The sequence below is a fragment of the Streptomyces sp. NPDC058145 genome, assembly GCF_042884245.1.
GTDB lineage: Bacteria > Actinomycetota > Actinomycetes > Streptomycetales > Streptomycetaceae > Streptomyces.
This window is the reverse complement of the sequence record NZ_JBHVUH010000007.1, coordinates 168,668-284,010: the sequence shown is the minus strand read 5'-3', so window position 1 is coordinate 284,010 and position 115,343 is coordinate 168,668. Positions and strand designations below refer to the sequence as shown.

Here is a 115,343-nt window from a genome sequence, read left to right as displayed (position 1 = left end):
CGATGATGCGCCCGGCCAGCGAGATGTCGCGGGTCTCCACGGGCACGCCGGCCTGCGAGGCGTACGCCTTGATCACCGGCAGGAACGAGTGCGTCGCGAGGGCCGGGGCCTCGTCTGTGTAGGTGTAGATGATGGTCGAGTCAGTCACCGGGTGCTCCGCTCCACGTCTGCAACATTGCTCGACATCAAGATATCTCGTGATCGGGTCCGGCTCGACAGGGGTCCCGGCCGGAAATTCGTGCCGCCCCGGCGCAACCGATCCCGCCTTCATGTGGTCATGACAAACGATCACCACTGACCACGCGTGATCGCCCACGACCGGCGGCCGGATCCGACCACCCGGCCGCCCGACCGAAAGCGGACCATGAGATATCGCACCAGAGTGACGGCCCCGGCGGCCGCCCTGATCGGCACGGCCGCGGCACTGACGACGGGCTCCCCGGCCCAGGCGCGCCCCCCGGCGCGAAGGCGCACAAGGCGGCCCGCACGGCGGCCGTCCTCGGCCCCGAGACCCTCGGCGACCCCGTCTTCCCCACCCTCGGCAACAAGGGCTACCGCGCCACGTCCTACCACCTGGACCTGGCCTACGACGCCACGGCCAGGAAGGTCGACGCGACGGCCACGCTGAAGATACGCGTCGACCGCCCGCTCAGCCGCTTCTCGCTCGACGCCCTCGGCCTCGACATACGCACCGTGTGCGTCGACGGCGCCGCCGCCACTTTCACCCAGGTGGACGAGAAACTGCGGATCACGCCCGCCAAGGCCCTGCCGCCGGACGCGCCGGCCACCGTGACCGTCGCCTACTCCGCCGACCCGCGCCGCGCCCTCGCCCACACCGCCTGGGTGCCCACCCCCGACGGCTTCGCGACCTGCCCGCAGCCGAACTCCGCGCACACCGTCTTCCCGTGCAACGACCACCCCTCGGACAAGGCGGACTTCACCTTCCGCGTCACGGTCCCGAGCGGGCTGCGCGCGGTGGCGAACGGCCTGCTCACCGGCACCGAGACGCTGAGCGGCGACCGCACGGCGTACTCGTACCGCTCGGCCTCCCCGATGGCCACGGAACTCGTGCAGATCACCGTCGGCGACTACGTGATCAAGGACCGCCAGGGCCCGCACGGCCTGCCGCTGCGCGATGTCGTGCCCACCGCCCGCGCCACCGCCCTGGAACCGGCCCTCGCCCTCACCCCCGGCCTCGTCACCTGGCTGGAGGACCGGCTGGGCGCCTACCCGTTCGAGACGTACGGCCTGCTGCCGTGCAACTCCGACGACCCCGCGGCCTTCGACTTCACCGGCCTGGAGACGCAGACCCTCACCCTGTACAAGCCGAACTTCCTGCTCCAGCCGGAGAAGAGCATCGGCTCGCACATGATGCACGAGCTGGTCCACTCCTACTTCGGCAACCTGGTGAGCCCCGCCACCTGGGCCGACCTGTGGCTGAACGAGGGCCACGCCGACTACTACGGGCTGCTCTACCGCTACGAGCGCGGCTGGGCCGACTCCCTCGGCCTGACCACCATGGAAGCCCGGATGAAGGACACCTACGCGCGCGGCGACCAGTGGCGTCACGACTCCGGCCCGGTGGCCTCCCCGAACGCGGTCAACCTCTTCGACAGCCAGCGCTACCTGGGCGGCGTCCTCGTGCTGTACGCCTTCCGGCAGCTCGTCGGCGAGCAGGTGTTCAACGCCGTCGAGCGCACCTTCCTGGAGCGCTTCCGCGACTACTCGGCGACCACCGCCGACTACATCGACGTCGCCTCCGAGGTCTCCGGCCAGGACCAGTCCGGCTTCCTGCGTGACTGGCTCTACGGCACCAGGACCCCGCGCATGCCCGGCCACCCCGACTGGACGGTGAACCCGGTCGCCTCCTCCTTCGCGGCCCCGCACAGCAAGCGCGGCGGCCACTGGCACGAGAACTCGGCCACGCTCTGATCAGCCGTGGCGGGCGGCGTCCGGCCCGGCGCCGCCCGCCACCTCGCGCTCGATCCACCGGCAGATCACGTCCACCACGTACACGTGCTCGGCGCGGCTCAGCTCCCGTCCCCGGGGAATCCCGTGCCAGCGCTGCAGACAGCTCCGGCAGCAGGTCGCGGTGGCGTGCTGGGCGACGAACACCGGATGCCCCCGGTACGGCGTCTGCCTGCCGTCCTTGTACGGCCGCGCCGGGGCGAGCCGCTCGGCGATCAGGTCGTAGGCGTGCCAGCGGATGGTCGCCGGCCCCTTCTGCCCGGCGACGGCCAGCTCCCGCCCGCGCAGATGGAACTTCGCCCGGAACGGCTGACGCGCGATCGCGTCGAGCCGTTCGTCGAGGGAGCGGGCGGCCGGGTCCGGCGGCGGAGAGGTCATGGTCCTTCGAGGGTATGCCGACCGCCGCCCTCGGGGCCTACTCGGCAACAGCCGGCGCCGGCTCCTCCGCGCCGCGCTGCTGCGGTATCACCACCGCGCCCTGCTGCAGGGCCACCGTCCTGGTCGGGGACGGGATGTGGACGCCCTCCTCGCGGTAGCGGCGGTGCAGGCTCTTGATGAACTCGTGCTTGATGCGGTACTGGTCGCTGAACTCGCCCACGCCGAGGATCACCGTGAAGCCGATGCGCGAGTCGCCGAAGGTGTGGAAGCGGATCGCGGGCTCGTGGTCCGCAACGGCGCCCGTGATCCCGGTCATCGTCTCGGCGATGACCTCGTGGGTGACGCGCTCGACGTGGTCCAGGTCGCTGTCATAGCTGACGCCCACCTGCACCAGAATCGTCAACTGCTGCTCGGGGCGCGTGTAGTTGGTCATGTTGGTTCTCGCGAGCTGGCCGTTGGGGATGACCACCAGGTTGTTGGAGAGCTGACGCACCGTCGTCTGGCGCCAGTTGATGTCCACCACATAGCCCTCCTCGCCGCTGCTGAGCCGGATGTAGTCGCCCGGCTGCACGGTCTTGGAGGCGAGGATGTGGATGCCCGCGAAGAGGTTGGCGAGGGTGTCCTGCAGGGCCAGCGCGACGGCCAGACCGCCGACACCCAGGGCGGTGAGCAGGGGCGCGATGGACACGCCGAGCGTCTGCAGCACCACCAGGAAGCCGATCGCCAGCACCAGCACCCGGGTGATGTTCACGAAGATGGTGGCCGAACCGGCCACGCCCGAGCGGGACTGGGTCACCGACTGGACCAGGCCCGCGATCACCCGGGCCGCGGACACGGTCACCACGAGGATCAGCCACACCTCGAGGAACTGGTCGGTGTGGTGCTGGACGGTCCGGGTGAGCGGCAGCACCGCGGCGGCCGCCGCCGCACCGCCCGCGATCGCCGCCCACGGGACGACGGAGCGCAGCGCGCCCACGATGACGTCGTCACCGCTCCAGCGGGTCCGTTCGGCGTGCTTCCCCAGCCAGCGCAGCACCGTGCGGGACAGGAAGGCCAGCAGCAGGCCCGCGGCCACGGCGATGCCGGCGAGCACCAGGTCGTGCAGGGTCAGCGCACGGTTCACCGGTCACCTCCGGGGCGGGAAAGGGCGTTGTGGAGCCTGGAGTGAAGTCTCGTCACGTTGTCACCTGCTCGATGTCCGTACATGTGCGATCGCGCCGGCCACCGACGTCGTCGGCGGGCGGCGCGATCGCTCATCCTGCCGTATCCGGCGGCCCGGTTCGCACCGGGACGGCGCGGATCAGACGATGCCCTCCGCGAGTTCGGCCTGATCGCGGTCGTCACCGTAGGCCGCGGTGGTGGGCGTGCCGTACGAACGGCGGGCGACGTACCACCAGATGCTGGCCAGCACCAGCACGACCACGAGGGCCACGGCCGCGTAGTTCATCGTGTCGCCGGTGACCGGCGAGGACTGCGGCAGACAGAACAGGACCGTCACACAGGCCACCCAGACCACCGCGATCCAGCCGACCGGCCTGCTCCACCGGCCCAGGTTCCACGGACCCGGCCGGAACCGGTCGCCGGCGCGCAGCCGCAGCAGGACGGGGATGGCGTAGGCGGGGGTGATGCCGATGACGTTGATGGCGGTGACCGCGCCGTACGCCGTCGCCGAGTACAGGGACGGCAGAGCGAGCACACCGGCGACGATCACCGACAGCCAGACCGCCGCGACCGGCGTCTGGGTACGGCTGCTGATTTTGCGCCACAGATGCGAGCCCGGCAGGGCGCCGTCCCGGCTGAACGCGAACACCATCCGGCTGGCCGCGGCCACCTCGGCGTTCCCGCAGAACAACTGGGCGACGATCACCACGAGCAGCAGCACGCTCGCCCCGTCGGCGCCGAGGCCGTCGAGCAGGATCTGCGCGGGCGGCACCCCGGTGTCCGTGGTACGCGTGGCGTCGTAGTCCTGGATGGCGAAGGTCAGTCCGGCGAGGAGGACGAACCCCGCGATCCACGACACCCAGATGGACCGCACGATGCCCTTCGCCGCGGACACCGAGGCGTTGGACGTCTCCTCGGACAGGTGCGCGGAGGCGTCGTAGCCGGAGAAGGTGTACTGGGCGAGCAGCAGGCCGATCGCCGCCACGTACAGCGGGCTCGACCACCCGGTGTCGTTCACGAACTTGGTGAACACGAAGGAGGGCGACTGGTGATGGTCGGGGACGATCGCCAGCGCGCCGACGATGAGCGCGACACCGGCCAGGTGCCACCACACGCTGACCGAGTTGAGCAGGCTGACCAGGCGGACGCCGAACAGGTTCAGCACGGCGTGCAGCAGCAGGATGCCGCAGAAGATCAGCATGGTCTTGCCGGGAGCCGGCTCGAAGCCCCACTGGAGGTTGGCGAAGGCACCGGTGAACAGGGCGGCCCCGTAGTCGATTCCGGCGATCGCGCCGAGCAGGCCCAGCAGGTTCAGCCAGCCCGTGTACCAGCCCCAGCGACGGCCGCCGAGCCGGTCCGCCATGTAGTACAGGGCGCCGGAGGTCGGGTAGGCGCTGGTGACCTCGGCGAGCGCCAGGCCGACGCAGAGTACGAACAGGCCGACGCCCGCCCAGCCCCACAGCATCACGGCCGGCCCGCCGGTGCCGAGGCCGAAGCCGTACAGGGTCATGCAGCCGGACAGGATCGAGATCACCGAGAAGCTGATCGCGAAGTTGCCGAAGCCGCCCATCCGGCGGGCCAGCACGGGACGGTAGCCGAGCTCGCGCAGCCGCTGCTCCTCGTCGTGCTGCGGCCGGGCGGGGGAGGGCGACGGTTCGGGGGCGGGGGACATGCGGAAACCTCCGGGCAGGGGGAAACGAGGGGGGAGCGTCAGGGGCGGGAGCCGAGATCCTCCTCGGCCGCGCGGCAGCGGTCCCTGGCCCGCAGGAACACCTTCACCGCGGGGCCGTGGTCCGGGGTGCGGTACATCCAGGGCGGCGGTGTGAAGTACGGCCCGATCGCGTCGAACACCCGGCCCGCGTCGGCGAACCGCTGGGCACCCCACAGTGCGTGGGCCAGGTGGTTGAGGTCCAGCAGGGAGCGTTCGGGCCGGGGCGCCTGCTCGAACCAGGAGTGCAGCGCCCGCGTCGCCTCACGGGTGGCGTCCTCCGCGACCCAGTGCAGGTCCAGCGCCGCGTCGTGTCCGTCGGCCCGCCGGTAGCGCTCGACCCGGACGTACAGCGGCAGCATGTGCAGGGCGGAGCCGGGCGGCGCCGGGACGGCGGCCCACCGGGCGTAGCGGGCGGCCTCGGCGAGCCGGTCGGAGGCGGCGGTGGCGTACAGGAACCGCAGCATGCGGTGGTGCGCCTCGCGGTTGTGCGGGTCGCGCTTGCCGGCCTCGGCCAGCAGTCCCCAGGGGCCCGGCGGCAGCAGGGGTTCCGGCGGCGGCGTCCGGTGCTCCGGCCAGCGCTGCTCCGGGTCGAGCTGGGCCAGCGCCAGCAGGCACACCCAGGGCACGGGGTCCTCCGGGGCGGCCTGGGCGGCGGACTGGGCGGCGTCCCAGGCCTCGATCCACAACTCGTGTGCCCGCAGGTGCCGTTCACGCCGCGCCCGCAGGGCCCGCTCCACGCCGACCCGGGCGTGCATCACCGCGGCCGGCACACTGTGCGGCTCCTCCGCGAGCCAGGCCCGCACCACGTCGGTGCCGGCCGCCGCGGCCGCGAGGATCTGGGTGCGCTGGGTCCACTGCCACCGGCTCGTGGTGTCCGCGAGCAGCGCGCGCATCGCCATCCAGCGACCGGTGCGCAGATCCTGCAGGGCGCCGCGCAGGGCACCGTCGTGACCGGCGGGATCGTAGAAGGGGCGTGCTCCCTCTCTGGCCATCAGCCACCCGCCCCGGTCCGCGAGCGGACAGGCAGGGTGACGCGGTGCGCTGACAACGGCCCTCCTCGGGGCGGTGGTTGAGGGTCGCGTGCGGGGTCGGCGGTCACTATAGGGGTGTCGTATGCGCCGTGCCATCGATGTCAACTCAACTTGCCGAACGCGTAGTTGATCACCGGCCGGCCGCGCTTGACGCCGGACGCCGCCCGGCGGCAGGCTGTTCGCGCCGATCTTCGAAGGGCCGGACGAACGCGCGGGAGGGTGCGATGACGGGGCCGGTGCTCGCCGTCGACCAGGGCACGTCCGGCACCAAGGCGCTGGTGGTCTGCCCCGAACGTGGCGTCCTGGGCTCCGGGTTCGCCGCCGTGCGGCCCCGCCATCTGCCCGGCGGACGGGTCGAGGTGGACCCCGACGCGCTGTACGCCTCCGTGCTCGACGCCGGCCGGGCCGCGCTCGCCGAGGCGGGCGAGGGCGTCGTGGCGATGGGCCTGGCCAACCAGGGTGAGACCGTGCTCGCCTGGGACCCCGCGACCGGCCGCCCGCTGACCGACGCCCTCGTCTGGCAGGACCGGCGCGCCGCGACCGTGTGCGCCGAACTAGTCGAACACGCGGAGGAGTTGCGCCAGCTCACCGGGCTGCCCCTCGACCCGTACTTCGCGGCACCCAAGATGGCCTGGATCCGTCGCCACCTCACCCGCGAGGGCGTCGTCACCACCTCCGACGCCTGGCTGGTGCACCGGCTCACCGGCGCCCTCGTCACCGACGCGGCCACCGCGGGCCGCACCCAGCTCCTGGACCTGGACGGCACCCACTGGTCGGCGCGGGCGCTGGAGGCCTACGGACTGCTCGGCGAACGGCTCCCGGAGATCGCCGACAACGCCCAACACATCGGCACGACAAGGGCGTTCGGACCCGAGATCTCCCTCACCGGCCTGATCGTCGACCAGCAGGCCGCCCTGCTCGCCCAGCGCATCACCGGGCCCGGCGGCGCCAAGTGCACCTACGGCACCGGCGCGTTCCTGCTCGCGCACACCGGCGGCACACCCCGGCGCGGCGACTCCGGCCTGGTGAGCTGCGTCGCCTGGCGGCTCGCCGGCGACACCGGTTACTGCCTCGACGGGCAGGTCTACACGGCCGCCTCCGCCGTGCGCTGGCTCACCGACCTCGGCGTCATCTCCTCGGCCGCCGACCTCGACCCGGTCGGCGGCGCCGTCCCCGACAGCGGCGGCGTCACCTTCGTACCCGCCCTCGCCGGGCTCGCCGCCCCCTGGTGGCGCGGCGACCTGCGCGGCTCCCTGACCGGGCTCGGCCTCGACACCGGCCCCGGGCACCTGGTGCGCGCCCTGTGCGAAGGCCTGGCGGCGCAGGTCACCGAGCTGGCCAGGGCGGCCGCCACCGACCTCGGCACGCCCCTGGACACGCTGCGCGTCGACGGCGGTCTGACCCGCTCCGCCCTGCTCATGCAGACCCAGGCCGACCTGCTGCAGCGCCCCGTCGAGGTCTCCGCCCTGCCCGACGCCACCGCGCTCGGCGCCGCCGCCCTGGCCCGGCTCGGCGCCGACCCCGCGCTGAGCCCGGCCGACGTCCTTCCCGACTGGAAGCCGGCCGCCGTGTACGAGCCCCGCATCCCGGCCGACCTGGCCGCCGAACGCCTGGCCGGCTTCCGCACCGCGGTCGCCGCGCTGCTCGGCTCATGACGGTCACCGCCGAGGGGCCGCTGCCCGAGGAGCCGTACGACGTCGCGGTCGTCGGCGCCGGAGTCGTCGGCTGCGCCATCGCCCGCGAACTCGCCCGCCACCCCGGGCTGCGCGTCGCCCTGGTCGAGGCCCAGGACGACGTCGGCCAGGGCACCTCCAAGGCCAACACCGCCATCCTGCACACCGGTTTCGACGCCACCCCGGGCTCCCTGGAGGCCACGCTGGTCCACGAGGGCTCCCGGCGGCTGGCCGCCTACGCCGCCGAGTCCGGCATCCCCGTCGAACGGACCGGCGCCCTGCTCGTCGCCTGGGACGAGGACCAGCTCGCCACCCTGCCCCGGCTCGCCGAGAAGGCCGGGCGCAACGGCTGCCCCGACACCCGGCTTCTCGGCGCCGACGAGCTCTACGTCCGCGAACCGCACCTCGGCCCCGGCGCGCTCGGCGCCCTGCACGTGCCCGGCGAGAGCATCATCTGCCCCTGGACGACGACCCTGGCCTACGCCACCCAGGCGGTCCGCGCGGGCGTCCACCTGCACCTCGGCACCCTGGTCTCCCGGTCCGACCGGCGCGACGGCACCCATCTGCTGACCACCTCCCGGGGCACCCTGCGCGCCCGGCACCTGGTCAACGCGGCCGGACTGCACGCCGACACCCTCGACCGGACGCTCGGCCACGACGACTTCACCGTCACCCCGCGCCGCGGCCAGCTCATCGTCCACGACCGGTTCGCCCGCCCCCTGGTCCGGCACATTCTGCTCCCCGTCCCGACCGCTCTCGGCAAGGGCGTCCTGATCGCGCCGACCGTGCACGGCAACGTCCTGCTCGGCCCCACCGCCGAGGACCTGGACGACAAACGGGCCACCCGGTCCACCGGGGAGGGCCTCGCCCTGCTGCGGGAGAAGGGCCGCCGCATCCTGCCCGCGCTGCTCGACGAGGAGGTCACCGCCGTCTACGCCGGGCTGCGTGCCGCCACCGAGTACGACGACTACCGGATCGTCGCGCACCCCGGGCAGGCGTACGTCACCGTCGGCGGCATCCGCTCCACCGGCCTCACCGCGTCCATGGCCATCGCCGCCCACGTCGTCGGACTGCTGGCCGGCACCGGGGTCGACCTCGGTCCGGAGCGCGAACCGGAGCCGGTACGGATGCCCGGCATCGGCGAGACCTCCCCGCGCCCCTGCCTGCGGCCCGAACTGATCGCCGCCGACCCGGAGTACGGCATGCTCGTCTGCCACTGCGAGCGGGTCTCCCGCGGCGAGATCCGCGACGCCCTCGCCAGTACGATCCCGCCGCGCTCCCTGGAGGGCCTGCGCCGCCGCACCCGCGCCCGGGCGGGCCGCTGCCAGGGGTTCCACTGCGGGGCGGCGGTCCGGGAGCTGTTCGAGGAGGCGCGCCGATGACCGCGAACCCGCCGGTGCGCTCCGTCGACGTCCTCGTCGTCGGCGCCGGCCCCGCCGGACTCGCCGCCGCCGCACGCCTGGCCGCCGCCGGGGCCGGCCGGGTCGAGGTGCTGGAGCGGGAGGCACGGCCCGGGGGAGCGACCCGCTACTGCGCACAGGGGGGCTTCGGCACCTGGACGCGTCCGCTGACCGGCCCCGGATACGCCCGGCTCCTCATCGAGGCCGCCGTGAGCGCGGGCGCCGTGGTGCGCACGGGGGTGACGGTTCTGGAGTGGGCGGACGCCGGGCCACCGCTTCCCGCGACACCCGCCGGTCCGGTGGGGAAGGGCGCGGTGGGCGGCCCCGGGGCAGGCGGCGCGGTGGCGCCGGGCCCGGTCCACGGCCCGTGGGTCGCCCGTGCGGCACGAGGAGGCGTGGCCGAGGGCGCGGCATCGGCGGACGTCGCCCACGTACCAGTGGCCGACGGCGCCACGGCAGCCGACGAAGTCGACGGCCCGGGGGCCCGGAGCGCGGTATCAGCGGGCGCGCCCGGTGTCCCGGGGCCGACCGGTGCCGCCCGGACGAGCGCGGCCGGCGGGTCCGCAGACCGGCCCGACTCGGTCCTCACGGTAGTCGGCCCCGGCGGGCTGGAGACGGTCAGAGCACGAGCCGTGGTCCTCGCCACCGGCGCCCGGGAACGCCCCCGCGCGGCCCGGCTGGTCCCCGGCACCCGGCCCGCCGGTGTCTACACGACCGGCGAACTCCAGCAGGCGGTGCACCTGTTCGGGCAGCCGATCGGCACCCGTGCGGTGGTGGTCGGCGCCGAGTACGTCGCATACGCCGCGGCCGGTACATTGCGGGCGGCCGGTGCCCTGGTCGCCGCGCTGGTCACCGAACAGGACCGCGCCCAAGTACCGCCGATCCGCGCCCAGACGGCGCGCCTGGGCCGCCGCACCCCCCTCCTCACCCACACCACGGTCGCGGAGCTCCTCGGCCACGGCCGCCTGTCCGGTGTCCGCCTGCGCCACCGCGACGGTCGTACGGCGGTCCTGTCCTGCGACACGATCGTCTTCACCGGCGACTTCGTGGCCGAGAACGAACTCGCCCGGACCGCCGGCATCCGGCTGGACGCGAGCCCGTACACCTCACGCCCCGGCGTCTTCGCCGCCGGCGGCCTGCCGCACCCGGGGCAACGTGCCGCAGCGGCCACGAGCGACGGGGTGACGGCGGCCGGCGCGGTGCTGCACTGGCTGGCGGGGGCGCCCTGGCCCGGCACCTGACCGGACCGGCCGCTCCCGCCGACCGTGAACCCCGGAGTCCTCAGCGCTCCGTGAAGGACCCGTGCCGCCCCGCGCCCCCCGCGAACCGCGCCGCGCCCTCAAGGCCCTCCGCCAGCACGGCGGCGCCGTACCGGAGTTCACCGCGCATCGCCGTCTCCTCGGACAGGCCCTCCTGGTCCAGTACCGAGGCCCGGTCCCCGCGCAGGCATGCCTGCGGGAAGCGGGCGATGGTGGCCGCGAGCTCCTCGGCCTCGGCGCGGGCGCGGCCCGTCGGCACCACACGGTCGGCGAGCCCGATGTCGTGGGCCTCGCGGGCCGGGACCGGGCGGCCGGTGAGGATCATGTCCATGGCCCTGCCGGTGCCGATCAGCCGGGGGAGCCGTACGGTGCCGCCGTCGATCAGCGGAACGCCCCAGCGGCGGCAGAACACCCCGAAGACGGCGTCCTCCTCGGCGACCCGGAGATCGCACCACAGGGCCAGTTCGAGGCCGCCCGCGACGGCGTGCCCCGCGACGGCCGCGATCACCGGCTTCGACAGCCGCATCCGGGTCGGTCCCATCGGCCCGTCGCCGTCCTCCGCGACCCGGTTGCCCCGCTCCGTGCCGACCGCTTTGAGGTCGGCGCCCGCGCAGAACGTGCCCCCCTCGCCCCACAGCACCGCCACCCGCGCGGAGTCGTCGGCCTCGAACGCCCGGAAGGCGTCGGCGAGTTCGGCGGCCGTCGGGCCGTCGACCGCGTTGCGGGCCTCAGGACGGGACAGCACGATCGTGGTGACGGGTTCCCTGCGCTCCACGCGGACCGGCACGGCGGTGCTCCTCTTCGGGGGTGCGGGGGGTAGCGGCTCGAAGGGCCACTCTGCCTCAGATGACCTTCAGCCGCACCAGCGCCCCCAGTGCCAGCGCCCCCGGCACCAGCGGCACCCACACGGTGACGACCCGGTAGGCCAGCACCACCGCGGTGGCCACCGCGGCCGGGCCGCCCGCCGCGACCAGCGCCACGATCAGCGCCGCCTCCACCGAGCCGATCCCGCCCGGTGTCGGCACCAGCGCCACCGCGACCGTCGCCGCGAGATACGCCAGCGCCATGTGCGCCGGCGGCACCGGCAGCTCCAGCGCCCGGCCCACCGCGGCGAGACCGGCCGCCTGGCAGGCCGGGAACGCCAGCGAGCCGCCCCACAGGGCCAGCGCCCGGGCCGGACGCGTGTGCACCGACCGCGCCTCGTCCAGGGCGTCCCGCAGGAAGGCGCACACGGCCGTGCGCAGCCGCCGTACGAGGGCCAGCGCGGCCGCCGCGAGCAGCACCACCGCGCCCGCGCCGGACAGCAGCGGCAGCGCGGAACCGGCGGGCAGCAGCGTGCCCGGCCGCAGCGCGTCGGGGAAGGCGATCAGCAGCGCGGCCAGCAGACCGAGCCGGCCCACGCTCTCCGCCAGCAAATACAGGGCCAGCGCCGCCGAGGAGCGGGCCGGGGGCACCCCGCACACGGTCATGAAGCGCAGGTTCACCGCGCTCGCGCCGAGCCCGGTGGGCAGCAGATGGTTGGCCGCGCCCGCCGCGAACTGGGTGGCCAGCAGCCGCCCCTTCGGCAGCGGCTGCACCACCGCGCCCTGCCGGGTGAACGCGGCCGCCACCCAGGTCAGGCAGGTCGCGGCGGCCGCCGCCAGCAGCCACGGCCAGGAGGCGGTGCGCAACTGGCCGAAGCCCTCGGCGAGCACCGAGCGGTGCCGCACCGCGGCCACGGCGACCAGCACGAGCGGCACCGCGCAAAGGGCGTGCCGGACCGGGAAGCGCCGGGGGAGGCGTCCCCGGGGGACGTCGGGGAATCGGAGCGCTGTCACATCGGAAGAGGCTCGCCGCGCCGCGCCAACGGCGGATGGCGCGGGCGCGGCCGGCGGCTTACGGACGGGCAGCGGATGAGCGGAAGGAGTCATGAAGCCCTTCGGACGCGGGGAGGCCGGCGGAAACGAGCAGGCGCGGACATTGACCTCAACGACGCTTGAGGTCCTACGTTCTCTCCCATGAGCATGGAGACCACCGCCTGGACGCAGCTGCACAGCGTCATGAACGCACAGGCCGAGCGCCGCCCCTTCGCCCGCACCACGCTGCGCCGCATCGCCGCCTTCGCCCGCCCGCACCGCGCGGGCATCATCCGCTTCATCCTGCTCGGGGTGGTGACGGCGCTGCTGGCCGTGGCCACCCCGGTGCTCGCCGGCCACGTCATCGACGCGATCGTGGCCGGCCACGACTCCACGACCGTCGTACGCCTCTCCCTGCTCATCGCGCTGGTCGCGCTCGCTGAGGCGGGACTGGGCGTCATCGGCCGGCGCCTGTCGTCGACGCTCGGGGAGGGCCTCATCCTCGACCTGCGCACGGCTGTGTTCGATCATGTGCAGCGCATGCCCGTGGCGTTCTTCACACGTACCCGTACGGGAGCGCTGGTCAGCCGTCTCAACAACGACGTGATCGGTGCCCAGCGGGCGTTCGCCAACACCCTCTCGGGCGTGGTGACCAACCTCGTCACCCTGCTGCTCACCCTCGCGGTGATGCTCACCCTGTCCTGGCAGATCACGCTGCTCGCGCTGGTGCTGCTGCCGGTGTTCGTGCTGCCCGCCCGCCGCATGGGCAGCCGCATGGCCCGGATGCAGCGGGAGGCCGCGGCCCTCAACGCGGCCATGGGCACCCGGATGACCGAACGCTTCTCCGCGCCCGGCGCCACCCTGGTCAAGCTGTTCGGCCGCCCGGAGGAGGAGTCGGCGGAGTTCGCGGCCCGCGCCCGCCGGGTGCGCGACATCGGGGTGCGCACGGCCACGGCCCAGTCGGTGTTCATCACCAGCCTCACCCTGGTCTCCGCCCTCGCTCTGGCCCTCGTCTACGGCCTCGGCGGCTGGTTCGCGCTGCACGGCACCCTGGAGGCCGGCGCGGTCGTCTCCCTCGCCCTGCTGCTCACCCGGCTCTACGCCCCGCTCACCGCGCTCGCCGGGGCCCGCGTCGAGGTGATGTCCGCCCTGGTCAGCTTCGAGCGGGTCTTCGAGGTGCTCGACCTGAAGCCGCTCATCGAGGACAAGCCGGACGCCGCCGAGGCGCCGGAGGGGCCGGTCGCGGTCGAGTTCGACGACGTCCGCTTCGCCTACCCGGCCGCCGACCAGGTCTCCCTCGCCTCCCTCGAGGAGGTCGCCGCCCTGGACACCCGCGGCGGCACCGAGGTGCTGCACGGCATCTCCTTCCGCGCCGAACCGGGCCACACCGTCGCCCTGGTCGGTTCCTCGGGCGCCGGCAAGTCCACCATCGCGCAGCTTCTGCCGCGCCTGTACGACGTCGACTCGGGTGCCGTGCGGATCGGCGGGGCCGACGTGCGCGACCTGAGCGCCGCCTCGCTGCGGGCCACCCTCGGCATGGTCACCCAGGACGGCCATCTCTTCCACGACACCGTCCGCGCCAACCTGCTGCTGGCCCGTCCGAAGGCCACGGACGAGGAACTGTGGGACGCGCTGGACCGCGCCCGTCTCGCCGAGGTCGTGCGCTCCCTGCCGGACGGTCTCGACACGGTCGTCGGCGAGCGCGGCTACCGGCTCTCCGGCGGCGAACGCCAGCGCATGACCATCGCCCGGCTGCTGCTGGCCCGCCAGCGCGTGGTCATCCTCGACGAGGCCACCGCCCACCTGGACAACACCTCGGAGGCGGCCGTGCAGGAGGCCCTCACCGAGGCCCTGGAGGGCCGTACCGCCGTGGTGATCGCCCACCGGCTGTCCACCGTGCGGGCCGCCGACCAGATCCTGGTCGTGGAGTCCGGCCGGATCGTGGAACGGGGCACGCACGAGGAGCTGCTCGCCGCGGACGGGCGGTACGCGGAGCTGCACCGCACCCAGTTCGCCCCGCGGGACGGACACACCGAGGCGCCGACGCCGACGGCTGTGACGGGCCCGACGGTTGTGAAGGGGATGCCCGGACCGGCCGAGGTGACATCGGCATAGCGTCGCTTCCCCGCACCCTCGTCACACGGCGGATGCCGTCGGCGCCGCTTCCCTTCCCCCGGCGGACGGGCCGGCGGCTCCGCTGTGAGCGGCCAGCGCCTTCTCCAGGCGCTGGATGTGGTAGTACTGCACCCGCGTGGTCCGCTGCAGGGCCATGACCGCGGTGAGGAACTGGTCCATCTCGGCGGCCCGGGTGAGGATGTCGTCGGGCACGTTCTCGTCCCGCAGGCAGGCTCCCGCGTCCTGGCTCAGCACGGCGTGTGCCCAGCCGCGGGTGATCGGCTTGAACAGGTCCGGGTGGTTGGCCACGATCCGGGCCCGGATGGCCAGATCGTTCTCGGCGGCTTCCAGGTGCAGTCCGGTGTCCTTGTTGCGCGCCCCGAACAGCGGCTCGTGGATGTGGTGCGCGTCGAAGCCGTGTTCGGCACAGCCGATCCAGAAGTCCCAGTCCTCGCCGGCGCGCATGTTCTCGTCGTACCCGCCCACGGTCTGCCACGCTTCACGGCGGTAGAGGGAGCAGTAGAACATGATCAGTCGCTGGAGCAGCAGTTCTCTGCTGTAGGCGGGGAGAGGCATCACCTGCGGGGGCAGATCGTCGTCGGTGAAGGTGAACACGTCGGTGGAGGCGATGGCGACCTCGCGGTCGCCGTCGAGTACCGCGACGGTCTTCTCCAGCATCGTGGGCGCGATCATGTCGTCGGCGTCCAGGGGGAGGATGTACCGGCCGGCGGCGGCCTCGATCCCGGTGTTGCGCGCGGCCGAGACCCCGGCATTGGCCTGTCGGAGCAGTCTGATGCGCCGGTCGGGGTGCCGGGCGATGAGGCCCTCGGTCACTTCGGCGGTGTCGTCGGTGCTGCCGTCGTCCACGACGACCAGTTCCCAGTCCTCGAACGTCTGGGCGAGGACGCTGGACACCGCGTCGGGCAGATAGCGGGCGTAGTCGTGGCACGGGATGACCACCGAAACCACGGGAGCGGATCTCTCGGGCATGCGCCGTCTTTCGCTTCGGGATGAGAACGGGAAGGGGAAGGGCGGGGCGGCGGGAGCGGGCCGAAGAGGCCCCGATCGGTGGTGGGTGGCCGGGATCGCGCGTCGCCGGGTGCCGGCGGCCCCCCCTCCGGCTCTGTGGGAAGGCCGGTGTCGCTGTGGACCCGCCGGATCACCGCTGTCGGCGGAGCGCCGTCGTCGCCCCTTAGCCCTGGAGGTGGTAGATGTCGAAGGGGTACTGGTGCCCGTGGTGCCCGTAGTCGCAGAACGTGAGGTTGGCGACGGGTGCGCAGCAGTGGTGGTAGCCGGTGATGGTCATGTTGCCGATGGGTGTGCAGCAGTGGACGTAGTCGGTGATGGTCATGTTGCCGATGGGCGTGCAGGGGTGCTCGGAGCCGGAGAGGACGGCGGCGTCGCCTTTCGCGTGCTCCGCTTGCCCATGTGTGGTCGACGTGGCGAGCGAGTCCGAAGCGAGGGCCGTGGCGTAGGCCGCCTCCGCGCCGTTCAGCAGTCCGGCGGTCGCCAGTGCGGCGGGAAGGGCCAGCGAGGATATGACTCGGGCTTTCATGGTGGGGGCTCTCTTTCGAGGGTGGGGAGCTGCCCCGCGAGGCCGGAACGTTCCGCGACCGGGGCAGTGTCGTCACCGTAGGATTTACTCACTTTCCGCGTCAAAACGATTACTCCATGTCAGTCAGGGCGGGGGTATGGCGGACGCCCGCCGGGTCCGGGACGTGGTGCGGATGCAGCACTTCGAGGTCGGGCAGGGCCCAGCAGGCGGTGCCCATGTCCCGGGCCATCGCGGCCAGGCCCTCGGTCTCGATGAGGTGCTGGTACGGGAAGCACGGGAAGGCCAGGCCGTCACGGTGGAGGTCGGCGCGGACCAGCAGGGCCGTGCCGCCCACGGAGTCGACGCGGACCAGTCCCTGTCCGCGCAGCTCGTCGAGGTAGGTCCGGCCGAAGCCCTTGGGGGGCTGCAGGATGCCGTCGCGCAGCCACTGACCCCAGTTGAGCGTGCCGGCCCTGCGGTGAAGGACGAACGTGTTGAGGTCGTAGGTGGGGCCGCCCGCCGTGGTGGCGCAGTGCGGGACGACGATGTCCTTGCGCGCGCCGAGGAGGCGCTGGATCAGGTCGGCCGGGCAGTCGGTGACGTCCACGTCGAGCCACAGCACCCACTCCTCGTCGGCAAGGGCCCGGGAGAGCAGCTGGTTGCGGGCCCTGGCCAGCACCGACCGGCGTCGGCGCTGCACGCCCGTCTCCCAACGGGGACCCTCCAGCTGCAGGCCGAAGTCGCGGTGCGCCAGGGTGACCCGCCGGTACTCCGACTCGAGGCCGGGCAGGGCCTGTTGGAGCAGTTCTCGCGTCGTGTCCCGGCTGTCGCCCTCCAGCAGGCCCAGGGAGATCGCCTCGCGCGGGTAGTCCAGGGCGCGAAGGTTCTCCAGATAGCGGGGCAGGAATGCGGCCGCGTCCTTGACGGGGGTGAGCACCAGCACCCGTGGCCGCTCGCTCGCCGGGCCCGGGGCCGGCTCCACGGCCGTCCGCGGTCCTCGGATGCGGGCCGGGGTGGCGGCGGGGCCCGTCTCGGCGTGGGCGATGTCCTTCGGCTCGATCGGCAACCGTGTCGCCATGGCCTGCAACCGCTCGGCGTAGGCGCCGGGTTCGGCCCAGATCTCGGTCGCCACGTCGAAGTGCTCGGCGAAATGGGACTCGTCGAACGTATTGCTGCCATGACACACGTAGGTGTACAGCTCGGGCGCGTCGACCGACACCACCCGGCAGCCGCGGACCACCCCTTCCGCCACCGGCGTGTCCTCACCCCGGCGCAGGGCCGGGTAGCGCGGCAGCCGATCCTTGGCGCACACCATCGACCCCTCCCAGACACGCGCGCAGGAGATCGCGAGCTTGCGCCGAGCGGGCCACCACAGCCGTTCACGGGCGAGGAAGCAGGCGTCGGTTCCCAGCGCGAGGATCGCCGCCATCTGTGTCTCGACCCGCTCCGGGTCATACAGGTCGTCGTCGTCCCACTGGCATACGTAGGCTCCGGTGGCCCAATCCACCGCCTCGTTGCGCAGCTCGCCCAACGGCCGCCCCTCCGGGGGGAGTCGGTGATGGCGGATCCGTGGGTCGCCCAGCTCGCGGATGTGCCGTTCGAGTGCGTCGTCCGTGCCGTCCTCGACGACGACCAGTTCCAGGTTCGGGTAGGTCTGCGCGCGGAAGCACCTGATCGCGCGACGGGCCGTCGACGAGCGGTCCTTGGTCACCATCAGGCATGACACGGTCGGCGCGGGCGCGCCGGAGGCCCAGCGGTGGCGCTGCGCGTCAAGGTTGAGCATGCCGTCGGCGAGGGGGTGCATCTCCTGGCTCGTCCAGAACGGGAACCGTTTGCCGACGGAGGCCCGGGGGCCGGCGGGGGTGTCCGCCACCCAGCTTCCGGACCAGTGGTGCACGGCGTAGGCACGTTCGTGGTCGGCCTTCTGAGGGCCGAACAGTTCTGCCGCGTACGGACTCACCTCGGGGTAGAGGACCTCCGGGTCGAGGACCGTGATCGAGGTGGGATCCGCGGCACTGTCGACCGCTCTGGTGAGAAAGAAAGGGCCGGTGGCGTCCAGCGCGCTGGGCGACTTGTGGGAGCCCACCAGGTGTCGGTGCACGTGTGCCCAGAAGGGATGGCCCGGCCGTGACGCGATGAAGGCGTTGCCGACGATGCGGCCGAATCCGCGCTGGCGGGCCAGCAGCAGCCCTGTGTGTGCCTCGGGTTCGCGGCCGAGGACGAGTTCGCGCCCCTCAAGGATGTCGCCGACAGGGCTGAGGCACTCGAAGTCCAGGTCGACGTAGAGCCCGCCGAAATGGTCGAGCAGGAAATAGCGGATCGCGTCGGCCCGCATGATCGCTTCTGGATAGCCGTCGTAGACGGGCAGGAACCACGGATAGTGCTCCTGGAGGAACGCGCGATTGTCCGCGTCGGTCCACAAACGGTACCCCCAGCCGGGATGGTGCCGGCGCCAGGAATCGGCCCACGCCTCCCATTCCGGGGGTACATCGGTGTCTTTCCAGGTTTGGTGGATCAAGGAGGGAATCTTCTGCTGCGTCCGCATTGGGTCAGTATGCCGATTCGCCGGGGCGACGCTTTTTCCCGTGGACCGGCCGGCAGGACAATCACCCGGGCGGCCCGCAGCGTGGCGCCTCGTGCCGACGGCGTGACGAGATCGCCGGTCTCCGCTCGGCAGCAGTGCCCACACTCTTGACGCCAGTGGTCCGGACCTTTAACTTCACGCCTTAAATAAAGACTCCGGATCCAGTCAACTCCCAGATTCCATGCCGGTGTTGTGCCTGGTTCCGGTCACCCCCCACGCGAAAGGCCGTCCCGCACATGGCCAGACCTGTCCGCACGCTCGTCTCGCTCGCCGCCCTGTCCCTTGCCACCGGACTGCTCACCGCCTCCCCGGCCCACGCCGCGACCGGCACCATCACCGGTCTCGCCGGAAAGTGCCTCGACGTCGCCGGAGCCAACTCCGCCGACGGCACTCCCGTCCAGCTCTACGACTGCAACGGCACCGCCGCCCAGCAGTGGACGGTCGGCGGCGACGGCACCGTACGCGCCCTCGGCAAGTGCCTGGACGTCACCGGGAACTCGACCGCCGACGGCGCCAAGGCACAGCTGTGGTCCTGTACCGGCGGCGCCAACCAGAAGTGGACCGTCAGCGCGGCCCACGACATCGTCAACCCCCAGGCGGACAAGTGCCTGGACGTCACCGGCAACAACCCGGCCAACGGCACCCGAGTCCAGATATGGAGCTGCGGCGGCGGCGCCAACCAGAAGTGGAGCGCGCCCGCGGCGGACAGCGGCGGCGGCACCTCCGCGCCGATGGCCGTGGCGCCGTACCTCTACAACGGCTGGGGCAGCCCGCCGAACCCGGCCACCATCACCCAGGCCACCGGCGTGAAGTGGTTCACGCTCGCCTTCGTGCTCAGCAACGGTTACTGCAACCCCCAGTGGGACGGCAGCCGTCCGCTGACCGGCGGCGTCGACCAGCAGACCGTCAACACCGTACGGACCAACGGCGGTGACATCATCCCGTCCTTCGGTGGATACAGCGGCAACAAGCTGGAGAGCTCCTGTTCCAGCGCGGGCGAACTCGCCGCCGCCTACCAGAAGGTCGTCAGCGCCTACGGCCTGAAGGCGATCGACATCGACCTCGAGGCCGACGCCTACAGCAACGGCACCGTGCAGCAGCGGACCGTGGACGCCCTGAAGACCGTGAAGGCCAACAACCCGGGGCTGAAGGTCTACATCACCATCGGGACCGGGCAGAGCGGCCCCGACAGCAGCCTCATCAACCGGGCCGCCTCCTCCGGACTGACCGTCGACGCCTGGGCGATCATGCCGTTCGACTTCGGCGGCGCCGGACAGAACATGGGCAACCTCACCACGCGGGCCGCCGAAGGCCTGAAGAACGCGTTGAAGAACGCCTACCACTACAGCGACGACCAGGCCTACCGGGACATGGGCATCTCGTCCATGAACGGCGTCACCGACAACAACGAGACCGTCACGGTGAACGACTTCCGGACCATCCTGGCCTACGCGCAGGCACATCACCTGGCCCGGCTCACCTTCTGGTCCGCCAACCGCGACCGCCCGTGCACCGGCGGCCCCGCCGACAGCTGCTCCGGCGTCTCCCAGTCCGCCTGGGACTACACCCGCGTCTTCGCCGGCTACACCGGCTGACCCCGTCCACCAGGAGATCCCGTGCCTGCCCTACCCGCCGCCGCGGCACCACCGCGGTCGCGCTGGTCAGCCACCCCTGACCACGCCCTTCCCGCCCCCGCCGCCGGACCGGCCGACCGGCCCGGCGACGGGGGCCGCGGGGGCCCTGGAGTGGCCGGGACGTGTGAGGCGTCGCAGCCTGGATACGCGGTGTGCACGGACACCACGGCCCGTCCGGAAGGCCCTCCCTGCCATGACCAGCGAAAACCGGCTCGACCCGCACTCGGAGATCACCCTCCGGGTGAACGGCAAACCCCAGACCCTGCTCGTCGACCACCGGCGGGTCCTGCTGGACCTGCTCCGCGAGGACCTGGGCCTCACCGGGTCCAAGAAGGGCTGCGACCACGGCCAGTGCGGCGCCTGCACCGTCCTGGTGGACGGGCGCCGCGTCAACGGCTGCCTGCTGCTCGCCGTCACCCTCGACGGCAGCGAGGTCACCACCATCGAGGGCCTCGGCGGCGACGGCGAGGAACCCCACCCCCTCCAGCGGGCCTTCCTCGAACGCGACGCCTTCCAGTGCGGCTACTGCACGCCCGGGCAGATCTGCTCCGCCGTGGGCATGATCGCCGAGGCCGCCGCCGGCCACCCCTCCCACGTCACCGACCCGGCGGAGCCCTCCGGCCGGCCCGTGCCGCTGGACCGGACCGAGATCCGCGAGCGGCTCAGCGGCAACCTGTGCCGCTGCGGCGCCTATCCGCGCATCGTCGAAGCGGTGGAGGACGTGATCGGGTGAAAGGCTTTGGATACCTCAGGCCCACCGGCGTCCAGGAGGCCGTCGAGGCCTACGCGGCCCACCCCGGCGCCCGCTACCTCGCCGGCGGCACCAACCTCGTCGACCTGATGAAACTCGGCGTGGAGACCCCCGGCGTCCTCATCGACGTCGGCCGGCTGCCGCTGGACGCAGTGGAGGAACTGCCGGACGGCGCGCTGCGCGTCGGCGCCACCGTCCGCAACAGCGATCTCGCCGCCCACCCGCTCGTCCGCGACCGCTACCCGGTGCTGTCCCAGGCACTCCTCGCGGGCGCCTCCGGCCAGCTCCGCAACGCCGCCACCACCGGCGGCAACCTGCTCCAGCGCACCCGCTGCCCCTACTTCCAGGACCTGGACAAACCCTGCAACAAGCGGGAGCCGGGAAGCGGGTGCGGTGCCCGCGACGGCGTCCACCGCGACCACGCCGTGCTCGGCCACTCCCCGCACTGCATCGCCACCCACCCCTCCGACATGGCCGTCGCCCTGGCGGCCCTCGATGCCCGGGTCGAGCTGTACGGCGCCGAGGGCGGGCGCGGCATCCCGGTGGCCGACTTCCACCGGCTGCCCGGGATGCGTCCGGAGCGGGACACCGAGATCCGCCCCGGCGAGCTGATCACCGGCGTGCTGCTCCCGGCCGTCCGGGCCGGTGTGCCCTCCGCCTACCGCAAGGCCCGCGACCGGGCCTCGTACGCCTTCGCCCTGGCCTCCGTGGCCGTCGTCCTGCGGGTCACGGACGGCATCGTGGACCAGGTGGGACTCGCCTTCGGCGGCCTCGCCCACCGGCCCTGGCGGGCCCACCACGCGGAGTCGGCCCTGCTGGGCGCGTCGGCGACCCCCGAGGCCTTCGAGGGCGCCGTGGCCCTGGAGCTGGAGCGCGCCGAGCCGTTGCGCGACAACGCCTACAAGGTGCCCCTCGCCCGCAACCTCGCCCTGGACGTTCTGAACCACCTCGCCCCCGCACCCGCGACGGCCTGACCCCCCGGACCCGGCCGACCCCAGGAGAACCCGATGGCGAACGACCCACTGGAGCACGGCGGACCGCTGCCCGGGACCGGTCTGCCGCACGACGACCCGACGGCCGCCACCGGGCTGCCCCGGGACGATCCCCTGTTTGGGACAGGTCTGCCGCACGACGATCCGATGGCGGCCACCGGGCCGGACCGGAACGACCCGCTGTCCGGGACCGGTCTGTCGCACGACGACCCCGTCACCCGCACCGCCTCCGCCCCCTCCGGTGAGGCCGGCAACGCCCGGCAGCCCCGCACCGGCGCCCTGGAGCAGGACCCCCACCCCACCCCGCGCACCGGCACCGCCCTCGGGGCGCCCGCCGGGCGGCGGGAAGGGCGCGAGAAGGTCACCGGAAACGCTCGTTACGCCGCCGAGTACCCGGTGCCCGGCCGCGCCCACGCCTGGCCCGTGCCCGCCGCCGTGGCCCGGGGCCGGGTCACCGGCGTGGACACCTCGGCCGCGCTCGCGCTGCCCGGCGTCCTCGCCGTGCTCACCCCCGGCGACGCCCCGCGCCTCGGCGAGACGGACGACGCCACCCTCGCCGTCCTGCAGAACCGCCACGTGCCGCACCGGGGCTGGTGCGTCGCCCTGGCCGTCGCCGAGACCCTGGAGGCGGCCCGCGCCGCCGCCCGGGCCGTCCGCGTCGGCTACGCCACCGAGCACCACGACGTCGTACTCCGCCCCGACCACCCGGACGCCTACGAGCCCGGAGGGGCCAAGGGCGGCCAGCCGGGCCACCTCGAACACGGCGACCCGTACGGCGCCTTCGCCGGCGCCGAAGTCCGCCTGGACACCGAGTACCGGGTGCCGCCCCTGCACAACCACCCCATGGAACCGCACACGACCACTGCTCACTGGGACGGCGACCGGCTGACCGTCCACACCTCCAGCCAGGGCGGCACGACCGTCCAGTCCGTGCTCGCCGGTCTCTTCGGCCTGCCCGAGGAGCACGTCACCGTGGTGGCCGAACACGTCGGCGGCGGCTTCGGCTCCAAGGGCACCCCGCGCCCCGACGTCGTCCTCGCCGCGATGGCCGCACGGCACACCGGCCGGCCGGTCACGGTGGCCTACCCCCGCCGGTACATGCCCACCGCCGTCGGCCACCGCGCCCCCACCCTGCACCGGCTGCGCCTCGGCGCCACCGCCGACGGACACCTCACCGCGGTGCTGCACGAGGTCACCACGCACACCTCACACGTCAGGGAGTTCGTGGAGCAGGCCGCGGTGCCGTCCCGCGTCATGTACACCGCCCCACACCTGCTCAGCTCCCACCGGGTGGTGCCGCTGGACGTCCCCAGCCCGTCCTGGATGCGCGCCCCCGGCGAGGCCCCCGGCATGTACGCCCTGGAGTCGGCGGTCGACGAACTCGCCGGGGTCCTCGGCGTGGACCCCGTCGAGCTGAGGATCCGCAACGAACCGGAAAGGGAACCCGGTAGCGGCAAGCCGTTCAGTAGCCGGCACCTCGCCGAGTGCCTGCGCGAGGGCGCCCGCCGCTTCGGCTGGGACCGGCGCGACCCGCGCCCGCGCTCCCGGACCGAGGGCCCACTGCTCATCGGCACCGGAGTGGCCGCGGCGACCTACCCGGTCCTGATCCGGCCGTCCACCGCCACCGCCCAGGCCCTGCCCGACGGCACCTTCCTCATCAGGGTGAACGCGGCCGACATCGGCACCGGCGCCCGTACCGTCCTCGCCCAGATCGCCGCCGACGCGCTCGGCGCGCCCCTGGACCGGGTGCGCACCGAGGTGGGCCGCAGCGACCTGCCCCCGGCGTCGCTGGCCGGCGACTCCTCCGGCACCGCGTCCTGGGGCTGGGCCGTGCACGAGGCGTGCGCCGGCCTGGCCACCCGGCTCGCCGAGCACCCGGGCCCGCTGCCCGCCGAGGGCCTCGTGGTCCGCTCCGACACCGCAGGGCGGGCCGACGCCGAATCCCCGTACGCCCGGCACGCCTTCGGCGCCCACTTCGCCGAGGTCGCCGTCGACACCGTCACCGGCGAGGTACGGGCCCGCAGGATGCTCGGCGTCTTCGCCGCCGGGCGGATCCTCAACGCCCGCACCGCTCGCTCCCAGTTCGTCGGCGGCATGACCATGGGCCTGGGCATGGCCCTGACCGAGGGCAGCACCATGGACGCCCCGTTCGGCGACTTCACCGAGGCCGACCTCGCTTCCTACCACGTTCCCGCCCACGCCGACGTCCCCGGCATCGAGGCCGACTGGATCGAGGAGGACGACCCGCACCTCAACCCCATGGGCAGCAAGGGCATCGGCGAGATCGGCATCGTCGGCACCGCCGCCGCCCTCGGCAACGCCGTCCACCACGCCACCGGGATCCGGTTCCGCGAACTGCCCCTGACCCCGGACCGGATCCTCACCGGCCTGCTGTCCGAACGGTGACCACCACGACGAGGGACACGGGGAGGGGAACCGCCCAGGTGCCGGGACTGCTGTGGGAGTACGACGGTTACGACCCCGCGGAGGAACGCCTGCGGGAGTCCCTGTGCACCCTCGGCAACGGCTACTTCGCCACCCGCGGCGCGCTGCCCGAGTGCGCCGCGGACACCGTGCACTACCCCGGCACCTACGCGGCCGGCATCTACAACCGGCTCACCTCGGACGTCGCCGGCCGCCGGGTCGACAACGAGGACATGGTCAACCTCCCCGACTGGCTGCCGCTGCGCGTCCGCCCGGACGGCCACGACTGGCTCGGCCCCGATACCACCCCGGTCGCCGAGCACCGGCAGATCCTCCACCTGGACCCGGGCGTGCTGGAGCGCCGCACCCGGTACCGGCTCGACGGCGGCGGCACGCTCCTCGTGCGGCAGCTCCGCCTGGTCCACATGGCCGACCCGCACCTCGCCGCCCTGCGCACGGACATCACCGCCGAGGACTGGACCGGCGAACTCGACGTCGAGGCCGCGCTCGACGGCGGTGTCACCAACTCCGGGGTGGCCCGCTACCGCGACCTCGACGGCCGCCACCTCACCCGGGTCGAGACGGGCAGCGCCGAGTCCGGCGCGATGTGGCTGCGCTGCCACACCCGTACCTCGGACATCGCCGTCGGGCTCGCCTGCCGGCTGACCGCCGACGCCCCGGCGACCGACGCGCACGAGCCGATGCGGGCCGTGCGGCGTCTGCGTCTCGCCCTCGCGCCCGGCCGCACGGTCACCGTCGACAAGTGCGTCGCCCTGCACACCTCCCACGACCCCGCCATCAGCGACCCGCTGTGGGCCGCCGTGGACCGGGCCGAGACCGCGCCCGCCTTCGACGAACTGCTCGCCTCGCACGCCACGGCCTGGGAGCAGCTGTGGCGGCGCGCCGAACTCGACGTCCCGGGCGAGCCGGGCAGCATCCTGCGCCTGCACCTCTTCCATGTGCTGCAGTGCCTCTCCCCGCACACCGCCGACCTCGACGTCGGTGTCCCCGCCCGCGGACTGCACGGCGAGGCGTACCGGGGCCACGTCTTCTGGGACGAGCTGTTCGTACTGCCCTATCTGAACCTCCACCTGCCCGAGGTGTCCCGGGCGTTGCTCCACTACCGTCACCGCCGTCTGGACGCGGCCGTCCACGCGGCCCACGAAGCCGGCCGACGCGGCGCCCTGTACCCGTGGCAGAGCGGCAGCGACGGCCGGGAGGAGACCCAGGAACTGCACCTCAACCCCCGCTCGGGGCGCTGGCTGCCCGACCACTCCCGGCTGCAGCGGCACGTCGGCTCGGCGGTCGCGTACAACGTGTGGCAGTACTGCGAGGCCACCGGCGACACCGACTTCCTGCACACCGAGGGCGCCGAGATGCTGCTGCAGATCGCCCGCTTCTGGGCCGACTCGGCCACCTACGACGAACACCTCGGCCGGCACCGCATCCTGGGCGTGGTCGGCCCCGACGAGTACCACGACGCCTACCCCGACGCCGCCGGGCCCGGCCTGGACGACAACGCGTACACGAACGTCACCGCGGCCTGGGTGCTCCTGCGCGGGCTGGGCCTGCTGCGCGACCTGCCCGAGCCGCGCCGCCGCGAACTCGCCGAGCGCATCGGCCTGGAACAGGACGAACTCGCCCGCTGGGAGGAGGTCTCCCGTACCCTCCACGTGCCCTACCACGAGGGCGTGATCAGCCAGTTCGAGGGCTACGGCGATCTCACCGAGCTGGACTGGCAGGGCTACCGGGATCGGTACGGCGACATCCGGCGCCTCGACCGGATCCTGGAGGCGGAGGGCGACACCGTCAACCGCTACAAGGCGTCCAAGCAGGCCGACGTGCTGATGCTGGGCTATCTGTTCTCTCCCACCGAACTCCAGTCCCTGTTCCGGCGGTTGGGGCACCGTCTCAACGAGGACATCTGGTCCGCGACGGTCGACCACTATCTGCACCGCACCTGCCACGGCTCCACCCTCAGCGGCCTGGTGCACGGCTGGATCCTGGCCCGCGCCCGCCGCGCCGACGCCTGGGGCTTCGTCCAGGAGGCGCTGCGCGGTGACATCGCCGACGTCCAGGGCGGCACCACCGGCGAGGGCATCCACCTGGGCGCCATGGCCGGCACCCTCGACCTCGTGCAGCGCTGCCTCACCGGCCTGGAGACCCGCGACGGCGCCCTCTGGCTCGACCCGGTACCGCTGCCGGAACTCTCCTCCTACGGCTTCTCCCTGCGCTACCAGGGCCACTGGGGCGTGCGCCTGCGCCTGCGCGCGGGCCTGCTGGAGGCCGTGGTGCCGTCCGCCTCCGGCCGCCCGCCCATCGACTTCCGCCTGCAGGACCGGGTGGTCCGGGTCGGGCCGGGGGAGAGGGTGCGCATGCGGCTGCCGGACTGACCGGCACGCGGCCGCCACCGGCTTCTCGACGGCCGCGGTCCCGAGGGGTCAGGATGCCCTCGGACGGATGCCGGGGTCCGCGAAACGGCACGGGACGAGAGGGCAGGGGACGAGGAGATGCGGGACATGAGCGCGGCCGGGCGGCCCGGGCCACGAGCCGGCGAGGGGCAGGAGCCGCTGCGCGCGCTCGCGGTGGACGACGAGGAACCCGCGCTGGAGGAACTGCTGTACCTCCTGGGCGAGGACGAGCGGATCGGCAGCGTCGTACCCGCCCTCGACGCCGCCGGGGCGGTGCGCCTGCTGGAGCGGGCCATGGCGGCCGGACCCGACGGCCCGGAGGCCTTCGACGTCGTCTTCCTCGACATCAACATGCCCGGCCTGAGCGGTTTGGACCTGGCCGGTCTGCTCGGCGACCACCCGGACCCGCCGCTGATCGTCTTCGTCACCGCCCACGAGGACTTCGCGCTCCGGGCGTTCGACCTCAAGGCGGTGGACTACCTGCTCAAGCCGCTGCGCAAGGAGCGCTTCGCGGAGGCCGTACGGCGCGTCGCCGAACTGACCAGGGCCGGGCAGGGACCCCGGCCGCCCCGGCTCCCCGCGGGCGGACCCGGCCCCGCGCCGGGCGGCACCCCCGGCGACCAGGTCCCCGTGGAACTCGGCGGGGTCACCCGGTTCGTCCCCGTCGCCGACATCACCTACGTCGAGGCACAGGGCGACTACGCCCGCCTGCACACCCCGCACGGCAGCCACCTGGTGCGCGTCCCGCTCACCACCCTGGAGGAGCAGTGGCGGTCGCGCGGATTCGTCCGCATCCACCGCAGCCGCCTGGTGGCCCTCGGCCGCATCGAGGAACTCCGTCTGGACGGCGGCAACCTGACCGTCCGGGTCGGCGACCGGATTCTCGCCGTGAGCCGCCGCAACGCCCGGGAACTGCGGGACCTGCTGGCCGCGCGGGCCCAGGGCGCGGTACGCGGACGACGGTGACGGCACCCGGTGCCCGGGGCACCCGCGAAGCGGCCGTGGCGGCCCTGTGGCGATCCTCGTCCGGTACCTACCTGACCGCCCCGGTGCTGCGTACACTCGCCGCGACAAGGTGATCACCGCGGCGTCGGGGAGTGCGTGATGGGTGCGGAATCCGTCCCTCGCAGAGAGGTGGTCACCGGACGGCCCCGCACCGACCGCGCCGGCCTCCCACCGCCCCGCGCCACGATCCCGCCCGGCAGCCGCCCCGCCGCCCCGGACGACGACACTCCCGTACGGAACCTGATGCGCCGTCAGCTCCGTGCCGCCCTCACGGCGACGGCCCTGCTCGCCCTCTCGCTGGGGCTGCTCCCCGTGCTCCTGCGGGTCCTCTCGGCCGGCGGCGCCCGGCACGACGTCCCGCTCGGCGTCTGGCTGCTGCTGGGCGTGGCACCGTATCCGATCCTGCTGTGCACGGGTGCCTGGTACGTCCGCCGTGCCGAGCGCAACGAGGGTGACGTGACCGGGCGTTGAACCAGACGTACGGAATCGCCGGCGTGTCGGCCGTGGTCCTCGCCACGGTGCTGGTCGGCGCGCTGGGCCTGCGCATCTCGCGCACCACCTCCGACTTCTACGTCGCCTCGCGCAGCGTCCCGCCGCGGCTCAACGCCTTCGCCGTCAGCGGCGAGTACCTGTCCGCCGCCTCCTTCCTCGGTGTCGCCGGGCTCGTCCTCGCCCAGGGCGCCGACATGCTCTGGTTCCCCATCGGCTACACCGCGGGCTTCCTGGTGCTGCTCGCCTTCGTCGCCGCCCCGCTGCGCCGCTCAGGCGCCTACACCCTGCCGGACTTCGCCGAGGCGCGCCTGGAGTCCCGCGCCGTGCGGCGGATCGCGAGTGTGCTCGTCGTCGGCGTCGGCTGGCTCTACCTGCTGCCCCAACTGCGCGGCGCCGGGCTGACCCTCCGGTTGCTCACCGGCGCGCCCGGCTGGTTCGGCGGTCTGGTCGTGGCCGCCGTCGTCACCGTGGCGGTGGCCGCCGGCGGCATGCGCAGCATCACCTTCGTCCAGGCGTTCCAGTACTGGCTGAAACTCACCGCCCTGCTGGTGCCCGCCGTGTTCCTGCTCATCGCCTGGCGGGCCGACCGGGCCCCGGCCCCCGCCTGGGACGAGCGGCCCGTCTTCCAGCGCTCCACCCAGGTCGGCACCGACCGGCCGCTGACCCTCACCGTCCACGAACCGGTGCGCGTCAAAGTCACCGGAACCGTCGACGGACGGCCCCTCGACGGCGGCTCGCTCACCCTCGGCGCCGGCACCCACCGCGTCGGCCCCGGCACCACCCTGAGCTTCCCGCCCGGCGCCCCCGTGCCGCTGCCCGACGACGGCGGGCCCGGCACGGCGCCCTCCGGCTGGGCGCAGCCACTGTCGGCCGGCCGGGAACAGCACGGCCTGTACGCCACCTACGGGCTGATCCTCGCCACCTTCCTCGGCACCATGGGACTGCCGCACGTCGTCGTCCGCTTCTACACCAACCCCGACGGCCGCGCCGCCCGCCGCACCACCGTCATCGTCCTCGGCCTGCTCGGCGCCTTCTACCTGCTGATCCCGCTCTACGGTGTGCTCGGCCGGCTCTACGCGCCCGACCTGCTGCTGACCGGCGACACCGACGCGGCGGTGCTCGTCCTGCCGCAGCGGCTGATCGGCGGGGTCGGCGGCGACCTGCTCGGCGCCCTGGTCGCGGGCGGCGCCTGCGCGGCGTTCCTGTCCACCGTCTCCGGGCTCACCATGTCGGTCGCCGGGGTGCTCGCCCAGGACGTGCTGCCGACGCTCGGTATCCGGCACTTCCGGCTCGCGACCCTGCCGGCCATCGCGGTGCCCACCGCCGCCAGCACCGTCGTCACCGACCTCCCCGTGGCCGACGCGGTCGGCCTCGCCTTCGCCGTGTCCGCCTCCTCGTTCTGCCCGCTGCTGCTCCTCGGCATCTGGTGGCGCGGCCTCACCCCGCCCGGCGCGGTCGCGGGACTGCTCCTCGGCGGCGGATCCGCGCTCACCGCGGTGACCGTGACCATCGCCGGCGGGGCGAGGTCCGGCCCGCTGCACACCCTGCTGGCCTGGCCGGCCGTCTGGTCGGTCCCCGTGGGCTTCGCGGCCATGGTGCTGATCTCCCTGGCCACCCGGCACCGCGTCCCGGCGACCGCGGCCGCCACGATGGCCCGGCTCCACCTGCCCGAGCCCCCGGGCGGCCGGGCCGCCACCCCGGGCGCCGGTCCGGAGCGGTCCCGGGGGCGCCGCTCGTGACCGCGCTGGGCACCGTCGTCCTCGCCGTGGCCGCTCTCGGGCTGTTCGCCCTGGGCGCCGCCCTCGGTCACGCCGGGGCCCGCCGGCAGCAGGAGAACCCGGCCGACGTCGGCACCCCCGTGGAGCGGGCCACCTTCCACACCCTGCACACCGCCTCGCTCGCCGCGCCGCCCCTGCGCGCCGGCCTCACCCCGGACACCGCCCGCAAGGCGGCCCGCCGGCTGCGGCCGCTGCTCGGCACGGTCGCCCTCGCCCTCGCCGACGAGGAGTCGGTGCTCGCCTGGGACGGCACCGGCGACCACCACCGGGCCGCGGCCGCGGCCCGTCTCGCGCACGCCGCGCGCACCCGGACGTTCACGCTGACCTGCCCCGACGCCCGCTGCCCCGTCCGCTGGGGGGTGATGGTCCCGCTCACGGTCGACGGCCGGGCCGCCGGCGCCCTGGCCGCCTTCGCCGACCAGGAGTCCGCCGTCGTCGTCCGGGCCGCCGAGGAAGTGGCCCGCTGGGTCTCCGTACAGCTCGAACTCGTCGACCTGGACCGGGCGCGGTCCAGCGTCATCGAGGCCGAGATCCGGGCCCTGCGCGCCCAGATCTCCCCGCACTTCGTCTACAACTCGCTCGCCTCCATCGCCTCGTTCGTCCGCACCGACCCCGAGCGGGCCCGTGAACTGCTGATGGAGTTCGCGGACTTCACGCGCTACTCGTTCCGCCGGGGCGGCGACTTCACCACGCTCGCCGAGGAACTGCGCTCGATCGAGCAGTACCTCGAACTCGCCCGCGCCCGCTTCGGCAGACGCCTGGAGGTGACCCTGCGGATCGCCCCCGAGGTACTGCCCGTCACCCTGCCGTTCCTCTGTCTGCAGCCTCTCGTGGAGAACGCGCTCAAACACGGCCTGGAGGAGTCCGTGGACCGCGGCCGGATCACGATCACCGCCGAGGACGAGGGCACCGAGGCCCGGGTCGTCATCGAGGACGACGGCGTCGGCATGGACCCGCAGCGCCTGCGCGACCTGCTGCGCGGCCGGGGCGGCCCGTCCGCCGGCATCGGCCTGAGCAACGTGGACATGCGGCTACGCCAGGTCTACGGCGACGGCCACGGCCTCGTCATCGAGACCGGTGTCGGCGCCGGCACGAAGATCACCGTCCGGCTCCCCAAGTTCCACCCGGGCTCGGCCCGCTGAAGTGAAGGGACGGAAGAAGGAATGGAACCGGACACCGGCATACCCGCCGCCGACCGGGCCCTGGCCCTGCTCCGTGAATGCGGCGCGGGGGCCATGGCGCACCCCGGTGGCACCCTCCTCGCGCACCTGCGCCGCGTACAGGACCGGCTCGCGCTGTGGCAGGCCCGTCCGGCGCTCCAGCTCGCCGGACTCTGCCACGCGTTCTACGGCACCGACGGCTTTCCCGGCGCCCTCCTGCCGGTTACCCGCCGGGCGGAACTCGCGGCGGTGATCGGCGCCGAGGCCGAGTCGATCGTCTACCTGTACGCCTCCTGCGACCGCGGGGCCACCTATCCGGACCTCGGGCGGTCCGCCGCTCCCTTCCACGACCGCTTCACCGGCGGGTCCCATGTGCCCGGGCCAGGGCCGCGCCGGGACTTCGCCGAACTGTCGGCCGCGAACGAGCTCGACCTCGCCCGTCTCGACCCCGCCTTCCGCGAGCGGTGGGGGGCCGATCTGCTCGCGCTCTTCACCCGCCTCCAGGCGCTGCTGAGTGCCGACGCCTGGCAGGACTGCCGCACCGTCCTCGCCCCGCCCACCCGATGACGCGCGCCGGGAGGGAGCCGCGGATCCGGGCGTCGTCACCGCATCCCGAGCGGGCGGCAATCTCCGCAATTCATTTGCGGAAATTGCGCTAGGCTTGCGTACATGACGCGACGACTTGCTCAGGTGGCTAAGAAAGTGGGGGTCAGCGAGGCGACGGTCAGTCGTGTCCTCAATGGCAAGCCCGGTGTCTCGGAGTCGACCCGCCAGTCGGTGCTCACCGCTCTCGACGTCCTCGGCTACGAGCGGCCCACGCAGCTGCGCGGAGAGCGGGCCCGGCTCGTCGGACTCGTCCTGCCGGAGCTGCAGAACCCGATCTTCCCGGCGTTCGCCGAGGTCATCGGCGCCGCGCTGGCCCAGCAGGGGCTGACGCCGGTGCTCTGCACGCAGACCAAGGGCGGCGTCTCCGAGGCCGACTACGTGGACCTCCTGCTGCAGCAGCAGGTGTCCGGCGTGGTCTTCGCCGGCGGTCTGTTCGCGCAGGCCGACGCGCCGCACGACCACTACCGGCAGCTCGCCGAGCGGGACATCCCGGTGGTCCTCGTCAACGCCTCCATCGAGGGCCTCGACTTCCCCTGTGTCGCCTGCGACGACGCCGTCGCCGTCGAGCAGGCCTGGCGCCACCTCGCCTCGCTGGGGCACGAGCGGCTCGGGCTGGTGCTCGGCCCGAGCGACCACGTCCCCTCGCGCCGCAAGCTGGAGGCAGCCCGGGCGGTGGCGCGCCGCACGGGCGAGGAGCTGCCGGACGAGTTCGTCGCGCGGTCGATGTTCTCGCTCGAGGGCGGGCAGGCCGCGGCCGCCCGGCTCCTGGAGCGCGGGGTGACCGGCATCGTGTGCGCGAGCGACCCGCTGGCGCTCGGCGCCATCAGGGCCGTGCGCAGGCGCGGACTCACCGTCCCCGGCGACGTCTCGGTCGTCGGATACGACGACTCCGCCTTCATGAACTGCACCGAGCCGCCGCTGTCGACGGTCCGTCAGCCCATCGAGGCGATGGGCCGGGCGGCGGTCGAGCTGCTGTGCGCCCAGCTACAGGGCAACCGTTCGCACCCCGGTGAGCTGCTCTTCGAGCCCGAACTGGTGCTGCGCGGCTCCACGGCGCCCCCGCCCGCGGGCTGATCCCCGCCCTTCCCACTCCGCCGGCACCGGCACCGGGACACCGCCCCGCGCGGTCCCGTTGCCGGTGTTTTCGTATGCCCTGATCCACAAGTTTTCGCGTCAGTGGCGTAGACGACCCAACAGTCCTCTGGAACTCTCTGAGCGTTCAACGCAAGGAAAGGACATCCGCGCGCTTCATTCATGAGGCCAAGCTTCGAGGGACTTTCGAGGGACTGATGAGAATCCGCAGAAGGGGATCGCGGTGCCTGAGCGCCGTGATCGTGACCAGCCTCCTGGCACTGGTCGGCCCGGTGATGACCGCCCGGGCCGCCGGAGGACCGAACATCGCGCTGGGGGACAAGGCGTCCGCGAGCAGCGCCCACAGCGAGTACACCGCCGGGAACATCACCGACGGCAACCAGGGCACCTACTGGCAGAGCGCCGGCTCCGACTTCCCCCAGTGGGTGCAGACCGACCTGGGCACGACCGAGAACGTGGACGAGGTCGTCCTCAAGCTGCCCGCCGGGTGGGAGAGCCGGGCCGAGACCCTCTCCGTCCAGGGCAGCGCCGACGGGACGAGCTTCAGCACGCTGAAGACGTCCGCCTCGTACACCTTCGGCCCGGGGGCCGGCAACACCGTCACGGTCGCGTTCCCGGCGGCCCGTACCAGGTTCGTACGGATCGACGTCACCGAGAACACCGGCTGGCGGGCGGCACAGCTGTCGGAGCTGGAGGTGCACGCCGCCGGTGAGTCGTCGGTGAACCTGGCCGCCGGCCGGCCCCTCACCGCCGGCAGCCACACCCAGACGTACACCGCCGAGAACGCGGGCGACGGCAACCTGGCCACCTACTGGGAGAGCGCCGGCAACGACTTCCCGCAGTGGCTGCGCGCCGACCTCGGCTCCTCCGTCCGCGTCGACCGCGTGGTGCTGCGGTTGCCCGGCGCCTGGGAGAAACGGAGCCAGACGCTGAAGATCCAGGGCAGCGCCAACGGCACGGACTTCACCGATCTGACCGCCTCCCGCGCCTACTCCTTCGACCCGGCGACCGGGAACTCGGTGACCATCGCCCTCGACGCCACCACAACCCGCTATGTCCGGGTACTCGTCACGGCGAACTCGGTCCAGCCCGGCGCCCAGATCGCCGAACTGGAGGTGTACGGCCCGGAGACCGGGGACACCCAGGCCCCCAGCGCCCCGGCGTTACTGGCGCTCACCGAGCCCACGACCGGGCAGGTCCGGCTGAGCTGGAACGCGGCCACCGACGACGTCGGTGTCACGGGGTACGACGTCTACGCCAACGGCTCGCTGCTGGCCGGAGTCGCCGGTGACGTCACCACCTACACCGACACCCGGCCGGCCGGCGAGACCGTCTCCTACTACGTGCGCGCCCGGGACGCGGCCGGCAACCAGTCGGGCAACAGCAACACCGTCACCCGCACCGGCGACAAGGGCGACACCCAGGCCCCGACCGCCCCGTCGAACCTGGCGTACACCGAGCCGGCGGACGGGAAGATCAAGCTGACCTGGACCGCCTCCTCGGACGACACCCGGGTCACCGGGTACGACGTCTACGCCGACAACACCCTGCGCGAGAGTGTCGCCGGTGACGTCACCACCTTCACCGACACCCAGCCCGCGACGCGCACGGTGACCTACTACGTGCGCGCCCGGGACGCGGCCGGCAACCAGTCCGTACCCAGCAACTCCGTGACCCGCAACGGCAGCGGCGGCACCGGTTCCGACCTCGCCGTCGGCAGGCCCATCACCGCCTCCTCCGCGGTGGACTCCTACGCCGCCGCGAACGCCAACGACAACAGCACGGCGACCTACTGGGAGGGTGCGGCCGGCAGCTACCCGAACACACTCACCGTCAAGCTGGGGGCCAACGCCGACCTGGACCGCCTCGTCCTGAAGCTGAACCCGGACTCCGTCTGGGCCAGGCGGACGCAGACGATCGAGGTGCTGGGCCGGGAGCAGAGCGCCGAGGGCTTCACCTCCCTGGTCGCGGCGAAGAACTACACGTTCGACCCGGCCGACGGCAACACCGTCACCGTCCCGGTCTCCGCCCGGGTGGCCGACGTACGGCTGCGGTTCACCGCCAACTCCGGCGCCACCGGCGGCCAGCTCGCGGAGTTCCAGGTGATCGGGGTCCCGGCACCCAACCCCGACCTGGAGGTCACGGGCCTGACCGTGTCGCCCGCCGCTCCGGTCGAGTCGGACACCATCGCCGTGTCGGCCACCGTGCGCAACAGCGGCCCGGCCGCCGCCCCGGCGAGCAGGGTGGCCGTGACCCTGGGCGGCACCAAGGTCGCCACCGCGCAGGTCGGTGCCCTCGCGGCCGGCGAGAGGACCACCCTCACCGCCTCCCTCGGGCAGCGCGACGCGGGCACCTATCAGCTCGGTGCCACGGCCGACGACGGTGACGCGGTCATCGAGCAGAACGAGTCCAACAACGCTTACACCAGCCCGAGTCCGCTGGTGGTCAAGCCTGTCGACACCTCCGACCTCGTCGCCTCCTCGGTGACCACCTCCCCGTCCAGCCCGACGGCGGGTGACGATGTCACCTTCAGGGTGACCCTGAAGAACCAGGGCACCCGGGCCACCGCCGCGGGCGCCCACGGCGTCACCCTCACCCTGACCGACTCCAAGGGCGACCCGGTCAGGACCCTGACCGGCTCCTACGACGGGACCCTGGCCGCGGGCTCCGCACAGGACGTGCGGCTGGGCCCGTGGACCGCCGCCAACGGCTCGTACACCGTGAAGACCGTCGTCGCCGCCGACGCCGACGAGGTACCGGTCAAGCGCGACAACAACACCTCCACCCAGCCGCTGTTCGTCGGCCGCGGCGCGAACATGCCGTACGACATGTACGAGGCGGAGGACGGCACCGTCGGCGGCGGCGCCAAGGTGGTCGGCCCCAACCGCACCGTGGGCGACGTCGCGGGCGAGGCATCCGGCCGCAAGGCCGTCACCCTGGACGCGACGGGGGAGTACGTCGAGTTCACCACCCGCGCCGCGACCAACACCCTGGTGACCCGCTTCTCCATCCCCGACGCACCGGGCGGCGGGGGCATCGACACGACGATCGACGTCTACGTCGACGGCGTGTTCAAGAAGGCGCTGCCCCTGACGTCGAAGTACGCCTGGCTGTACGGAGCGGAGACCGCGCCCGGCAACTCCCCGGGCTCGGGGGCCCCGCGGCACATCTACGACGAGGCGCACATCCTCCTCGGCGAGACGGTGCCCAGGGGCAGCACCATCCGGCTGCAGAAGGACGCCGCGAACACCTCCACGTACGCGATCGACTTCGTCGACCTGGAGCAGGTCGCGCCGGTCGCCAACCCCGACCCCGCCGCGTACGCCGTGCCCGGCGGATTCACCCACCAGGCCGTGCAGGACGCCCTGGACAGGGTGCGCATGGACACCACCGGCAAGCTCGTCGGCGTCTACCTGCCGCCCGGCGACTACGAGACGTCGAACAAGTTCCAGGTGTACGGCAAGGCCGTACGGGTGGTCGGCGCCGGCCCCTGGTACACGACGTTCCACGCGCCGGCGGCGCAGGAGAACACCGACATCGGCTTCCGGGCCGACGCGACGGCCAAGGGCTCGCTCTTCAAGGGCTTCGCCTACTTCGGCAACTACACCTCGCGGATCGACGGCCCGGGCAAGGTGTTCGACTTCTCGGGCGTCTCGGACATCGTCATCGACGACATCTGGAACGAGCACATGGTCTGCCTGTACTGGGGAGCCAACACCGACCGGATCACCATCAGGAACTCCCGGATCCGCGACATGTTCGCCGACGGCGTCAACATGACCAACGGCTCCACCGACAACCTCGTGACCAACAACGACGCGCGCGCCACCGGCGACGACAGCTTCGCGCTGTTCTCGGCGATCGACGCGGGCGGCGCGGACGAGAAGAACAACGTCTACGAGAACCTGACCAGCACCCTGACCTGGCGCGCCGCGGGCGTGGCCGTCTACGGCGGCTACAACAACACCTTCCGCAACATCCGCATCGCCGACACGCTGGTGTACTCCGGAATCACCATCTCCTCCCTGGACTTCGGCTACCCGATGAACGGCTTCGGGACCGATCCGACGACCTTCGAGAGCGTGACGATCGAGCGGGCCGGCGGCCACTTCTGGGGCGCGCAGACCTTCCCGGGCATCTGGGTCTTCTCCGCGTCGAAGGTGTTCCAGGGCATCCGGGTCAACCACGTCGACATCGTCGATCCCACCTACAGCGGGGTGATGTTCCAGACCAACTACTCGGGCGGACAGCCGCAGTACCCCATCAGGGACACCGTCTTCACCGACATCTCCATCCCCGGCGCCCGCAAGAGCGGGGACGCCTACGACGCCAAGTCGGGCTTCGGCCTGTGGGCCAACGAGATGCCCGAGGCCGGACAGGGTCCCGCCGTGGGCGAGGTGACCTTCAACGGGCTCCGGATGAGCGGCAACGCGGTGGACGTCCGCGACACCACGTCCACCTTCAAGATCAACATCAACCCCTGAGATCGTCGCAAGCCGTTTGCGGGACTTTGCAGCAGACTTGCGTGCGTTCCCTGCCCTCGTGCTGAGGGCGCCGCGGCCCGCCTCGGATGTCTCCCAAGGCGGGCCGCGGGCTGCTTCGCCGTCGACGGGCGGCTGTTCGGGCCCTGGGTCGGCTTCAGGTGCGCACGTAGGACACCGCGTCTGTCAAACAATTACGAAATTAGCGCGACATCTTGCGGGCTGTTGTTGGCGGTGGTTGAGTGTGCGGCGCCCCACAACGCACCGAGTCGCACCGACGGTGGGGCGACCTCACCGTTCATGCCCGAAGGGGACCACCCATGAGAAGTGCCCGGTTCCGCCGTACCCGCCGCTCCGGCGCGGTCGCCCTCGTCTCCGCGCTCACCCTGACCGCGCTCGCCGCCTGCGGCACCAGCGCGAGCAACAACGGCGGCGGTGGTTCCGAAGGAGGTGGCTCCTCCGACCCGGCCGCCCCCCTGGACCCCAGGACCAAGGTGACGATCACCATCGACTGCATGCCCCCCGCGGCCAAGGCGGCCGAACTCAGGGAGTGGAAGCAGGACGTCGCCGAGTTCAACAGGAAGTACCCGAGCGTGACCATCGAGGGCCGTTCCACCCCGGGCCAGTGCCTTGAGCCGCCCCGCTTCACCGCGATGCTGAAGGCCAAGTCCCAGCCCGACGTCTTCTACACGTACTTCACCGACCTGCCGCAGGTGCTCGACAACGACGGCGCCGCCGACATCACGGCCTACGTCAACGACAGGACGGTCCCGCTGCTGAAGGACATCGACCCGAACGTCCTCGGCTCGCTCAAGCACGACGGCAAGCTCTACGGCCTGCCCACCAGCAACTACACCATGGGCCTGCTGATCAACCGCAAGCTCTTCGAGCAGGCCGGCCTGAACCCCGACTCGCCGCCGCGCACCTGGGACGAGGTCCGCGCCGCGGCCAAGAAGATCGCCGCTCTCGGCAACGGCATCGCCGGCTACGGCGACTACAGCGCGGCCAACACCGGCGGCTGGCACTTCACCGCCCAGATGTACAGCCTAGGCGGCGACATCGTGGACGCGAGCGGCAAGAAGGCCGCGTTCAACAACGACATCGGCCGGCAGGTGGCACGCAACCTGCACGCCATGCGCTGGGACGACGACAGCATGGGCAAGACCCAGCTGCTCAAGTGGGGCGACCTGCAGAAGCAGATAGCGAGCGACAAGCTCGGCATGTTCCTCGCCGCCCCAGACGACATCGCGTACATGGTCCAGCAACTCGGCGCCAAGTACGAGAACTTCGGCATGGGCCCGATCCCGGGCGAGAGGAACACCCTGGCCGGCGGCAACAACTACATGATCAAGAGCGGTATCTCCGGCGACCGGATCAAGGCCGCGGTCGCCTGGCTGAACTTCAAGAACCTCACCGTCGGCAAGGGCCAGTTCGAGTGGGCCCGCACCAAGGCCGACAAGCTCCCGGTCGGCGTCCCACAGCCCAACTTCTGGCTGGGGGAGTCGAAGAAGAAGGACGACGCCGCACGGCTGGCGAACGCCACCATGCCGGTCGCCAACTTCCGGACCTTCACGGACAACCCGGTGCCCGGCAAGGCCGAACCGCCCAAGGCGCAGGAGATCTACAAGGTCCTCGACAACGTGATGTCCGGCATCCTCACCAACAAGGACGCCGATGTCGACAAGCTGCTCTCCACCGCCGAGTCCCAGGTCAACCAGGTCCTCGCCAACCAGTGACCGGTCCCCGGCGGGGGCGGGCCCCCGGGCGGGCCCCCGCCGGGAGCACCGTGCGCGCGCCGCGGTCCTGCGACCCCCGCGGCCCGTGCGCCCCAGCAACCCGGCAGCCGAGCATCAAGGAGCGACGATGGCGGCCCCCAGCCTGACCCCGAGCACCGCGGACCCCGCCCGCCCGGCACGCCCGCACACGGCGGCCCCGCCACCTCCCGGTGGCCGGTTCGCCCGCAGCCTGCGGCGCAACCTCACCGCCCACGGCTTCCTCCTCGGCGCGGTCGTCTGCTTCGCGGTGTTCTCCTGGTACCCGATGATCAGGGAGTTCGGCCTCGCGTTCCAGAAGACCGGCAACGGCGGGACCAGTTGGGTCGGCCTGGACAACCTCGAGACCGTCTACCACGACCCCGCCTTCTGGCAGGCCTGGCGCAACACCCTGCTGTTCACCCTGCTGGCGCTGCTCCTCGGCTTCGCGGTGCCCTTCGTCACCGCGATCGTCATCAACGAGTTCCGGCACGGCCAGGGCTACCTCCGGCTCCTCGTCTACCTGCCCGTGATGCTCCCGCCGGTCGCCTCGGTGCTGCTCTTCAAGTACCTCTACGACCCCGGATACGGCCTGCTGAACGAGCTGCTGGGCTTTCTGCACCTGCCCGAGCAGCAGTGGCTGCAGGACCCCGACCTGTCGATGCTGTCCGTGGTCATCGCCTCGACCTGGATGAACATGGGCGGCGCGACCCTGATCTACCTCGCCGCGCTCCAGGGCATCCCCGGCGAGCTGTACGAGGCGGCCGAGCTCGACGGCGCCGGCCTGCTGCGCAAGGTCTGGCACGTCACGATCCCGCAGACCCGGCTGATCCTGTCGCTGATGCTGCTGATGCAGGTCGTCGCGACCATGCAGGTCTTCGTCGAGCCGTTCCTGCTCACCGGCGGCGCCGGCCCCGAGGGTTCGACCACCACGGTCGTCTACCTGATCTACCAGTACGCCTTCAACTTCAACAACTACGGTGCCGCGGCGGCGCTCGGCCTGCTCCTGCTCGTACTCCTCGCCGGGTTCTCGGCGGCGTACGTGCGGCTCAGCCGCGCCGGCGACGAGTAGACGGGGAGACCGGCATGTCCACACGCACACTCATCTCACCGGCCCAACTCGCCAAGCCACGCGGGAGATTCCTCTACTGGGCGGTCTTCACCGTGGTCGTCGCGGCCTTCACCCTGGTGTTCCTCGGGCCGCTGTACTGGCTGGCCTCCAGCGGCGTGAAGGACCCGCAGGAGGTGATCCAGACCCCGCCGACCCTGGTGCCGAAGTCCTTCACCCCGGGCAACTACACCCGGGCCTGGGACGTCATGGACCTCTCCCGGCTGCTGCTCAACACGACGTTCTACGCGTTCGGCGCGCTGGCCTGCCAGCTCGTCCTGGACGTGGCCGCCGCCTACTCGCTGTCCAAGCTCCGCCCGGTACTCGGCAAGGCGATCCTCGGCATGATGCTGGCCACGCTCATGATCCCGGCCACCGTGCTGGTCGTACCCCAGTACCTGACCGTCCTCGACGTGCCGGTCGTGCACCGGAACCTGCTGAACTCGCCGTGGGCGATCTGGCTCCCCTCGGTCACCAACGCCTTCAACATCTTCCTGCTGAAGCGGTTCTTCGACTCCATCCCGAAGGAACTCCTCGACGCGGCCGCCATGGACGGCGCCTCCCCGATGCGGGTGCTGTGGTCGATCGTGCTGCCCATCTCCCGGCCGATCCTCGGCGTGGTGTCGATCTTCGCGATCGTCGGCGTCTGGAAGGACTTCCTCTGGCCGATGCTCACCCTGCCCGACCCGTCCAAGCAGACCCTCAACGTGGGGATCTACTCGCTCTCCACCGGGGTCCCCGTGAACATCCTGATCGCCGCCCTGACGATCGCCTCGCTGCCGACCCTGCTGATCTTCCTGGTCTTCCAGCGGAACATCATGAGCGGCCTGACCGCCGGCGGCCTCAAGGGCTGACCGCAGGGCCCCCGGCCGCTCCTTCCCCGCCCCAGCCTTCGCCGCCGGCCCGTCCGACGCCCCGCAGCATCCGGGCCGGCGGCGAAGATCCACCCTGCCCGAAAGGAACGTCAGTTGGCAGCCCCTCACTCGCCCCGCACCGACGACTGGTGGCGCGACGCCGTCATTTACCAGGTGTACCCGCGCAGCTTCGCCGACGGCGACGGCGACGGCACCGGGGACCTCGCGGGAGTCCGGGCGAGACTGCCCCACCTCGCACAACTGGGCATCGACGCCGTCTGGTTCACCCCCTGGTACGCCTCCCCGCTGGTGGACGGCGGCTACGACGTCTCCGACTACCGCACCATCGACCCGGCGTTCGGCACCCTCGCCGAGGCCGAGAAGCTCATCGCGGAGGCTGCCGAACTGGGCATCCGGGTCATCGTCGACATCGTCCCCAACCATGTCTCCGACCAGCACCCCTGGTTCCGTGCCGCGCTGGAGGCCGGGCCCGGCAGCCCCGAGCGGGAGCTGTTCCACTTCCGCCCCGGGCACGGCGAGAACGGCGAACAGCCGCCCAACGACTGGCCGTCACAGTTCTCCGGGCCCACCTGGACCCGGGTGCCCGACGGCGAGTGGTACCTGCACCTCTTCACCCCGGAACAGCCCGACCTCAACTGGGCCCACCCCGCGGTCCGCCGGGAGCACGAGGAGATCCTGCGGTTCTGGTTCGAACGCGGCGTCGCCGGCGTACGCATCGACTCCGCCGCCCTGCTCGTCAAGGATCCCGCGCTCGCCGACTTCGAGGAGGGCGTGGACCCGCACCCGTACATCGACCAGGACGAGTTGCACGACGTCTACCGTTCCTGGCGGTCGATCGCCGACGAGTACGGGGCGGTGTTCGTCGGCGAGGTCTGGCTGCCGGACGCCGAGCGCTTCGCCCGCTATCTCCGACCCGACGAACTCCACACCGCCTTCAACTTCAACTTCCTCGCCTGCCCCTGGGAACCGGACCGGCTGCGGAGCGCCATCGACGACACCCTCGCCGAGCACGCCCCCGTCGGAGCCCCCGCGACCTGGGTGCTGTGCAACCACGACGTCACGCGTACCGTCACCCGCTACGGGCGTGCCGACACCTCCTTCGACTTCGCCGCGAAGGCCTTCGGCACCCCGACCGACCTGGAGCTGGGCACCCGGCGGGCCCGCGCCGCCGCCCTGCTGACCCTGGCCCTGCCCGGCTCCGTCTACCTGTACCAGGGGGAGGAGCTGGGGCTGCCCGAGGCCGACGTCCCGCGGATGAGCATCCAGGACCCCATGCACTTCCGCTCGGGAGGCACCGATCCGGGACGGGACGGCTGCCGCATCCCGCTGCCGTGGGAGGCCGGCTCCCCCTGGTGCGGCTTCGGGACGGGTGCCGGGCCCTGGCTCCCGCAGCCCGAGGGCTGGGGCCGCTACGCCGTCGACCGGCAGGCGGCCGACCCGGACTCGATGCTCGCGCTGTACCGTGCGGCCCTGCTGCTGCGCCGGACCGTGCCCGGCTTCGGGGACGGCCCCCTCACCTGGCTGCCGGCCGGTGACGGTGTCCTGGCCTTCGCCCGGGCCCACGGCCTGGTCTGCGTCGTCAACCTCGCCGGGCAGCCTGCCGAACTCCCGCCGTACGAAAACCTGTTGCTCGCCAGCGGCCCCCTCGACGGCGCGGGCCGGCTGCCGCGGGACACGGCGGTGTGGCTGCGGACCTGAAGGCGGTTGCGACAGGGCCCCGGCCACCGTGTCACACGGTGGCCGGGGCCCTGTCCCACGGTCAGTCCTTCAGCGCCGTGCCGGCGGCGGTGAGGGCCTTGGTGTTCTCCGCCTTCGCGGCCGTCAGCCGGCTCCTGTGGTCCGTGATCTGCTGCTTCTGGATCCTGGTCTCGGCCTTGAACCAGACGTTCACCAGGTTGGTCTGCTGCTTGCAGTCGATCTCCGCCAGGGCGACGTCGATCTCCTTCCGGGAGGCCGGGTCGGTGTGCGGGACCAGGTCGGCGGACTCGGTCGGCGTCGCGGCCTTGTAGCCCTTGCCCTTCATGCACTGCGACCAGGCGCCCATGGCCTTCTTGACGGCCGGGACCCGCATCGACTCGAGGAACGACCGGCCGTTCAGTTCCGAGACGAGCTGGAAGTCGACGGCCGGCTTGCCGATCTTCCCGGCCGCGTAGCCGACACACCCCCTGGCGGGGATCTTCTTGCCGTTGTAGGTCTTCGGGGCGGCCTTGGCGACGAAGGAGCCGTCCGCCCCCGCCTTGGTCGGCTTGCCGTGCCCGGTCAGCACCTCCACCTGCGCCTCGCTCAGGCTGGGCACCTTCTGCCGGGGCTGGTCGGTCAGGGCGTCGGGCAGACCATAGCCGTACTTCGCGGCGGACGCGCGGTCGGTCAGGCCGTAACGGCGCTCCATGTTGGCGTCGTTGTCGTTCGGCGGCGGGGTGGCGCCGGCCACGGTGAGCTTGACGTCGAAGCCGTAGCCGGCCATGCACTTCTCCTGGAGGTGGCGGGTGGCCGTGTCCAGGGTGACGGTGTCGCCGTAGGTCTGCATGTAGGCCTCCAGCGGCAGCGACAGGCCCTTGGCCAGGCCGCGCTGCGGGGTCGCCTTGGGCCAGTTGGCCTTGTCGACGAGCGGCTTGTTCGCCGCGACCGGGGCGGCCGCGTCGTGGCCGGAGCCGCTCGCTCCGCAGGCCGAGAGCATCCCTGTTGTCGCGATCATGACAGTTGCGGCGATGAAGACGCGCTTGTTCCACATGGGGGGTGACTCCTCGGTTCGGATCAGGCGAAGTGCTGGGAGGCGTTGTTGTTCTTCAGCGCCGAGATCAGGTTGGTGAGGTTGCAGTCACCGTAGGGCTCGTTGTGCGCGAAGTACTGCGAGGTGCCGCCGTAGCCCGAGTTGTAGTACACCCGGTAGTTGTCGGCCGGGGCGCAGTTCTGCACCGAGGCCGCGTTGTTCTTCGTGTACTGGCCGGAGCCCGTGCCGTTGCCGTTGAACACGTAGCGGTACGTGGTCAGCGAGGAGCCCTGGTACTGACTGGTGCCCCAGTAGTCGTTGACGTTGCCGTAGAACGACGACCAGCTCGTCACGTATCTGCCGCCGCTGACCGCCAGGTCCTTGGAGTTGTACAGCAGCCACAGGTCGCCCTCGGAACAGGTGATCCAGGGCACGTCGCAGTTGTCCGTGACCTTGTACTCGGCGGCGTGGGCGGGAGTGGCGCTGACCAGGAGCGCGGTGGTCGCGGCGAACGCGGAGGCCACCGCGCCGATCCTGGACCGCAGCCGGACGTTCTTCATGCTGGAGGAGCCCTTCGCTCGGGATGTGATGATCATTTGAAGTGGATCTTACAGAGAGAGCTCGGAAAGGTGACAGGATTTCCACTGCCCCCGGACAGCCTCGCCGTGCCCGCCCCCACCCCGGACGGGATGGGGGCGGGCACGGTCGAAGCGCCGGTCCGGGGTCGGCTGGGTTACGCGCCCGACGACCTCACCAGGGGAACGCGCCGGACCCCTGAAAGGAGATCAACGCCCAGATGACCAGGGGGAGAAGGACCAGGAGGACGACGGCGGCCAGCGCCTTCGCCCACCCGGCGGTCCTCCCGCCACCGTCAGCCGGCACGGCGGGTCACAGCTTGCCCACGGCGCGGACGAACGCCTGCGCGTAGGCGCTCGTACCGGTCCCGTTGGGGTGGTAGCTCTCGCGGCTGATGCACCAGCTTCCTCCCAGCTCGCAGCGGAAGTCACCGTCCCCCTGGGGGGCGACGACGATCTTGTTGATGCCCTCGGGGTCGTCGCAGGCACGCCGGCCCGCGAAGTCGCTGTCGGGCGATTCGTAGCTCACCGGCAGGCCCGACGAGTGCAGTGACGTGACCAGTTGCCGCTGCTTGCTCGCCATGGTCTGGGCCATGGCGTTGACACGGATCATCCCCGCCCCGCCGACGCCGCTGACACAGGTGAGGGAGTCCTCGTTGAAGAGCTGGGGGTAACCCAGCAGGACGATCTTGGCGTTGGGCGCCTGGTCGTGGATCTCCCGCAGGGTCCTCTCGATCTTCGGCATGGTGCTGTCGATGTCCCGGTTGACATCGTCCTCGGCGGGACAGCCCGTGGTGGCGCACGACTGCATGACGCCCGGGAAGCCGGCGTCGTTGCCGCCGACCGTGAGGGCGACCAGGGTGGTGTCCGCGCTCAGCACGCCGGACTTGATCTGGCCCATCTCGTGGAACTGCCCGTCGGCCTTGGCGTACTTGCTCCGGTCGTCCCACGACACGGGCCAGGTGTCGTAGTCGTTGCCCTGGTCGTCCGTCGACTTTCCGCGCACGTTCCATGTCAGCGCTCCGGAGCAGGCCACGTCCAGGAAGTCGGCGGAGGTGGTGTGCTGGTCGGCGATCTGGCCGAGGGTGGAGGACTGGCCGGGCAGGGTGGCCTTGCGCGACCAGGAGTTGTCGCTGCGTCGGCAGGCGTTCCAGGTCTCCTTCTCGCTGTCCCGGTCGGACTCGGGGGAGTAGGCCCCCGCGCCCTCGCCGGCGGAGTAGGAGTCGCCCATCACGACGACCATGTCCTTCGGCTTGCCCGGCAGTTCCTGGTAGGCGATCGACGTGAACGCGATGTCCTCGTCGGCCGTGCCGTCGTCCGTGGTGTTCGTCAGCCGCACGCGGGGCGTGCCGGTGAAGTGGTAGACGCCGAGCTCCACCCAGGTGTTCTTGCCGTAGTGGGTGTTGATGTAGCGGTCACGGTCACCGCCCGCGACGCCCTCGACCACGTAGTGGGCCTGCTGGGTGTGGGCCCCGGTGTCGGGGACGTGCACGAACACCCGTGCCCAGTCCAGGCTCTGGCCCAGCGTCCAGGTACCGGTGATGGTCATGGGGCCGTAATCGCCGCCGAGATGCTCGGAGTCGCGGGTGTGGGCGTACCAGAAGTGACCGCCGTAGCCGCCGCCGACCTGGTGCAGATCCGCCTTCGCCTCGTAGTGGTTCGCGGTGTCGGCGTTGAAGTCGAACTGGAAGCTGCCCGAGGACGTCACCTGCCCGCAGTCGCCCCATGACTCGGTTCCGTTGGCGACGGAGGCGACGACATGGGTGCCGGGGGCGCCGGAGCAGACCGGTGCACCGTGCTGCAGACGGGAGCCGCGTCCCGGCTCGGAGACCAGCGTCTGGTACTTGATGCTCTCGTGACCGCAGTCGGTCGCGCAGTCGTCCTTCCAGGTCGCGTTCGGCGCGTGCCACCAGTACTGCGAGTAGCACGCCTCGGTGTCGCAGTCCGGCGGGTTGGTCGAGTCGCAGTAGTTGTACTCGTTGCAGAACGTGCTGAGGGGCGGCGAGACCTGGCTGCGCTGCTCCTTGGTGACCCACCAGGCGGGCCGGAAGCCGGCCGAGGAGAACCCGGACTCACCGGGCCAGTCCTGGCGGCCGGACGTGGCGTAGGAGTAGCCGGTGTCCATGGACCAGGCGGCCCAGCCCATCACCTTCTCCTCGTACGGCCAGTCCTGCGGGTGCGCGGCGTCCTTGTTCGCCTCCGTGCCGTCCACGTCGGTGTCCATGAACGGGTGGCCCCAGCTCTTCTTGTAGATGGGGTTGGCCGGGTTGTTGTACCAGCCCAGGCCCCAGGGGCCGGTGGTGTGCGGGGTGGGGGCGTTGAAGCCGAGGTTGTAGTTCCACACGGCGGTGAACCAGTTCTCCACCCGGGAGGCGTCGTCGTCGTTGACGGTGACCTTCTGCCCGTCGGTGTGGACCTCGTTCCACTTGTCCGCGAGGATCTTCATGGAGGCGGCGATGTTCGTCGCGTAGTCGACGGCGACGGCCTTCTGCAGGGCCGGCGACAAACTCGTCTCACCGGTCTTCTCGTGCCCGGCGAGCCGCATCCCGTCGGTGACCTGGCCGACGCCGTAACCGCAGTCGGACTTGTCCCAGTTGATGCGCCAGTACGCGTCCGGATCGCTCGGGTCGGCCTTGTGCCCGTAGTAGCCGTCCACGGCGGCCAGCGGGCTGCCCATCTGGCCGGGGATGGAACCGGACTCGGCCTGCCAGAGGTTGGACTCCTGGGCCATGATGCCCAGCATCACATTGGCGGGGATCCGCCCGCCACCGGTCAGCGTGGGCGGCGGGAACAGGCCCTGCGGGTCGATGGTGCCGATCCCGGTCTGGTTGCGGTACCCGCCCTGGCGGATGTACTGGGAGCGCAACTGGCCGCGTACGGCCATGTCGACGGCCCACTCGACCTGGTTCGGCGTGGGCTGCAGCGCCTGCGCGTTCACGTCGTTGCGGGAGACGGAGCACCAGCGGTCGGGGTCCGTCGGATCCTGGGAAGCGACGGCCGCCGCGGCGGAGCGTGCCGACCGCGTGGGCTCGCCCGCGCCGGAGTCCGGCACGCTCGCGCCGGTCAGGGCTGGGGAGAGCCGGCTCTTCCCGGCGGAGTCGTCGGTCCTGGTGACCGTCTGCTCGATCCTCGCGCCGGTACCGGTGGCCGTGGAGGTCACCTTCACCGGCGCGTTCGCCGCCACGGTGGCCGGGGACTGGGTGATCTCGCCGCGCGCTGCGGGTTCGGCCTTGGTGAAGCCCTTGCCCGCGTTCGCGATGTGGTCGAGTCCCGCCCGCACACCGGGGGCGAGGACCGGGTCGACGGCCAGCCGTCCCTGGCTGGAGATGACCGTGTCGGCCGGAGCGCCGACCCGGGTGATGCCGGTGCCCGCGGTGTGGGTGGCGCCGGCCGGGCGTCCGGTGAGGAACACCCGGGCGGATCCGCCGCGTTCGAGGTCGAGATCGCCGAGCTTGCCGGTGGCGACCGTGGCCGGCTCGCCGTGCCCGCCCCACACCCGGGCCCGCGCGACCTTGGTGCCGCGCCGCTCCACGAAGGCGATCTTCCCGCCGCCGACCGGGTGGATGTCGTACGGCACCCCGCCCGCGGTGAACAGCTTCTCGACCTTGCCGGTGCGGTGGCCGAGCTTGACCACACTGTGGCCCAGGGCACCGACCGCCCCGCCCTCGACGGGCACCGCGCTGGTGACCTCGCCGCGTGCGGCGGCCTCGTCCACGGTCTTGCCGGTGGTGTCCACGGTCACCACCCGGGTCCGGGTGGCGGCCGGGTCGTTCATGCCGCGGAAGGCGGTGAACGCGGCGGTGCGGGTGGCCGGATTGCAGGACGGGTCGAAGTACGCGAGTGACGCGGTGAACGGCAGCTTCGTCACCTTGCCGGTGGCGAGGTTCACGACGGCGGCGAAGGCGCCGCCCTGCATCAGGTCCGGCTTGTTGGTGAAGGTGCGCGGCGCGTAGACGACGGCGGCGTGGTCGCGGTCCATGACGCACTCGTTGCCGAGCCACGAGTCCGCCGGCATGCCGGGCTCGCTGAGCACGGCGGCGGTCCTCCAGTCGTAGGCCCGCGCGCTGTCCGCGACCAGGACGTGCAGCCCGTCGACGTCCGCGGCGGCGGTCACGGCCCGGTCCCTGCTGCTCCGCCACCCCTTTCCGAGCTTCTTGTCCGGGCTGGTGACCCGTCCGCCGGGCACGGTGGCGTTGTCGTACCCGGTACCGCCGGGCTCGGTGCTCGTGGGCCTCGGTGCGGCGTGGGGCGCCGCGAGTGCCGTCGCGCTCTGCAGCAGCCCGCCGGCCAGCACGGCACAGGCCAGCACGGCGCCGAGCCGCCCGCGTATGCGTCTGTTGGGTCTCAAGAAGAGTGTCCTCGCTTCTCGGTGGGGTTCCCGCGCCCGTGCCAGGGCACGACCCGGCCCGGGAGGAGCCCGTGGGCCGGGCTGGAACTTGGGGAGCCGGCCGGTGGAGTCGGGCAGGAAGCGGACCGCGGGATCGGTTTCGCCGCGGCCCGCCCTGTCACCGGCGGTTCATGAAGTCGCGCTGCTCATCGAAGAGTTCCGTGGTCTGACGGCCGGCACAGCGGCGACACGGAGCTGTCTCGGACACGTGTTGAGCCCCCTCATGGCCACCCATGACAGCCGAGCGCGCCCTCTGGCACGCGACAGCCCCCGTGAATGCCCCCGCTGGTGTCGTACGCTCACGACACAGAACCGAAGTTTGGTCTAGTCCACCCGTCCAGCGCGGTCATCCTACGCCCAGCATGCACATGTCACGCAAGATCCAAGTTCCCCCAGCTCTCACTTCCCCCTCGCGTCAGTCCTCCAAGCGCACCGGCATCAGCAGCGAGAAGGTGTGCTCGTCGTCGGAGCGGCGGATCGCGAGGGGGGCCGTCGGGGACGTGGACTCCAGGACGAGGTGGCCGTGGGCCGCGGCCGCGAGAGCCTGGAGGAGGAACTCGCGGTTGACGGCGATGCGGTCCTGGCCGGCCTCGGCGTCCTCGCGGACGGTCACCGTGCCGTCGTCCGTCACCTGGAGCACGCTCAACTCGACGGAAATGTCGCCCTGTTCGTGGATCGGGCCCGTCTCGAGCGCCTTGCGGAAGGCGGGCACATCGACGAGGGCGCGGCGGCCCGTCGGCAGGTGGACCAGGCGGCGGTAGTCGGGGAACTCGTGGTCGAGTTGCCGCCCGGCCACCTGACGGTCGCCTGCCTCCAGCGTCACCCGGTCGCCGTCCAGGCCCAGTTGGACGGGCTCCTCGCCGCTCAGCAGCGCGCGCATGGCGTCGGCGAGCGGGGTGGGCACGATGGCCTGGACGCGCGGACCGCCATGCCCGGCGACCGCCGCCCGGGCGACGGCCATCCGGTAGCGGTCGGTGGCCACGGTGTGCAGTGCGTCGCCGTCGATGTCGAACAGGATGCCGCCGAGCACGGGCAGTTCGGGATCGGTTCCGACCGCGAAACGCACCGAGTCCAGGGCCGCCGCCAGTGCCGGTGCCGGGACGGACAGGTGGACGGGGGCGGTGTGGAGCGGGGGCATGTGGTTCTCCCTCTGGTCGAGTAGGGCTCGGAGTGTGGAGAACTCGCCGCGGGCATCGGACAGTCCCGCCTCCAGTCGGCTCAGATGGGCCTTCAGCAACGTGCGGACCAGGCCTGTGTCGGCACCGGACCAGGCGGCCAGCACCAGCCTGATGTCCGCCAGCGGCATACCGGCCCGGCGCAGGCGTGCCAGCACCCGGGCCTCCGCCAACTGCTCACGGCCGTACCAGCGGTACCCGCTCACCGGGTCCACCCGGACCGGCACCAGCACGCCCGCCCGGTCGTAGAACCGCAGGGCGCTCACGCCCAGTCCGCTGGCGCGGGCCATCTCCCCGATACTGCGCATCTCGCTCTCCACACCCGGAACCCTGGGCCCTCGACCAGGTCGAGGGTCAAACCCGGCCGGGATCAGTGTCCTGCCGTCGCGGCTGCTCCAGGATGTTCCGGCCGCGGGACGGTCCTGGCGCGGCGCTCGGGCCGCCAGGTCGCCATGAGCGCCCCGGCCAGCAGGAGTTCGGCGATGTCCCCGCCGTAGTACATGATCTCCGCGCCTTGCCGGACCTGTTCGACGGGGGCACGGATGTCGACGAAGAACCCGCCGTACATGGCCTGGGAAATCAGGGCGTGCGCGGCGATCGCGACGCCCAGATACACCAGGCGGGTCCGGACGCCGGGGCGGGTGGGCGCGGGATCGGGGCCGGCGATGACGTGGGCGAACAGGCAGCCCGACGCCAGGAAGTGCGCCTGCATGAGCCAGTGCCCCAGGGGGTGGCCCATGGCGGCGTTGTACAACGGCGTGAAGTACAGCACTCCGAGGCTGCCGGTGCTCAGTACGAGCGCCACCGCCGGATGCGCCAGTACCCGGGCCGGGGTGCTGTGCAGCACCGCCGAGACTCTGCGGGCCCGGGCGGCCGGCACCGCTCGCAGCAGGAGTGTCACCGGCGCGGCCAGCACCAGCGCCGTCGGCGCGTACATGCCGACGAGCATGTGCTGGGCCATGTGCCCACGGAAGTCGGAGTGCGCGGCGGACGACAAGGGCGGAAGCAGGGCGACGGCGAGCAGGCACAGCCCGGCCAGGAACGACGCCGACCGCCGGCGGTTCCAGCTCCGTGCGGGGTTGCGGCGCCGTACGCGGTGCGCAGCGAGCAGATAGCAGCCGGCCGCGGTGAGCAGGACCGCCAGGATCAGCGCGGTCGGCGCCGCTGCCGGCGCACCGCCCCCGCCGTGCTGGTGCATGTCTTCCATCAGGCCTGGTCTCCGGCTCGCTCGGCGCCTCGGGGTGCCTCGGGGCCGAGGAGGGTCCCGCCGCGCTGGAGCAGGTGGCCGGCGAGCATGAAAAGGCCGCCCAGTACGAGGAAACCAGTGTCCCACCAAGCCTGGTGGGGACCGCCGTGGACATGGTGGATCCCCAGAACCTGGTGGTCCAGGATGCCCTCGACCAGGTTGAACAGGCCCCAGCCGAAAAGGATCCAGCCCCACAGGACCCGTGAGGTCCACACCGCCCGCCGGTTGTGCGTGATCCGCGAGTACAGCACGGCCAGGCCCAGGAGCACAGCGACCCAGCACACCGCGTGGAAGACACCGTCCCACACCGTGTTCATCTCCAGACCCGAGACCGTGTGCGGGTCGTAGTACTTCACCCCGATGCGGTCGTGGTTGGTGCTGGTGAGCATGTGGTGCCACTGCAGGAGCTGGTGCAGCAGGATGCCGTCGACGAACCCTCCCAGCCCCACGCCGAGGACGATCCCCGGCAACCGCAGACTGCTGGGCTCCGCCGTGAGCGGCGGGGCTGTGCCTAACTTGGTGACCATCACCTGATCTCCGTTCGGTCGGCAGTGCACGCGTGGATCCGCGGACTGCGGGGCGGCGCGGCCAGCGCGTCAAGGCGTTGGTCCTGGGGCGTGCTTTCCCGCACGGCCCGTCACAATCACCCGGCTCGGTGCGGTTTCGGTCAATCGCCCGGCCTCTCGGAAAAGCTGGTCCAACCAGTTGACCAGTCGCCGCGGCCGGTCCACCCTGCTCGCCATGACACGGCACAACATCCGGCGTGAAGCGGTCTCCGACCAGCTCTTCGCCGTCCTGCGCGACAGGATCCTCGACGGTGAACTGCCGCCCGGCTCGGCGCTCACGGCCGAACGGGAGCTGGCGTCCGAGTTCGGCCTGAACCGGCACGCCGTGCGTGAAGCCGTCAAACGGCTCCAGCAGGCACGGCTCGTGCGGGTCAGTCACGGCGGGCGCACACTCGTCCAGGACTGGCGGCGCTCCGCGGGCCTCGACCTGGCCATGGGTATCGCGGCGACCGACGCCGGACCCTCGGTCGAGGACCTCGCGCGGGACGCCCTGGAGATGCGGGCGTGCATCGGTGCCGACGCGGCCCGCCTGTGCGCGATCCGGTGCTCCGAGGGGACCGCCGGCGAGATCGTCGAGGCCGCGGGACGTTACGCGCGCGGCGGACCCGATCTGGCCGAACTGGGCGCCGCGGACATCGCCTGGTGGCGGCTGGTCGTGGAGGGTTCCGGGAACGTCGCCTATCTGCTGGCCTTCAACAGCCTTGTCGAGGGCACGCTGCCGGTCGCCGACGTGCCCGGCGACCTGCGGACCGCCGAACTCATCGATGTGGCGGCCCGCCTCCGGCTCGCGTCGTACATCGAGGCACGCGAGGCGGCGGCGGCCGAGCGGCTGGCGCGTGAGCTGCTGTCCCGCAGCGTGCCGACGACGCCCCGGAAGGCGGTGCGCTGAAATGATCCCTGCCGTGGTCTACGCGATACCGGCGTTCGTGCTCCTGGTGGTCGTGGAGGCGCTGTCCTACCGTTTCCTGCCGGACGACGACGAACGCGGCTACGAGCTGCGGGACACGGTGACCAGCATGTCGATGGGTGCCGGCAGCCAGGTCGTCGCGGTGCCGTGGAAGGCGGTGACGGTCGTGCTGTACGCGGTCCTCTTCACCGTCGCTCCCTGGCAGCTCTCGCCGTCCTCGGCCTGGACGTGGCTGGTGCTGTTCTTCGCGGACGACCTGGCGTACTACGCCTTCCACCGTGCCCATCACCGGGTCAGGGTGCTCTGGGCGAGCCATGTGGTCCACCACTCCAGCGTCCGCTTCAACCTCTCGACCGCTCTGCGCCAGAGCTGGACGCCGATGACGGGCCTGCCGTTCTGGCTGCCCCTTGCGCTGCTCGGCATCCCGCCGTGGATGATCCTGCTCCAGCAGGCCTTCAGCCTCGTCTACCAGTTCTTCCTGCACACCGAGCGGGTGGACAAGCTGTGGAGTCCGGTGGAACGGGTCTTCAACACGCCCTCCCACCACCGCGTCCACCACGGATCGAACAACGAGTACCTGGACCGCAATTACGGCGGCATCCTCATCATCTGGGACCGGCTCTTCGGGACCTTCGAACCGGAGGGCGCACGTGCGGTGTACGGCCTCACGAAGAACATCGGCACCTACAACCCGGTGCGGGTGGCCTTCCACGAGTACACGGCCGCCTGGCGTGACGTCCGCACGGCCCGGAACTGGCGCCAGCGCGCCGGGTATCTGTTCGGGCCACCCGGCTGGGCACCCAAGGCCGAGGGGTGATCCGCGCACGTGTCCCGCCGGGTGCGTGCGTAGAAGTGACAGGTTCCGGACAAAGAGTTGGCCAAGTGCCGGACCTCCTCGCCCGCGCGTGATCGGGTCTCCTGCGACGGCTGTACCACACCCGTTCTGGAGGATCCGGTGCCAGCACCAACCCGCAGAAGACGATGGCTCACGATCTGCGCCATCACCGCAACCGCAGGGCTCGTAGCGATACCCGCGAGCGCCGCGCCCGGTCGCCATGTCAGTCCCTTCGGAGTCCGCACCCTCGACCGGCTCGCCGCCCAGCGCGAGCACTCGGTGGGGACCCTCGGCCCCCGGGCGAAGTCGGAGGACGGGGACGACGGCAACGAGGCCGACGAGATCGCCGAAGGTGCCGACCAGTACGCCGAGGCCCGTACCGCGCCCGGCATCGTCGCACCGGGCGCCTATGGCGCCGCCTGGCAAGGACTGAACAACCTCAAGCAGACCAAGGGCAGTTGGCGACACGTCACCGGGCTGACGTACAACTCCGACGACTCCCGCTACCGCGACATCGACTCCAACTCCAGTGGCGGCTCCGGAAACGTCACCGGGCGGATGGCCGCGATCGCCGCGGACGACGACGGCTACGTCTACGCGGGCAGCGCCGGCGGCGGAGTCTGGCGCTCGCGGACCGGTGGCGGACACTGGCGGTCCATCAGTGACCGGCTGCCCTCGCAGTCCACCGGAGCGCTCGCCGTCGACGGCACCGGACGGCTGTGGCTCGGCACCGGCGAGGCCAACACCAACGCGGACGCCTACCTGGGCAGCGGCGTGTACGTGCTGTCGGACCCGCACCACGGCGCCTTCACCACCCGCAGCCGGGTCGGCGGCGACGAGCTGGAGAGCACCACCGTCCGCCAACTGCGGTTCGGCGGCGGCAAGGTGTGGGCGGCGACCAGCGAAGGCGTGTGGAGCCACTCCACCAAGAACCTCCATGGCTCTTGGAAGCTGGAGTTCGCGCCCAACCCCGACTATCTGCCGGGCGGTTCGAAGGCGACGGACGAAGGCGCCGCCTACAAGAACATCACCAACGACATCGCCGTCGATCCCAAGGACCCCGCCAAGGTGATCCTCGCGGTCGGCTGGCGCAGCGGTGACGACTACAACGGCTTCTACACCAGGACCGCGGGTGGCTGGCAGCGGATCACCAGCGGCTTCGGTGAGCTGCCGACCGACGCCGACAACGTGGGCACGGTCACCTTCGCCCGCTCCGCCGACGGCTCGCGCTACTACGCGATCGACCAGTCGCCCGAGCAGATGGCCACGAACCCGGACAGCGGCCTGCAGGGCATCTTCAGCGCCGCCTCGCCCTTCGGGCCCTGGACGAAGATCGCCGACTACAAGCAGCTGGCGGCCGACGGCTCCGCGCTGACCACGGCGGGATACATGCCGGGCGTGCAGGCCTGGTACAACCAGTTCCTCACCGTCGACCCGGCCGACCCCAGGCACGTGTACGCCGGCCTGGAAGAGGTCTACGAGACCAGGGACGGCGGCGCCACCTGGTCCACCGTCGGCCCGTACTGGAACTTCAACTTCCCCTGCTGGAGCATCGATCCCGCCCGGCAGACCGGAAGCTGCAGCCAGACCACGCACTCCGACCAGCACGGCGTGGCGATCGGCCGCTACCACGGTAAGAGCTACGTCTACGTCGGCAACGACGGCGGTGCCTACCGGCGCCCCGTGCACGGCTCCCAGGACTCCTCCGGCCACGCCACCGACTGGGCCTCGCTCAACGACGGCACCATCGACACCCTCCAGTACTACTCGGTGGGCGTCGGCAAGGACCCGGGCCACCACGGTGTGTCCGTCACCGGCGGTCTGCAGGACAACGGCCAGTCGATCCTGCGCAGTGACGACAAGGTGATGGGCTCCAACTTCGGCGGTGACGGGGGCGACACCCTCACTGACCCGGCCAACGGCTGCAACCTCGCCGAGGAGTACGTCTACCTCGCCGTCCAGGTCACGCAGAACTGCGCGGTGAACGACGGCTCCTGGATGACCGACCCCGCGAAGGCGACCTCGTACAATGTGGCTCCGGCCGACAACATCACCGGCGAGGCCCGCTTCATCGCCCCGCTCGCGGCCGACATGAGGAACAGCGCGACCTGGATCGCCGGCGGCCGTCACATCTGGGTGCAGGACCACGGCTACGCCATCCGCAGCGGCTCCGAGTGGAGGAGTGTCCACGACCTCGGCGCGGGCCGCAGCGCGACCGCCGTCGCCGCCTCGGGCGGCAAGGTGTACGCGGCCTGGTGCGGGCCCTGCAACGAGAACGGGTTCGCCCGCGGCATCGCAGTCGGCAACGCCGACGGGACCGGCTGGCACGACATCAGCCTGCCGGCCACCGGGGCGGACGGCACGGTGCCCAACCGCTACCTCAGCGGCTTCGCCGTCGACCCGAAGAACGCCGACCACGTCTTCCTCGCGGTCAACGGCTTCTCGCGGCACTGGACCGAGGGCCCCGGCGCCGGTACCGGCCACGTCTTCGAGTCCACCGACGGCGGCACCACCTGGAAGGACGTCTCGGCGAACCTGCCCGACGTGCCGGCCGACTCCGCCGTGGTGACCTCGAACGGCGGGCTCGCCCTCGCCACCGACCTCGGCGTCGTCTACCGCGCTCCGGGTCACACGAAGTGGCAGCGCGTCGGTTCACTCCCGGCCGTCGCCGTGCTGCAGCTCAAGCTCAGCCCGGACGGGGGCACCCTGTACGCGGCCACGCACGGCCGCGGCATCCACGCCATCCGGGTGCGCGACCTCGGCTGACGCGATCACGGACGCGCGAGGGGTGATCCCGGATCCCGGGGTCACCCCTGCGCCGTGTGCGGCACCGCGTTCACCGCCCACCGGCACCGGCGGGCACGCGGCACCGCGCCCGCCATGGTTCCGGATCAGTTGCCGCGCAGACGGGTCAGCGTCGCCTCCAGGTCGGCCTGGCGGGGCCGGTTGTGGGGGAGCTTGGCGAGCATGGCGGCCATGCCGCAGGTGTTGGTCACGGCCGAGAAGACCAGGCCGCCGGCGATGCCCGCGGACAGCAGCCGGAAGGCGGGGTGCACGAACTCGCCCAGTGCCAGACCGAGCAGGACGACCGAGCCCGCGGTGAGGCGGACCTGCCGCTCCATGCCCCAGGTCGCCCGCGTGCCGCCCTCGGGGCGGTCGAGGCCGTTGCCCTGGGCGGCCCAGGCGCCGGTGCCGCCGGCGAGGGTGGCGGTGTGGACGCCGTTCTCGGCGAGCGTCCGGCAGGCGTTCTCCGAACGGGCACCCGAGGCGCAGACGACGAGGACCTCGCCGCGCTCGGCGGCGGCCCGGATCTCCGGCAGCGCCCGGCCGAGCTGGTCGAGCGGGATGTTGAGGGCGCCGGGGATGTGGCCGCCGGCGTACTCGCCGGGGGTGCGGACGTCGATGACGGTGAGTTCGTGCAGCCGGGAGCGGGCCTGCTGGGGATCGAGGGTGATGGGGGTGGTCATCGTGATCTCATCCTTCTGTGTGGAGGTGCCCCGAGCGGGGACTGCTGGAGTTGTGAGGCGTTTTCGTGCGGGCCGACCGGGCCGCCGCCGTGTCAGACGAGCGCGTCGAGGAGCATGAGCGCGGCCACCGCGAGCAGCACGCCGGCGAACAGGCGCTGCAGGGCCTGGCCCCTGATCTTCCGCGAGAGCCGTTTGCCGTCCCAGGCGCCCAGGACCGCCGCCGCGGTGAACGGTGCGACGACCGCCCAGTCCAGATGCGTCCCGCTGCCGGCCCGGGCGCCGAGCGCCGCCAGCGAGTTGATCGTGATGACCAGCAGGCTGGTGCCGACGGCCCGGCGCATGGGCAGGCTCAGCACACCGACCAGGGCCGGCACGGCGAGGAAGCCGCCGCCCACGCCGAGGAACCCGGTCACCGCGCCGAGGCCGGCACCGGCGGCACCGGCCTTCCCGGGCCTCACCGCGCCGGAGGTATCGGTGCGGGCGGGACGCAGCATGCGCAGCGCGGCGAGTGCCGCGACGACGGCGAAGGCGGCGGTAAGTACGGTCTGGGGCAGGTGTCCGGCGGCGGCCCCGGCGATCATCGCGGGCACGATGCCCGCCGCCGCGAAGAGCAGCCCGGTGCGCCAGGCGACGTTGCCGTCCCGGGCGTGTCCGGCGAGGGCGGTGACCGAGGTCAGGGTGACGATGACCAGGGCGGCCGTGGTCGCCTCCGCCGGGGTGAGGCCGAGCAGGTAGATCAGGGCGGGCACCGCCAGGACGCTGCCACCACCGCCGAGCCCACCGAGGGCCAGGCCGACGACGGCACCGGCGACGAGCGCGAGGAGCAGAGCGGTCATGCTATCGAGCCGTGGTTCCCGCGTTCGTCGACGACCGGATGCCCGACGGCGGCCCACGCCTTCATGCCGCCCTTGACGTCCACCGCCTCGGCGCCCCGGCCGGCGAGCAGCTCGGCGGCCTGCCGCGAGCGGTTCCCGCTGCGGCAGATGACCACCAGGGGCCGCCCCCGGGCCGCGTCCGGCAGCACCGCCTCGGCGGCCAGGCGGGACAGCGGCGCGTGGACCGCGCCGGGCGCGTGCCCGGCGTCCCACTCGTCCTGCTCGCGTACGTCCAGCAGGACGGCCGGCGCGCCGGCGTCCTGGACGCGCAGGCGGGCCTCGTCGACGGTGACGCGGTCCTCGCCGCGACGGAAGAGGGACATCACACGACCTCTCGTTGGTTCGGAACGGAAGGGACGAAGGGCGTTCAGCCGGTGACCACGGTCAGCCCGGCGGCGGTGGCGGCGTCGAAGCCGTCGTCCACGGCCACCACGTCCCGCCCGGAGGCGTCGAGCAGCGACGCGGCGATGGCGGCGCGCACACCGCCGGCGCAGTGCACCCAGACGGTGCCGGCCGGTACCTCGGCGAGCCGCTTGTGCAGCTCATGGATCGGGATGTGCGCGGAGCCCTCGATGTGGCCGGCGGCCCGCTCGGAGCCCCGTCGCACGTCCAGCACGACGACCCCGTCCGTACCGCGCTCGGCCAGGCCCGCGAAGGTGGAGCGGGCGAAGGAGGCCGGCCGGCCGCCCTCGGCCACCCACTGCTCGGGCGTCCCGGTCGCGGCGGCGGCGGGCCGGTCGATGCCCACCCGGACCAACTCCCGCTGCGCGGCGGCCAGCTGCTCGGGGGACTCGGCGAGCAGGGTGACCGGCTTCCCCCACGGGATCATCCAGGCCAGGTACGTGGCGATCTTGCCGTCCGCCTCGAAGTTGAACGACCCCGCGACGTGGCCCCGCGCGAACGCGACCCGGTTGCGCAGGTCCACCACCCACTCACCGGCCGCGAGCCGGGCGGCGATCTCGTCCGCGTCCGCGACGGCCGGGGGAGTCAGGTCGACCGGGGCCGGACCGCCGGCGTTGGCCGGACCCATGTGCGCGTAGTAGGCGGGGATGTCGTCGAGACCGGCGAGCAGCTGGGCGACGAAGGAGTCCACGTCCTGGGTGAGCGCCGCGTTGCCCGTCTTCTCCTTGCCGATCGTCGTGGCGTCGCCCTCCGCCTGCGCCGAGGAGCAGAAGCTGCCGAAGCCGTGCGTCGGCAGCACCGGGGTCTCGTCCGGCAGCTCGGCCGCGAGACGGTGGGCGGAGGCGTGCTGGGCGCGCGCCAGCCGCTCGGTCAGACGGGGCTCCACCAGGTCGGGACGGCCCACCGTGCCGATCAGCAGCGACCCGCCGGTGAATGCGGCCACTGGCACACCGCCCTCCCGCAGCACGTAGGAGGTGTGGTGCGGGGTGTGGCCGGGCGTGGCGACGGCCCGCAGCTCGAGACCGCTGTCGAGGGTGACCGTGTCGCCGTCGCCCACCGGCACCCGGGCGAACGACACGTCCGCACCGGCCGGCACCAGATAGGCGGCCCCCGTGACCCGGGCCAGTTCCAGACCGCCGGTGACGTAGTCGTTGTGGATGTGGGTCTCCACCACGTGCGAGATCCGCACCCCGCGCCGGGCGGCCGCCGCCAGGACCTGATCGAAGTCGCGCGGCGGATCCACCGCCACGGCCGTGTCGCGGCCGCCGGCCAGGTAGTGGCGGTTGCCCAGCCCCTCGAGCTCGATGGTGTCGATGAAGAACACGGAGATGCCCCTTCCACGGAGATTACCCCCCCGGGTATGTATTCCACCGTAACACGGGTACCCCGGGGGGTATTCCTGTCGCTGTGGTGAGGGAGGGTGCGGGATCAGGGGTTCTCCCCGTCTCCGGGCGCAGGAGTGTCCGACGAGGGGTGTACGCGGGATGGGACAGCGGCCCCGCCGTCATCGCTAATCAGGAGAACGGGCAGGTGGGACGCGTCGGGAGTAGCGTGGGGAGCGTGCCTTCCATCGGGGGCGCGGCACCGTTCCGCCGAGGCTCGAGACCGTGACACCGCCGGTCAGCGGGCAGGAGGCGCCTCAGCGTGCCGCCCAGGTGCCCGCTCCCCTCGATGGTGAACCCCCAAGGCCGACGTCCAAGAAGTTCTCCCTCTCGGAGGCCGTCATGACCTGGACCAGCGCGACCGACATGGAACCGGGCGACGTCATCAGCATTCTCGGCGTCGACCACGTCTTCTACGACGACGTGATGCGCACGGGAGGCAGCATCGCCTGGAACGACCAGAACCCCGGGAACATCATCAGCTCCGGCGAGGCCGTGGGTTACGGCGCGTACACCGGAAAGCACAATGACATCTTCGCCGTCTTCCCCGACGAGGAGACGGGCTTCCAGGCCGTTCGCCAATACCTCGGAAAACGCCGGAACTTGACCGTCTTCGAGGTGATGAGGGCATACGCCCCGGCCGGTCACGGGTCCAACGACCCCCAGCGATACGCCCAGCAGGTCGCCGACGCCCTGGGGGTCACGCCCGACACTTCCCTGGCCACCCTGGACGACGACCAGATCACCGTGTTCGCCGACGCCATTCGGCAGGTGGAGGGCTGGCGGTCCGGAGAGGCGCACGGTCCCGACGACCTTCCGGACGATGTCGCGCAGTGGCTGGTCGACCACCCGAGCCGTACGGAACGAACGGCGGCGGACCAGCCCCTCGCCCACCAGGGCGTCATCGCGGAGGGGGTCAAGAACATCCAGCAGCGCCTGAACGAGCTCGGCTGGACCCCGCCCCTCGGCGTCGACGGCAACTTCGGCCCGCACACGAAGGAGGCCGTGCAGTGGTTCCAGACCAACAGCGGGCTCACCGCGGACGGCATCGTCGGCAACAGGACGTGGCGGCGACTCGTGGGAGCCCAGTGACGTCACGAGCGGCGTGTTCCCGGCACATCAGGGCCGGCCGGCCATCCGTGCCGGTCGAGCCGGAGGATGGCCGGTCCGGACCCGCGGCCAGGTCGAGCGGGTTGGACGTGCCGCAGTCGGCAGGCGCTACTTGGTGCCGAGGCCGGCCGTGTCGAGTTCCTGCTTGCCCTCGGCCTTGAGAACCTTGTTGAGCGGCGTGAGGTCGTAGACGCCCTTCAGGTCCGGCTTGTCGAGCAGGCCCGCCGTCACCGCGTGCTCCGCCTCGGTGCGGAGCGTCGAGGCCAGCGGGTCGTCGAGGAAGGTGATGGACTTCCACGCCGGGTCGATGACGTCGGCGGGCAGCGCCTTGCCCGACAGCTTCTCCAGGGCCGTGTTGGCGGACGCCTTCGCCTTCTCCGGGTTGGCGTCGATCCACTCGTTCGTCTTCACCGAGCCGCGCAGCACGGCCTCGACGACGTCCGGGTGCTCCTTCAGGAACGTCTGCGACACGATGATGTTCGTGATCACGAACTTCTTGTCGGGCCACAGCGCCGACTCGTCGAGCAGTACCTTCGCACCCTCGGCGACCAGCTTGGACGCGGTCGGCTCGGGCACCCACGCGCCGTCGATGGAACCGGACTTGTAGGCGTCCGGAGTCACCTTGTTGTCGGTGCGGACCACGGAGACGTCACCCTTGCCGCTCTGGGCGTCGACCGTCCAGCCCTGGCCGGCGATCCAGTTGAGGAACGCCACGTCCTGGGTGTTGCCGAGCTGCGGCGTGGCGATCTTCTTGCCCTTGACGTCCTTCAGGGACTTGATCTTCTTCGGGTTCACGACCAGTTTCACGCCGCCGGAGGCCGAACCACCGATGATCCGCAGGTTCTTGCCGTTGGACTTGGTGTAGCCGTTGATGGCGGGGGAGGGGCCGATCCAGCCGATGTCGATGGAACCGGCGTTGAGCGCCTCGATCTCCGAGGGGCCGGCGTTGAACGTGGAGGTCTTGATCGTGGTGCCGCCGAGCTCCTTCTGGAACAAGCCCTCCTGCACGCCCACGAGAGCGGTGGCGTGCGTGAGGTTGGGGAAGTAGCCGATCTTCACCTCGTCGGTGGAGAGCTTCTTGGCACCCGCCGCGACCGCGGTCTTCTTCCCGTCGTCGGTCGAGTCGGAACCGTACCCGCAGGCGGTCAGCAGGACAGGGAGCGCCGCTATGACGGCGATGGTGCGCAGGGTGGTGAGCGGTCTTGCGGCAGACACGGAGGTGTCCTCTCGGGAGAGGGGTGAGCAAGGAGGTGCGGCCGGCGAGCAGGGCTGTGCGCGGGCGCCGTGGGCACGTGTGCTCCGCCGGCCGATTCGCGGCAGCGGGGACGCCGTCCCGGACCCGTGAGCGGATCGGGAGGGGTGTCAGGCGAGAGCGACCCGACCGCCGAAGCCGGCGGGGGTCACGGACGGCTCAGACAGGCCGACAGATGGCACTGGACGTGCGGCCGAAGTCGATGTGTCGACGCGAGGTCAGCGGGGGCGGCGACACGAGTGTGCGGTTCGGCGACCCCATGACCACACCCCCGCCTTCCCTAGTTTTCCTACCTGGTTGCTAGGGATCGTGACAGAAGGCGGCGTCCACCCCAAGGGGGTGTTCGCATGATGGACGGCGGCGGTCAGACCGGCAGGACGAACGGCGGATGCGTGCCGTTGAGGAAGTAGTCCCCCACGTCGCGGAGCCGGGGAGCGACGGGCTCGTACAGGGTGTGCGTCCGGGCGTTGCGCCAGAAGCGGTCGAAGCCCAGCCGCGAGGACGCGGAGCGGGCGCCGACGATGTCCAGAGCGCGGGCGGTGGACTCCTGCGCGGCTCGGGAGGAGGCGGCTTCGGCCATGGCGACGAGGACGGAGATGTCCGCGTACTCGTCGTAGGTGAGGTCCGCGCCGCGCGCCAGCCCGCCGTGCACGGCCTCCAGTGCCTGATCGGTGAGTGCGGAGGCGGAGCGGGTGAGGACGGCGAGTTCCCCGTAGGCGGCCAGCACCTGCGGGTCCTGGGCAGGGCCGGCCGGCCGGGCGGCGTGCCGGGGTGAGTGGCCCGCCCGGCTGTACTCCCGGGCTTCGGCGAGCACTCCCTCGGCCATGCCGAGACGGAGCTGGACGGAGAGGAGGCGCCCGACCGGCGAGACCAGGGCGGTCGGGGGCGACAGGATGTCCTCGTCCGCGGACAGGGAACCGAGTACGTCGTCGGCGGCGACCGGTACGGAGTCGAACTCCACGCTCCCGCCGGCCGCGAGGCGCTGGCCGAAGGTGTCGGCGTCGCCACCGGTGCCGACGCCGCGGTGGGCGGGATCGACGACGACGGCGAGCGGCTCGCCGGTGTCGGCCCGCACGGCTCGCACGGCGAGGCGGTCGGCGACCAGGACTCCGGTGGAGTAGCTCTGCCGTCCGCTGAGCACATGGCCGCCGCCGCGCGCCCTGGTCAGCGTCAGTGGCGAGTCCTGGCGGGCCAGACCGCCACCCCAGCACCACTGCTCCGCCCCGTACCGCCGCTCGAGCCGGGCGGCACGGGAGGGCTCGGTGAGAAACCGGGCGCTCCACGACAGGAAGTAGTGACCGCCGAGCAGTTGGCCGATCGCGCCGTCGGCCGCGGCGATCTCCCGGACCACGGCGTAGGCCGTGGTCCAGTCCGCGCCACCCCCTCCCGACTCCGCCGGCACGAGGAGCGTCAGCAGTCCCGCCTCACGCAACCGGGACACCTCGTCGAGCGGGGGCTTGCCCGCCTGCTCCCGGGCCACCGCGTCCGTGGCCAGGTCGTCCGCCGACTCGCGGGCCACGCGCAACCAGTGCGCCCGGCCGGGCCCGGTCCGGTCGGAATCCGAAAGGGGGCCGGACGGCGCGGCGGCAACGCCCATGGTGGAGGTCTCCTCGAAGTCAACGGCAAGGTGCCGAGCGGCAGTTGGCTCACCCGGCCGCCCGTGCTGCCATGCGCCGGCCGGGTGCCTCACACCCGACAGCGGGCGGCGCCGGCGACGTGACCGAAGTCGACGTGCCGACGACGAACGAGTCGTTGCCGCGCGGGGGTCATGTACATCATCCTGCGCATCCCGCCGAGGGAACGTCAACGCTTCCCTAGTAAATCGATAGGAATTATAGGGAACGCATTCACCGGGCGTGCTCGGGTCACCGTGTCCCCTGGAGGCCCGTACGCGTACGCCGGTCGCGTCGTCGGCCGCTGATCCGCTCGCCCTCGGCGCGGGTCCGCTACACCGTCCCGGCGGCGTCGTTGGCGCAGCGGAAACCGAGGTTGGCGCAGGAGGAGTCCGGTGTGTTGGAGGAGCGTGCGGCCACCCGGTAGCGGTTGCAGCAGGAGTCGTGGCACAGGTAGGAGCCGCCGCGCATGACCCGCGTGGCCCCGGTTTCCGGACCGTCTCCTCCGTGTCGGTGTGAGGGAAGCGGCCCTGCCAGATGTGGCAGCGCCACCGGCCGCCGGGGGGAACTGCTGCACAGACACAGCCCACTCAGCCGGAGTGAACTCCTGCGACGCAGCGGCCTGTCCAGGACGACCCTGTACGACACCGTCGCGGCCCTCGTCGCCGCCCCCGCCGTGCCCGGTGTCGTGCGGCTGGAGTGGACAGGCCCGGTGGACGGTCGCCTGTACGTGGAGCGGCGGCGCGGCGGCACGGTCGGCGGGTGACCGCCCGTAACGGCGGGCGGTCGCCCTGGACGGCACAAGCGGTGCTACCGACCTGCTGCGAGGGCCGGGACGCACGGCATGTGGGCGCCGGCCGGCAGTCCACATGCCGTGCGTGATCCGGTTGGCCGACACCGGCGCGTCCGGTGCCGGTGCGCCGGGATGAGGGTGTTTACCCGGTCCTCTCCGGGTCACGCGGCAGGTGGGAGACGAGTGCCGGTCGGGTGCTCCGCCGCCTCCGCGTGACCTGCGGCGCGGAGGCGGGGCCACACCGCACTCGCTGGACGTCGGCGCCCGAGGGTTCCGGCGTCGCTGCTGACGCACTACGGAAGGCAGAGTAATGACGGAGATCCGACCCGCCACCACGACCGACTCCGGCGCACCGGTGGAGAGCGACGAGCACTCTCTGACCGTGGGGCCCGGGGGGCCGATCCTGCTGCAGGACGCCTACCTGATCGAGCAGATGGCGCAGTTCAACCGGGAGCGGATTCCCGAGCGCCAACCACATGCCAAGGGAAGCGGCGCGTTCGGCCACTTCGAGGTGACCGACGATGTCAGTGCGTACACGAAGGCGGCCGTGTTCCAGCCCGACACCCGCACCGACCTGGTCATCCGCTTCTCGACCGTCGCCGGCGAGCGTGGCAGCCCGGACACCTGGCGTGACCCGCGCGGCTTCGCGGTGAAGTTCTACACCAGCGAAGGCAACTACGACATGGTCGGCAACAACACTCCGGTGTTCTTCGTGAAGGACCCGATGAAGTTCCAGCACTTCATCCGGTCCCAGAAGCGCCGCGCCGACAACAACCTGCGCGACCACGACATGCAGTGGGACTTCTGGACCCTCTCCCCGGAGTCCGCCCACCAGGTCACCTGGCTGATGGGGGACCGCGGCATCCCCCGGACCTGGCGCCACATGAACGGCTACACCTCCCACACCTACATGTGGATCAACGCCGCCGGCGAGCGGTTCTGGGTGAAGTACCACTTCAAGACCGACCAGGGCATCGAGTTCTTCACCCAGCACGAGGCCGACCAGATGGCCGCGGCCGACACCGACTACCACACCCGCGACCTCTTCGAACACATCCGGGACGGCGACTTCCCGAGCTGGACCCTGTACGTGCAGGTGATGCCGTACGAGGAAGCCGCGAACTACCGTTTCAACCCGTTCGACCTGACCAAGGTGTGGCCGCACGGGGACTATCCGCTCATCCCGGTCGGCCGCATGACGCTCGACCGCAACCCGACCGACAACCACGCCCAGATCGAACAGGCGGCGTTCCAGCCCAACAACTTCGTCCCCGGCATCGGCCCGAGCCCGGACCGCATGCTGCTGGCCCGGCTGTTCTCCTACGCGGACGCCCACCGCCACCGCATCGGCTCCAATTACCAGCAGCTCCCCGTGAACGCGCCCGTCGTCGACGTCCACAGCTACTCCAAGGACGGCGCGATGGCGTACCGGAACACGACCGACCCGGTGTACGCCCCGAACTCCAAGGGCGGTCCCGCGGCGGACACCGAGCGTCACGGATCCCCGCCCAGCTGGACGGCCGACGGCGAGATCACCCGCTCCGCCTACGTCTCCCACCCCGAGGACGACGACTGGGGGCAACCCGGCACCCTGGTGCGCGAGGTCATGGACGACGCCGCCCGCGACCGTCTGGTCGACAACGTCGTCGGGCATCTTCTCAACGGAGTGACCGAACCCGTCCTCGAACGTGCCTTCGCGTACTGGTCCAACATCGACGAGACCATCGGCAAGCGCATCGCCGACGGTGTCCGGGCCAAGGCCGACGAGAAGGACCCCAAGGCCACCGAACAGGGCAACCCGGCACGGCGCTCCATGCGGCACAAGGCCTGAACCGCTCGGCCGACCCGGGCACACCGCTACGGCAAGGGGGCAGAGCCCGCTCTCTCACGCGCCCCAGAGTGTGACGTACACCGGGGGCCGGAAGCGGGAGGGCGGGACGCCCGCGCCCGGCGCGCGCATGACGCGGGTCGCTGCGGGCGTGTGCAGGAAGTGCAGGAACGCGTCGGTGGCCGGGGAACGATGTCCCGGCTGCAGGACGGTGGCGTGCCACGTGGCGTCCGACGGCGTCACAGGGGTTTCCAGCAGGCGCAGCTCGTCACGCCGGATGCGGGACGACACCAGATGAGCCAGCGCCGGTGCCACCCCCGTGCCCTCGGCGGCGGCCGCCAAGGTCGCGGTCTGGTTGGGGAACACCCACACGTTTCCTTCGGCCACTCCCAGCCGACGGAGCAGCCGCCCCGAGTCCGCGTCCGGATCGGTCCCGGAGGAATCGACCAGCCACGACCACTGCGGTGGCGGACCGGGCGGCCGCGGCGACCTGGCGCCGGTCACCACCACCAGCTGGGTGCGGAACAGCGGCTCGCTGACCAGTTCGCCCCCGCCGTCGTCGCCGAGATACGGCCCGAGTGCGACGTCGGCCAGCCGGTTCTCCACCAGCACGCGTATCCCGCTGCCGGCGGCCACCCCGAACGAGGTCTCGGTCCTGCGCCCCGAGCGACAGGCGAAGGCCTCCATGAGTGAGGGGAGTACGAACTCGGCCAGCGTGCTCGTGGCGACGACCCGCAGTTCGTCGGGCGCACCCCGTGCCGCCCGCACCGCGGCCTCGGCACCCGCGCTCAGTGCGACCATCCGCGAAGCCACCGGCAGCAGCCGCGCGCCGGCGGGCGTCAGACGCATCCCGCCACCGCCGGTGCGCCTGATGAGCGGATCGCCGAAGTGGGCGCGCAGCGCGCCGAGCGTCTGCGACACCGCGGACTCGCTCACGTCCAGGGCACGCGCCGCGGCGCCCACCGAACCGAGCCGGGCCACCAGCACGAAGGTGCCGAGCTGTCTCACGGTCACCGTCCGATTTTCCCGCGTTCGCGATGATAAGTGAATACTTATCGACCCATTGCATGGCCGGTGCGGAAGAGCGCAGCATCATGACGGCGACGGGCACGGCATTCCGGGAGGGCCCGATGCAGGTACCGGCTGCGTTCCAGTACGAGAGGGCCACCAGCCTCGAGCAGGCGATCGAGCTGCTCGAACGGTACGGCCCCGAGGCCCGGGTGGTGGCGGGCGGACACAGCCTGCTGCCGATGATGAAGCTGCGGCTGGCTCAGCCCGAAGCACTGATCGACATCAACGGCCTCGGCGAACTCGCGGCGATCCGGGTGGATGGCCACGACCTGGCCGTCGGAGCGATGGTCCGCCACGCGGAGCTGCTCGCCTCGCCGGTCGTCGGCGAGCACTTCCCCATCCTGCGGGACGCCGAGCGGGTCATCGCCGATCCGCTCGTACGCAACCGCGGCACCGTGGGCGGCTCGCTGTGCCAGGCCGATCCCTCGGAGGACCTGTCCGCGGCGTTCTCGGCGCTGCGGGCGACCCTGGTCGCCCAGGGCCCCGGCGGCAGACGCACCATCGCGATCAGGGAGTTCTTCCTCGGGCCGTACGAGACCGTACTGAACGACGCCGAGCTTCTGGTGGAGATCCGCGTGCCCATCCGTTCGCACGCCAGCGCCTACCGCAAGGTGGAGCGCCGGGTCGGCGACTGGGCGGTCGTCGCCGCGGGAGCGGTGCTGGAGATCTCCGGCGGGGTCATCACCGAGGCCGGGATCGGGCTGACCGCCGTGGGTGCCCCACGGTTCGTGGCCGAGCAGGCCGAGGACCTCCTGCGCGGCGGACGGCCGGACGAGGAGCGCTTCGTCGAGGCGGGCCGGCTCGCCGCGCGGGAGTGCCGGCCGACGGCCGACCAGCGCGGCCCGGTCGACTACAAGCGGCACCTGGCCGGAGAGCTCACCACGCGGGCGCTGCGCGCCGCCGGCGCACGCGCCCAGGGGCAGGAGGCGTGACATGCGGATCACCGTGACCGTGAACGGCGAGCAGCACACGAGGGACGTGGAGCCCAGGCTGCTGCTCGTGCACTTCCTGCGCGACGGACTCGGGCTCACCGGCACCCACTGGGGCTGCGACACCTCCAACTGCGGCGTGTGCACGGTATGGCTGGACGGCACACCGGTGAAGTCCTGCACCGTGCTCGCGGTGATGGCCGACGGCCACGAGGTACGGACTGTCGAGGGTCTGGCGCACGGTGCCGAACTCGACCCGGTACAGCAGGGATTCATCGCCTGCCACGGGCTGCAGTGCGGCTTCTGCACGCCGGGGATGATGATGACCGCCCGCTGGCTGCTCGACCACGACGCGGATCCGTCCGAGGAGGACATCCGCGAGGCCATCTCCGGACAGATGTGCCGCTGCACCGGTTACGAGAACATCGTGCGCTCGATCCGCTGGGCTGCCGAGCACGGCGGCGCGCAGGGGACCGCCGACGCGGGCACCGAGCCGGCGCCCGGCCGCGAGGAGGTGCGGGCATGACGACCACCGAGGAACGGCCGGTCGGCTTCGGACGGATGCCCCGCAAGGAGGACGCGCGGTTCGTCCGCGGCCACGGGACCTATGTCGACGACGTGACGCTGCCCGGCATGCTGCACGGCGCGATCCTTCGCAGCCCACTGGCGCACGCCCGGATCGTGTCCGTCGACACCAGTGCCGCCGAGGCGCACCCGAGGGTCAGGGCCGTGATCACCGGGGAGACCCTGGCCGGTCTCGGGCTGGCCTGGATGCCCACGCTCTCGTACGACACGCAGGCGGTGCTCGCCACCGACAAGGTGCGCTTCCAGGGTCAGGAGATCGCGTTCGTCGTCGCCGAGGACCGCTACGCCGCCCGGGACGCCCTCGAACTGATCGACGTGGAGTACGAACCGCTCCCGGCGGTCGTCGACGCCCGCCGGGCGCTCGACCCGGACGCGCCGGTCATCCGCGACGACAAGGAAGGGCAGACCGACAACCACATCTTCGACTGGTCGGCGGGCGACAAGGAGCGAACCGACGGGGTCTTCGCGGCCGCCGACGTCGTGGTGGAGCAGGACATGCTCTACCCGCGGGTGCACCCGGCGCCGCTGGAGACCTGCGGCACCGTGGCGGACATGGACGCCATCACCGGGAAGCTGACGGTGTGGTCCACCACCCAGGCCCCGCACGCCCACCGCACGATCTACGCGATGGTGGCCGGCATCCCGGAGCACAAGATCCGGATCATCGCCCCGGACATCGGGGGCGGCTTCGGCAACAAGGTCGGCATCTACCCCGGTTACGTGTGCGCGGTCGTCGGCTCGATCGTCACCGGAAAACCGGTGAAGTGGATGGAGGACCGCTCGGAGAACCTGATGAGCACCTCCTTCGCCCGCGACTACCACATGCACGGTGAGATCGCGGCGACGAAGGACGGAAAGATCCTCGGCCTGCGCGTCCATGTGATCGCCGATCACGGCGCGTTCAACGCCACCGCACAGCCGACGCAGTTCCCGGCCGGCTTCTTCGGCGTCTTCACCGGCTCGTACGACCTGGCCACCGCACACTGCACCGTGACCGGCGTCTACACCGACAAGGCCCCCGGCGGCGTCGCCTACGCCTGCTCGTTCCGCGTCACCGAGGCCGTGTACCTGGTCGAGCGGATGGTCGACCTGCTCGCGGACCGGCTCGGCACCGACCCGGCCGAGCTGCGGATGCGCAACCTGCTGCGGCCCGGGCAGTTCCCGTACCGGACGCAGACGGGGTGGGAGTACGACTCCGGCGACTACCCGAGGGCCCTGCGACTGGCGATGGACATCGCGCACTACGAGGACCTGCGCCGGGAGCAGGCCGAGAAGCGCGAGCGCGGCGAGCTGATGGGCATCGGGGTCAGCTTCTTCACCGAGGCCGTCGGCGCGGGCCCGCGCAAACACATGGACATCCTGGGACTGGGCATGGCCGACGGCGCCGAGCTGCGAGTTCACCCGACCGGCAAGGCCGTCCTGCGGATCTCCGTGCAGAGCCAGGGGCAGGGCCACGAGACGACGTTCGCGCAGATCGTCGCCGAGGAACTGGGCATCCCGCCCGAGGACGTCGAGGTCGTGCACGGCGACACCGACCAGACCCCGTTCGGGCTCGGCACCTACGGATCCCGCTCGACGCCGGTGTCCGGAGCCGCGGCCGCGATGGTCGCCCGCAAGGTACGCGAACGCGCGAAGATCGTCGCCTCCGCGATGCTCGAAGTGAGCCCGGACGACCTGGAATGGGAGAAGGGCCGCTGGTTCGTCACGGGCGACCCCGACCAGGGACGGACCATGACGGAGATCGCGCTCGCCGCACACTCCAACCTGGAGCTGCCCGAGGGCGTCGAGGGCCACCTGGACGCGAGCTGCGTCTACAACCCGCCGAACCTCACCTTCCCCTTCGGCGCGTACATCTGCGTCGCCGACGTCGACGCGGGCACCGGCCAGGTGAAGGTCCGCCGGTTCATCGCCGTGGACGACTGCGGCAACCGCATCAATCCCATGATCGTCGAGGGCCAGGTGCACGGCGGCCTCGCCGACGGCGTCGGCATGGCGCTCATGCAGGTGATCGCCTTCGACGAGGAAGGCAACTGCCTCGGCGGATCGTTCATGGACTACCTGCTGCCCACCTCGGTCGAATGCCCCTCGTGGGAGCTCGGCGAGACCGTCACCCCGTCCCCGCACCACCCCATCGGAGCCAAGGGCGTCGGCGAGTCCGCCACGGTCGGCTCGCCCCCCGCGGTGGTCAACGCCGTGGTCGACGCGCTGAAGCCGCTCGGCGTACGCCACGTCGACATGCCGCTGACGCCCGCCGCGGTGTGGCGGGCCGCCCAGGGCCGGCCGCTGCGCACCGACCTGGCGATCACCTGAGGCGCCCGCGATGGCGAACGCCGAACTCCTGACCCGGGCGGACGTGCTCCGGCACGGCCGGACCCCGTTCGTCCTGGCCACCGTCGTCCACGTGGAACGGCCCACCAGCGCCAAGCCCGGGGACAGCGCACTGGTGCTGCCCGACGGCACCGTCGAGGGCTTCGTGGGCGGCAGCTGCGCCGAGACGACGGTGCAACTGCAGGGCCTGCGGGTGCTGCGGACCGGCGAATCGCTGCTGCTGAGGATCACACCCGCCGGCGACAGCGGGACCCCAGCCGCCGAGGAGCCGGGCGAAGGCCTGGTCACGGTGGCCAACCCCTGCCTGTCGGGCGGGACGATCGACATCTTCCTTGAGGCCAACCTCCCCCCGGCGCTGGCGTACGTCTACGGACATGCCCCCATCGCCCGCGCCCTGCTCGACGTCGGCCGCGTGCTCGGCCTGGACGCCCGGCCGGCCTCGCCCGGGGAGCCGCTGCCGCCCGACCTGCACGTCGTCGTCGTCGCCACCCACGGCCGCGCCGAGGAGACCGTACTGATCGAGGCCGCACGCGCCGGGGTGCCGTACATCGGGCTGGTGGCCAGTCCGAAGCGGGGCGCGGCGGTGCTCGCCGGGCTCGATCTCGACGAGGAACAACACACGCGCGTCCACACCCCCGCCGGCCTGGACATCGGCGCCCGGACCCCGGCGGAGATCGCGCTGTCGGTGTACGCCGAGATCATCGCCCTGCGGCCGCAGGCGGCGCGAGCCGTGCGCCCCGAAGCCGACTCCGCCGCGCCGCGGGCCGTGCCCGAGCAGGTGGATCCCGTGTGCGGAATGACCGTGGCGATCACGACCGACACCCTCTCCCTGGACCGGACCGGCAACAGGGTGTACTTCTGCGGGCCGGGGTGCCGGCACGCCTTCGCCGACGACCCCTCCCGTTACTCGCATGCCTGACCTCGACCCCCTCGTACCCGACGTCCCCGCCCTGCGCTCGCGTCTCGACGCAGTCGGATATCTGGCCGACGACGCCCTGGTCACGGCGCTCCTGCTGGCCGTACGCATGCGGCAGCCGATCCTGCTGGAGGGCGAGCCCGGCGTCGGCAAGACCGAGGCGGCCCGCGCGCTCGCCGCCGTGCTCGACACCCCGTTGATCCGGCTGCAGTGCTACGAGGGACTGTCCTCGGCCGAGGCTCTCTACGAGTGGAACTACCCCCGGCAGCTCCTGGCGATCCGGCTGGCCGAGTCGCGCGGGGAGTCCCTGCGGGACGCCGACCTGTTCACCGAGGACTACCTGCTGCCACGCCCCCTGCTCGCCGCGATCCGCCACCCGGGACCGCGGCCGGCGGTCCTGCTCGTCGACGAGGTGGACCGCGCCGACGACGAGTTCGAGGCGTTCCTGCTGGAACTGCTCGCCGACGCCGCGGTCACCATCCCCGAACTCGGCACCCGGACGGCCGTGGTGCCGCCGGTGACCGTACTGACCTCCAACCGCACCCGGGATCTGCACGACGCGCTCAAACGCCGCTGCCTCTACCACTGGATCGACTACCCGGACACCGCGCGAGTCGCCGCGATCATCCGCAGACGGGTGCCGGAGTCGGCCGAGTGGCTGGCCACGCGCGTGGCGCGCGGGGTGACGCGCCTGCGTTCCCGACAGGAGCTCACCAAGCCGCCCGGGGTCGCCGAGGCGATCGACTGGGCGGGCGCGCTGCACGCGCTGGGGCTCCGCGTTCTCGACGCCGACGCCGCAGACCACACCCTGGGGGCGGTACTCAAGTACGCCGAGGACCTTCAGTCCGTGCGCCGGGCGGGACTGGCGGAGCTGGTCGACGCGGAGCCGGGCTCCGATGCCTGACCTGCCGGAACTGGCCGCCTCGTTCACCGCCGCCCTGCGCGACGCGGGGATCGCGGGGGGCCCCGACCGCACCCGGAGCTTCGCACGGGCGCTCACCCTGCTGGCGCCGTCGACGACGCGCGAGCTACGGCACTGCGCGCTCGCCACCCTGGTGTCCGACCCCGAGCAGATCGGGCCGTTCGACGAGGTCTTCCGGGCGGTCTTCGGCGGCACGGCCGACCAGGGAGCACAACGCGGGCAACCCGGCGACCCGGCCCGGCCGCTCCCGGACGCCGTGCCCGGCCGCGTGCCCGGCATCCGGAAGCCCTCCGCGGACGGACGAGGCCGGGACACCGAAGCACCGCCGCGGAAGGCTGCCGTCCCCATCGCCGCCAGTCCGCTCGACCGCCTCGCGAGCCGTGACTTCGCGGACCTGTCCGCGGAGGAACTGGCGCGGCTCTCCGAGGTGATGCGCACCATGGTGCTCCACACCCCGACCCGGCCCTCCCGCCGGCACCGCACCGCACACCACGGCACGCGCATCGACGTGCGCCGTACCCTCTCCGACAGCCGGCGCACCGGCGGACAACCGCTGCGGCTACGCCGCTTCGTGCTCCGTACCCGCCCTCGCGACCTCGTCGTGCTCTGCGACATCTCCGGCTCGATGGAGCCCTACGCCCGCGCGATGCTGCAACTGCTCTTCTGTGCCGCCCGCGCCACCCACGCCGAGGTCTTCACCTTCGCCACCCGGCTCACCCGCCTCACGCCGGTCCTCCGGCGGGCCGGGCCGCACGACGCCCTGGCGCGGGCCGGACGGGCGGCCCCGGACTGGTCCGGGGGCACCCGGATCGCGGAGTGCCTGGCGGAGTTCAGCGAGCGGTTCGGCCGACGCGGTATGGCGCACGGCGCCGTGGTCGCCGTCGTCTCCGACGGCTGGGACACCGGCGTGCCCGCCGACCTCGCCACCCACATGGCGCGGCTGTCCCGCGTCGCCTACCGCGTCGTATGGGTCAACCCGCGCTCGGCAAGCCCGCGCTACCGTCCGCTCGTGGCCGGCATGGCTGCCGCACTGCCCTACTGCGACGCGGTCGTCAGCGCCCACAACCTCGCGGCCCTGGACGACTTCACCGCCGCTCTCTCCGCCCCGCGCCGCCGTCGATGACCCTGCCCGCCCCCGGCCCGGCGCCGTGCTCGGCGACCAGGGTCACGACGGCGAGCCCGACCGGCGCGAGCCGCCGGACATGTGTGCTGGGCCGGCCCCGCCTGAGCCACCGCATCCCGCTCGCCCGGCCAGCGCGGTGCCGGCCTTCTCCCGTGCCGCCGGCGGTCGGGCGTTACCGGTCGACGCGAATTCCGGCGAGGACCAGCGCAACGGCCTGCTCGGCCCACTGCGGGTGGCCGCCCCGTCCTGCCATGTAGTCGGCGTAGAACGGGCCGAGGAGTGCCGACACGGCCGCTTCCAGATCAGCGTCCTCGTGGATCTGTCCGGCCCGCTGTCCCTGTTCCAGGGCATCACGCAGGAGGCTCCGGCGGGGGAGTACGGTGCGTTCGCGCAGCAGGGCGAGGAGTTCTGGCGTGTGGGCCTCTTCGGCGAGGCAGGTGCCGATGAGCGCCATGCCGTTGACTCGCTCGATGGTGGCGGCGAAGTCCTTCAGGATGTTCACCAGGTCGGTGTGGAGATCTCCACGGGCGGACGGAGCGTCTGCCATGCGGGCGGCGGCGAGGGCTGCGGTGAGGAGGTCGGCCTTGGTCTTCCAGCGCAGGTGGATGGTGGACTTGCTGACCTGCGCGGCGGCGGCGACCTGGCTGAGGCTCATGCGCGTGTAGCCCTGGGAGGCCAGCAGTTCCAGAGCGGCCTGCAGGATGGCGGCGTCCTTCTCGGCCGAGCGCGGCCGCCCCGCGGCTTTGGTTTCCGTTCCACTCACCTGACCAGGATAGTTGAGTTTCCGTACCGAGCGGTTCGGCACGGAATGCGGGAACACGGGCGCCGATGACGGCCGGAACGCGTCCGTGTCGCCGCTGACCCACTGCCTGGGAGCGCGGCCGGGCGACTGGTGATGTCCTCGACCGCGCTGGTCGCGCCGCCCGACATGGCTACGGTCGCCCCGGTCGACGATGACATCGACATCGACACCGCGGCCATGCGGTCAGGACCTGGTCCGGCCGGCCGACGGCGGCCGTGGTCCACCGGGTCGAGGCCCGCGCGTGTCCACGTGCACACGTACCTGGCTGACCGGCAGGCCGACCGGACGCCGGAGCCGGGCGGCCCGGGACGGTCGATGACCAGCGCGTACATGTGGCAGTGACCTGTCGTACGAGAAGCAGGAGACGGGCCGAGCGCAGGCGGGTGTCCGCGTGCCCGGCCACCAGGACCGCGGGTCAGGCGCTCGTGCGGGTGCCCGCGATGTGTCGACAAAACTAAACCGAGTGGTTCGGTATTTCAAGTCTCCAGGGGTACGGAGAGCATCGAGACGGGCGATGACGTGCGACACGGGCGATGACGTGACCCTGGCGCCCCCTCCGTGACCGGGGATCCGCGCGCCGGCGTCGAGGACTCGCCGTCACCGTCGCCCGTGCCCGTGGCATGGCGCTCATCGGCGCCGTCCCCGACCGAGGAGGGCCACAGGGTCGATCACGCCGATTCGGCAGCGACTTCCCGCTACCGGGTTCTGTGCATGCCGCAACGGTGAGGACCCACAGGCCCGGCCACCGCGAGGTGGGGCGCGTCTCCATTACGGCCCGCCGCAGGCCGGACGTAACTTCCTCGTAACCCCCAAGCCACGCACCGCATTTGAAGCGGGAGCACGGCTGCCCTCGACCTCCCCACCCGTCGCTATCATCCAGGTGGCACGATGAACCCCACTTCCCCCCATCCGCTGCCGCGCCGCTCGTGGCGTCGAACGTGGCCGCGCCCCGCCTCCACAGCGGCGCTGGTCCTGTCCCTGATCGCCGTGGTCCTCGGACTCTCCCCGGCCCCGGCGCAGGCCGCGAGCCTGCAGCAGGTCACGGGCTTCGGCTCGAACCCGGGCAGCCTGCAGATGTTCCAGTACGCCCCCGACAACCTGCCGACCGGCGCGCCGCTGGTCGTGGCCCTGCACGGCTGTACCCAGAGCGCCGGCGACTACTACAGCCACTCGGGCTGGCCCAAGTACGCGGACATGTACGGCTTCGCCGTGGTCTTCCCGCAGACCACCAGCTCCAACAACGCCAACTCCTGCTTCAACTGGTTCCAGTCCTCCGACTACACCCGGGGCCAGGGCGAGGCCCTGTCGATCAGGCAGATGGTGGACTCCGCCAAGTCCCACTACGGCAGCGACCCCAGCCGCGTCTACGTCACCGGGCTGTCGGCCGGCGGCGCGATGACCTCGGTGATGCTCGCCGACTACCCCGACGTGTTCGCGGGCGGCGCGATCGACTCCGGCATCCCGGCGGGCTGCGCGACCGACCTCTCCAGCGGTCTGAACTGCCAGAACAATGCGGTCAACAAGACTCCGCAGCAGTGGGGCGACGCCGTCCGCAGCGCCTCCGGCGGCTGGGGCGGGCCCTGGCCGCGCGTCGCCGTCTGGCAGGGCACCGGCGACACCACGGTGAACCCGGCCAACGCCACCGAGGAACGCGACCAGTGGACCAACGTCTGGGGCATCAGCCGGACCCCGTCCTCGACCACCACCCTGACCGGCGGCACCACACAGGCCGTGTACAACGACCCGAGCGGCAAGCCCGCGGTGGAGACCTTCTCCGTCTCCGGCATGGCGCACGGCCTCGCGGTCAACCCGGGCTCCGGCACGGACCAGTGCGGCAGCACCGGTACCTACTACCTCAACTACATCTGCTCGTCGTACTGGACCGCGAAGTTCTGGGGCCTGGACGGCGCGGGCGGGGGCGGCACCGGCAGCCTCCCGGCACCCACCGGGCTCACCGTCACCGGCACGACCGACACCACCGCGTCGCTGGCCTGGTCCGCGGTGAGCGGCGCGGCGTCGTACAACGTGTACCGCGGCGGCAGCAAGGTCGGCTCGACCACTGGTACGTCGTACACCGACACGGGGCTCGGCTCCGGCACGAAGTACACCTACACCGTCGCCGCCACGGACTCCGGCGGCGCGGTCGGCACGCGGTCGTCGGCGGTCTCGGCCACGACCACCGGGTACCAGCCGCAGTGCTTCACGGACAACAACTACAACCAGGTCGCGGCGGGCCGCGCCCACCAGAGTCTCGGCTACGTCTACGCCAGCGGCTCCAACCAGAGCATGGGCCTCTACAACGTCGCCGTCACCCACACCCTCGAAGAGACCTCGTCCGGCTACTACGTGATCGCCGACTCGGGCTGCCCGTCCTGACGGACCGGACAGGCCGCGCCCTGCGGCGGTGGCTTCACCCCGGCCGGTGAAGCCACCGCGGCACGTCGATCACCGGTCGGCACCTGGTAGCGCCGTGCGGCGCGCGCGTGATCTGGCACGGCACCGCCTCCCCGGCCCGGGTGACCGTGGTGGGCCGGTACCGCGGAGCCGGGGACGTCCTAGCCGCCGACGCGGACCTCCCGCGGACGTACGGCCCCGGCGACCTGCTCGCCGTACCCGTGGCGGGCACCCACCACCTGTCCATGGCCTCCGACCACAACCTGGTCGGCCGCCCGCCCGTCGTCGCCGTACGCGACGGACAGACCCGCCTGGCACGGCGCGATGTCATCCCTTGTGTTAGTCTCATGCGTTTGCGTGGTCGTCGCGGTGGGCGATTCTGCCTGTTCGGTTCCGCAAGTGCGCGGGCCTTTCAATCCTGCCGGGCCTTCCTCGGTACGTTCTCCTGCGGAAGGCTGTTCATGAAGCATCCCGATGACTCAGGCATCGCTCCCGGCGGTCCCGCCCAGCCCGAGGCCACGACCCCGGCGCTGCCCCCGGCCGTCTCCTTCGCCGGTCTGGAACTGCCGCCGGAGGTGCTGCGGACACTGAGCGAACTCGGGGTGCGCGAACCCTTCCCGATCCAGGCCGCCACACTGCCCGACGCCCTGGAGGGGCGCGACGTCCTGGGACGCGGGCGCACCGGATCGGGCAAGACGCTCGCCTTCGGCCTGCCGCTGCTGACACGTACGGCCGGGCGGCGCGCCGAACCGAAGCAGCCCCTCGCTCTGATCCTCGTGCCCACCCGGGAACTGGCCCAACAGGTCACCCAGGCGCTGGCGCCGTACGCCGAGGCACTGCGGCTGCGGATGGCCACGGTCGTCGGCGGCATGTCGATCGGCCGGCAGGTCGCCGCGCTGCGCCAGGGAGCCGAGGTGGTCGTCGCCACCCCCGGACGCCTGCACGACCTGATCGAGCGCAACGCCTGCCGTCTGGGGCGGGTCAGGATCACCGTGCTCGACGAGGCCGACCAGATGTGCGACCTGGGATTCCTGCCGCAGGTTGTCGACGTCCTCGACCAGGTGCACCCCGACGGTCAGCGGATGCTGTTCTCGGCCACTCTGGATCGGGACGTCGATCAGCTGGTCCGCCGCTACCTCCACGACCCCGTCGTCCACTCGGTCGACCCGGCCGCGGGCACGGTCACGACGATGGAGCACCACGTCCTGGTCGTCCACGGCCCTGACCGCTACGCCGTCACCACGGAGATCGCCGCCCGCCACGGCCGCGTACTGCTGTTCCTCGACACCAAGCACGCCGTCGACCTGCTCACCCGGCATCTGCGGGCCAGCGGGGTGCACGCCGGGGCCCTGCACAGCGGCAAGTCCCAGCCACAGCGCACACGGACCCTGGCGCAGTTCAAGAACGGTCAGATCACCGTTCTGGTGGCGACCAATGTGGCGGCCCGTGGCCTGCACGTCGACGACCTCGATCTCGTGGTCAACGTCGACCCGCCCACCGACCCCAAGGACTATGTGCACCGGGCGGGCCGCACCGCCCGCGCCGGTGAGTCCGGCAGCGTGGTCACGCTCGTGCTGACGGGCCAGCGCCGCGAGACGAGTCGAATGATGGCCGAGGCCGGCATCGAGGCAACCGTCACCAAGGTGCGCTCGGGCGAGGCGGAGCTGAGCCGGATCACCGGCGCCAAGGCTCCCACCGGGATCCCGCTCGACGGCGGGCCCGCCGTCCCCCGGCCAAAGAACACCAACGCTCCCTTCCGCGGCCTCGGCACCAGCAAGGACACCTCCCGCGGCGCCGGCGGCAAATCCCGAAAGGCCGGCGAGGCCCGCAAGCTCGCCGAGGCCCGCAAGGCCGCCCTCGTGCGTCGCAACGGCTGAGAGGCGTTGCCCCGGCAGTGAACGTCCTGGCCGCGGGATCGACATCCCTCGGCCCGGACCGAAGCCGTCCTGTGTGCCTCACCTACGGAACTACGAAGCGAACGCCCCTGGCCGTGAGAGGGATACCCGCCGAAACGGAGCAGGATGATGTTGCCGGCGCCCCGCACCGCGCGCGGCATGACAAGCTGTGGTTGCCCACCCCCGAACCCAGGAGGTCACCATGACCGCAGAGCCCGTATCTACGGAAGGTTCGGAGCCGGCTGCTCCCGAGACGTCCCCTCTGGCGCCGGACAGCGACGGCAACTACGACCTCAAGCGCAAGTTCCGCGAAGCCCTGGCGCGCAAGCGCGGTGCGCAGGCGGACGCCGCCGATGTTTCCGCCAACCCCAATGCGTCGAAAGTGCGCGCGGCCCACGGCCCGGCTGCGAGCCAGCGGTCGTTCAGGCGTAAGAGCGGCGGCTGAGTCGATCAGTCCCGCGATCCGGCCGCTTTACCTGCACCCTGCGCGCTGTCCACAGCGCGCTTCGTGCAGTGGCCCGCAACGTGCGCATGCCCGGGTGCGCGTTGCGGGCGAGACGTAGCCCCGACAGACGGTTGCAGCCGATCGTCTGGTCCGGGATGAGCGCCCACGCGTGCTGTAGGGCGGGTGGTGTGGAGGAGGTGTGTGCGGCGAACGATGTGTGATCTTCGTTTATGCAGTGGGTGTTAGCCTGCCCGCGGTCACGATCGAATGCATACGGGGGAGACGCGGTGGGCTCGGACGGCTATCAGGTCAAGGCAGGCATGACCGGGCAGGCCCAGCAACTCGACCACGCCGGCACGGACATGGACGGCGTCAGCTCGGCCGTCAAGTCCCGCACGAGTTACTCGTACGGCGATGTCGGTGGCGACGACGCCGCGTCGGCGCTGAACGCGTTCGTCAAGGCCTGGGAGGCGGAGGCCAAGACGCTGGCGTCGGCGTTGCACGAGCTCGGTGGCAAGGTGCAGTTGGCCAAGAAGACGTACCACGGCACCGACGGCCTGGTGAAGACGCACGTGGACAGCGTCCCCACCGGCGGCACGAGCGGCCTCACCGACACATCGACGCAGGGCGGGCGCACCTCGGCCCTGTCGAGCTACTGAGGAACGGGCCGGTGTCGTTCTTCTCCTCTCCCCTCGACTCCCCTTCCTTCCGCCTCACTTGGCTCGCCGGGCTGTCCAAAAAAATGCTCAGTGCCGGAAGCAAGAACGAGCTCCTCGACCTCATCGACGACGCCCTCTCGGTGCCCGAACCGGGCGGCGACCAGTCCGTGCTGGAGGGCCTGGCAAGGCTCTACCGCGGCCAGGTCGGCCAGGTCGGCAGCGTCTTCGACCAGGTCGACCGGGTGGGCCGCAAGGGTCTACCGGAGGTGTGGGTCGGCGACACGAGCGTCCTCGCCTCCGACGTGGTGAACGCCGCCGGGCGGTCCGTGACCCAGATGAGCGAGGCGTTCCAGGGCTGCGCGACGGTGCTGCTGACGTTGGCCGACGCGATCGGCGCCGCCCAGCGCAAGGACGAACAGGGCCGCGGACAGCTGCTGGAGCAGAAGAAGACGCTCGGCGGCAAGGACGGTTTCTTCGACGACCTGCACGAGAACGACGAGGAGGAGTGGGACCGCAAGAACGCCGCCCACTTCGGCTCCTACGCGGTCGACCTGATGCACGACGCCGTCTCCGACGCCCAGGAGGCCACCCGCGTCGCGGCCCGGGACCTGAACAAGTGGGCCGCCGAGGCACGGGCCGGAAAGATGGAGACCAGCGAACTCACCGCCGTCGACAAGCTGATGCTCGCCGACACCGGCGTCGCGGGCGCCGACACCGAGCTGAACGAGATCCTCACGGCCGGCGACCTGGTGCGCGCGTCGACGCGTATGGACCTGCTGAGCCTCGACGACGAGACGGCCATGGAGCGGATGCTGGCGAAGTCGGACAACCCGCAGGAGCGGGCCTACCTGATGAAGGCCCTGGCCGCCGGCCACAGTGTTGCCGAGATCGAGAAGTTCCAGGACAAGATCCACGGCAAGGACCCCGACTGGCTGCGCCGGCACCTCACTCCGGTGGTCACCGCCGCGGACAGCATGAACGACGAGGGTCTGGCGCCGGACGGTTCGAACAACAACACGGACTACGTCACGTTCGACGGCCAGCGGTGGATTCAGGGCGGCGACGGCTCCGAGGGCACCTGCGTGGCCTCGTCCACCGTCACGTCCCGCGCCATGGTCGACCCCCTCTACGCGCTCGACCTCACCGGCGGCCCCGACGGGCAGCAGGATGCCCCCGACGCCTTCAAGCAGCGCCTGGTGGCCGAACAGCACCGGCTGCACACCGAAGGCGACGGCGGCGAGAACTGGGGCGGCATGGGGCCAGAGGGGCAGGAGCGGATCAACGACACCGCCGTCGGCAGTGCCACCGGCAGTGACTACGAGCGCCAGGACCTGAACAGCGCCGCCGACCGCAGGGCGGTCCTCACCGAAGTCGAGAAGTCGGTGGCGCAGGGGCGGCCGGTGCCGGTCGACGTCTCGGGCAAGGAGGGCGCCCACGCCATGACCATCATCGCCCAGGAGGGTGACATGCTTCAGGTGTACAACCCCTGGGGCTCGACCACCTGGGTCAGCGAGGACGACTTCATCAACGGCCACATGGGCAAGGCTTCCAACAGTGATCTCCCCAACACGTACAGCGTCTATCTTCCGCGGTAGCAGGGGCGGTGCCGCGATCGCGGCGGGCGCACTCCTCGCTCTCGCCACGGGCTGCGGCTCGGGCACCGACGAACCGGCCGGCGGCTCCACGAGCACCGCGAGTCACCCCACGGGCACCACGAACCGCACGACGAGCCATCCGGTGAAGGACACCAGCATCACTGCCGAGCCGGGCGAGCGATTCACGCTCACCGTCGACCAGAACGCCTCCACCCGCGAGTACTGGTACCTGGTCGACCCCGAGCCCGACAGCTCGGTGCTGGTCAGCCGCGGCCAGGACTACGCGTCGGACTCCGGCGACGAGCCAGTGGACGGTGCCGGCGGCCGGCTCACCTTCGCCTTCGAGGCCAAGGGCAAGGGGACCACCCGGTTCACGTTGCTGCACTGCACGTTCACCACCTGCCAGGGCAACACCTCCAGCCTGCCCCCCGAGACGACCGGACCTTCCGCCACCCCGACCACGGGGGCGGCCACCCCCTCCCAGGCCCCCGAACGCATCACCTACACCGTCACCGTCGACTGAGCCGCAGCGGACCAGCCGGATGAGACGAGACACCCGAGGCCCCGCCATGAACGACGACGCCCCGTACCCGCCGGACCGCACGGACGACGAGCTGGCCCGGCTCGACATCACCGTCCTGCTGCGTTACGGCCTCACCGCCGCGCCCGGCACCCGGCGCACCGCCCTGTTCGGCGACGGCGCCGCGGCCGCAGCCGTCATCCTCGACCGCCTCGGCACCGAACCACGCTCGGTCGCCTTCCTCGCCGACACCGTGCGCGCCGGCGGACTCGCCCGCGCCGCGGAGCTGCCCGAGCCCCTGCCCCGCCGGGAGGCGGCCGTCCTCGTACGGGAGTGGCTGCGGGCCGGCTCCGAACTCGTGGGCGGGATCGCCGCCGACGACACCGCGGCCACCTGGCTGCGCGCCGTCGCGACCATCATCGAACTGAAGCAGCTGACCCGGGCGCGGGGCCGGAGTACGTGATCCGAGCAGCCGATCCGAGCTTGTTCGACTGGTCCGGATCTCGGATCGGGAGGGGCGATGCGGGCGGCCCTTCGCAACGGGTGAGGAGCGACCCCTCGGCCCGCAGACAACGCACCAACAGGTGCGCGACGTCCTGCACCGTCACTGTGCTCTGGGACCCGGTCGCGCCTCCGGTGCCCATGCGAGGAACGTAGGCACGCCACTCCGCCGCGGCCACTCACCGGGGACCGGCCGGGGGAGCCGGTGGTGGGTACGACCCGGGCTTGACCGCAGGCACCTTCGGGGCCGTTCGGAGGCGTTGCGGTGGCGCCTACCGCGGTCGGCTCACACGCTGGATCCGGATGTGGACATGCCGTCGCACCGTGTGGCGGCAGGCTCTGGGAGGACCGCGTGACCGCTTCAACGCCCGTCACTGACGCACCGCCGGCCCGGTACGGCGACCTGCGGGCTCTGGTGATCAACTGCACCCTCAAACGGTCACCGGAGACGAGCAACACCCAGGGTCTGATCGACCGGAGCACCGCCGTCATGGACGCGCAGGGCGTGCGCGTCGACGTGGTACGGGCCGTGGACCACGACATCGCCACCGGTGTGTGGCCCGACATGACCGAGCACGGCTGGGAGACGGACGCCTGGCCGGGGCTGTACCAGCAGGTCCTGGCGGCGGACATCCTCGTGCTGGCCGGTCCCATCTGGCTGGGTGACAACAGTTCCGTCATGAAGCAGGTGATCGAGCGCCTCTACTCCTGCTCGAGCCTGCTCAACGACGCCGGTCAGTACGCCTATTACGGCCGCGTCGGCGGCTGTCTGATCACCGGCAACGAGGACGGCGTCAAGCACTGCGCGATGAACGTCCTCTACAGCCTGCAGCACCTGGGCTACACCATCCCGCCCCAGGCGGACGCCGGATGGATCGGCGAGGCGGGCCCCGGGCCCTCGTACCTCGACCCCGGATCGGGTGGCCCGGAGAACGACTTCACCAACCGCAACACCACCTTCATGACCTGGAACCTGCTCCACCTCGCCCGGGCGCTCAAGGACCTCGGCGGCATTCCCGCCTACGGCAACCAGCGCACCGCCTGGGACGCCGGATGCCGCCACGACTACGAGAACCCCGAGCACCGGTAGCGAGATGCCGATGGCACCTGACGCGGGGCCTTCGGTCCCGCCCAGCGGGTCGGGGCGCCGGAGACCGGGCGAGAAGCGTGCACCGGAGTGGCTGCAGCGTGTGCGGGCCGGCGGGGCGGCTGTCCACCTCGGCCGATGGCCGGCGATCACCGGCGTCCTCCTCGTCGCTTCCGCCGTGGCCTTCGCGGTCGGACTCCGCCGCATCCGGCCTCGCGGCCGAGCCGACCAGGACCGACCCGTCACGGGTCATGGCGCCGCATCATGACGACCGACGAGTACGACCTCCACAGCGCCGACGAGGATCCCTACGCTCTGGCCCTGCAACCCGGTCGCGGGCCGGTGTATCTGTGCATGGCGGACGGACGCCGGATCCGGATGCCGGTGCACCGCTGGCACGAGAGGCCCACGGTGGCCGACAGGACCGTGCTGGAGCGCTGCGTCGGGCCCGTCCTCGACATCGGCTGCGGGCCCGGCCGGTTGTGCAGAGAACTTCTGAGCCGAGGTGTCTTCGCCCTCGGGGTCGACATCGCACCGCGCGCGGTCGCGCTGACCACGGCCCTGGGTGGACTCGCACTCCGCCGATCGGTCTTCGACCGGTTGCCGGCGGAAAGGGGCTGGCAGACGCTTTTGCTCATCGACGGCAACATCGGCATCGGCGGTGACCCGCACAGCCTGCTGCACCGCTGCAGCGGACTCATCGCGCCGTCCGGGCACCTCGTCATCGAGGTCGACCCCCAGGACGTCGATGAACTCTGCATCGCCCGGCTGGAGAACCTCCAGGGTCATACCGGGCCGTCCTTCCGCTGGGCTCGGCTCGGTCGACGAGCGCTCCGCAGGCTCGCCGAGGACCTTGCCCTCAGCATCACCGACCAGTGGTCGAGCGGACACCGGCGCTTTGCCGCGCTGGCTCGGCGCGGATCATCTTCGGATCACCCTGGTAGGGGACCGCGATGACGAGGCCACATGGCATCAGCGGTAGGAAGAAGCCACCCGTCCACGTAAGAATCTAGGATATTAGTGCGGATTTAGCTGTTTACCCATAAAGAAAAGTATGGCGAGTATTCGGTGAAGAAAGAGCAGCAGGCGCGCGATTTGCCCGATGCGTTCGACGCGGTGAAGATCGTGGAACTGCCGTACCAGCAGTCCGCCTTGGACGCTGCTCGTGCTGTGGCTCAGGTCGCCGCCCTGGTGGCCGCTGCGCTGGGCGCGTCGGGCCTGGCCGGCTGGATTTTCGATGTCGATGTCCTGAGGCGCGTGCCCGGTGCCGACTCGACCATGAGCGCCAACACCGCCGTCGCGCTGCTGGCACTCGGCGTGTCCCTCTTTCTGATGGCACGCGCCCACGCCACCAGGTGGGTGAACACCGCGGCCCGAGCGGCCGCGGTCCTGGCCGCCTTGATCGGCGGGCTCACCATCGTGGAGTACGTGACCGGGTCCGCCCTGGGCATCGATGAACTGCTGTTCCGGGATGACACGGCGCGAGTGGCGACCGAGGTGCCCGGACGGATGGCGCCGAATACGGCTACGGCCCTGCTGATCGGGGGTGTGGCGGCCTTGTGCGCGAGCACGCCCAGGCTGCCCGCCTGGGCGAGCCAGGTTCCGGGACTCGCCGTTCTCGCCTTGGGAATGCTGCGGCTGTACGGGCTCGCGTACGCCGTTCCCGAATTGGAGCGGTTCGGGGCCTACAAGGGGATGGCCCTGTACACCGGGCTGGCTCTGGTGCTGCTGGGCATCGCCGTTTTCCTTGCCCGGCCGGACGGTGGTCTCGCCGGACTGCTGATGAACGCGGGCACGACGGGCGCCCTGGGGCGCCGGCTGTTCACCACAGTCCTGGTGGTGCCGCCGCTGCTGGGCCTGCTCGTCCTGGCCGGTGAGGACGCGGGCCTGTTCGGACCGCGTCTGGGCACCGCGCTGCTGGTGTGCGGGCACGTGGTCGTGTTCACCACGGTCATCTTCGCGGCGTTGGGCGTCGGCCGCCGAATCGAGGTGGCGCACGCCCGCGCCGCATGGCAGGTGCGGCAGAACGAACTGCTGCAGGCCTTCATGGACCACACGCCCGCGGTGGTGTTCATCAAGGATCTGGACGGTCGCTTCCTGGCGGTCAACACGACGTTCGAGAAGAGCCTGGGCCTGTCCCGCGAACAGGTACTCGGCCGCCGGGACCGGGATGTCATGCCACCCGACCTCGCACATCGGGCGCGGAGGGCCGACGACGCCATGCTGGCACAGGGCCAGCCCGTGCAACGGGAGGAACTTCTCCCCCTGCCGGGAGGTCCGCGGGATGTCCTCACCAGTCTGTTCCCGCTCTCCACCGCTTCCGGCAGTCCCTACGCCATATGCGGTGTGGTCACCGACATCACCGAACGGGTCGCGGCACAGCGCGAGGTTCGCCGAGCCAATCAGCGCTTCCTCGCACTCCTGGAATCCGCGCCCGACGCCACGCTGATCACGGACGGCCACGGCACCATCGTCATGGCCAACGCACAGGTGCAGCGACTGTTCGGCCATGCGCCGGACAACCTGGCCGGCACCCGGGTCATCGATCTGGTACCCGTCCCGCGACGCCGACACCACAGCGCGCTCCTGCGCGCCTACCTGAGGCAGGCGGACCCGAATCCGATCGTCCTGGACCAGGGGCTGTACGGGCTGCAGAGCAACGGCGGTGAGTTCCCCGTCGAGGTGAGCGTCAGCAGCCTCCAGGCCGGAGAGGAGACGCTGGTGTTCCTGTCCGTACGGGACATCACCGAACGCAGGCAGGCCGAGGCCGAACGCGCCGAGCGATACGAGGAGCACCGACGCATCGCCCATACCCTGCAGCACAGCCTCATGGGCGAGCCGCCCCGGCTGCCCGGCCTCCCCAGCGCTCACCGATACCTGGCGTCCGTCCAGGACCCTGGAGTCGGTGGCGACTGGTTCGACATCATTCCCCTGGACCGCAACCGCACCGGCATCGTGGTGGGCGACGTGATGGGCCGCGGCCTGGAAGCGGCTGCCGTCATGGGCCAGCTGCGCGCGGCCTCGCACGCCCTGGCCCGGACGGACATACCACCCAGCCGGCTCATGGCCGGGCTGGACGCGTTCGTCGGCGACCTGGCGGACCAGCTCGTCACCTGCGTCTACCTGGTGGTGGACCAGAGCATCCACGAGGTCACCCTGTGCTCGGCAGGCCACCTGCCGGCCATCGCCCTGACCCCCGACGGGACCCCCTACCAGCTGCAGACAGCAGTCGGTGTACCGCTGGGCGTCAATGATTCGTGCTGCGACGCCGTGCCGTTCCGGCAGACGAGCCTGCCGCTGCCGCCGGGCAGCACTCTGGCCCTCTACACCGACGGTCTCGTCGAAAGGCCCGGCACCGACATCGAGGAGCAGATCGGCATCCTCGCTCGCACTCTCGACGTCGCGCTGAAGGGCCTTCCCACGGACCGGGAGAGCCTCGACCAGGCCGCGGAACTGCTGGTCAGAACCCTCATTCCGGACACGGCCGCGCATGATGACGACGTCACACTGCTCCTGATCGGGCTGCCCGAGACGGATGGAGGAGATTCCCGCGCATGACCACCGCTTCGGCAGGCACCAGCCCGAGTGCTCCCTCGCCCGCCGGTGACCGACATCTGGATTCCGGTCTGGATATGGCCCGAGGGCCGATCGGCCCCCACAGCGCCCCCATCGGCCCCTCGATTCGGCGAGCCGTCGGCAGTCAACTGGAAACCGGCAAGGTACGTCGCCCACAGGAAGAGGCCAGGCCATGACCGGCAGCGCATCCAAGACCATGAGCCCCACCCGGGCGTCGGACACCGACGTGCACCGACTGCAGGTCACCCACGTCGCCGGTGACGCCTACGACGTGCACGTTCGCGGGCACCGCATCCAGGTCGACCAGCCCACCGAGGAGGGCGGCACGGACACCGCGCCGACCCCGGTCGAACTGTTCGCCGCCTCCCTCGCCACCTGCGTCGCCTTCTACGCCGGCCGCTACCTGCACCGCCACGGCCTCCCTCGTTCCGGCCTGAGGGTCCGCGCCGAGTACGTGATGGCGACCGATCGTCCGGCCCGCATCACCTCCGTGCGCGTCGTGGTCGCCCCGCCGCCCGGACTTCCCGAACAACGCCACGCCGCCCTGCTGGCCGTCGCCTCCCACTGCACCGTCCACAACACGCTCGCTCGGCCACCTGAGGTAGCCATCGAGCTGGAGCCGTGAGCGCCTACCCGCACCGATGACGCTGGTGCTCTCCGGTGCAAGCACCTCGGCGAGCCTCCCGGCGGTGCGGCGGAAGACTGACGCCGAACCGGAGGGCACCGGTGTGCGCGTCAGTGTGCTCGGCGAATGCTGCTCACCTCGTGAAGCGTGAGGAGCCGAGGTTCACCAGGTGCCCGACCATGCTGATCCGCACACCGTCCGAGGTGGAGCGCGCCGCGGTGAAGCCGACGTTCTCGGGGAGCTGGATCCGCCAGGTGGCCGTCGGCTGTTCCTTCCCGGGGAGGCTGAGCGAGATCTCATTTCCCTGGGTGAGCAACGTGCCCGTGCTGTTCAGCTCGCGCCCGCCGACGGTGCCCGTGACCTTGAGCCGAGCGGCCTGCCCCGCCGAACCCGCGGCCCGCGAGATGCGGATGGGGCCGCCGTCGCCCGCAAGCCGCGTCACCACGCCGGACAGCGCCTCGTACGAGAGCGTCAAGGTACCCGTGGCGAGGTTCGCCTCGGCACTGCGTGCGGTCAGGGAGGTCACCTGCACGCCGCGCAGGTCGAGCTGGAGCTGCTTGACGGGCAGGTAGCCACCCTGGGCGTTGTTCGTGGTGTCGACGGTGAACTGGTCTGCGTTCAGGCTGACATGGTCGAAGTTCTGGCTGAACGCCTGGGTCAGGAAGGGAAAGCCCTCGATGGAGACGTCCAGGTGCCCGTCGGTGGTGTTCTGGTAGCCGTACTTCTCTGCGGCGAGTTGGGTGGCCTCCTTGTCGGCGTAGTGTGCGGCTACCCGGTCCGCGACGGTGAAGACAACGGCCAGCACCACCACTGTGATCGCGACGACCCTGACCCAGCGACGCCTCATGTGAATCCCCCCGTTGTACCGGCCTCGGCCGAACACGATCAGTCCGGAAACCGATCATGCAGGGTCGGCGGCTCGGGCAACAAGCCTGTGGAGCGGGGTGACGGGGTCACGCCATCCACGACAGGCGGGTCGGACCCGGGTTCGCGTCGGATGTGAACCGCCAAGGGGGCGTCAAAAAGCCGTCCGGAACACATACTTGACCGTGTGGGAAGGTCTCGCGGTGATCCTGAGGGGAACCGGCAAGGTGAGTGGTGCGGGCAATGGGCTGGGCAAGGTCGAGGTACGGCTCAAGTGGGATCCGAGCCCTTTCGGGGAAACGCCCCGGCATCTCGACATCATCGGCGCGACCTACTCGGCGGACGATCCCTACGGGCGGCCGGTGTACGTCGTGCACTACGACAGCCGGTCACCGGACGGCACCATCAACATGACCCGGCACAGTCAGACAGGCATGGGTTTCGGGTTCGTCGAGGTGATGGTCCTGGAGTTCGACCGGCTGGCGCCCGTGTACGGGCGTGTGGTGGTCGGCGTGGCCATCCACCAGGACGGTACGCCCCGCACGTTCGGTGACATCTCCAATGCCGGGGTGGTCGTTGTCCACGGGTACCAGCAGCTGCTGGCGGACGACTTCGCACAGGTCGCCGATGCCGCGGCCGCGACGGTCGCCGAGTTCACCCGAAGCTCTTCCGGGGTGTGGGACATGCGCGAGATGATCCGGGGCTTCGAGAGTGACCCGGTGCTCTTCACCGCGGAGATGGGCAGTTCGCGGTGACAACCGGGTGACAAGGCTGACGGGCAGCGCCCTGCGGGTGACGATCCTCATCGATGAGAACGACTGCCGGCATCACAAGCCGCCGTACGGCGAGATCGTGCACCGGGCGCACAAGGCCGGGCCGGCCGGAGCGTCGGTGTTCCGGGGTGTGGAGGGTTACGGGGCCTCCTCCCTTGTCCACACCTCGCGGCTTCTGTCGCTGAGTGGGGATCTGCCGGTGGCTGTCGTGATCGTGGACACCGAGACCCGGGTGCGGGGGTTCCTGCCGCAGCTGGACGAGCTGGACGAGCTGGACGAGCTGGACGAGCTGGACGAGCTGGACGAGCTGGACGAGCTGGACGGGGAGGGGCTGGTGATGCTCGACAAGTGCGAGGTCATCCTCCTTCGGTCCCAAATTCGCTCGACCGGAGGGACCCCCACCGTGGGCAGGGAGAAGAAGGCGTGAACTGGCTGCTCGCGATGTGCGGCGCCATGGTCGGCGCTCCCGTGCGGTATCTGACCGACCGGGCGGTGCAGAAGCGGCACGACACGGTGTTCCCGTGGGGCACGTTCACCGTGAACGTGATTGCCTGCCCGATCCTGGGCCTGCTGTCCGGGGCCGTGACGGCAGGGGCTGCTTCGTCGCAGCGGTTGCTGCTCGGTACCGGGTTGTGCGGGGCGTTGACGACGTACTCGACGTTCTCATACGAGACGCTGCGGCCGGCCGAGGGCGGGGCGAGGTTCTTCGCCGCGGCCAACGTCGTGGCCAGTGTGGTGGCGGGCCTGGGGGCGGCGTTCGTCGGGGTGTCGTTCGCGGAGACACTGTGGGCGTGAAGCACTGGGTAGCGGGGGAGCGCGGGGCGGACGGAACGGCGCGGATGGGGCCGTGGCGGTTCGTGGTCTGGTTCGGCACGGTCAGCCTCCTTGCGGACTTCGTGTACGAGGGCGCCCGCTCGATCACCGGACCCCTGCTGGCCTCGCTGGGAGCGTCCTCCCTGGCCGTCGGCGTGGTCACCGGCGCCGGTGAGGCGGCGGCGCTGGGGCTGCGGCTGGTCTCCGGGCCGCTGGCGGACCGGACCCACCGCTTCTGGGGTCTGGCGATCGGCGGATACGCCCTGACGGTCGTCTCGGTGCCGCTGCTGGGCGTGGCCGGCGTGCTGTGGGCCGCCTGCGCGCTGGTGATCGCCGAACGCGTCGGCAAGGCGGTGCGCTCACCCGCGAAGGACACCCTGCTCTCGCACGCCACCGCGGCAACGGGACGAGGACGCGGCTTCGCCGTCCATGAGGCGATGGACCAGATCGGCGCCATCGCCGGCCCGCTGCTGGTGGCGGGCGTGCTCGCGCTGACCGGCGACGACTACGGCCCCGCGCTCGGTGTGCTCGCCGGGCCCGGCATCGCCGTACTGCTGCTGCTGTTCTGGCTGCGGGCCCGCGTGCCGGACCCGGAAGCCTACGAGCGCGAGGTGACAGCCTCGGCACCGACAGCACCGGGCGCGCGGGGTGAACGTCTGCCGAGGGCCTTCTGGACGTACGCGGCCTTCACGGCGGCCACCACCATCGGGTTCGCCACCTTCGGCGTGCTCTCCTACCACCTGGTCCAGCGGCAGCTGCTGACCGCTGCCTGGGTACCGGTGCTGTACGCGGCCGCGATGGCGGTGGACGCCCTCGCGGCGCTGGCCACGGGCTGGCTCTACGACCGGTACGGCCCGCGGGTGCTCATCGCCCTGCCCGTCCTGACGGCGGGTGTGGTGGCGCTGGCGTTCTCCGACACGGTCGCGGTCGCGGTGGCCGGGTCGCTGGTGTGGGGCGCGGCCATGGGTATCCAGGAGTCCACCCTGCGTGCCACGGTCGCGGACCTGGTGCCCAGCGGGCGCCGGGCCACCGCCTATGGGCTGTTCGCCGGCGTCGTCGGCGCAGCGAGTCTGGCCGGCGGCGCGCTGACCGGTGGCCTTTACGGCTACTCGATCCCCCTGCTGATCACGGTCGTCATCGCCATCCAGGTGCTGGCTGTGGTGCTGCTGGCCGTCATCCGAGTGGATCGGCGCTGAGACACCGGCGGGGTCCGTCACCGGTGCAACCCGTGTGGCGAGGACCGATCGGCCGCTGCGATCTCCATCAGGCGGTTGTACTTGGCGACGCGTTCGCCGCGTGCTGGGGCGCCGGACTTGATCTGCCGGCAGCCCGCGCTGACAACGAGGTCGGCGATGAAGGCGTCCTCGGTCTCGCCGGAGCGATGGGAGACCATCTTGGCGTAACCGGCCTCGCGGCTGACGCGAATGGCCTGAAGGGTCTCGGCGACGGCCGTCCTCACCTCGGAACTCGCCGGCGGCCGGGTAGAGCGCGACGGCGACGCCCTCACGGCTGGGCGTGTACCCGGCGTCCCTGATCGCCTCGACAAGTGCGGTCAGGACATCCTCCGGGCGGGCGACGTCGAGGGCGAAGCCGCCCTCGTCGCCCAGTCCGGTCGGGTGGCCCTCGCGGGCGAGGCGGGCCTTGAGCCTGGCGTAGACCTCGGCACCGGCGCGTACCGCTTCCGGCAGGCTCGGCGCGCCGGATCGGCACGCTTCGAACGGGGTGCGCGGGGTACTCCCCGCCGGGTACGACACACACGTATCGCCGGGAGGAACCTCATGGGCAAGCTGGGAGACATGGCGAACAAGGCCAAGGAGATGGCGAAGGGCCACCCGGACCAGGCCGACAAGGGTGTCGACAGTGCGGAGCGGATGGTCGACGAGCGTACGGGGGACAAGTACGACGCGCAGACCGACAAGGCCGCCGACGCCGTGCACCGTTCCTACGGCGGCGGCGAAGTGACGGACCGCTGAACGCGCGGCACTCGGAACCGGGCCTCGGCGTCGATCGCCGGGGCCCGGTCGTGTTCCGGGTGCGAAGCGCCGACCCGGACGGGCCGCACCCGCGCGGGCGCGGCGCGGCGCGGGGAACGCCGGTCGCGTCCGGTCAGTCGCGTCGGCCGAAGGCCGGATTGCCCGTGACGACGCGGGCGTGGTCGAGCAGCCGGTCCTCGATGTCCTGGGCGGTCGCGTCGCCGACCAGCAGGTCCATCGCGTAGCCGTCCTCCAGCGCCACGAAGGACCGCCCCAGGGCCCAGGCGTCGCCGGCCAGCGTGAACTCGCCGCTCTCTTGCCCGAGTTCGAGCACCTGACGGTATAGCTCGGCCTGCTGGTGCGCGAAGGTGCGCTGCCGGTCCGCGGCGCCCTCGTTGCGCAGTGCCACCGGGAACAGCTCGAAGAGCAGCCGGGTGCTCTCCTCGCCCTCTCCGGGCCAGGGCACGCCGGAGCGGATGCAGGCACGCAGCCGCGACACCGGACCGTCCGCCGCCGCGATGGCCTCCTCACGGCTGACGAAGTACGTCGCGGCACTGCGCTCGAACACGGCGGCGAACAGTTCCTGGATGTCGGCGTAGTAGTAGAGCACCGACGCGGGGGTGACGCCGGCGGCCCTGGCGACGTCCCGCAGCTTGGTGGCCGTGGCCCCGAGCTCCACCACGGTCCTGGCGGTCGCGTCGATCAGCTGGGCGCGGCGTTCCGCCTGGTTCCTGGGTCGGGCCATGGTCGACATGCTCGCACACCGTCGAACGCCGTTCGTATCTCACCTGTGGCAATCCATTGACCTCCCCTCATTCATTAACTAAATTTCGTTTAACTAATCCCCGAGTCAGACCTGGTGACCCATGTCCCGTCCCCTCCCCCTAGTGCTGGCCCAGGCAGCCCAGCGCGCCGCCGACGACCTGGACGGCCTGGCCGCCGACGTGCGAAAGCGCACGGCGGGGCTCCCCGCCGCACCGCTCGTCGTATATCCCGAGCTGCATCTGGGCGGCCCCGTGGGCGGTGTCACGCTCACCCCCGCCGAGCTTCCCGAAGCCCTCGCCGAGCCCCTGGACGGCCCGCGTGACCGCGCCCTCGCGGAACTCGCCGGCGACCTCGGGGTCTGGCTCGCCCCCGGCAGCGTCTACGAGCGCGGCGCCGACGGCCGCGTCTACAACACCGCCCCCGTGTACTCCCCGCGCGGCGAACGGGTCGCGGCCTACCGGAAGATCTTCCCGTGGCGGCCCTACGAGACCGTCGTCCCCGGCGCCGAGTTCACCGTGTTCGACCTCGACGGCGTCGGCCGGGTGGGACTGTCGATCTGCTACGACGCGTGGTTCCCCGAGACCACCCGCCACCTGGCCTGGATGGGCGCCGAACTGGTGCTGAACTTCGTCCTGACCTCCGGCAGCGACCGGGCCCAGGAGACCGTGCTGGCCCGCGCCAACGCCATCGTCAACCAGGTGTTCGTCGCCAGCGTCAACTGCGCCGCGCCCGCCGGCACCGGCCGCAGCCTGCTCGTGGACCCGCAGGGCACCGTGCGCTCCGAGGCCGCGGCCGACAGCGACACCACCCTCAGCGACGTGATCGACCTGGACGAGGTCGCCAACGTCCGCCGTCTCGGCACCGCCGCGCTCAACCGGCCCTGGCAGCAGTTCCGCCCCGGCGACCAGCCCCTCGCCCTGCCGCTCTACCAGGGCCGGATCGACCCCGCCACCTGGGCCGGCGACGCCGGCGCCCCCACCGAGACCCGCCGTACCCTCGGGGAAGAGAGAAACCCGTGACAGACCAGCCCACCCGCATGCGAGGAGACCTCGGACTCCTCTCCGTGGTCGCCTTCGGCGTCGCCTACATGGCCCCCGCCGTCGTCACCTCGATCTTCGGCGTCATCGCCGCCACCAGCAAGGGCGCCGCGCCCACCGCCTACGTGATCGCCACCGGCGCCATGCTGCTGACCGGCCTCAGCTACGCCAAGATGGCCAAGGTCCACCCCAGCTCCGGCTCCGTGTACACCTACGCCCGCAAGGAGCTCGACTCCCGCGTCGGCTTCCTGGCCGGATGGGCACTGCTGCTCGACTACCTCTTCCTGCCGATGGTCGCCTGGCTGCTCCAGGCCATCTACCTGCACGCCCAGTTCCCGGCCGTGCCGGAGTGGGCCTGGCTGGTCATCAACGTGGCTCTCGCCACCGTCATCAACGTCGTCGGCCTCAAGGTCGCCGACCGGATCAACCGGGTGCTGCTGCTCGGCGTCACCGCCGTCCTCGTCGTGCTCGCGGCGCTCTGCGTCCACTACGGCCTCGGCCACGGCGGCACCACCTCGGCCGGCCACGCCTTCTGGAACCACGCCACCAGCTTCTCCGCCGTCACCGCCGCCGCGGCCGTCGCCGCCTACGCCTTCCTCGGCTTCGACGCGGTGAGCACCCTCAGCGAAGAGGTGCGCGACCCGCGGCGCACCATCCCGCGCAGCATCATCCTGACCGTCCTGACCGGCGGCGGCATCTTCATCGTGATCTCCTTCCTGATGCAGTGGGCCCACCCGGGCGGTTCCTTCCCCGACCAGGACTCCGCCGGGTACCTCCTGTCCACCACCGTCGGCGGTAAGACCTTCGCGGACGTCGCCAACATCGTCGGCATGCTCGGCGGGGTCGCCTCCTGCGTCGCCATCCAGGCCAGCACCAGCCGCCTGATGTTCGTCATGGGCCGCGACGGCGCCCTGCCCCGGCAGGTCTTCGGGCGCCTGCACAGCAAGCTGCTCACCCCGGTCGTCAACGTGCTGATCATCGGCGCCGTCGGCCTGCTGGCGATGAACCTCTCCCTCGCCGACGCCACCTCCTTCATCAACTTCGGCGCGTTCCTCGGCTTCACGCTCGTCAACGTCTGCGTGATCGCCTATGCCGTGCGGCAGTGGCGCTCCGGCACCCGCCACTCGCCCGTGCGGTACCTCCTCCTGCCCGCCGTCGGCGCCGCGGTCGACGTCTACCTGATCACCCAGCTCGGCGGCACCGCCGTCAGGCTCGGCCTCGGCTGGCTGGTCATCGGCATCGTCTGGCTCGCGGTGATCACCAAGGGCTTCCGCCGCCCCGCCCCCGAGATGAGCCTCGGCACCGACGAGGCTTCCGGCCCCACGGAGCCGGAAGCCTCCGGCCCCCTCGTCCCGACGGCATGAACCACCCCCGAGGCTCCCGGCTGCCGACGGCACCCGGGAGCCTCGGGCGTACTGCGGGGATGCGCACGGGCACCCGGCGGTGCCCCCGAGCGGCCGGGGCGCGTCGCACTGAGGCGTATGCCAGCCGGTGCGGTTCACGATTCGGCGGCGGGCGCCGAGAGCACCGCCCGGACCGCCTTGCCGCTGGGCGGGTAGGGGACGGCATGGCGCTCTCCGTGGCCGACTTCGTCACCCACCCCGGTGCGCGGTGCCTGATCCGTCACCGTCCGCCGCCTCGGTGGCCCGCACCCGTTGCTCCTCGCGAGCAGAGCCGACGTCCCGTTCCAGGGGGGTGCGGCTCACGGCTGTCGCGAGGTCCTCCAAGGCCCGTTTTTGCAGTTCCGCCTCGTGCCGCACGACCGGGCTCCCGTTGCGGGCGGCGGCGTCCTCCCACGCCTGGAGCGCCTCCTCCACGCGTCCCCAGTCCGGATTCCTGTGCTCGCGCACGGCGACTGCTGCCTTTGCGGTGTCCGTCTCCAGGGCCTCGGCGAATCGCTCCGCCTCGGGGACGAAACGGCTGTCGGCCCGCGGAACGTGGCTCTCCATGAGCATCGCTGCCCGGCCGAACCCCTTGAGCGCCTCCTGCGCCTCCTGCGCCTCGCGCGACGTCAGGCCCCTGGGGCGGACCGGTTCCTGTCTTGCCCGGTCGTATGCCTCCTGCCAGGCGGCACGCGCCTCCCTGCTCTCCAGCAGTGCCCTGCGCATGTCGGCGTGATGCTCCCGGGTCGGTTCGGCGTAGTTGCGGAGCACCGCGGCCGCGTAGCGGCCGTTGGCGGCGAGCCAGTCCGCAAGCCGACTCGGCAGTCGGGGTGTCTCCCATGCGGGGAACACCACGTACGCCAGCATTGCCAGGGCCCCGCCGAGCAGGGTGAGCACCACCCGCTCCGGGACTGTCTGCTCCCATGCCTGGCCGCCCATGCCGAGCAGGAAGACGACGTACGCGGCGGTGAAGCACTGGGAGTAGGCGTAACCGGTCCGGTTCAGCGTGTACGACAGGCCAGCTGAGACCACCGCCAGCGCGCCGAACACGTGGGCGTCCGGGCCCAGCGCCCGCACCATCCCGGTGGCGAGCGCGACCCCCGCCAGGGTCCCGGCGAGACGGGCCACCGCACGCGCGTACGTCCGGTGGAAGTCCGGCCGCATCACCATCACCGAGGCGATGGGCGCCCAGTAGCCGTGGCCCAGGGGGAGCCGGGCGGCGATCAGATAGCCGAGCGTGGCCACCGCCGCCAGGCGGACGGCGTGCCGGAACACGGGCGAGTCCCGGCGGAGCTCACGGCGGACCGCCCGGACGACGACCGGGACCAGCCGGAGCATTGTCGGGCGCATCAGGAACTCGGCGCCGGCGGGGCCGGGCGGCATGGGCGTCCTCCCGCGCGCGCAGCCGCTCCCGGCGATCTCCAACGCCTCGCCGAGCAGTTCCACGAGCCGCTCGGCGGCTTGCCGCGCGGGGCCCTCCAGCACCTCGTGCTCCTCGTCGACGCGCAGGACGTCCATGCTCCCGGGCCGCACCTCGGCGGGAGTGCCGCGGCGGATCGAACGGGCGGCCGCATCCAGGACGTCGGCGGCCGCGTCGAGCAACTCCCGCGCGCGGTCCCGCCCGGGTCCCTCCGCCGGGGCGCCGACGTCCGGGTCGGCGAGCGCGGCGACGACCGGCCGAATGCGCTCGGCGAGTCCCCGGGGGCCGTGCAGGACGGGGGGACGGGTGCGGGCCTGTGACGGCGTCACGGCGGCCGCGTCCCGGGCCGTCATCAACGGCTCCGGGTCGAACGGGGCGGTCGGGTCGTGCCGCAACCGGCGGGCGTAGTCCGCCACGGCGGCCAGGGCGTCGGCAAGCGCGTCACGATGCGCCCCCCAACGCCGGATCGGGAACAGCAAGATCAGCACGGCCTGCGTCACGCCCCCAAGAGCGATGACCCCGGCGTGCTCCAGGGCTCGCCCGACACTCGTGGGCAGCGTGATGGTCACCAGCATGCTGCCCACGGTCGTCGCCGCGACGATCCCAGCGGTCGATCCGACGGCCCACGCCATTCCCGCGGCAAAGGCCCATACGGCCAGCAGCGGGAGGAACGTCACGAGTCGCCCCGCCGCCAGGTAGCCCACGAAGGTGCTGAGCGCCAGACCCGCGCCCGCGCCGAGCGCGACCACCTTGCGTGGACGCCAGCTGCGCTGAAAAGTGGCCCCACCCGCGGAGTAGGCACCGAGGGCGGCGGACGCGGCATACGCAGGGGAGATCAGCCACAGCGTCGGCCCGATGACGATCGCCACCCCAGCGGCCGTGCGCAGCGCGAGCAGGGGCTCCAGCCGCGTCTCCTCGATCGTGAGCCCGGATCGCACGACCTCACCGAAGGCCCGCAGCCACGTCACGGGTGTGCGCCTGGCCGGAACGCCCTGCCGGGTCGCGTCGGCCTGGTTGAGGTGCGGCAGCCGTCGGGCAAGGAAGCCTCCCACACGGCCCGCGAACTGGCTGGCGGCAGCAGCCGCTGGACGGGGTGCTGCCACTGCGGACACTGCTGAGCGTCCGCCGTCCGTCCTTCGGGACGGAGCGCGGGCAATCGCTGTTTGTTCAGGTCCGACCGGAGCGCGGGCCATCGCCCCCAGCCCCGTCCGGCGGACGGGCAGATCGCCACCCGTCCCCCGGACCGGTCCGGGGGAAACAGGCGGGACGGCGGCCTCGAGTCTCTTACCGCTTGTGGCCGTTCCCGTGTCCGTTCGGATGCAGGACCACCTTGGTCCAGCCCTCGTCACGGGCGTCGAAGTGCTCGTAGGCGGTGGGGGCCTCGTCCAGGCTGAGCTCGTGGGAGACGACGAAACTCGGCTTCGCCTTCCCGCCGGCGATCAGATCCCGCAGCGCCCGGTTGTACTTCTTCACCGGCGCCTGCCCGGTCCCCATGCGCTGGCCCTTGAACCACATCATGCCGAAGTCGATCGGGACCTTGCCCTGAGCTTCCAGCTCGCCCTGGGCCTCCGCGCCGCCGGGGTCCTGGGGCAGGAACACGCCCACCACGCCGATGTCGCCGGTGAACCTGACCGAGTCGATCAGGCCGTTGAGCGTGAGGCTGGCGTCCTCGTGTCCCTCCGGGTCGTGGGCCTGGTAGCCGACGCATTCGCAGCCGTTGTCGGCGCCCAGACCGAGGGTGGCCTCCTTGACGACCTCCGCCGGGTTCTGTTCGGCGGTGTTGATCGGGATGGCCCCGATCTCCTCCGCCTTGCGCAGCCGGTCGGGCTGGTGGTCGGCCGTCCAGACGCGGCCGGCGCCCTTGAGGAGGGCGGAGTAGGTCGCCATCAGCCCGACGGGACCGGCCCCGAAGACGATGGTCTGGTCGCCCGGTTTGACGTGGGCCATCTCGGTGGCGTGATAGCCGGTGGGGAAGATGTCGGCGAGCATCACGTAGTCGGTCTGCCGCTCGGCGGCGTCCTCGCCCAGACGCAGCGCGTTGAAGTCGCCGTAGGGCACGCGCAGCAGCTCCGCCTGGCCGCCCTGGTAGGGGCCCATGTCGGCGAATCCGTAGGCAGCTCCCGCGAGGGCCGGTTCCGGCTGCATGGTCAGGCAGTAGTTGGTCAGACCCTGCTCGCACTGCTTGCAGAAGCCGCAGGCGATGTTGAAGGGCAGAACCACATACTCACCGACCTGCACCTTGCGGACGGCCGAGCCGACCTCCACCACCTGGCCCATGTTCTCGTGTCCCAGGGTGCGGCCGGACTCGAACGAGGTGCGGCCCTCGTACATGTGCAGGTCCGAACCGCAGATGTTGGTGGTGGTGATCTTGACGATGATGTCGCAGGGGTGTTCGATCTTCGCGTCCGGTACGTCCTTCACTGTGACCGTTCGCGGTCCTTCGTATACCGCTGCTTTCATGGTGACTTCCCTTGATGTCGCGGCATGGCGGTGATGGAGAGGGCGCAAAGAGCCTGACTCTCGGAAGTGCTGCGACGGGGTCCGTGGCTCCGGCACGCCTCTGCGGGCCGTTCACCTGGATCAGGTGGAACGGTCGTTTTGCCGCCGGCCCCGCCAGACGGAGCTTCGGCGCTCCGGCGGCGTTGCATCCGGGTCCCCGTCGGACCCGAGGCGAAACAACCACGCACCGACCGATCAGCGGAATCTCCGGACCCGGACGACCACCAACCGACGGCACATCTCCGGCTGAGGTCACCCGCTAGTCACCGTGGTCGTCCTGCAGCACGCTGCGACGCTCCTGTTCGCGCTTGGAGTAGGCGGCTGCCCGGATCGCCTGGTCGCTCTCCAAGCCTGATCCCAGCGCGCCGCCCACCGTGGCGACCGAAGCGACGAACCAAGACAGCGTCCAGTACTCCGTGGCGTGCAGCGGGGTTCGTGTCGTGGAAGCGAACACCCGGTCATTGAGGATGAACAGCGCCCACACCAGGTTGATGACCACCAAACCCACGTAGCAGACGATCACCCCGATACCCACGGTCACGACCGTCGAGGCGTTGTAGAGAGCCGCCCTCTTCCTCGCCTCCGGCGAATCCTCATCCGTTCGATGCCACAGGTTCGCGTCCACGATCAGCCATCCGATCATGAGAGCGACAGACCCGACCGTAGCGATCACTAGGCGTGGCGTGCTCAGGGAGGTGGCCAGGTTCCAGATGGTGGAGTTCACGGTGGCGACTGCTCCCGTGGCGAGTGCGGCCGCCAGGGCTTTCGACAAGCCCGGCACCAAGCGCCACGGCCGGTTGGCGCGGACCATACCGAGGAGCACCCTCAAGTAACCGCGCGGCCCACTGACGACGTACCGCAGATCGGCGATCTCCTCCTCACCGACCTGGCCCGGATGGATGGGCGCGAGACGACCGGTGAAGGGCCCCCGCAGCGGCTGACTCCCCGGAGGCCCCTCAGGCCCAGTGGCCTGCGGGCCCGCCAAGCTGAGCACGGCTTCTTCCACGGCCTGCCGGGCCCTCGTCTGCAGCCGGAAGCCCCCCAGCGTGGGAAGGGACAGCAGCGCCAAGCCGTGTTCGTGACTCAGATCCACTACGAGCTTGCGCCCATGCGAGTGCAGCGGAAGGTCGGTGAGGGCCACGACGATGTCCCAGTTCCCCTCACTTCCGCGGTCCATGATCCGGTGCATCAAGGTGGGCGGGTCCTCGGCCCCTGCGGTGAAGGGCTCACTGACCACCTCGACGTCGAACCGTCGTCCCTGGCCCGACCTGTCGGCGAGCCGATCAGGAAGCATCCGGGCCATGCGCTGCGCGATCTCCGTCGGCGCATCCGGATCCGCCAGAAGAGCCACGACCGTAACGTCCTTTGACGACACCCGCATGACTCCTTCTCGTCGGCTGCCCCCGCGATCGCACGTGGCCACAGGATGCCCCCGAGGTAACGCCGACGCCGCGTGACACGCTGACCCCTGCCAGCAGGTGCAGGCGGTACGGTCAGATCTCCTCGTGCTCCCCCGTGCAGGACCTGCCCCACCACCGGGCCACACGGTTGCGTGCGCCACCACGAACACCAGCTCCGCGCCACCCCGGGCGGCACCGCACGCCGCGCCACCGGACACCCCGCTTCGGTGTCCTGCCTGGAAGTGCGCAGGCAGGGGGCAGGCGAAGGCCCCGACTGGTTCGGGGGATCCCAGCCAGGGCCGATCGAGAGAGGGCGCGAAGGGCGGTCGCCTCGCGGCGGGGGCTCCATAAGGCTTCAGTCGAACCATCGTCCGCATGTGCAGAGGGTGAGGCCCGGGGACATAGTTCCTCGGGAGCGGGGCCCGGTGACGGCGCCTGTCGCGCGGTTCGCGGCGCGATCAGGTAATCAGGAACGGTGGACAAGGACGCGACCGACCCCTTCGTGCATGTCCGGGGCGCCGGTGAGAACAACCTGCGGAACATCGATGTCGACGTTCCGCGGGACGCGATGGTCGCCTTCACCGGCGTCTCCGGTTCGGGCAAGTCCTCGCTCGCGTTCGGCACGCTCTACGCGGAGGCCCAGCGGCGCTACTTCGAGTCCGTAGCACCGTACGCCCGAAGGCTGTTGCAACAGGTCGGCGCACCGCACGTGCAGGAAATCACCGGACTGCCACCGGCCGTGGCCCTGCAGCAGCGACGCGGGTCGCCCAGCTCGCGCTCGACGGTCGGCACCATCACCACGCTGTCCAATCTGTTGCGCATGCTGTACTCCCGCGCCGGCACCTATCCGCCCGGGGCCGCACGGCTGGAAGCCGAGTCGTTCTCCCCCAACACCGCGGCCGGCGCCTGCCCGGAGTGCCACGGACTGGGCGTCGTGCACGACGTCGCCGAGGACCTGCTCGTCCCGGACCCCTCGCTGAGCATCCGCGAGGGGGCGATCGCCGCCTGGCCGGGCGCCTGGCAGGGCGCCAACCTGCGCAGTGTCGTGAGCGGCCTGGGGATCGACATCGACCGGCCGTGGCGCAGGCTCAGGAAAAAGGACCGGGACTGGCTGCTGTACACGGACGAACAGCCCTCCGTGTACATCGAGCCGGAGGAGGACCGCGTCGACTACGGCTACCAGGGCAAGTTCTGGAGCGCCCGCAAGCACGTCATGCACGTCCTCGCCGACTCCAAGAGCGAGAAGATGCGCGAACGGGCGCTCCGGTTCGTCAGGAGTGTGCCCTGCCCCGCCTGTCACGGCAGCGGACTGCGGCCCGAGGCGCTCGCCGTGACCTTCGCCGGACGTTCCATCGCCGAGATCAACGCGATGCCGCTCACCGAGGTCGTGGCGCTGCTGCGGCCCGTCGCGGGGCGGTCCGAGGCCGACGCCACCACGTCGACCGCCCGGTCCGGGGAGACGACCGAGGTCGCGGTCCGGATCTGCGGCGATCTGGTCGCGCGGGTCGACGTACTGCTCGACCTGGGCCTCGGATATCTCAGCCTAGGGCGCCGCTCGACGACCCTGTCGCCGGGCGAGGCGCAGCGCCTGCGGATCGCCACCCAGCTGCGCTCGGGGCTGTTCGGCGTCGTCTACGTCCTCGACGAACCCTCCGCGGGCCTGCACCCGGCTGACGCGGAACCGCTGCTGGACGTGCTGGACCGCCTCAAGGCGGCGGGCAACTCGCTGTTCGTCGTGGAGCACGACATGGACGTCGTACGGCGGGCGGACTGGGTGGTCGACATCGGCCCCGGTGCGGGCGAGGGCGGCGGACGTGTGCTGTACAGCGGCCCGGTCGCCGGTCTTGAGCGGGTCGGGGAGTCGGCCACGAGCCAGTACCTGTTCGGGCGCGCCCAGCCGCTCGATCACCGCCCGCGCACACCGCACGGCTGGCTGCATTTGAGCGGCGTCTCCCGCCACAATCTGCACGACGTTTCCGTCGACGTACCGCTCTGCGTACTGACTGCGGTGACGGGCGTGTCCGGTTCCGGAAAGTCGACGCTGGTGACGCAGGTGCTCGCCGAGGTCGTCCGCGGCCACCTCGGAGTCGTACCCGAGGAACCCGACGAGGCGCAGCTGGAGGTCGACGTCCAGGACGCGTCGGGGGTCGAGTCGTTCGACCGGCTGGTCCGGGTCGACCAACGGCCCATCGGCCGAACTCCCCGGTCCAACCTGGCCACGTACACCGGGATGTTCGACGCGGTGCGCAAGCTGTACGCGGCGACGGACGAAGCCAGGGCGCGCGGCTACTCGGCCGGGCGGTTCTCCTTCAACGTGCCCGAAGGGCGGTGCGAGACCTGCCAGGGCGAAGGATTCGTCGCGGTGGAACTGCTGTTCCTGCCCGGCACCTACGCGCCGTGCCCGACCTGCGAAGGCGCCCGGTACAACGCCGAAACGTTGGAAGTCACCTACCGCGGCAAGAACATCGCGGAAGTACTGGCGCTGTCCGTCGACGCCGCCGCCAAGTTCCTGTCCGCCGTCCCGGCCGCCTCCCGCAGTCTGGAGACGTTGCGCGAGGTGGGACTGGGGTACCTGAGGCTGGGCCAGCCCGCGACGGAACTCAGCGGTGGTGAGGCGCAACGCATCAAACTGGCCACCGAACTGCAGCGAGCCCGCCGCGGGCACGCGCTCTACCTGCTCGACGAGCCGACGGCGGGGCTGCACCCCTCGGACATCGCGCTGCTGCTGCGACAGCTGCACCGGCTCGTCGACGCCGGCAACACGGTCGTCCTCGTCGAGCACGACCTGGACACGATCGCCACCGCCGACTGGGTCATCGACCTCGGGCCGGGCGGCGGCGACGCGGGCGGGCGGGTGGTCGCGGCGGGCCCGCCGGCCAAGGTGGCGGGGGCCCGCCGCAGCGCCACCGCGCCCTATCTCGCGGCCCGGCTCGCGCGCTCCTGACGACAGAATCGCGATCGCGAATCCCCGAACACCTGCGGCGCGACCCGGTGGCCGGGTGGTCTCGCGCACCAGCGCGGTGCGCGAGTACGCCGACCTTACGGCAACCGCGGGACCCGACCTGCCGCGGCAGTCCAGCAGCCCGGCGTGAGCGGTCGCGTGTGGCAAGAATGACCCCATGCACATTGTGATCGCGGGTGGACACGGAAAGATCGCGCGCCGGCTGACTCGGCTGCTCTCGGCGCGCGGCGACGACGTCACAGGGCTGATCCGCAACCCAGACCACGCCGACGACCTGCGCGCGGACGGCGCGGAACCGGTGGTGTGCGATCTGGAGCACGCCTCGGTGGACGAGGTGGCCGGCCACCTTGGCGGCGCCGACGCGGCACTGTTCGCCGCGGGCGCCGGACCGGGCAGCGGCGCGGCCCGCAAGCAGACGGTGGACCGGAACGCGGCCGTCCTCCTCGCCGACGCGGCCGAGCGCACCGGGATGCGCCGCTTCCTGGTGATCTCCGCGATGGGCGTGGACAGCCCGCCGCCGCCCGGCACCGACCCGGTGTTTGCCGCCTACCTGAAGGCCAAGGGCGAGGCGGACGCCGACATCGCCTCCCGTCCGGGACTGGACTGGACGATTCTGCGCCCGGGGATGCTGACCGACGACCCCGGTAGCGGCCGCGTCACGCTCGCCGAGCACACCGACCACGGCCAGGTGCCGCGCGATGACGTGGCTGCGGTGCTCGCCGCCCTGCTCCACGAGCCCAGGACCGCCGGGCGCATCCTCGAGCTGATCAGCGGGTCCACCCCGGTCGAGGAGGCGGTGCGCGCCGCGGCCGGCGGCTGACGCCGCCCTCCGCCCTCGCCCGGGTGCGGGTAATGACTCACACCCGGGCGCTTTGAAAGGCGCTGCGAGCGAGGCCGACACGGTGTTCCGCAAGCTGAGGGACATCGCCGCGCCGAGCGGTACACCCTTCGAGCACCAGTCGATCGGCCGATGGATGGCTCGGTGTCCTCCCCGCCCTCCTCCACCACCCTGGCAGCCGCAGTCGCGCGGGTGTGGAAAGGGCGATGGGGACGGCTCCGGCCACCGCAGCGGCCACGCCGCCGACCACAACACGCGCTTTGCCAGCGCGCCCGAGGCCGTTTATCTTCGGCTGCAGGCCGTTCACCGTCGGTTCTGGTGGTAACCCGCTTGCGAGGTCGTGGGCTCACCGGTTCACCCTGGTTTTCGCAGTTGATGCATTCGCATTCTCCCTGTGTGAGGGACCAGCGCCGGACAGCGTCGGTGCCGACGACCTGGCGACGGCCGATGGTGCGGGCGCTGTCCTGCCGCGGATCGCCTCTCTGGACGACGCTGGATTGCCGTTCGCACGGTGAGGCCGCAGACGTTCCACCACGGATTGAGAGGGGAGGATGGACGTGAGCGACGAAGGAGGCCCGTCATGAAATCCGGAGCCCCTGATTACGACGCCTGGTACTCGCGCACACCCTCGCAGGCCGAGGGCGAGCGGGACGAGACGGGCGAGCGTACCGCAATCGAACAGCACCCGGACGTCCCCCGGAGCGAGCCGTCCCAGGCGGAGGGCGAGCGGGGTGACGACGCCTAGCGCCACTGGACGACCCGTTGCCGGGGGCCGGGTGAGGGTGCACTTTTTCCGGCGCTGTCACCGGTTCCCGGCCCGCCTGCCGTCCAGCAGTCCGTGCAGGTGCGCGGCGGCGTTCTCGATGTCCGCGTATTTCTGCTGTCCGGCGCGTACCTCGGCAGAGAGCAACCTTCGCCGGTCGTCCCGCGCTTCGGCGAACTGCGGACCCATAGGGACGAGCAGATCCGGGCGGCGAAGCGGGGCCGAGGTGTTCTTCGGGGTGCGCGCCGAGCAGCAGTCGTTCGAGAACATCGCCCGGTCACTGACCGCCGAGGAGACCGAGTCCGACGGGCAGCACCCGGGCGCCGCCGTAGCCCGCGACGAGCGCGCCGCGCACCGCAGGGAGCACGAGCGGGCCGGTGCCCGCCGGTACCGGCCAGGTCCCGGCGGTCCGCCGTACGCCCCGGGGATGGCCGGCACCGGTGGTCCGACCAGCCGCACCGCCGTCATGGCCGACCGGTCGCACAACGAGGAGATCGACGAGGTGGCGGCGGCACTCGAACGGTACGGGCCGCTCGGCCGGCAGGCGCTTGAACAGGCCGTCATGGGGCGCGCCTGGGGCCCTGGCCGCTTCCGCACCGCCCTGAAGGACACGGTCGAGGAGTCCCGGGCGCAGCGGCTGTCCTCCGGTGCCTGTACCCCGCCGGCCCGGGCCGGCCGCTGACGGGAGGGATGTGGAAGATGTCCGACGGTACGACCACCAGGCCCGCGGCGTTCGTCTTCGACCTGGACGGGACACTCGTCGACAGCGTCTACCAGCACGTCATCGCCTGGCAGCAGGCGTTGAGCGAGATGGGCATCGGCCTGGCGATCTGGCGGATCCACCGGAGGATCGGGATGAGCGGTGGCCTGCTCGTGCAGGCCATGATGCGCGAGACGGGCGTACGGCTGACGCCGAAGGAGGCCGATGAACTGCAGAACGCCCATCACCGCCACTTCGAAGGCTGGACGAACGCCATCCGGCCGCTGCCCGGAGCCGCCGAGCTTCTTCGGACGCTGACGGACTGCGGCGTCCCCTGGACGATCGCCACCAGCGCCCGCCGGGACGACGCCGCACCCATGTTCGCCAGACTCGCCGTGCCGCCTGACGTGCCGACGGTCACCCGCGAGGAAGTCAGCCGCGCCAAACCCGACCCCGATCTGTTCCTGGCGGGCGCGGCGCGGCTCGGAATCCCCGCCCGCGACTGTGTCGTCGTCGGAGACAGCGTGTGGGATCTGCTGGCTGCGCGGCGGGCGGAGGCACTCGGAGTGGGGCTGCTGTCCGGAGGATACGGGCAGGACGAACTGGAGCGGGCCCAGGCGTTCCGGGTGTACGCCGACCCCCTCGACCTGCTGGGGCACATCGACGAACTCGGCGTCCGGGACGCGCACGGCGCCTGAGCGCGACGTACCCGTCCCCGGGCGGTCCGGCACCCGGGGACGGATGAGGATGGCGGCACTGCTCAGGAGGCCGGTGCGGTTCCGCCGCCGGCCTCGCTGGTCTTGACGCGGACCACCACGTCTGCCGCCTCTTCCAGGCTGTGGTCCAGGTTGTTGAGGAACCGCTCGTCGTCGGTGCGGATGCCCCGGAGCATGTCGGCGTCGAGGCTGTCGCCGATCTCATCGGCGAAACGCTCTGCCGCGCGGGCGGCCGCCGCCGCCTTGGCCGCGACGGCGAACTCCTCCTCGATGTCCTTCAGGAGGCGTTGCGGAGTGTGACCATCGTGCCCGGTCCGCACGGCTGCCGGCAGCCCCGACGTCAGCCGCCACAGCACGCGGCTGGTGCTCACGGCCTGACCGCCCAGGGTGATGAAGGCCTCGGACAACGGTCCTCGGGCGGTCAGCTGCTCCAGGCGGCGATTGAGCTCGTGGATGTGGTCATCGACCTCCTGGATGTGGTCCTCCAGGGTCTGCCGGTGGTCCCTCGCGGGTTCGGCGGCCAGATCCGCCCGCAACTGGCCGGCGACCGCCTCCTCGGCATCGCGGACGTCGCGCAGCAGCGGGATGACCGCTTCAACGGTGACTGCCATCAGAACTCCTCACAGGGCGATGGATAAAGGCGGCCGGAGGGCTAGCTTGGGTGCCGCGGAGGCAGCGGGCGAACGCTCGCCGCCCCTCCCGGCCTGGGGGACCGGAGGTCAGTCCCCCTTCTTGATCTCCACATGCCGGGCCTTCGCCGACTGGGCCTTGGGCACGGTCACCGAGAGCACGCCGTCGGACAGCGCGGCGTTCACGTTCTCGGCCGGCACGTCACCGGGCAGCACCACCCGGAACTCGAAGCGTCCGGTGCGCCGGGTCCGGTGCCGCATGACGTCCTTGCGCTCGCGCTCCTTGATCTCCCCGGAGATCGCCAGTTCCCGGTCGTTGATCTCTACGCCGATGTCCTCGCTCCCGACGCCGGGCAGGTCGAGTTCGATCACATACGCGTCGTCCGTCTCGGGGATGTCGGCCTGCGGGATCCAGGGCATCCCTGCCGGCGTGGCGCCCGCCCCCACGGTCGACTCCAGCAGCCCTCCCATCCGGTTGAACAGCTCGTCAAACTCGGCGAGAGGGTTGGGCGTCCACGCGGTGACCCCCGGGCTCCGCCAGGGCGCCGACTCGCTGTCGGCGTGCGGGTAGCGTCCTCAGAACTCACCTCCACGAGTTACATCTCCGGCATTTTGGATATATCGGTGTACCCGGCGGGAGGTTGCTCACACACCTCCGGCCGGGAAGTCAGCGGCGGCGAATGCGTTCGATTCGCTGTCCAGGGGCGTTCCGGTGTCTGCAGGCCGTGCGAGGCGGATCAGAACTGGTCGAGTTCGTCGTGGACCGACGGCTTGGGGACGTCACGCAGGGGTGCTGCGATTGGCCGGGGCGGCCGCCGCGCCAGGCCTGCTCTGCGCGCTGCGCCGCGCTCAGGTCCAGGTCGGATGCCGGGTCGACGCGCGCCGACCTGGCCACCTCATCCCGGTTGCCGTACTCGTCGGGGGGAATGGCGCGAAGCGCCTTGACCACTTCGTCGGGCGCTGCGGCATTCTCGGCGGCCTGGACCAGTTCCTCTTTGCCCGCGGGGAAGTCGACGTCCTGCAGCGTCTCCAGCACGTCCCGTACGCTTGTGGAAGACGTATCTCCTCCTCAGTCTTTGTCCCGGGGTACTTCGTACTCGTGCCCTACCTGTGGCATTCCCGGCAAAACCGGCTGCTGGCGATGTCGAAGCATTCCGGGGAATCCTGTGCCCGACGCCCGAATCCAGGGGAGAACACATGCCCGGCCATATCGAACGTGCCGCCCTGCGCGCCGCGGCTCAGAACGCCGAGCAGGTCCTGGCGAACGCCGCCGAGCAGGCCGAGCGGCAATACCCGCAGGACCCGCACGCCCAGTGCGTCGCCGAGGTCGGGATGCTCGCCGGTGCGTTGAGGGCCCTGCTGGATGCGGTGTGTCCCTTTACCGAGGAAGGTGAAGAGGGCGGACAGTGACCGGCGCTTTCGGCACCGGCCCGCGAGGTTCGTCCGGCGAGTGAGTGAGCGTGCGGGCGCCGATGAGGCCGTGGCGCGCAGGGGCGTTGCGGCGGTTTTCATGACTCTGGGAGAGGCCGTCCCCGACACGGAGTTCCTGGATGTGATGTCGCAACTGCCGAACGAGTTCCAGAACATCTAGCGTCGGACATCTCGGCGCCCGAATACGGCTGCGCGCATGCCATGAGAATCGCTCGCAAGCGCTTGTTCGACATCCACCTGGCCGGTGGGAGGCTGAAAGAAGCGGTTGCGCGGCATGTGCGCTGTCCGGTGCCGCATTCGAGGGGCCGGCCGACGTGGCTGGCCTTGGTCCGTGGCCGGCTTTTGGTCATGCCTGTCAGGTGCTATGACGCGAATTCCATCGAATCCCGGCCAGTGCCTCGCCGACCGGGGAGCTCATCCGGCACCAGCCGCTCAAATGTCCCCACACCCGCAGACTACCGAACACCGCCTCGCGCACCACGGCGGTATCGAACGCCGCCTTGCCCAGCAGCCCGAGTTCACCCGGGAACCGTTCCTCGGGCCCGCCGTGGTCCTGGAGGATCTCGACGGCCGCGCCAAGGATCGCTAGGAACTCTTGGAACGGCTGGCCCTCGCGGTACAGCACTTCGCCCTCGGTGGTCCTGCGGCGCTCACCGTGCCCGGTCAGGTCCTGGAGCTGCTCCGGCGTCAGACGTGGGGAAAGCCCCGCACCGGTCCGGTGTCTTGTGGATCGCACCATGCCTGTGCTCGGCCGTGCTCATCAGACCAGGGCCTCGTGGACGGGGTCGGCGGTTCGGGTGCCGCCGAACGGCTACGGCAATACGGAGACCAACGAGTTCGGCAGACCGGATTTGAGGTGGTCCCACTCGCCTTCGCTGACGTGGCGTTCCAGAGCCTCCAGCACGGTGCGCACGACTCGTTCGATGCCGCCGCCGACCGCGTAGGGAAAGTCGTCCCGGACGCGCTGGAGGAATTCCTCGCCGCTCAGCTTCACTGGTGTCTCGGACGGCTTCCATCCGTCGTAGTAGACGCCGCGGATCAGGGTCGGAAGCTGCGCCCCGAAGTGCGCGGCCCCGTCGACGGAGAGCCGGTCCCGTAGCCCGTGCAGGACGGCGCGCAGTGCGGCGTACGACTGCTTCCGGCGTTCCTTGGGCCAGCCGTTGGCCTCCTCGATTTCCCTGAGGAGCCGGTTGGCCTTGTCCACCATGGTGTCGAAAGAGGAGAAACCCGTTTCGGTCATCTCATGGCTCCTTTCGTTCCCGGAGCGCCCGACGGTTCTGGACCCTTGTCAAGCACCGCCGGGCTCCTCGGCTCAATGACCGCCGCTCTCGTTGATCTCGGTGATCCGGATGTGACGGGGCTTGGTGACCTCCGCCTTGGGGACGGTGACCGTGAGCACACCGGCCGACATATCCGCTGTGACCTTCTCGGCGTCCACCTCTCCGGGCAGTCTCAGCCGGTACTCGAAGGTACCGGTCCGGCGGGTGCCGTGGCACAGGACGCCCTTGCGCTCCTTTTCCTTGAACTCTCCGGTGACCACCAGGTCCTGTCCGTTGGCCTCGACGTCGATGTCCTTGCTCTTGACACCAGGGAGTTGGATCTCGACCTCGAAGGCGTCGTCGGTCTCTGTGACGTCCGGGAGTGGGGGTCCACGCGGCTGCGGACGCGGCACCGCCCACCGTGGACTCGAGCGATCCGCTCGTCCGAGTGAGCAGTTCGTCGAATTCAGTCAGCGGATTGCGGGCCCACCCGGGGCGCCGCTCCGTTGTTCCGCCACTGCGGTGGCTCCGCAGGGGCATGACCATCGCCCGGCCTTGCCGGCGAGCGTCTCGCCTTGGTCCAAACGACGAGGAGGGTCGGCACCGCCTGCACCTCGAAGCCGCCGACTGACCCGTGGATTTTGTTGATGTACCTTGACGAGCTTGATCCTTCCGGCGAGGTCGCGGGCGACCTGTCCGAGGGCGCGGGGCTGACCATGCGGCAGGAGCCGCACCAAGTGGCCCACGCCGGGTTCCTACCGGTGCGCACGGAGAGTCTCGAGCACTCCCCAGGGTGACGAACCGGGTGGCTCCACGCCTGCGTCTGGCGAGTCAGGAATGCACAGGTCCGGTCGCCCCACGAGTACGAGAGAAAGGATCCACACATCTCGGGTAAGCCGGCCCATGAGCGGGTACGCGATATGCCGCTCGGTTCTCTGAAGGCTTCGAGGGACGGAGTGATCCCATGGCCGGCAGTCGGGCGCACAGCCTGTACCGCCGCTACTCCGACCGGAAGGGCAGCCTTCCACGGAGCAGCGCCGGGCAGCACCCCACGGCCGCGCGCAGAGGGCCCCGCCCACCCGCCCGCACCCCAGCCGACCATGTCCTCCGCGACCTGATGGTGCTCTCCCGCGCCCTGTTCGACACCCCGGACGAAGGCGAGATCCTGCGCCTGGCCATGGACCACATAGCCGCCGCCGGGCCATACACCGCCGAGGCCGGATACCTGAAGGTGGGCGGCGACCTGGTCCCCAGCCCGAGGAACGGGCAGATGCATGCCTTGGCCGTGGGCCGGAGGGTGCGGGAGCTGGCCGGGCAGGACGGCCCCGTGACCGTACCCGGCAGGCCCTGGGGCCGGGCCCTGGGCCTACGCGGACTTGAGGGACTCCACGGCTACCTCGTGGTGACGTCCCGCTCCCGGCCCACCGAGACCGAGCGATCCCTGCTCGCCGCGCTCGTCCGGGACACCGCTGCTGCACTGTCAGTCGCCTTCGCACACCGCCGCCGACGAGAGGACGCGCTGGAGCTGCACCGGCTGAGGGACGAACGCACAGCCCTCCAGCGGCAGCTGATCTCTGTCGTGGCTGAGCTGGGCTACGAGCGAGCCGTTCACTCTCTCATGGCCGGCGTCGCTGCCTCGGGTGGCGGCGAGGAAGCTGTCACCCGCGTACTGCACGGGCTCACTGGACTTCCCGCCCTGGTCGAGGACCGCTTCGGTCGGCTGAGGTCCTGGACCGGCCCCAGCCGCCCCGTCCCCTATCCCGAACCGGACGCCGTGCGCCAGGACGAAATGCTGCACGCCGTCGCCCGTCAGGCCGGGCCGGTGCGGATAAGGGACCGGCTGATCACCCTGATCCGCCCGCACGGCGAGATCCTGGGTGTGCTGGCCCTGGTCGATGCCCGGGACGAGGCCGACGAGCACACCGTGCTCGCGCTGGAACACGCTGCCGCGTCACTCGCCCCGGAGCTGACGCACCTGCGCAATCTGGCCGAAGTGGAGCTGAGGCTGCACCGCGAGCTGGTCGACGACCTCCTGGCAGGGACGGACGAGGCGAGCGCCTACGTCCGGTCCGAGGCAGTCGGACACGATCTGCACCGCAGCCACTACGTCGTCGTGGTGCGGTGGTCGAACCGGACCGCCGACGATTCCTTCGCGCAGACCGTGGGGCGGGCGGCCTCTGCCGTGGGCATGCGCTCGCTGCTGACCCGAGGCTCCGACCACGTGGTCCTGGTCGCCGACGACAGGCCGCACGCGTGTGCGCTGTACGAGGCGCTCGCCCGGGAGACCGGAACACGGTCCGGGACGATCGGGGTGAGCGCCCCTTCCGACTCCCTGGACGACATCCCCCACCGCTACCAGGAGGCGCAGCGCGCCCTGGACGTGCGCCGCCACTCCCGCGAGCGCTACGGCACGACGTTCTTCGACGAGCTCGGCCTCTACCGCATCCTGGGACCCGGCAACGATTACCAGGAACTGGAGACGTTCGTCCACGAGTGGCTCGGGCAGCTCATCGACTACGACTCCCGGCACCACGCGGCCATGGTGGAGACCCTGTCCCGGTACTTCGACTGCGGCGGCAACTACGACGAGACCGCCGACTCCCTCGCGATCCACCGCAGCACGCTGCGCTATCGGCTCCAGCGCATCCGCGACATCAGCGGCCACGACCTCGCGAACGTCGAGGACCGGCTGAACCTCCAGGTGGCGACCCGAGTGTGGAAGATCGTGCTGGGCGGACCCGGCTGACGCCTCGCTGGAACTCCTGTGGGAGTGGTGTCACCAGCGCTGCGGTGGGTGGGCCGGGGGGCGGAGGAGCATCTGGGCCGCCCTGCGGATGCCGGGACGGCCGGCGGCGACCGGGTCGAGCAGCGGGGTGCCGGCTGCGGAGTCCTGGATACCGGCCGCAGTGACCAGCGCCGCCAGGAGGAGGCCGACAGGTCGGTGACGACGCGTCGCTTGCGGCCCACGATCTTCCTACCCGCATCCGTGCTCTGGCCGGCGGAGGGAAAGCTGGTGGAGGTCTTCAAGTCCGTGCTCGGGCGGCAGGCGGAGGTCCAGGCGTGGCCGCGGCGCTCGAAGCCCCAGGCTGCAAGAACCGGGCTCATGTGTTGGCCTTCTTGATGCGTCTCCAGCAGACAAGGGAGGGCGTTCGGCGAGCACCGACGATTCGCCGTATCTGCACCGGGGATACCGCGTATCCACCATCGATGCGCACCGCAGCGGTGCGCACTGCACGGCGGTGGTGTGGACCGACTGCCGCGCGACACGCACCAGGTGCCCACGGTGGCGCGGCACTGGTGCGCACCGGCCTGGTGATGCACTGTGAGAACCCGCTCCAGATACTCGGGAGGACGTTTTCAGCGAACCGGATGATGGTGTTGACGATGCCCTGGATTGTGCTGGGGACCGTTTCCACTCCTCAGCCGCTTGAAGCACAGCCCCTCCACCCCGGCCGCCGTCCACCGCCAGCCAATCCCGCGTCAACGTGAAGGGCGCCGCCAGGCCGCGGTCCGCGAACGACGCCTCCAGCGCCGCCCGATGCCGCGCGTACGGCCAGCCGGTCAGGTCGTCGCCTCGGTGGACCGGGTCGAAGGCCACGAAGTGCGCCGGCCACTCCCGCGGTGCCTGGGGGCAGTCGTCCCGCGTTCGGCGAGCCGCTGTTGTAGCCGCTCGAACGCAGCCTGTCCCGCTCCCACACCACCAGCTCGCCGTGGAGGGCGCGGTCGACCGGCTCGTAGGTCAGCCCAGCACTTCTTCGATCGGGGCGTCGGCGTCCACGTAGCGCACGAGCTTGCGGTTCGCGAATTCCACGATGCCCACGTCGCCGAGTTCGCGCCCGTAGCCGGAGCGCTTGATGCCGCCGAAGGGCAGCTCCGGTCGGGACGCGGTCGGGTGGTTGATCCATACCATGCCCGCCTCCAGCCGGTCCGCGACTCCGCGAGCACGTTCCGGGTCGGCGGCGAAGACCGCGCCTCCCAGGCCGTAGGGGGAGGTGTTGGCCAGTGCCACGGCCTCGTCCTCGTCGGCGACCCGGTAGACCGTGGCGACGGGGCCGAAGAGCTCTTCCCGGTAGGCCCGCATGTCCGGTGTGACGTCGGTGAGAAGGGTCGGCTCGACGAAGGCGCCCGGCAGGTCGGGCCGCCCGCCGCCCAGCACCACCGTGGCTCCCTTGTCCACCGCGTCACGAACCTGCTCCATCAGGAGTTCGGCCGCGGCCTCGGAGGACAGCGGGCCGAGCGTGGTGGCGGGGTCGACCGGATCTCCCGGTTGCGCCTCGCTCATCCGGTCACGCAGCCCGGTGACGAAGGCGTCGTAGACGTCGGCAAGGGCGATGAAGCGCTTGGCCGCCACGCAACACTGCCCGGTGTTGCCCATCCGGCCGAGGAACGCGGCGTACACGGTGCGCTCGAGGTTGTGACCGTCCAGCACGACGAAGGGATCACTGCCACCCAGCTCGAGGACGGACTTTTTGACATTGCGGCCGGCGATCTCGCCCAAGCTCACGCCCGCCCGCTCGCTTCCGGTCAGTGACGCTCCCTGCACTCGAGAGTCATCGATGATCTTCCCGACGTCTCTGCCCCGCACGAAAAGATTGGTGTAGACCCCGGTCGGGACACCCGCATCCGTGAACAGCTGCTCGAGTGCCAATGCGGACTGGGGGCAGCTACTCGCGTGCTTGAGCAGGATCGTGTTGCCGAGGACGAGGTTCGGACCCGCGAATCGGACGACCTGGTACAGCGGGAAGTTCCACGGCATCACACCGAGAAGGACGCCGAGCGGCTCGTTCACCAGCACGGCCGTGCCCTCGGGCACC

96 protein-coding genes and 3 pseudogenes (2 of these 99 running past the window's edge) are annotated in these 115,343 nt (G+C 71.4%); 58 read left to right on the top strand and 41 right to left on the bottom strand.

The annotated features are described in order from the left end of the window. Nucleotides 1-148, bottom strand: the beginning of a protein-coding gene (locus ACFVVO_RS18125; RefSeq protein ID WP_390055998.1) for an NADP-dependent isocitrate dehydrogenase. It extends 2,072 nt beyond the left edge of the window; 148 of the gene's 2,220 nt are visible here — the first part of the coding sequence; its start codon is at nucleotides 146-148; its stop codon lies off the left edge, out of view. Nucleotides 149-234: 86 nt separating this feature from the next. Here ACFVVO_RS18125 and ACFVVO_RS18120 point away from each other — a divergent pair, with 86 nt between their 5' ends. Then, nucleotides 235-1,932: a M1 family metallopeptidase gene (locus tag ACFVVO_RS18120; protein WP_390056262.1), complete on the top strand. Its 1,698-nt coding sequence runs from the start codon at nucleotides 235-237 to the stop codon at nucleotides 1,930-1,932. Here ACFVVO_RS18120 and ACFVVO_RS18115 read toward each other — a convergent pair whose 3' ends face one another. The 4 genes from ACFVVO_RS18115 to ACFVVO_RS18100 form a co-directional block, all read right to left on the bottom strand. Next, complete coding sequence (locus ACFVVO_RS18115; RefSeq protein ID WP_390055996.1) at nucleotides 1,933-2,346, bottom strand: DUF4186 domain-containing protein; 414 nt, start codon at nucleotides 2,344-2,346, stop codon at nucleotides 1,933-1,935. Between the two features lie 37 nt (nucleotides 2,347-2,383). Then, a complete protein-coding gene (locus tag ACFVVO_RS18110; protein WP_390055995.1) occupies nucleotides 2,384-3,469 on the bottom strand; it encodes a mechanosensitive ion channel family protein in 1,086 nt (361 codons plus the stop codon). 177 nt (nucleotides 3,470-3,646) lie between these two features. Then, nucleotides 3,647-5,179, bottom strand: a complete 1,533-nt coding sequence (locus ACFVVO_RS18105; RefSeq protein WP_390055994.1) for an amino acid permease — start codon at nucleotides 5,177-5,179, stop codon at nucleotides 3,647-3,649. Between the two features lie 38 nt (nucleotides 5,180-5,217). Beyond that, nucleotides 5,218-6,210: a hypothetical protein gene (locus ACFVVO_RS18100; RefSeq protein WP_390055993.1), complete on the bottom strand. Its 993-nt coding sequence runs from the start codon at nucleotides 6,208-6,210 to the stop codon at nucleotides 5,218-5,220. A gap of 263 nt (nucleotides 6,211-6,473) precedes the next feature. On the opposite strand from ACFVVO_RS18100, the gene ACFVVO_RS18095 reads away from it, so the two are divergent. Genes ACFVVO_RS18095 through ACFVVO_RS18085 form a run of 3 tightly spaced genes read left to right on the top strand, consistent with a single transcriptional unit; the run spans nucleotide 6,474 to nucleotide 10,563 of the window. Beyond that, complete coding sequence (locus ACFVVO_RS18095; RefSeq protein ID WP_390055992.1) at nucleotides 6,474-7,904, top strand: FGGY family carbohydrate kinase; 1,431 nt, start codon at nucleotides 6,474-6,476, stop codon at nucleotides 7,902-7,904. Further along, complete coding sequence (locus tag ACFVVO_RS18090; RefSeq protein ID WP_390055991.1) at nucleotides 7,901-9,304, top strand: FAD-dependent oxidoreductase; 1,404 nt, start codon at nucleotides 7,901-7,903, stop codon at nucleotides 9,302-9,304. The genes ACFVVO_RS18095 and ACFVVO_RS18090 overlap by 4 nt, the downstream gene beginning before the upstream one ends. Beyond that, nucleotides 9,301-10,563 carry an FAD-dependent oxidoreductase gene (locus tag ACFVVO_RS18085; protein WP_390055990.1) on the top strand — a complete coding sequence of 421 codons (1,263 nt, stop codon included), beginning with the start codon at nucleotides 9,301-9,303 and terminating at the stop codon, nucleotides 10,561-10,563. The genes ACFVVO_RS18090 and ACFVVO_RS18085 overlap by 4 nt, the downstream gene beginning before the upstream one ends. A 40-nt stretch (nucleotides 10,564-10,603) precedes the next feature. Here the strand turns inward: ACFVVO_RS18085 and ACFVVO_RS18080 are convergent, their stop codons facing one another. Further along, nucleotides 10,604-11,368, bottom strand: coding sequence for a crotonase/enoyl-CoA hydratase family protein (locus ACFVVO_RS18080; RefSeq protein WP_390055989.1), 765 nt, complete (start codon nucleotides 11,366-11,368; stop codon nucleotides 10,604-10,606). Between the two features lie 55 nt (nucleotides 11,369-11,423). After that, the gene (locus ACFVVO_RS18075) at nucleotides 11,424-12,491 is read right to left on the bottom strand and encodes a YbhN family protein (RefSeq protein WP_390055987.1); all 1,068 of its coding nucleotides are present in this window, start codon (nucleotides 12,489-12,491) and stop codon (nucleotides 11,424-11,426) included. 93 nt (nucleotides 12,492-12,584) lie between these two features. On the opposite strand from ACFVVO_RS18075, the gene ACFVVO_RS18070 reads away from it, so the two are divergent. Next, a complete protein-coding gene (locus tag ACFVVO_RS18070) occupies nucleotides 12,585-14,531 on the top strand; it encodes an ABC transporter ATP-binding protein (RefSeq protein ID WP_390056260.1) in 1,947 nt (648 codons plus the stop codon). Between the two features lie 21 nt (nucleotides 14,532-14,552). Here the strand turns inward: ACFVVO_RS18070 and ACFVVO_RS18065 are convergent, their stop codons facing one another. The 3 genes from ACFVVO_RS18065 to ACFVVO_RS18055 all read right to left on the bottom strand — a co-directional run bounded on the left by ACFVVO_RS18065 (nucleotide 14,553) and on the right by ACFVVO_RS18055 (nucleotide 18,610). Further along, nucleotides 14,553-15,521, bottom strand: a complete 969-nt coding sequence (locus ACFVVO_RS18065) for a glycosyltransferase family 2 protein (protein WP_390055986.1) — start codon at nucleotides 15,519-15,521, stop codon at nucleotides 14,553-14,555. 202 nt (nucleotides 15,522-15,723) lie between these two features. After that, nucleotides 15,724-16,086 carry a hypothetical protein gene (locus ACFVVO_RS18060; RefSeq protein WP_390055984.1) on the bottom strand — a complete coding sequence of 121 codons (363 nt, stop codon included), beginning with the start codon at nucleotides 16,084-16,086 and terminating at the stop codon, nucleotides 15,724-15,726. A gap of 109 nt (nucleotides 16,087-16,195) precedes the next feature. Beyond that, nucleotides 16,196-18,610: a glycosyltransferase gene (locus ACFVVO_RS18055; protein WP_390055982.1), complete on the bottom strand. Its 2,415-nt coding sequence runs from the start codon at nucleotides 18,608-18,610 to the stop codon at nucleotides 16,196-16,198. A 275-nt stretch (nucleotides 18,611-18,885) separates the two neighbouring features. Here ACFVVO_RS18055 and ACFVVO_RS18050 point away from each other — a divergent pair, with 275 nt between their 5' ends. From ACFVVO_RS18050 to ACFVVO_RS17975, 16 genes are all read left to right on the top strand, one after another. Further along, nucleotides 18,886-20,244, top strand: a complete 1,359-nt coding sequence (locus ACFVVO_RS18050) for a lectin (RefSeq protein ID WP_390055980.1) — start codon at nucleotides 18,886-18,888, stop codon at nucleotides 20,242-20,244. A gap of 232 nt (nucleotides 20,245-20,476) precedes the next feature. Further along, nucleotides 20,477-21,016 carry a (2Fe-2S)-binding protein gene (locus tag ACFVVO_RS18045; protein ID WP_390055978.1) on the top strand — a complete coding sequence of 180 codons (540 nt, stop codon included), beginning with the start codon at nucleotides 20,477-20,479 and terminating at the stop codon, nucleotides 21,014-21,016. Beyond that, complete coding sequence (locus ACFVVO_RS18040; RefSeq protein WP_390055977.1) at nucleotides 21,013-22,008, top strand: FAD binding domain-containing protein; 996 nt, start codon at nucleotides 21,013-21,015, stop codon at nucleotides 22,006-22,008. The genes ACFVVO_RS18045 and ACFVVO_RS18040 overlap by 4 nt, the downstream gene beginning before the upstream one ends. Before the next feature lie 33 nt (nucleotides 22,009-22,041). After that, the gene (locus ACFVVO_RS18035; protein WP_390055975.1) at nucleotides 22,042-24,432 is read left to right on the top strand and encodes a xanthine dehydrogenase family protein molybdopterin-binding subunit; all 2,391 of its coding nucleotides are present in this window, start codon (nucleotides 22,042-22,044) and stop codon (nucleotides 24,430-24,432) included. A 38-nt stretch (nucleotides 24,433-24,470) separates the two neighbouring features. After that, entirely contained in the window at nucleotides 24,471-26,843 is a 2,373-nt protein-coding gene (locus tag ACFVVO_RS18030; protein ID WP_390056258.1) for a glycoside hydrolase family 65 protein, read from the top strand. A 126-nt stretch (nucleotides 26,844-26,969) separates the two neighbouring features. Then, entirely contained in the window at nucleotides 26,970-27,827 is an 858-nt protein-coding gene (locus tag ACFVVO_RS18025; protein WP_390055973.1) for a LytR/AlgR family response regulator transcription factor, read from the top strand. A 138-nt stretch (nucleotides 27,828-27,965) separates the two neighbouring features. After that, on the top strand, nucleotides 27,966-28,337 hold the full coding sequence (locus tag ACFVVO_RS18020) for a hypothetical protein (protein WP_390055971.1): 372 nt from the start codon (nucleotides 27,966-27,968) through the stop codon (nucleotides 28,335-28,337). Beyond that, nucleotides 28,334-30,097: a cation acetate symporter gene (locus tag ACFVVO_RS18015; protein ID WP_390055969.1), complete on the top strand. Its 1,764-nt coding sequence runs from the start codon at nucleotides 28,334-28,336 to the stop codon at nucleotides 30,095-30,097. The genes ACFVVO_RS18020 and ACFVVO_RS18015 overlap by 4 nt, the downstream gene beginning before the upstream one ends. After that, complete coding sequence (locus ACFVVO_RS18010) at nucleotides 30,094-31,278, top strand: sensor histidine kinase (protein ID WP_390055967.1); 1,185 nt, start codon at nucleotides 30,094-30,096, stop codon at nucleotides 31,276-31,278. Before ACFVVO_RS18015 ends, ACFVVO_RS18010 begins: the two co-directional genes overlap by 4 nt. 21 nt (nucleotides 31,279-31,299) lie before the next feature. Further along, nucleotides 31,300-31,863: a DUF6817 domain-containing protein gene (locus tag ACFVVO_RS18005; RefSeq protein ID WP_390055965.1), complete on the top strand. Its 564-nt coding sequence runs from the start codon at nucleotides 31,300-31,302 to the stop codon at nucleotides 31,861-31,863. 102 nt (nucleotides 31,864-31,965) lie between these two features. Further along, the gene (locus tag ACFVVO_RS18000; protein WP_390055963.1) at nucleotides 31,966-32,976 is read left to right on the top strand and encodes a LacI family DNA-binding transcriptional regulator; all 1,011 of its coding nucleotides are present in this window, start codon (nucleotides 31,966-31,968) and stop codon (nucleotides 32,974-32,976) included. Between the two features lie 215 nt (nucleotides 32,977-33,191). Further along, nucleotides 33,192-37,478, top strand: coding sequence for a discoidin domain-containing protein (locus ACFVVO_RS17995; RefSeq protein WP_390055961.1), 4,287 nt, complete (start codon nucleotides 33,192-33,194; stop codon nucleotides 37,476-37,478). 317 nt (nucleotides 37,479-37,795) lie between these two features. After that, nucleotides 37,796-39,211, top strand: a complete 1,416-nt coding sequence (locus ACFVVO_RS17990) for an ABC transporter substrate-binding protein (RefSeq protein WP_390055960.1) — start codon at nucleotides 37,796-37,798, stop codon at nucleotides 39,209-39,211. 127 nt (nucleotides 39,212-39,338) lie between these two features. After that, nucleotides 39,339-40,298 (top strand): carbohydrate ABC transporter permease, encoded by a 960-nt coding sequence (locus ACFVVO_RS17985; RefSeq protein WP_390055958.1) that lies wholly within the window; start codon nucleotides 39,339-39,341, stop codon nucleotides 40,296-40,298. Nucleotides 40,299-40,312: 14 nt separating this feature from the next. Then, a complete protein-coding gene (locus ACFVVO_RS17980; RefSeq protein ID WP_390055956.1) occupies nucleotides 40,313-41,188 on the top strand; it encodes a carbohydrate ABC transporter permease in 876 nt (291 codons plus the stop codon). 114 nt (nucleotides 41,189-41,302) lie between these two features. After that, nucleotides 41,303-42,907 (top strand): alpha-amylase family glycosyl hydrolase, encoded by a 1,605-nt coding sequence (locus tag ACFVVO_RS17975; protein WP_390055955.1) that lies wholly within the window; start codon nucleotides 41,303-41,305, stop codon nucleotides 42,905-42,907. A 61-nt stretch (nucleotides 42,908-42,968) separates the two neighbouring features. Here the strand turns inward: ACFVVO_RS17975 and ACFVVO_RS17970 are convergent, their stop codons facing one another. The 6 genes from ACFVVO_RS17970 to ACFVVO_RS17945 form a co-directional block, all read right to left on the bottom strand. Continuing rightward, nucleotides 42,969-43,940, bottom strand: coding sequence for a hypothetical protein (locus ACFVVO_RS17970; RefSeq protein WP_390055953.1), 972 nt, complete (start codon nucleotides 43,938-43,940; stop codon nucleotides 42,969-42,971). A gap of 23 nt (nucleotides 43,941-43,963) precedes the next feature. Continuing rightward, nucleotides 43,964-44,515: a hypothetical protein gene (locus ACFVVO_RS17965; RefSeq protein WP_390055951.1), complete on the bottom strand. Its 552-nt coding sequence runs from the start codon at nucleotides 44,513-44,515 to the stop codon at nucleotides 43,964-43,966. Between the two features lie 292 nt (nucleotides 44,516-44,807). Next, a complete protein-coding gene (locus ACFVVO_RS17960; protein ID WP_390055949.1) occupies nucleotides 44,808-48,842 on the bottom strand; it encodes an SGNH/GDSL hydrolase family protein in 4,035 nt (1,344 codons plus the stop codon). A 454-nt stretch (nucleotides 48,843-49,296) separates the two neighbouring features. Next, nucleotides 49,297-50,364 (bottom strand): MerR family transcriptional regulator, encoded by a 1,068-nt coding sequence (locus tag ACFVVO_RS17955; RefSeq protein ID WP_390055947.1) that lies wholly within the window; start codon nucleotides 50,362-50,364, stop codon nucleotides 49,297-49,299. A 62-nt stretch (nucleotides 50,365-50,426) separates the two neighbouring features. Further along, nucleotides 50,427-51,263, bottom strand: a complete 837-nt coding sequence (locus tag ACFVVO_RS17950) for a cytochrome c oxidase assembly protein (RefSeq protein ID WP_390055946.1) — start codon at nucleotides 51,261-51,263, stop codon at nucleotides 50,427-50,429. After that, nucleotides 51,263-51,829: a DUF2243 domain-containing protein gene (locus tag ACFVVO_RS17945; protein WP_390055944.1), complete on the bottom strand. Its 567-nt coding sequence runs from the start codon at nucleotides 51,827-51,829 to the stop codon at nucleotides 51,263-51,265. Before ACFVVO_RS17945 ends, ACFVVO_RS17950 begins: the two co-directional genes overlap by 1 nt. A 214-nt stretch (nucleotides 51,830-52,043) precedes the next feature. On the opposite strand from ACFVVO_RS17945, the gene ACFVVO_RS17940 reads away from it, so the two are divergent. The 3 genes from ACFVVO_RS17940 to ACFVVO_RS17930 all read left to right on the top strand — a co-directional run bounded on the left by ACFVVO_RS17940 (nucleotide 52,044) and on the right by ACFVVO_RS17930 (nucleotide 56,376). Beyond that, a complete protein-coding gene (locus ACFVVO_RS17940) occupies nucleotides 52,044-52,757 on the top strand; it encodes a FadR/GntR family transcriptional regulator (protein WP_390055942.1) in 714 nt (237 codons plus the stop codon). Between the two features lies 1 nt (nucleotide 52,758). Then, entirely contained in the window at nucleotides 52,759-53,592 is an 834-nt protein-coding gene (locus ACFVVO_RS17935; protein WP_390055941.1) for a sterol desaturase family protein, read from the top strand. 138 nt (nucleotides 53,593-53,730) lie between these two features. After that, nucleotides 53,731-56,376: a glycosyl hydrolase gene (locus tag ACFVVO_RS17930; RefSeq protein ID WP_390055939.1), complete on the top strand. Its 2,646-nt coding sequence runs from the start codon at nucleotides 53,731-53,733 to the stop codon at nucleotides 56,374-56,376. 125 nt (nucleotides 56,377-56,501) lie between these two features. Here ACFVVO_RS17930 and ACFVVO_RS17925 read toward each other — a convergent pair whose 3' ends face one another. The 4 genes from ACFVVO_RS17925 to ACFVVO_RS17910 all read right to left on the bottom strand — a co-directional run bounded on the left by ACFVVO_RS17925 (nucleotide 56,502) and on the right by ACFVVO_RS17910 (nucleotide 59,678). Next, on the bottom strand, nucleotides 56,502-57,077 hold the full coding sequence (locus ACFVVO_RS17925) for a rhodanese-like domain-containing protein (protein ID WP_390055937.1): 576 nt from the start codon (nucleotides 57,075-57,077) through the stop codon (nucleotides 56,502-56,504). Nucleotides 57,078-57,169: 92 nt separating this feature from the next. Then, on the bottom strand, nucleotides 57,170-57,913 hold the full coding sequence (locus ACFVVO_RS17920; protein WP_390055936.1) for a sulfite exporter TauE/SafE family protein: 744 nt from the start codon (nucleotides 57,911-57,913) through the stop codon (nucleotides 57,170-57,172). Beyond that, nucleotides 57,910-58,275, bottom strand: a complete 366-nt coding sequence (locus ACFVVO_RS17915) for a rhodanese-like domain-containing protein (protein ID WP_390055933.1) — start codon at nucleotides 58,273-58,275, stop codon at nucleotides 57,910-57,912. The genes ACFVVO_RS17920 and ACFVVO_RS17915 overlap by 4 nt, the downstream gene beginning before the upstream one ends. 44 nt (nucleotides 58,276-58,319) lie before the next feature. Continuing rightward, a complete protein-coding gene (locus tag ACFVVO_RS17910; RefSeq protein WP_390055932.1) occupies nucleotides 58,320-59,678 on the bottom strand; it encodes a rhodanese-like domain-containing protein in 1,359 nt (452 codons plus the stop codon). Nucleotides 59,679-60,078: 400 nt separating this feature from the next. Here ACFVVO_RS17910 and ACFVVO_RS17905 point away from each other — a divergent pair, with 400 nt between their 5' ends. After that, on the top strand, nucleotides 60,079-60,828 hold the full coding sequence (locus ACFVVO_RS17905) for a peptidoglycan-binding protein (RefSeq protein ID WP_390055930.1): 750 nt from the start codon (nucleotides 60,079-60,081) through the stop codon (nucleotides 60,826-60,828). Between the two features lie 126 nt (nucleotides 60,829-60,954). Here the strand turns inward: ACFVVO_RS17905 and ACFVVO_RS17900 are convergent, their stop codons facing one another. The 3 genes and pseudogenes from ACFVVO_RS17900 to ACFVVO_RS17890 all read right to left on the bottom strand — a co-directional run. Continuing rightward, the gene (locus tag ACFVVO_RS17900) at nucleotides 60,955-62,061 is read right to left on the bottom strand and encodes an aliphatic sulfonate ABC transporter substrate-binding protein (RefSeq protein ID WP_390055928.1); all 1,107 of its coding nucleotides are present in this window, start codon (nucleotides 62,059-62,061) and stop codon (nucleotides 60,955-60,957) included. A gap of 401 nt (nucleotides 62,062-62,462) precedes the next feature. Next, a complete protein-coding gene (locus ACFVVO_RS17895) occupies nucleotides 62,463-63,695 on the bottom strand; it encodes an acyl-CoA dehydrogenase family protein (RefSeq protein WP_390055926.1) in 1,233 nt (410 codons plus the stop codon). A gap of 349 nt (nucleotides 63,696-64,044) precedes the next feature. Then, nucleotides 64,045-64,274: pseudogene (locus ACFVVO_RS17890) on the bottom strand (SUMF1/EgtB/PvdO family nonheme iron enzyme); the annotation flags it as partial. A 540-nt stretch (nucleotides 64,275-64,814) separates the two neighbouring features. Here ACFVVO_RS17890 and ACFVVO_RS17885 point away from each other — a divergent pair. Beyond that, nucleotides 64,815-66,335: a catalase gene (locus ACFVVO_RS17885; RefSeq protein ID WP_390055924.1), complete on the top strand. Its 1,521-nt coding sequence runs from the start codon at nucleotides 64,815-64,817 to the stop codon at nucleotides 66,333-66,335. A 54-nt stretch (nucleotides 66,336-66,389) separates the two neighbouring features. Here the strand turns inward: ACFVVO_RS17885 and ACFVVO_RS17880 are convergent, their stop codons facing one another. Then, nucleotides 66,390-67,346, bottom strand: a complete 957-nt coding sequence (locus ACFVVO_RS17880; protein WP_390055922.1) for a LysR family transcriptional regulator — start codon at nucleotides 67,344-67,346, stop codon at nucleotides 66,390-66,392. Between the two features lie 116 nt (nucleotides 67,347-67,462). Between ACFVVO_RS17880 and ACFVVO_RS17875 the strand changes: the two genes are divergently transcribed. Genes ACFVVO_RS17875 through ACFVVO_RS17850 form a run of 6 tightly spaced genes read left to right on the top strand, consistent with a single transcriptional unit; the run spans nucleotide 67,463 to nucleotide 74,206 of the window. Next, nucleotides 67,463-68,335 (top strand): FAD binding domain-containing protein, encoded by an 873-nt coding sequence (locus ACFVVO_RS17875; RefSeq protein ID WP_390055921.1) that lies wholly within the window; start codon nucleotides 67,463-67,465, stop codon nucleotides 68,333-68,335. A gap of 1 nt (nucleotide 68,336) precedes the next feature. Further along, entirely contained in the window at nucleotides 68,337-68,858 is a 522-nt protein-coding gene (locus ACFVVO_RS17870; RefSeq protein WP_390055919.1) for a (2Fe-2S)-binding protein, read from the top strand. Beyond that, nucleotides 68,855-71,227: an aerobic carbon-monoxide dehydrogenase large subunit gene (locus ACFVVO_RS17865; RefSeq protein ID WP_390055917.1), complete on the top strand. Its 2,373-nt coding sequence runs from the start codon at nucleotides 68,855-68,857 to the stop codon at nucleotides 71,225-71,227. Before ACFVVO_RS17870 ends, ACFVVO_RS17865 begins: the two co-directional genes overlap by 4 nt. A 10-nt stretch (nucleotides 71,228-71,237) precedes the next feature. Further along, a complete protein-coding gene (locus ACFVVO_RS17860) occupies nucleotides 71,238-72,164 on the top strand; it encodes an XdhC family protein (protein ID WP_390055915.1) in 927 nt (308 codons plus the stop codon). Next, nucleotides 72,157-73,065 (top strand): AAA family ATPase, encoded by a 909-nt coding sequence (locus tag ACFVVO_RS17855; RefSeq protein WP_390055913.1) that lies wholly within the window; start codon nucleotides 72,157-72,159, stop codon nucleotides 73,063-73,065. The genes ACFVVO_RS17860 and ACFVVO_RS17855 overlap by 8 nt, the downstream gene beginning before the upstream one ends. After that, nucleotides 73,058-74,206, top strand: a complete 1,149-nt coding sequence (locus ACFVVO_RS17850; protein WP_390055911.1) for a VWA domain-containing protein — start codon at nucleotides 73,058-73,060, stop codon at nucleotides 74,204-74,206. The genes ACFVVO_RS17855 and ACFVVO_RS17850 overlap by 8 nt, the downstream gene beginning before the upstream one ends. Nucleotides 74,207-74,378: 172 nt before the next feature. On the opposite strand, the gene ACFVVO_RS17845 is transcribed toward ACFVVO_RS17850, so the two are convergent. Further along, nucleotides 74,379-74,969 (bottom strand): TetR/AcrR family transcriptional regulator, encoded by a 591-nt coding sequence (locus ACFVVO_RS17845; protein WP_390055909.1) that lies wholly within the window; start codon nucleotides 74,967-74,969, stop codon nucleotides 74,379-74,381. Nucleotides 74,970-75,896: 927 nt separating this feature from the next. On the opposite strand from ACFVVO_RS17845, the gene ACFVVO_RS17840 reads away from it, so the two are divergent. The 11 genes from ACFVVO_RS17840 (at nucleotide 75,897) to ACFVVO_RS17790 (ending at nucleotide 88,305) form a co-directional block, all read left to right on the top strand. Then, on the top strand, nucleotides 75,897-77,384 hold the full coding sequence (locus tag ACFVVO_RS17840; protein WP_390055908.1) for a PHB depolymerase family esterase: 1,488 nt from the start codon (nucleotides 75,897-75,899) through the stop codon (nucleotides 77,382-77,384). Between the two features lie 479 nt (nucleotides 77,385-77,863). Continuing rightward, nucleotides 77,864-79,279, top strand: a complete 1,416-nt coding sequence (locus tag ACFVVO_RS17835) for a DEAD/DEAH box helicase (RefSeq protein ID WP_390056256.1) — start codon at nucleotides 77,864-77,866, stop codon at nucleotides 79,277-79,279. 220 nt (nucleotides 79,280-79,499) lie between these two features. After that, nucleotides 79,500-79,742 carry a DUF5302 domain-containing protein gene (locus ACFVVO_RS17830; protein WP_390055906.1) on the top strand — a complete coding sequence of 81 codons (243 nt, stop codon included), beginning with the start codon at nucleotides 79,500-79,502 and terminating at the stop codon, nucleotides 79,740-79,742. A gap of 287 nt (nucleotides 79,743-80,029) precedes the next feature. Next, a complete protein-coding gene (locus ACFVVO_RS17825) occupies nucleotides 80,030-80,401 on the top strand; it encodes a hypothetical protein (RefSeq protein WP_390055904.1) in 372 nt (123 codons plus the stop codon). Between the two features lie 83 nt (nucleotides 80,402-80,484). Further along, nucleotides 80,485-81,996, top strand: a complete 1,512-nt coding sequence (locus ACFVVO_RS17820) for a peptidoglycan-binding protein (protein WP_390055902.1) — start codon at nucleotides 80,485-80,487, stop codon at nucleotides 81,994-81,996. 142 nt (nucleotides 81,997-82,138) lie between these two features. Next, nucleotides 82,139-82,519 carry a protease inhibitor I42 family protein gene (locus tag ACFVVO_RS17815; protein WP_390055900.1) on the top strand — a complete coding sequence of 127 codons (381 nt, stop codon included), beginning with the start codon at nucleotides 82,139-82,141 and terminating at the stop codon, nucleotides 82,517-82,519. A gap of 46 nt (nucleotides 82,520-82,565) precedes the next feature. After that, complete coding sequence (locus ACFVVO_RS17810) at nucleotides 82,566-82,979, top strand: hypothetical protein (protein WP_390055899.1); 414 nt, start codon at nucleotides 82,566-82,568, stop codon at nucleotides 82,977-82,979. A 390-nt stretch (nucleotides 82,980-83,369) separates the two neighbouring features. Further along, nucleotides 83,370-84,107 carry a flavodoxin family protein gene (locus ACFVVO_RS17805; protein WP_390055897.1) on the top strand — a complete coding sequence of 246 codons (738 nt, stop codon included), beginning with the start codon at nucleotides 83,370-83,372 and terminating at the stop codon, nucleotides 84,105-84,107. Nucleotides 84,108-84,368: 261 nt separating this feature from the next. Next, nucleotides 84,369-85,061, top strand: a complete 693-nt coding sequence (locus ACFVVO_RS17800) for a class I SAM-dependent methyltransferase (RefSeq protein WP_390055895.1) — start codon at nucleotides 84,369-84,371, stop codon at nucleotides 85,059-85,061. A gap of 111 nt (nucleotides 85,062-85,172) precedes the next feature. Further along, nucleotides 85,173-87,662, top strand: coding sequence for a SpoIIE family protein phosphatase (locus ACFVVO_RS17795; protein WP_390055893.1), 2,490 nt, complete (start codon nucleotides 85,173-85,175; stop codon nucleotides 87,660-87,662). 190 nt (nucleotides 87,663-87,852) lie between these two features. After that, nucleotides 87,853-88,305, top strand: coding sequence for an OsmC family protein (locus tag ACFVVO_RS17790; protein WP_390055891.1), 453 nt, complete (start codon nucleotides 87,853-87,855; stop codon nucleotides 88,303-88,305). 133 nt (nucleotides 88,306-88,438) lie between these two features. Here the strand turns inward: ACFVVO_RS17790 and ACFVVO_RS17785 are convergent, their stop codons facing one another. After that, nucleotides 88,439-89,152 carry a DUF2993 domain-containing protein gene (locus tag ACFVVO_RS17785; protein WP_390055889.1) on the bottom strand — a complete coding sequence of 238 codons (714 nt, stop codon included), beginning with the start codon at nucleotides 89,150-89,152 and terminating at the stop codon, nucleotides 88,439-88,441. Between the two features lie 220 nt (nucleotides 89,153-89,372). On the opposite strand from ACFVVO_RS17785, the gene ACFVVO_RS17780 reads away from it, so the two are divergent. The 4 genes from ACFVVO_RS17780 to ACFVVO_RS17765 are packed head-to-tail and all read left to right on the top strand — an operon-like array spanning nucleotide 89,373 to nucleotide 91,951. Further along, a complete protein-coding gene (locus ACFVVO_RS17780) occupies nucleotides 89,373-89,924 on the top strand; it encodes a TerD family protein (RefSeq protein ID WP_390055887.1) in 552 nt (183 codons plus the stop codon). 7 nt (nucleotides 89,925-89,931) lie between these two features. After that, entirely contained in the window at nucleotides 89,932-90,369 is a 438-nt protein-coding gene (locus ACFVVO_RS17775; protein ID WP_390055885.1) for a DUF190 domain-containing protein, read from the top strand. Next, nucleotides 90,366-90,737, top strand: coding sequence for a fluoride efflux transporter FluC (locus ACFVVO_RS17770; RefSeq protein WP_390055883.1), 372 nt, complete (start codon nucleotides 90,366-90,368; stop codon nucleotides 90,735-90,737). Before ACFVVO_RS17775 ends, ACFVVO_RS17770 begins: the two co-directional genes overlap by 4 nt. Next, nucleotides 90,734-91,951: an MFS transporter gene (locus tag ACFVVO_RS17765; RefSeq protein WP_390055881.1), complete on the top strand. Its 1,218-nt coding sequence runs from the start codon at nucleotides 90,734-90,736 to the stop codon at nucleotides 91,949-91,951. The genes ACFVVO_RS17770 and ACFVVO_RS17765 overlap by 4 nt, the downstream gene beginning before the upstream one ends. 17 nt (nucleotides 91,952-91,968) lie before the next feature. On the opposite strand, the gene ACFVVO_RS17760 is transcribed toward ACFVVO_RS17765, so the two are convergent. Further along, the gene (locus ACFVVO_RS17760; RefSeq protein WP_390055880.1) at nucleotides 91,969-92,214 is read right to left on the bottom strand and encodes a hypothetical protein; all 246 of its coding nucleotides are present in this window, start codon (nucleotides 92,212-92,214) and stop codon (nucleotides 91,969-91,971) included. Between the two features lie 51 nt (nucleotides 92,215-92,265). Continuing rightward, nucleotides 92,266-92,509 (bottom strand): annotated as a pseudogene (locus ACFVVO_RS17755) (phosphopyruvate hydratase); the annotation flags it as partial. A 24-nt stretch (nucleotides 92,510-92,533) separates the two neighbouring features. Here ACFVVO_RS17755 and ACFVVO_RS17750 point away from each other — a divergent pair. Further along, nucleotides 92,534-92,728, top strand: coding sequence for an antitoxin (locus ACFVVO_RS17750; RefSeq protein WP_390055878.1), 195 nt, complete (start codon nucleotides 92,534-92,536; stop codon nucleotides 92,726-92,728). Nucleotides 92,729-92,861: 133 nt separating this feature from the next. On the opposite strand, the gene ACFVVO_RS17745 is transcribed toward ACFVVO_RS17750, so the two are convergent. Beyond that, the gene (locus tag ACFVVO_RS17745) at nucleotides 92,862-93,473 is read right to left on the bottom strand and encodes a TetR/AcrR family transcriptional regulator (protein WP_390055877.1); all 612 of its coding nucleotides are present in this window, start codon (nucleotides 93,471-93,473) and stop codon (nucleotides 92,862-92,864) included. 121 nt (nucleotides 93,474-93,594) lie between these two features. Here ACFVVO_RS17745 and ACFVVO_RS17740 point away from each other — a divergent pair, with 121 nt between their 5' ends. Continuing rightward, nucleotides 93,595-94,512 carry a carbon-nitrogen hydrolase family protein gene (locus ACFVVO_RS17740; RefSeq protein ID WP_390055875.1) on the top strand — a complete coding sequence of 306 codons (918 nt, stop codon included), beginning with the start codon at nucleotides 93,595-93,597 and terminating at the stop codon, nucleotides 94,510-94,512. Continuing rightward, nucleotides 94,509-95,894, top strand: a complete 1,386-nt coding sequence (locus tag ACFVVO_RS17735) for an APC family permease (protein ID WP_390055874.1) — start codon at nucleotides 94,509-94,511, stop codon at nucleotides 95,892-95,894. Before ACFVVO_RS17740 ends, ACFVVO_RS17735 begins: the two co-directional genes overlap by 4 nt. 228 nt (nucleotides 95,895-96,122) lie before the next feature. On the opposite strand, the gene ACFVVO_RS17730 is transcribed toward ACFVVO_RS17735, so the two are convergent. The 3 genes from ACFVVO_RS17730 to ACFVVO_RS17720 all read right to left on the bottom strand — a co-directional run bounded on the left by ACFVVO_RS17730 (nucleotide 96,123) and on the right by ACFVVO_RS17720 (nucleotide 101,212). Then, nucleotides 96,123-98,300 carry an FUSC family protein gene (locus tag ACFVVO_RS17730; protein WP_390055872.1) on the bottom strand — a complete coding sequence of 726 codons (2,178 nt, stop codon included), beginning with the start codon at nucleotides 98,298-98,300 and terminating at the stop codon, nucleotides 96,123-96,125. Nucleotides 98,301-98,616: 316 nt separating this feature from the next. After that, a complete protein-coding gene (locus tag ACFVVO_RS17725; RefSeq protein ID WP_390055871.1) occupies nucleotides 98,617-99,792 on the bottom strand; it encodes a glutathione-independent formaldehyde dehydrogenase in 1,176 nt (391 codons plus the stop codon). A 298-nt stretch (nucleotides 99,793-100,090) separates the two neighbouring features. Further along, nucleotides 100,091-101,212, bottom strand: coding sequence for a hypothetical protein (locus ACFVVO_RS17720; RefSeq protein WP_390055869.1), 1,122 nt, complete (start codon nucleotides 101,210-101,212; stop codon nucleotides 100,091-100,093). Between the two features lie 494 nt (nucleotides 101,213-101,706). Here ACFVVO_RS17720 and uvrA point away from each other — a divergent pair, with 494 nt between their 5' ends. The 3 genes from uvrA (at nucleotide 101,707) to ACFVVO_RS17705 (ending at nucleotide 105,776) form a co-directional block, all read left to right on the top strand. After that, on the top strand, nucleotides 101,707-104,175 hold the full coding sequence (gene uvrA, locus ACFVVO_RS17715) for an excinuclease ABC subunit UvrA (RefSeq protein ID WP_390055867.1): 2,469 nt from the start codon (nucleotides 101,707-101,709) through the stop codon (nucleotides 104,173-104,175). 175 nt (nucleotides 104,176-104,350) lie between these two features. Then, a complete protein-coding gene (locus ACFVVO_RS17710; protein ID WP_390055865.1) occupies nucleotides 104,351-105,013 on the top strand; it encodes an SDR family oxidoreductase in 663 nt (220 codons plus the stop codon). A gap of 598 nt (nucleotides 105,014-105,611) precedes the next feature. Then, a complete protein-coding gene (locus tag ACFVVO_RS17705) occupies nucleotides 105,612-105,776 on the top strand; it encodes a hypothetical protein (RefSeq protein ID WP_390055863.1) in 165 nt (54 codons plus the stop codon). Nucleotides 105,777-105,833: 57 nt separating this feature from the next. Here the strand turns inward: ACFVVO_RS17705 and ACFVVO_RS17700 are convergent, their stop codons facing one another. Next, nucleotides 105,834-105,983: a hypothetical protein gene (locus ACFVVO_RS17700; protein WP_390055862.1), complete on the bottom strand. Its 150-nt coding sequence runs from the start codon at nucleotides 105,981-105,983 to the stop codon at nucleotides 105,834-105,836. A gap of 49 nt (nucleotides 105,984-106,032) precedes the next feature. Here ACFVVO_RS17700 and ACFVVO_RS17695 point away from each other — a divergent pair, with 49 nt between their 5' ends. Together ACFVVO_RS17695 and ACFVVO_RS17690 are read left to right on the top strand one after the other, a co-directional pair. Continuing rightward, nucleotides 106,033-106,476, top strand: coding sequence for a hypothetical protein (locus ACFVVO_RS17695; protein ID WP_390055860.1), 444 nt, complete (start codon nucleotides 106,033-106,035; stop codon nucleotides 106,474-106,476). 17 nt (nucleotides 106,477-106,493) lie between these two features. Beyond that, a complete protein-coding gene (locus tag ACFVVO_RS17690) occupies nucleotides 106,494-107,192 on the top strand; it encodes an HAD family hydrolase (RefSeq protein ID WP_390055858.1) in 699 nt (232 codons plus the stop codon). Nucleotides 107,193-107,254: 62 nt separating this feature from the next. On the opposite strand, the gene ACFVVO_RS17685 is transcribed toward ACFVVO_RS17690, so the two are convergent. The 3 genes from ACFVVO_RS17685 to ACFVVO_RS17675 form a co-directional block, all read right to left on the bottom strand. After that, the gene (locus ACFVVO_RS17685; RefSeq protein ID WP_390055856.1) at nucleotides 107,255-107,821 is read right to left on the bottom strand and encodes a hypothetical protein; all 567 of its coding nucleotides are present in this window, start codon (nucleotides 107,819-107,821) and stop codon (nucleotides 107,255-107,257) included. A 108-nt stretch (nucleotides 107,822-107,929) separates the two neighbouring features. Then, nucleotides 107,930-108,259: an Hsp20/alpha crystallin family protein gene (locus ACFVVO_RS17680; RefSeq protein ID WP_390055854.1), complete on the bottom strand. Its 330-nt coding sequence runs from the start codon at nucleotides 108,257-108,259 to the stop codon at nucleotides 107,930-107,932. A gap of 247 nt (nucleotides 108,260-108,506) precedes the next feature. Then, on the bottom strand, nucleotides 108,507-108,875 hold the full coding sequence (locus ACFVVO_RS17675; RefSeq protein ID WP_390055852.1) for a DUF2795 domain-containing protein: 369 nt from the start codon (nucleotides 108,873-108,875) through the stop codon (nucleotides 108,507-108,509). Nucleotides 108,876-109,036: 161 nt separating this feature from the next. Here ACFVVO_RS17675 and ACFVVO_RS17670 point away from each other — a divergent pair, with 161 nt between their 5' ends. Both ACFVVO_RS17670 and ACFVVO_RS17665 read left to right on the top strand, forming a co-directional pair. Further along, complete coding sequence (locus tag ACFVVO_RS17670; protein ID WP_390055850.1) at nucleotides 109,037-109,249, top strand: hypothetical protein; 213 nt, start codon at nucleotides 109,037-109,039, stop codon at nucleotides 109,247-109,249. After that, on the top strand, nucleotides 109,203-109,430 hold the full coding sequence (locus ACFVVO_RS17665; protein ID WP_390055848.1) for a DUF2267 domain-containing protein: 228 nt from the start codon (nucleotides 109,203-109,205) through the stop codon (nucleotides 109,428-109,430). Before ACFVVO_RS17670 ends, ACFVVO_RS17665 begins: the two co-directional genes overlap by 47 nt. Before the next feature lie 195 nt (nucleotides 109,431-109,625). Here the strand turns inward: ACFVVO_RS17665 and ACFVVO_RS17660 are convergent, their stop codons facing one another. From ACFVVO_RS17660 to ACFVVO_RS17645, 4 genes and pseudogenes are all read right to left on the bottom strand, one after another. Beyond that, nucleotides 109,626-109,895 carry a hypothetical protein gene (locus ACFVVO_RS17660; RefSeq protein ID WP_390055846.1) on the bottom strand — a complete coding sequence of 90 codons (270 nt, stop codon included), beginning with the start codon at nucleotides 109,893-109,895 and terminating at the stop codon, nucleotides 109,626-109,628. A 186-nt stretch (nucleotides 109,896-110,081) separates the two neighbouring features. Next, entirely contained in the window at nucleotides 110,082-110,510 is a 429-nt protein-coding gene (locus ACFVVO_RS17655) for a DUF2267 domain-containing protein (protein ID WP_390055845.1), read from the bottom strand. Between the two features lie 72 nt (nucleotides 110,511-110,582). Further along, nucleotides 110,583-110,942: an Hsp20/alpha crystallin family protein gene (locus ACFVVO_RS17650; protein WP_390055843.1), complete on the bottom strand. Its 360-nt coding sequence runs from the start codon at nucleotides 110,940-110,942 to the stop codon at nucleotides 110,583-110,585. A 57-nt stretch (nucleotides 110,943-110,999) separates the two neighbouring features. Continuing rightward, a pseudogene (locus tag ACFVVO_RS17645) lies at nucleotides 111,000-111,274 on the bottom strand (thioredoxin family protein); the annotation flags it as partial. A gap of 219 nt (nucleotides 111,275-111,493) precedes the next feature. On the opposite strand from ACFVVO_RS17645, the gene ACFVVO_RS17640 reads away from it, so the two are divergent. Beyond that, nucleotides 111,494-113,275 carry a PucR family transcriptional regulator gene (locus tag ACFVVO_RS17640; protein WP_390055842.1) on the top strand — a complete coding sequence of 594 codons (1,782 nt, stop codon included), beginning with the start codon at nucleotides 111,494-111,496 and terminating at the stop codon, nucleotides 113,273-113,275. A gap of 993 nt (nucleotides 113,276-114,268) precedes the next feature. Here the strand turns inward: ACFVVO_RS17640 and ACFVVO_RS17635 are convergent. Then, a protein-coding gene (locus tag ACFVVO_RS17635) for an NAD-dependent succinate-semialdehyde dehydrogenase (RefSeq protein WP_390055840.1) crosses the window boundary here: on the bottom strand, nucleotides 114,269-115,343 show its 3' portion. It continues 350 nt past the right edge of the window; the window shows 1,075 of its 1,425 coding nt (coding positions 351-1,425); its start codon lies off the right edge, out of view; the stop codon is at nucleotides 114,269-114,271.

Bases quoted from the DNA above. Each gene is read 5' to 3' on its own strand.
- ACFVVO_RS18115 (WP_390055996.1), bottom strand. From the start codon at position 2,346: ATGACCTCTCCGCCGCCGGACCCGGCCGCCCGCTCCCTCGACGAACGG.
- ACFVVO_RS18105 (WP_390055994.1), bottom strand. From the start codon at position 5,179: ATGTCCCCCGCCCCCGAACCGTCGCCCTCCCCCGCCCGGCCGCAGCAC.
- ACFVVO_RS18100 (WP_390055993.1), bottom strand. From the start codon at position 6,210: ATGGCCAGAGAGGGAGCACGCCCCTTCTACGATCCCGCCGGTCACGAC.
- ACFVVO_RS18095 (WP_390055992.1), top strand. From the start codon at position 6,474: ATGACGGGGCCGGTGCTCGCCGTCGACCAGGGCACGTCCGGCACCAAG.
- ACFVVO_RS18090 (WP_390055991.1), top strand. From the start codon at position 7,901: ATGACGGTCACCGCCGAGGGGCCGCTGCCCGAGGAGCCGTACGACGTC.
- ACFVVO_RS18085 (WP_390055990.1), top strand. From the start codon at position 9,301: ATGACCGCGAACCCGCCGGTGCGCTCCGTCGACGTCCTCGTCGTCGGC.
- ACFVVO_RS18075 (WP_390055987.1), bottom strand. From the start codon at position 12,491: ATGACTCCTTCCGCTCATCCGCTGCCCGTCCGTAAGCCGCCGGCCGCG.
- ACFVVO_RS18070 (WP_390056260.1), top strand. From the start codon at position 12,585: ATGGAGACCACCGCCTGGACGCAGCTGCACAGCGTCATGAACGCACAG.
- ACFVVO_RS18065 (WP_390055986.1), bottom strand. From the start codon at position 15,521: ATGCCCGAGAGATCCGCTCCCGTGGTTTCGGTGGTCATCCCGTGCCAC.
- ACFVVO_RS18060 (WP_390055984.1), bottom strand. From the start codon at position 16,086: ATGAAAGCCCGAGTCATATCCTCGCTGGCCCTTCCCGCCGCACTGGCG.
- ACFVVO_RS18055 (WP_390055982.1), bottom strand. From the start codon at position 18,610: ATGCGGACGCAGCAGAAGATTCCCTCCTTGATCCACCAAACCTGGAAA.
- ACFVVO_RS18050 (WP_390055980.1), top strand. From the start codon at position 18,886: ATGGCCAGACCTGTCCGCACGCTCGTCTCGCTCGCCGCCCTGTCCCTT.
- ACFVVO_RS18045 (WP_390055978.1), top strand. From the start codon at position 20,477: ATGACCAGCGAAAACCGGCTCGACCCGCACTCGGAGATCACCCTCCGG.
- ACFVVO_RS18035 (WP_390055975.1), top strand. From the start codon at position 22,042: ATGGCGAACGACCCACTGGAGCACGGCGGACCGCTGCCCGGGACCGGT.
- ACFVVO_RS18025 (WP_390055973.1), top strand. From the start codon at position 26,970: ATGAGCGCGGCCGGGCGGCCCGGGCCACGAGCCGGCGAGGGGCAGGAG.
- ACFVVO_RS18020 (WP_390055971.1), top strand. From the start codon at position 27,966: ATGGGTGCGGAATCCGTCCCTCGCAGAGAGGTGGTCACCGGACGGCCC.
- ACFVVO_RS18005 (WP_390055965.1), top strand. From the start codon at position 31,300: ATGGAACCGGACACCGGCATACCCGCCGCCGACCGGGCCCTGGCCCTG.
- ACFVVO_RS18000 (WP_390055963.1), top strand. From the start codon at position 31,966: ATGACGCGACGACTTGCTCAGGTGGCTAAGAAAGTGGGGGTCAGCGAG.
- ACFVVO_RS17995 (WP_390055961.1), top strand. From the start codon at position 33,192: ATGAGAATCCGCAGAAGGGGATCGCGGTGCCTGAGCGCCGTGATCGTG.
- ACFVVO_RS17990 (WP_390055960.1), top strand. From the start codon at position 37,796: ATGAGAAGTGCCCGGTTCCGCCGTACCCGCCGCTCCGGCGCGGTCGCC.
- ACFVVO_RS17985 (WP_390055958.1), top strand. From the start codon at position 39,339: ATGGCGGCCCCCAGCCTGACCCCGAGCACCGCGGACCCCGCCCGCCCG.
- ACFVVO_RS17980 (WP_390055956.1), top strand. From the start codon at position 40,313: ATGTCCACACGCACACTCATCTCACCGGCCCAACTCGCCAAGCCACGC.
- ACFVVO_RS17970 (WP_390055953.1), bottom strand. From the start codon at position 43,940: ATGTGGAACAAGCGCGTCTTCATCGCCGCAACTGTCATGATCGCGACA.
- ACFVVO_RS17965 (WP_390055951.1), bottom strand. From the start codon at position 44,515: ATGATCATCACATCCCGAGCGAAGGGCTCCTCCAGCATGAAGAACGTC.
- ACFVVO_RS17955 (WP_390055947.1), bottom strand. From the start codon at position 50,364: ATGCGCAGTATCGGGGAGATGGCCCGCGCCAGCGGACTGGGCGTGAGC.
- ACFVVO_RS17950 (WP_390055946.1), bottom strand. From the start codon at position 51,263: ATGGAAGACATGCACCAGCACGGCGGGGGCGGTGCGCCGGCAGCGGCG.
- ACFVVO_RS17945 (WP_390055944.1), bottom strand. From the start codon at position 51,829: ATGGTCACCAAGTTAGGCACAGCCCCGCCGCTCACGGCGGAGCCCAGC.
- ACFVVO_RS17940 (WP_390055942.1), top strand. From the start codon at position 52,044: ATGACACGGCACAACATCCGGCGTGAAGCGGTCTCCGACCAGCTCTTC.
- ACFVVO_RS17935 (WP_390055941.1), top strand. From the start codon at position 52,759: ATGATCCCTGCCGTGGTCTACGCGATACCGGCGTTCGTGCTCCTGGTG.
- ACFVVO_RS17925 (WP_390055937.1), bottom strand. From the start codon at position 57,077: ATGACCACCCCCATCACCCTCGATCCCCAGCAGGCCCGCTCCCGGCTG.
- ACFVVO_RS17920 (WP_390055936.1), bottom strand. From the start codon at position 57,913: ATGACCGCTCTGCTCCTCGCGCTCGTCGCCGGTGCCGTCGTCGGCCTG.
- ACFVVO_RS17915 (WP_390055933.1), bottom strand. From the start codon at position 58,275: ATGTCCCTCTTCCGTCGCGGCGAGGACCGCGTCACCGTCGACGAGGCC.
- ACFVVO_RS17905 (WP_390055930.1), top strand. From the start codon at position 60,079: ATGACCTGGACCAGCGCGACCGACATGGAACCGGGCGACGTCATCAGC.
- ACFVVO_RS17895 (WP_390055926.1), bottom strand. From the start codon at position 63,695: ATGGGCGTTGCCGCCGCGCCGTCCGGCCCCCTTTCGGATTCCGACCGG.
- ACFVVO_RS17885 (WP_390055924.1), top strand. From the start codon at position 64,815: ATGACGGAGATCCGACCCGCCACCACGACCGACTCCGGCGCACCGGTG.
- ACFVVO_RS17875 (WP_390055921.1), top strand. From the start codon at position 67,463: ATGCAGGTACCGGCTGCGTTCCAGTACGAGAGGGCCACCAGCCTCGAG.
- ACFVVO_RS17870 (WP_390055919.1), top strand. From the start codon at position 68,337: ATGCGGATCACCGTGACCGTGAACGGCGAGCAGCACACGAGGGACGTG.
- ACFVVO_RS17865 (WP_390055917.1), top strand. From the start codon at position 68,855: ATGACGACCACCGAGGAACGGCCGGTCGGCTTCGGACGGATGCCCCGC.
- ACFVVO_RS17860 (WP_390055915.1), top strand. From the start codon at position 71,238: ATGGCGAACGCCGAACTCCTGACCCGGGCGGACGTGCTCCGGCACGGC.
- ACFVVO_RS17855 (WP_390055913.1), top strand. From the start codon at position 72,157: ATGCCTGACCTCGACCCCCTCGTACCCGACGTCCCCGCCCTGCGCTCG.
- ACFVVO_RS17850 (WP_390055911.1), top strand. From the start codon at position 73,058: ATGCCTGACCTGCCGGAACTGGCCGCCTCGTTCACCGCCGCCCTGCGC.
- ACFVVO_RS17840 (WP_390055908.1), top strand. From the start codon at position 75,897: ATGAACCCCACTTCCCCCCATCCGCTGCCGCGCCGCTCGTGGCGTCGA.
- ACFVVO_RS17835 (WP_390056256.1), top strand. From the start codon at position 77,864: ATGAAGCATCCCGATGACTCAGGCATCGCTCCCGGCGGTCCCGCCCAG.
- ACFVVO_RS17830 (WP_390055906.1), top strand. From the start codon at position 79,500: ATGACCGCAGAGCCCGTATCTACGGAAGGTTCGGAGCCGGCTGCTCCC.
- ACFVVO_RS17820 (WP_390055902.1), top strand. From the start codon at position 80,485: ATGCTCAGTGCCGGAAGCAAGAACGAGCTCCTCGACCTCATCGACGAC.
- ACFVVO_RS17810 (WP_390055899.1), top strand. From the start codon at position 82,566: ATGAACGACGACGCCCCGTACCCGCCGGACCGCACGGACGACGAGCTG.
- ACFVVO_RS17800 (WP_390055895.1), top strand. From the start codon at position 84,369: ATGACGACCGACGAGTACGACCTCCACAGCGCCGACGAGGATCCCTAC.
- ACFVVO_RS17790 (WP_390055891.1), top strand. From the start codon at position 87,853: ATGACCGGCAGCGCATCCAAGACCATGAGCCCCACCCGGGCGTCGGAC.
- ACFVVO_RS17785 (WP_390055889.1), bottom strand. From the start codon at position 89,152: ATGAGGCGTCGCTGGGTCAGGGTCGTCGCGATCACAGTGGTGGTGCTG.
- ACFVVO_RS17750 (WP_390055878.1), top strand. From the start codon at position 92,534: ATGGGCAAGCTGGGAGACATGGCGAACAAGGCCAAGGAGATGGCGAAG.
- ACFVVO_RS17745 (WP_390055877.1), bottom strand. From the start codon at position 93,473: ATGGCCCGACCCAGGAACCAGGCGGAACGCCGCGCCCAGCTGATCGAC.
- ACFVVO_RS17740 (WP_390055875.1), top strand. From the start codon at position 93,595: ATGTCCCGTCCCCTCCCCCTAGTGCTGGCCCAGGCAGCCCAGCGCGCC.
- ACFVVO_RS17725 (WP_390055871.1), bottom strand. From the start codon at position 99,792: ATGAAAGCAGCGGTATACGAAGGACCGCGAACGGTCACAGTGAAGGAC.
- ACFVVO_RS17720 (WP_390055869.1), bottom strand. From the start codon at position 101,212: ATGCGGGTGTCGTCAAAGGACGTTACGGTCGTGGCTCTTCTGGCGGAT.
- ACFVVO_RS17710 (WP_390055865.1), top strand. From the start codon at position 104,351: ATGCACATTGTGATCGCGGGTGGACACGGAAAGATCGCGCGCCGGCTG.
- ACFVVO_RS17705 (WP_390055863.1), top strand. From the start codon at position 105,612: ATGAAATCCGGAGCCCCTGATTACGACGCCTGGTACTCGCGCACACCC.
- ACFVVO_RS17700 (WP_390055862.1), bottom strand. From the start codon at position 105,983: ATGGGTCCGCAGTTCGCCGAAGCGCGGGACGACCGGCGAAGGTTGCTC.
- ACFVVO_RS17690 (WP_390055858.1), top strand. From the start codon at position 106,494: ATGTCCGACGGTACGACCACCAGGCCCGCGGCGTTCGTCTTCGACCTG.
- ACFVVO_RS17685 (WP_390055856.1), bottom strand. From the start codon at position 107,821: ATGGCAGTCACCGTTGAAGCGGTCATCCCGCTGCTGCGCGACGTCCGC.
- ACFVVO_RS17680 (WP_390055854.1), bottom strand. From the start codon at position 108,259: ATGCCCTGGATCCCGCAGGCCGACATCCCCGAGACGGACGACGCGTAT.
- ACFVVO_RS17670 (WP_390055850.1), top strand. From the start codon at position 109,037: ATGCCCGGCCATATCGAACGTGCCGCCCTGCGCGCCGCGGCTCAGAAC.
- ACFVVO_RS17665 (WP_390055848.1), top strand. From the start codon at position 109,203: ATGCGGTGTGTCCCTTTACCGAGGAAGGTGAAGAGGGCGGACAGTGAC.
- ACFVVO_RS17655 (WP_390055845.1), bottom strand. From the start codon at position 110,510: ATGACCGAAACGGGTTTCTCCTCTTTCGACACCATGGTGGACAAGGCC.
- ACFVVO_RS17640 (WP_390055842.1), top strand. From the start codon at position 111,494: ATGGCCGGCAGTCGGGCGCACAGCCTGTACCGCCGCTACTCCGACCGG.